Source organism: Nocardia sp. NPDC102475 (assembly GCF_055584605.1).
Window position 1 is genome coordinate 167,142 of record NZ_JBVJLS010000002.1, and the last position, 109,384, is coordinate 276,525.

Sequence of the window (109,384 nt, forward strand, 5' to 3'; positions counted from 1 at the left end):
GCTGCGCCGCCGCCCAGTCGTCGTGCACCACGTATTCGACGGCCGCGCCGATCGCCAGGGCGTAATACCGGATCGCGGACAGCGGCGGATTCGATTCCAATTGCTCGAAATCCGCGACCCACTGTCGACTGACGCCCAATGCCTTGGCGACGTCGGCTTGGCTCATGCCGGTCGCGGCGCGAGCACCGACCAACGCGATTTTGAAACCGATTTCGGCGTCGGCCAACTGGGCGGCCAGCCGCGCGCCGTCGCGCCGGGCTCGGAGCATTTCACGGATGCGCATAGTCGAACTCCCTGGTGAGTAGGTGGGTGATTGCGGCAATGGCTTGTGGTGGGCAGACCCCGTTGCCGATGATCTTGAGTTGGCTCACACGCGACAGGCCGAGCGCCGGATCGGTGACCCAGTTGTCGGGCCAAAACATCAGCCACTGCGCGAACGCCGCTGAAAGGCGTGGCCGCCCTTGGGTGTTGGGCTCGGTGGGTGACGGAGCCGGACGTGACAGCCGTTCTTGACGCCGGATCGCTGGCTCGTAGTCGCCCCACCGCTGCGAGCCGGCGAGCAAGGCGTAGTCGATGAGTTGCTGCGAATGCCCTTGCCGCCGGTCCGGATGCTGTCCCCCACCGCTGCATTCGGCGGCGCTCGGTGTGGGCAGCAGACTGCCGATGGTTGTCCGCAGGTCAGCGCCGCCTGTGCCGTGCTCGCCTGTGCCGTGCGAGTCGGTCGTACGCGGTGTCGGCAACAGCTGATACACCGCCGAAGGCAACATCAGGTCACCGCCCGAACCTCGTTGATTCGGGCTACCTTTCGAACCGTCGCTTGCCCGGGGCGTGGGCAACAGCGCGCCTTCGGTGTACGCCCTGGCGATACCGCCGAGTAGCAGTTCGTCTACCCGATCGCCGGATCGCGAGACATGGCCGCCGGTGCCGTCCGCGACAGACGGTGTCGGCAGCAGCGTGCCTACGACTCCAGCTGTGCGCCCAGCACTTCCGGCAGAGACCCGTTCCCATCCCGGACGTGCTGGCGAGCCGATGGCGCTGTCATCGAGCCTTTCCCGTCCGAGGCTCGCGGCGTCGGCAGCATCTTCGCTATCGCGTCCGGCAAGTTGTCGTCGCCCGCCGTCCTCGGCCGACCATTGCGCGGATGCCGCACCGACATGCCCTTGTGGTCGCGCGCCGCCGGCGTCGGCAGGGAATGCAAGGATGAACACGCGTTCTCGGCGATGTGCGGCGCCCACGTCGGACGCTCGTATGCTCGTCCATTCCGCGTCGTACCCGATGTCGGAAAGGTCTCCCAATACGGCTCCGATTGCTCGGAGAACACGTCGAGGGTCATCGACTCCCAGATCATCGTCTGCGGATTCCACGTCGCGAATAGCTTTGGCACTCAACAGCCCCTTTACATTTTCGATCAGCACATACCGCGGTCGCAGTGCTTCGATGGCGGAACACATGTGCGACCACAAGCCCGAGCGCGTGCCAGCGCCGAGACCGGCGCGACGACCAGCAGCGGAAACGTCCTGGCACGGAAAGCCGCCAGCTAGCACATCGACCGGTTCCAGTGCGGCCCAGTCGATCCGAGTCACATCACCGAGGTTCGGCACGCCTGGGAAGTGGTAGGCCAATACTTTGGACGCGGCCGGGTCGACTTCGCTGTGCCACACGATCTCCGAATCCGGAAACAGCTGCAGGGCAGCGCGATCCAGCATCCCCGCGCCGGAAAAGAGACTCGCGATTCTCACGGCCATCGTCTTGGCCTTTCTCATTGTCTTTGGCGCGACGCCCAGCGCAGGGAATTGACCACCTACGCCGGGGTCGCGATCCCACGGTCGACGGAAGAAAATGCGCGCGCCGCCGGGGACGAATCGGTTAGAGCGGCCTGCATGCGGTCAGGAACACGCCGAGCAGTACAACCGCGACGATGCACGCGAACACCAAGGCGAGATCCCCCGCCCAGCGAATGCCGGAGTCGCGCGGGATGCGCGGCGGCGTACGCGGCTCGGTCTGCTCGTCGTCGATAACCAACTTGACCCGGCGGCCAGGCCGGAAGACCGAGGCGTCCGCGCCGCGCATCGTGGCTGCGACTTCGATGTGGATCTCGTCGACGTTCGAGATAGTGCCGGTGATGATCCGCATTACCGCGCCTGGTCGGTGCGAGCGCCGTCAGGGAGCAGCCACCGAGTGATCCGCGGCCAAAGCATCGTCACGGGTACCGCGATCGGCCAGAACAGCAGCCCGAAGAAAATCGGGAAGATCAGATAGCCCGACACGTACGTGTGGCCGTATTCCCGCTGATGTCGCTCGTAGTCCTTGGCTGCGAGGTAGCGTGCCGACAGCGCGCCGCACATGAACCATCCCGCGACGATGGCCAGCCCGATCATGACTGCCGACTCAATCGCAACGCCGCTGCGCCGCGAAGCGCTTGCACCACTTCATCTTTGACGCGGTCCGGTGCGTCATTCCACTTGTAGACAGCGGAGTGCGCCGAGGGGTAAGCCTCGAGGTCGAGATAGTCGCACAGCGCCTCGGCGGCCGGCTTGGTCTTCAAGTCCGGGTACTCTTCGCCGGAGCCGATGCCCAACACCACCTCTATCGCGCCGATCGAGCAGTAGCACAGGGGTCCGGGCAGTGCGTCCCAGTGCGGTCGCCAGCGCCCGTCGTCGTCGAGGGTGTCGACCGACGCCCGCATGACACCCCTGGCCAGCTTCGGAGCGGCCTCGATCAGGTCTGCGGCTTCGTCAAGCACTTGGGCTACCGTCTTGGTCATTGGGTTTCAGCTCCTGATAGGCATGACAGCGAATTTCCTTGCGCCGTCAAGGTTTCCGAGGATCGGTCGCGTCGCCCCGGTGAATGTCAAAGTGATCTGGATCTGCGTCCGCCCAACGCCGGCGATAGCCTCAGCCAGATAGGCGGCGTTGACGGTCAGTTCCGGTGGGTCACCGGCCATCTCGACGTCGACGTGCTCGATAGACACGCCTTCGGCTTCACCCGCGGTAATCCGCACCGTGTCCGTGTCGGTCGGCGTCAGCTTCACCAAGTGGTGATCCGACATCGCGCCAGCCCGCTTGAGTGCGGCAACGAGCTCGGCCGCATTCGCGGTCGCGGTGCCGACCGGTGTCGCACCGAAAGGCTTGCGCCACGGTGCGGGCTCGGAGGCGATCGTGGGTATCGTGCGCTCGAGCCCCGGCGCGACAACGGCAAACGTCTTGCCGAGATGTAAGCCGATCGCCTCGGGCGATGAGAGGACCGAAGCGATAGACGCCAAAGGCTTGGCCGGTACCAGCGCCGTTCCGTCGTTGCCGGTCCAGTCGACCGCGTCCCAGTGCACGCGGTAGCCATCGGTGGCGACGATCTGCATGCCGTCGCTGTCCGGATCGACGTGCAGCACGACCCCAGTCAGTTGCTGACGCACATCGTTGCCGTCGTCTTTTAACGCCGCGGCTGCCGCGTACTCCACTGCGGCGGCGAACTCCGCGCCGTTCACGTGGCCGGAAGGCGCGCCGGGCTGCGGCAGTGTCGGAAATTCGTCGGCCGCCATCAGCGGCAGGCCGAAAGATGCTCGGCCCGCGCTGATTTGAAGCATCGTCGAGCCGTCGCCCACGGCCAGCGTCACCGGCTGTTTGGGCAGCAACTTCGCGACCTGCGCCATCAGCCGACCCGAAACCAACGCCTCGCCCGACTCGAACACCTCAGCCTCGGTCCGAACACTGATCGAGGTGTTGTAGTCGTAACCGCGCACGAACAGGGAATCGGCCACGCTGAGCAGCAGTCCGCCGAGGACCGGGTGCACTGGCTTGGCCGGCACGGTGCTCGCTGCAGCCGCGATAGCCGCGGCAAGGTCGGCGTGCGGAATAGTGAGGCGCATCGATCTACGCCCCAGCCGTGGCCGCAGGCGCCGGGTATTGAGCGTCGGCGTCCTTGACCGCCCGCCCCCATGCAATCTCCCCGTCTTGCAGGTCTTGCACGTAGCGAAGCCAGACCAACTCGTCGACATACTTCCAGCCGAACAGCTCCGGAAACCTGCCGTTGATCGTGTCGCTATTGAGTCCGGGGGTGAAAAACTCCGGGGGCACACCGAGTGCGACCAACGCCCGGCCGACGATGCACGCTCCTGCGCCATCGATGACGTACCGGCACCGACCCTTGTGGACGAAATCAGCGTTTTCGCTGGCGATTTCGCGAACCTTCGCGACGACCGCAGACAGGCTTGGTGGTGTGAAATCGAGAGACATCGCGCTCACACCGCCGCTGCGGTCAGTGGGTAGGACTCATCGGCCATCGCTACGGCCGTGCCCCACGGAACCCTGCCGTCCTGTCGCGCCTGGACGCAGCGCAGCCACGTCAGCATGTCGCCCAAGGGCCAGCCGAACAGTTTTGGGATGTCCAGACTGATGGCGCGAGTATTGAGGGTGAGGCCGAATCCGTCCCTGGTGGTGAAGAACGCCGCCGGCACTCCCAGCGCGACCAACGCCCGGCCGACGATGCACGATCCGCTGCCGTCGTCATCGACGTACACGCACGTGGCCCAGCGACCTGTGGTGTACACGAAGTCCGGATTCTCTGCGGCGATCTCGCGAACCTTCGCGACGACATCGGGCAAAGACGGAGGTGTGAAATCGAGGGACATGGCGCTCACTCCATTACCGATGTCAGTGGGAACGCCTCATCGGCCAATGTGACCGCTGTGCCCCACGGCGCCATTTCGTCCTGGTGGTACTGGACTCGCCGGAGCCAGGTCACCTCTCGGCTGTTGGTCCAGCCGAACATCTGCGGGAAATCGTGATTGATCGACTGGCGGTTGAGTACGCCGTAGACGGCATGCCGGGTTGTGAAAAACTCCTTGGGCACGCCCAGCGCGATCAGTGCCCGGCCGACGATGCACCCGCCGGAGTGGCCTCCGACGTACAGGCATCCCGATTCGAACGGGCCGACCCGGTAGACGAAATCCGGGCTGACTGCGGCGATCTCGCGCACTTTCGCGATGACGTCGGACAAGGCCGGCGGGGTGAAACCCAGTGTCGAACTGGGTGATTCGATGGTGGTCATTGTGTTGGCCCTCCTGCGGGCTCGGCCCGGCGTCCCAACTCTTCGGCTAGGACGCCGGCGATGGGCTTACTTCTGCATGGCCTTGAGGGCGGCCTTGGTGGGCTCGGGCAGCGCATCCCATTCGGCCTGCGTCATGCCTTCGGGAGCCGGATCGGTCGGCGCGGCAGTGGTCTTCGCCGATCCACCTGCGCCGCGAGCGATCTTGACTTCGAAAACCTTGACGGTGCCGCTGGCGGTCTTCTCGGTGTGGGTCAACTCGATCGCGATCAAATCGCCCGGCGACGGATCGGCTTTGCGAATAGCCTTCTTGAGCGACACCTGACCGGCGGTGATATTCGCGAACTCACCGGCCGAGTAGGTCGCCTTCTCGCCGTCCTTGTTGTAGGAATCGGCGTCCTCGATCAGCTCCAACTCGAGCAGCGGGCAGGGCTTGCCGTTGAAATCTTCGCCGCCCTCCACCTCGTAGTTGAGCACCTTGGCGACGACCTTCTGACCGCCCTTATTACCCCACCCGATGAAAGCGCCTTTCGGAACGGCGACGTCTTCCCACTGGGTCATTGCGACCTCTTTCTTCGTGTTGTTTGTCCCGCAGTGAAAACGCTGCGTTGCCGTCGATTTAGGGGAGGTTCGGGACGCAGCAACATCTCTGCCGGAAAGGAGACGGCGTCATGGAATGCGCTTGCCCTGGAGGTTGTCGGGTTTGACGCCCCGAACCTCGGGGATAGCTACGGCGATCGAAAGGTCCAGTTCGACCGGCGTCGCAGCTCGAGTGTTTAGCGCTGGCGATTGTTGCGCCGCGAAATGCGGGCTACACGATTACGCTGGCGACGTTTCTGGATCTCGGCGTAGGGAACGGTGCCGCCGTAGATGTGCGCCTGCCGCTGCAGCGCCAATAGTGCGATCTTCAGGTCTCGTGACGGCTCGGTCACTTCGATTCCTCTGCGAGGTGCTTGCGCGCCGCCTCGGCAGCCTTGCGCCAGCCGCCGCGAAGGTAGCCGGCATGAAGCACATTGGCCAGGGCGGCGTCCTTCTCGCGCTGCTCAGCGTCGCGGCGCTTGTTCTCCTCGATGGCCAGCTCGTGTGCGTACAGCTCGGCCACGGCCTCCGTGAAACGAAGGCCGTTCCCTGCGTCGCGCGCATTGATGCGCTCCGCCTCGAGCCTGTCCTGTACAGCAGTCAAGGTGTTGTTGGCGAGTGGGGCATAGACGCTGAAACCGCCGTCACCGATGATGTAGTTGCCTTCCCGGTGAAGGGGCGGCCGGAGGATCTTGGCCTGCTGCACGGTGCCATCGGCGTTCTCGAAGTCAAATTCGTTCATGTCGGTCATTCACTTTCCGTTGGCGTCACCGCAGCAGTGCACGCCGTCGACAGGCTCCTTGCTGAACCACGGGCACCATTCGCAGAATGACGCAGCGGTCGGGAGCAATTTGTATCGTTCGGGGTGATGTTCTACGTCGAGGTCGTAGGCGAGGACGGTGATCTCGTCGATTCTCGTAATCGCGTCCAGCGCGATTTGCGGATTGAACGGCCGCACCCATATCCACGCGTCCGACAGGAATCCGCCGCGAGGGAGTGCGTATATCGCCACTCGCTTGACGTCGTACCCGGCGTTCGCGTAACCAAGGCCATAGGCTTGAAGCTGGACTTCGTACTGTTCGCCGGGGTAATCGGCTTTCTTGTATTTGTTCAGAGCCGTGACGCCGGGGTTTTTCAGGTCGATCACGGTATCGGTATCAGTGTCGTACAAATCGCACTTACCCGGCAAGGACTGGCCGTCGCGAACGAATACTCTCCGCTCCGCAATCCAACGTTCACGACCGACATAGTTGTTCATGAACGGCACAAGCACGTCTTCGAACCAGGTATGCACCGCCCGCCCCGTGACACTTGGCAACGGGTCGGTGTCGACGTTGATTTTCGGTTCCTGCATGATTCCCATGGCGAGCCGCCGCGGGCACGGGTGACCGATCTCGCTGGGGCCTAACGCTTTCTGCTGGCTGCGTTCATCGCCCGCTGCTGCCAGCCGGAACATTTTGTTCAGCTCGCGCAACAGCGTCTGGCCAGGTATGGCCTCTTCCCACACGATGGTCACGTAAGAGCTTTCTGTTCACGGATGGCCGCCCGGTCGCGAACGACTTGGCGTTGAGTGACGTCGAGGCGTCGCGCGATTTCGGCGGCCGAAAATCCGTCGCGGGTCATCGCGGCGACCTGCTCGTGCCGTCGACGTTGTTGACTGGGATTCGCCACTGGCGGGTGTTGGCGGCGCAGTTTTCGGCGCTCAGCAGGTGATGTACCGCCCCATACGCCTTCGCGTTCGTCGTTGTCGAGCGCGAAGTCGAGGCAATCTTTGCGGACGGGGCATAGAGCGCAGATGCTTTTGGCGCCGCGCTCAGAGGCTTCGTCAAAGAACGCGTCGGGGCTGATTTGGCTACGGCATCGTGCGTCGGCGAAGAACGGCGCGGGCTGGACCAGGGTGTTGAACACGTCCCACGTGAGTCCGGTCGTCAAGGTCTGCATCATGGGCAGTTTGGATCGGATCACATGGTCACCGCCTGCCCGGTGACCATGATGGGATGCTCGAACTTCGACATCGGTTCGGGCACAACGAGCATCCACCCGGCGGGAACCGTGGTGAGCGTGACGCCAGACATGCCCATCGCGGTTGCGCGGCGCAGCGCCTTGGCGGCTTCGGCCCACAAGTCGAAGTTGTCGTAGTCGTAGTCCGGCGCCGAGCCGTAGTGCAGCCACACGTCGTACTTCCATTTACCGCGGCCGTTGAACAGATGTCCGCGGCGGAAGTTATTAAGGTCCAGGTCGGGCGCAGCCCGTGTCGTAGCCGGGACCACGTAAACAGGCAGTTTGATCTGGCCGTCTGTCCGTTCACCACAGCCCAGCTTGTGTCCACCCATGCGATGGCACTGGGCGCATTCCTTGCCGGAGGTCGGTGTATCGGTCATGCCGTCGCCACCAATGCGCGGTGCTTCGCCGCCTCGCGCATCCGCTTGGCCCAGCACGCGCTGCACAGCCCGTCGCCGTAGCGTGGCCGAATGCCTTCGGGCGCAGCGTGATTGCGGTACGCGGTCTGCGAGAGCGTCGGATGCCCGCAACTAGAGTTGGTGCACGACACGGTGCGCGTCAACGCTTCTTTCATCTGCAGCGTCTTGGCGTCGCGCGCCGACACGAAGGGCACGTCGAGCAGGTCGGCCAACCGCTGGCGCACGCTGTCCGGAGTGAGCGAGTCGCCCGCGATGGCCATTCCCGCCGCTATAACGCCGACCGTGGTCGGATCGGAGTACGCGACCCGACCACAGTCGATCAGCGCCGGGCAGCCCGCACACTTCGCCTTGGCCTTGCCGTCGCGATCGCCTCGACCCAGCTTCTCGAGTTCCCAATCCGCGGAGTTGCCCCAGCATTTCGCCGCGAAACGCCAGTTGTTGTCAACGGACATCGCGGTCTCCTCGAGGCAAAGTGAGGTTGAGTGGGCATGTCGCAGTCGAGTGCTTGTCACCGCGATAGCGCACGTACACCCATCGGTGGTCGACACCGGTGATCACGCCCTGCTCTCGCCCCTCCCCTTGCGGCTCGCAGTAGGTGACCGACTTCCCTGCGGCGCCGAGAAACTTCCTCAGCGCTTGCTGGTTGATCAAGGTCAACTGCTGGCCGGTGGTCATCACAGCGCACCGCCGACCGCTTCGAGATCCACGGCCGTCTCGTCGTCGAGTGCCTTGGTCTCGTACTGCAGGAAGAGCGGAGACTTGGCCTTGAGAATCGTCGGCGTAAGCCCGTCCGCGCGCACGCAGACGCCTTCGTCGACCAGTTTCTTCGAGCCGGACAGCGGGACAGCCTGGCCGTAGCCTTCGTCGTAGTACCGGCGGTCCAACCAGTCGGACGGGTCAAAAGCCTTGTGCGCCATCTCGGTTAGCACTGGCACTGTCCGTACCCCGAGTTGGGCGCACCACTCGACGAGTTGACCCCACGCGAGATCGGTAGCGATGCCCTGGGGGTTGACCTGCGTGACGCGGTAGACGTACAGCTGCGCCGTGCCTTTGGGGACGTCGTAGGTGTAGTTCTTCTGGAGCGGCGCACCCGCGGAGGTCCACCCGATCAGTTCGCCGTACACCGCGAACCCTTGCGGGACAATGCCGTCGAGCTGGTGGCCGTACTGCGTCCAGATGTCGGACTCGAAGTCATGGTTCTGGTACGGGCTGTTGGCGTCTTTGATGACTTTGCGCGACCCGTACACCATGTCGTATCCCTGTTGCACGACAGGCACTTTCAGTACACGCGAGGCGATCTTGTCGCGCCACGTCGGCCGGCGCTTGACGATCGTGTTGGCGATACGCACCGATATGCCGTGCAACTTCTGGGTGACGACGACGCGCGCATCCGGCGGGATCTTGCGCTCGTTGCCCCGGTAACGCGAGGTGTCGAAATGCATCGGCAAAAACTTGTCGTCGACGCGGACGAATTGAGCTGCGTAGCTGCGGTTCTGCCGTCGCGCCTGCTCCTGCACTGGAAGCTCATACTTCCGGCAGATCGCGTAGCCGTTGAGTTCGTCGAACGTGTCGCCCACCTCGAGGTCATGGGCAACGCCGGTGTAGCCGAGCGAGGTCAGCGGCAGAAACAGCGCGTCGGAGCGGTGTCCGCGCAACTTCAACGCCCTCACCCGCCGGTTGTCGCTGAGATACCCGGCGACATCGGTGTCAGCGTTGAGCTTGTCGTCGCGGTGCAGGTTGTTCAGCCGCGCGAACTCTTCACTCAGCTGGGTCTCCGCAGTGAAGACCACACCGACATCGCCGGGCTTCTGGTCGTTGGAGACGATCGCCTGGAATCCGAGCACGGGCGCGCCTTTGATGTTGTCGCAGCCTTCGAGGGCATTGACCGCGGACAAGCGGACGACGACGGCCGCGTAGTTCGCGTTTGCCGGTGGCTTGAGATTCATGCCGTCACCGCCGCATTCTTGTCGGCCAGTGCCACGGCGGCGCCCCAAGGCTGGCCATCGTCTTGACAGACTTGGACGGTGCGCAACCAGTCGGTCTCGTCGCGACGCTCGGAAATCTCCAGCCGCAGGAACAGATCGCCGACCGGGCTGTATCGCGCATGCATTGCTATTAGCGCGGCCGAGACTCCCACCGCGACAACCGCTTTGCCGACGATGCACGAACCGACCCACTCGCCTGCATCGTCCCTCTCGACGTTGGCGCACCGCCCACTGTCGGCGAACGGGTAGACGTAATCTGGTGACTCGGCGGCGAGTTCGCGCACTTTCGCGACGACATCGGCCGAGGTGAATGTGTAGCTCATGCCGTCACCGCCAATACCTTCTCGTCGGCCCAGGCGACTGCCGCGCCCCATGGTGCCCGGTTGTCCTGCGCGGCCTGGACGTTGTGAATCCAGCGGCAATCGGATTGCGCACCCTCGATGTTGAATCCCTCAAGGAGGCCGTACGCGCCCCTCGACTTCATATCTTTCTCGAGGATGGCTTCAGTCGAAATGCCCAGGTCGACAACGGCTTTGCCGACGATGCACGAACCAACCCATTGGCCGTTGTCGTCCAACTCGATGTTGTGGCACAGCGTGTTCGGGTAGATGAAATCTGGTGACGCGGCGGCGATTTCGCGAATCTTGGCGATCACGTCAGCCGCTGTGAACGTTGCTGTCTCGGTGGTCACGGGTGTTCCACCCCCACCTGATCGGCGAGGGCGTTGACTGCCTGCGCGAACTGGATGCCGGCGTTCTGGATGCCGGACTCGACCGCGGCGGCAACCTGGGTTGCCAGATCCGGTGCGGGCATCGGTGCGGGGATCGCCTGCAGACGACCCGGGGCAACCGTGAAGGGCCGCGCCGCGTCTTGGACGAGCGGCGCGGCGGCTGCCTGCAGCGGTGCTACCTGGCCGGACTCCAATGCCTGGATCAACGGCTGAATGTCCTGCGCGGACGGCAGCGGGCCAGCGATGACAGGCGGCAGCGGCGCGATAGGTGCGGCCGGAATCCCGGTCGGCGAATTCTGCGGGATGTTCGGGTTCGGGCTCGGCTCGGGCACAAAGTACTGCTGCCCCTCGGCGAGGCCGTCAGCTTCACCCGGCGCGTAATAGTGCCAGCCAGTCAGGTAGCCCTGTACATCCAAGCCGAAGCGGACCGGATCGGACCACGGTGCGGGCGAAGTGCCGATCACGTCGTACTCGTGAACGACGGAGACGGTGTTGGGACCGAGCACGCGCGGGCCGGGAGCCGAGGTGCCGGGATAGATGCCCGGGATCGCGGATAGCACACCGCCGTTGGCTCGCGGATCTCCGTACAGCACAACATGGTCGGCCTGGTCGGAGACGTTGCCCGCGACTTCCGCGCCGAGCGAATGCCCGATCATCGTGACTGTGCCGTCAGGGCATTCGCTGCGGTACTTCGCGATCTCGGCCGATGCCCGAGCTTCGCCGTCCGCGACCGACGCGTCCAGCGTGTATGGACCTTCGGGCCACACGCTCGATTCGTAGTCGAGGCTTTCAGTGCGGTTGCCTTGCGCGGCGGCGACTTCGAGGTGACGCATGATGACCGTGGTGCCGCCTTCGCGCTCCATGGCCCGCTCCTGCGAGCCGCCGATGCCCAGGACGAACGGGCGGCAGTCGGGACCATCGGCTTTCGCGATCGGGGCGTCCGCGGTGACGCCGTAGCCGCCGGCGAATGCGACGGCCAGCCCGAGCGGCGCGGCGACGTGCTTTTTGATGCTCATGTGAATCCGTTTTCTATCGGGGTTACTGGTCGCGTCAGCGCCAGAGAATGAGGGGTAGGTATATGGCTGTGGCCAAGGCGATTCCGGTCGTCACGCCCGCGAGGCGGTCGCGCAGGCCGTGCCGATTCGGTCGTCGCGCCGCAAAACAGGCAAGGAAAGTCGCCTTCGAACCAGTCGAAAGGGTGATGGCGTCCGGCCAGGCAATACAGGCGTTGACGCCAGTACTCGACACGGTCTGCGAGAGTGGGCTTTTCGGTGCACTGCTCGAGGTAGGCGTGGATCTGGGAGCCGTACAAGGCGGCCTGCTCGCTGTACCGGGCCAAGGCGTCGTCACTCATCGACTCGCCCGTACTCTTTGTCGGCCGACTCGACGGCGTCACGCCATGTTTCGCCGCCGTCCTGAAAGCGCTGCGCCTCGTACAGCCATGCGACGGTGGGGTTTTCCTGCATGTCGTCGCTGATCGTGTAGCCGAGGACGCTGGTCAGTGCCTTGTAGATATCGGAGTCGTCTGCGGCGTCGGCTTCGGCGAGCCGATCGAAGGGGACACCGAGATTGACCATCGCCTGACCGAGCAGGCACGAGCCGACGAGTTCGCCAGCTTTGTTGCGCTCGACGTACACGCATCCCCCGTCGCGCACGGGGTAGATGAAATCGGGCCGGTCGGCGGCGAGATGCCTTGCCTCCCTGACAATCTCGACTGGTTCGGGGAAACCTTCTGGTGCGACAGACTTTTCGGGCATGGCGAATACACCTCTCGGAAAGGTTTGGTTAAGGGGGGTGTGCGCGTGTCGATTACGCGACGCGCCGGAGATTGTGCAGCCGGTTTAGGCTCGCGGACCTTCGTTTAGGCGATACCCGCCATTAGCGAGCGATCGCCTCGGGGGTGATCTTGTTCGACTCGAGTGTGGCGAGTAGCGCGGCGCTGCGGGAGGCGGTGAGCACAGCCTCTTGCCATGCCTCGACAGACTTGTCCATGTGGGCCTTCATGATGTCGACCCACTGTTGATCCTGTTCAGCAATGGTTTTCGCGGAGGCGAGCGCGGGCTGACGCTCAGTGGGAGGACTAGAGGGCATCGGCACGTCCTAAAGTTCGTTGATGTGTCCTATGCGACAGATCGTAACGATGCGACGGCTCGAATTGCAAGGAGATCGGTAGCAGAAAATGTGGCCCCGGTTACCCTGCGGCGAACGCGACATCGGCGGTAGTGTTATGTATTCTCTGTGCGTCGCATCGCTACGTTTCGTTGCATCGCAGGATATGAGCCAGTTACTGTTGGACCCATGACCAAGGGCACAGGAACGGAAGATGCGGCGGCAGCAGCGTCCAAGACGACTGCCCCGCGGCCTGGCGATTGGGCCGAATTTATCGAGTCCATTTTGGAACAGCCTGGGTTCCAGGACGCTGCGGCGCTCGCGCGAGTGACCGGCGTGTCCGCCTCAACCATCAGTTCATGGAAACGCGGCGCAACGAAACCCGCTGCGCCGCCGGGGCTTCGCCAACTCGTAGATGCCACAGGGCACACAATGAAAGAGGCGCTGATCGCGGCGGGCATCGTCACGCCCGAAGAGATGGACGAGCCCGTACCCGAGCGTCGGACATCGCTGAGCGCCTACTCTGACGCGGAGATCATGCAAGAGGCACAGCGCCGGATGCAGCAGCATATCGAGTCCGCCCGCAGCCACGGCCGCTAAGCACCCGGCCGTAGACACAAAAAGAGCCGTCCCAGACAGCGTCTGGGGTGCCGGTCTCGAACTCGGGGAGATATAAGAGGCCGACCAATGGCCGCCGTCGTCACGCAACGGGAGCCCGGCGGCGAACTCCCGGACCGACATACGACCGAAGTTTGCGCCACTGCACGATAGGCAGACTGATAACAACTTCTGGAGGTTTGCTGACCGGCCGTTTGGCATCGCCGCTTAGCCTGCGCCAGGTTCGGCCTGGGGGAATCAGCGGAGGCCCAACGATCGGTCGCTTGATGTCCTGCTTGCTTTGCGCCGGATTCGATCTGGTTGCCATGCGGCAACATTAACTGCCCCATATGGGGTGCGTAAGGGGCTCTTGTGGGCAACACATGGGGACTGCGTGGGCAACACGTGGGGGACTGCGTGGGCAACACGTGGGTGGACGCGTTGCCCACGAACCGGCTCGTAGCGCCGTCAGACATGCGGCAACCATGTGCCAGCTACTGACATTGCCGCCGACTTTCGGGGTGTTTTCAGAGGGCCGTCAGTGCGACATGTTCGCGCCGGATATCCCCACTAGAGACGGCGACGAGGTCTTCCCCGTCTTCGAGCGGCATCGCGAAAAACCGCATCCCGTGGTGTGGTTCGCCGAGCTCGGTGGCATCGACCTCGATTAATCGCCGTGTCGTCTCGATCGCGATGCCGGGCCGGTCCTCGGCTACCCGGACGGTAACGGTCTCCGGGAACCCGTCGCGCCGACCGGTGCAATACCTCAGTTGCTCGCCGGGCTCGCGCATTCCGCCGATGCCACCGGAGTGCAGTTGGCCCGCACCGTTGGTGACCTCGATGAAGGTCATCAAAAAATCACCATCCTCCGGCCAGCCCATGAGGTCGGCTTCTGGGGGTCGCCGTGCGTCGCACCAGACTTGCCAGCTGTATTCGCCGTGGGAGCCGACCGGCGTGACCGGCTCCCAGCCTTGATCGCGGAGGGTCATTTATGGATTGTCACACACGGGTAACCGGAGATCGAGACCCGGCCGGTAGGGTCCCACCACCCAGCGCAGATCCGCGTGCCATCCGAGAATCCTCCGGTCGGCCCGTAGCTGTCCCGGTAGACGCCGCTGCTTTTCGCGCCGGGCTGCGTCACCTCACTATTGAACCTTTTGGCCTGACCGTCTGGCCCGACGACGATGTAGTACGCCTGCACCTGGCCCTCGCCGCCGGGGCTGGCGTAGGTGGTGACGACTTTGCCGACAACCAAACCGGTGCCGATCACCGTGAGGCTGACCGGACCGTCTTGTTTCGCTGCATCGGCAGAGGCCGTGGTGGCAGCGAAGGCGGTGAGCGCCGCAGCTGCAGCCGCGACAGCGACAGCGCGGTTGAGTCGAGAAATGTTGTAGTGCACGGGATTTCCCCCTTTGGTGTGTTCCGATATTTACTATTTTGGGTTGATCACGGTTCGAGGTACAGACGTTCGCTAGGAAGTCGTGGCAGTCCGCTGGTATCGCCAAGGTCGACCGTGACGGCATCGACGTAGTGCTGCGCTTGGTGCTCCTGCATGAAAATCAACGCCGCCGTCGTACAGCAGGCGTAGTCGAGTCGAAGGCCGTGCAGGAAAACGCTCAGATGAACGTCCGGATCGTGGGGTAGCGGTGAAAGGTCGCGTTGCACAGGGATTTGCAAGCTCATGGTTCCTCGATGTCGCGAACACTGGTCGGCTGAATCGTGATTGCGTCGTCTTTATCCAGCTCGGCATCCGAGTCGGAGACCCAGCCGTCCTCGTCAACCGGCATCACCGAGCCGTCCGCGCGCTGGTAGAGCGGAGCACTGTCGACGGGAGCTAGGTCGAGCTTGAAATGGGTTTCCTCGTGAAACGCGTTGAGTAATGCCCGCACGACTGGGGCTATTTCCGACCCACGTTGCCGCTCAACCTCATTCATGACGAGGTTCCCGCGCTCGGTCGGGGCTCGTGCAGGCCACGAATCTGTGAGGCGTGACCAAGTCACACGCCACAGCGATAGCCCGCACTCGGCTGTAGAAGTGGGCCATGCTGGGCGCGATGACCGCGACAGCTCCTTTGCTGCGTGCTGTCCCCACAATCAGTGTGGTCGGCATGAATGTGTCGTCGCCGAGAGTCACTAGCCCGGTGAGGGTGTAGCCGCGTCGCTGTGCCAACTCGGTGATGACTCGCTCATCCCGCAACAGGTGCGGGCCGCTCACATCGAGCGAGAGAACGCCAATCGCTTTGGCGGGCAGAGGGTTTGCGTTCATGACTGCTGCGCTGGAATTGATATGCGCGTGTAGAAATCGGGCATCAAGTCGGGGGTGTCGTCCACAACCCGCACGCCGATCCACGGACACCGCGCGGACGAGAGCAGAATGCCGTCATGGTCGGCGATCCGACCATCAACGATGGGAACCAAGCCCGAGCACAACCGATCCGGACACCTGACCGACCGCAGCTCGCTGGTTTTAGGGTCGAATGTCCCGATCCCGCACATCGACAACTTGATCCACGGCTCGCACTCACATTCAGACATGAGCAGCCCACCGTTTCACCGGGCGATACAGACCCGAGCACGCCCGGATCGCATCGACCACCACAAGCCCGGACGGCCGGAACGTGCAGCGCGGCGGTTCGATCCAGCGTCGGAACCGTGTGCCCTGGTCGGCTGGCGATGGCAACGCGACGGTACCGCCTGTTCGTACGACCTGGACATCGAGGCGGAACATCTCGGCGAACAGACGATCGTCATCGGGGATGTCCGGCCTGATAAGGAATGTCCACCGGTTCTCGCGCGGATGGGACGACACCGGGCCGAGGTCTGAACCACGTTGCTGCATTTGGATTTTCACCGACTGCCCGAGTTGGGCGGGCATGGTCAGCGCCCATACGTGGTCGACCTTCATCACGATGCGCCCGAGCTGCGGCGGGTCGACGTTCGCGGGCAGATCACACACCCGCCTGTAGAAGTGGCAGCGCGACGACGGTGTATCGCCAAAAGGTGTGTGGTCCATCGGTTTAGACCTCTGTGTCGGTTTGTTCGGTGTGGGTTTGCTCGGATGGCAATTCGCGTAGGCCGTCGTTCAAGCGCTCAAGCACATCGGGACGGCGGTCAACCGGGTACGGGATGGGCGGGCCAACGAATTGCGGGCGGTGCGGTAGTTCTGAGTTCAACGCGTAACCCCTCCGTGCGACGGCTAAGGTGCGCCCGGTGCTCCTGGAAAAACGGTCCAAGATGGGGAAGTAAGGACGGTTGCCTCTCCGGGCGCTCAATAAGCACAACACTGGAACCCGTGAGGCGTACCCTGAACTGGGTTACCCACTCACAACTCACCCAAAGGCGCAGAGCGTTCCCCGGTGAGGTGCAACGCATCGCCCAGTCAGGTGTCACCCATCACCCAGTACGGGCGACGAGCAGAGAAGAGAGACACGATGGTGGACAGCGGTTCAACACTGCCGCGGCGACAACTCGGCAAGTACTTGCACGATGCGCGATCGGCCCTGAGCATGTCGCAAGAGTCGGTAGCGCAGTTGGCCGATATCAGTTCATCGGTGCTGCAACGACTGGAGAAGGGCGAGCCGACCCGATTGAAGGTTCGCGACCTCCAAGCGTTATGCGAGGTCTTGGAGATGCCGGAAGACACCACCACGGCTATGGTCGGCCTGCTGCGCCAAGCTGCCGAAAAGAGTTGGTGGCACGTATACGGCGATCTCATCCCAGCCAACTTCGATGTGTACGTTGGTTTCGAAGCCGCCGCACACAAGCTGACGATGTACCAGCCAGCGTTGGTGCCGGGGTTGCTACAGACACCCGACTACGCGCGCGCCCTCATCCAGGCGGTAAACCCATCCGCAGGCGAGGACGAGCACACTCGACGCCTGGAACTCCGGCTGAAACGCCAAGCCATTGTCACGAGAAAGCGCCAAGCTGTCAGCCTCGACGTCGTTCTGCACGAGGCGGCCTTGCGGAGCAACGTCGGCGGCCCGGAAGCGATGGCCGCGCAACTCCGGCATCTGGCCGAGATCGGCAAGCTTCCCAACGTGTCAATCCGGGTGCTCCCTTTCTCATCGGGCGCGCCGGTTGGCGATCCTGTCGGACAGTTCGCGATCCTCGAGTTCGGCGAGGACACCAAGGGCGAACCGGTGTGGCCGCCAGTGGTCTACCTGGAGACGTTCATCGGGTGCATGTACCTGGAAAAACCGGATAACGTTCAGCGGTACGATCGAGTGCATCAGGTTCTCCAACAGGCTTCGTTGGACGAAACAGCAAGTAGGAGCCTGCTGCGGCAGGTAGCGAAGGAGTACGCCGAGTGACCAGCGATTTGTCCGGTGCGAAGTGGTTCAAGAGCCGCCGCAGTGGTGACAAGGCGGATTGTGTGGAAGTCGCCCACCTTGACAACGGCAGGGTCGGCGTTCGCGACTCCAAGAACCCGACCGGCCCCGCGCTCGTGTTCACCCCGGCCGAGTGGGATGCTTTCACCGCCGGCGTGAACGATGGCGAGTTCGATCGGCCGTAGAGCCGCACAAGCACCAACCGAAAACTGCCCCGTTCCGCTGGTCGCGGAACGGGGCAGTTCTTTTGCGCCGCAAGGGGTTTCGACTGTCTAGTTGCTCATCCGGATAGGGTGTGTCGGTAATCGGGTGTCGGGTTTGTTCAGCGGCAGCCGGTCCCGCTGGATCAGCCGGTTGATGGCACGGTTACTTGACGCGGCACGAGCGGAGCCACTGCGGCCCCGCGCGGGGTTTCGCGGGAGGAAATGGCTAACGGCTTGGCGGCGGCGTGAAGCCATCCGGCCACTTCGTGTCGTCGTTGTAGCGAACGCCGGTCAGGTTCGCGCCGGTGAGGTTCGCGCGGCCCAGCCGTGCACCGCTTAGGTCCGCGCCGGTCAGGTCAGGTCCGGGCATATTCGGGCCGGTATGGTCCGCGCCGCTCAGGTTCGCGTTGGTCAGGTTCGCGCCGCTCAGGTTTGCGCCGCCCAGATGTGCGCCGCTCAGGTTCGCGTTGGCCAGGTCCGCGCCGCTCAGGTCCGCGCCGCTCAGGTCCGCAATGACCAGCTGTGCCTCGCTCAGGTCCGCGCCGCTCAGGTCCGCGTCGATCAGGCCCGCGCCGCTCAGCTCTGCTGCCCACAGGTATGTTGCGCTTGCGCCGCCCAGGAACGCGCCGCTCAGGAACGCGCCGCTCAGACGCGCGCCGCTCAGGTCCGCAAACATCAGGTCCGTGCCGCTCAGCTGCGCGCCGCTCAGGTCCGCGCCGCTCAGGTTCGCAGTGCGCAGGTATGCGCCGAGCAGTTTCGCAGACATCAGTTTCGCAGACATCAGGTTCGCGTGGGTCAGGTCCGCGTCGCTCAGGTTCGCGCCGACAAGGCAGGAGTTCGAAAGGTCGATCCAATTGGGGCCGTCGTGGCTGCTGTCACGGCGACCGATCACAGTGACAGCAGCCTGGACATCTACCGCGATCGCTTTTGCGTCGGGCACATTCGGTTGCGAGCACGGAGGGCCCACGGGAGCGTGCGTACGGATGTAGGAACCAAGGACCTCGAACACGGTGGGATGATCCGCCGAGGAGTCGCGGGCAAGCCGCTCCAAGGCATAGATGCCGCCTAACCGAACGTCGGTCTTGTCGGAGCCGAGGTGCTCGATCGCTTTGCCGAACCGATCGGTGATCTGCCCTTGCTCGGAAAGGCCGTACTGATTTTGGGTTGCGTGCAAGGATTGGCCGGTAAACCACAGCGCCGCCACAGCCACTGCAGCGGTGGCCACTGAGGCGACCTTGGGCCAGCCGTCCCACAGAAACACTCCACCTACGCGTCGCGCTAGCCGCCTCCACAATCGCTGGGGTGCTGGCGTCGCACGAAGACCAGGCACTGATCGCCCAGCCAGACTGCGGCGAAGACCGAGAACCTGAGCGGTCCGCGGGCGGCGCGGAACCGGGGAGCCGGAGGCGGAACTCATGCCGTCATCATGCCGGTGACAGTCGAGGTCTCTTGGGACCTTTGCGTTGCCGCATCAAGTAACCATGCATCAACCGGCTGATCAGCGGGACCAGCTGCCGCTGAACAAACCCGACACCCGATTACCGACACACCCTGTATGGATGAGGCACTAGTTAGTAGCCCTGTTCGAGGCCCGTGAAGGCTACCGCCAATCAGCTAGACGGCTAGCGCCCGGGAATCGGCACTAGCCGCCACATGTACCAACGGCGAAGCGGTATCTCAGGTCTCTCCGTCTTGAAAATCATCTCTCGCTCACGGCCGGTTTTATAGTCGCGAAGCGTCAGCGTCTCCCGGTAGAAGTCCTCTGGCTTCACTTCGGTGTTCCAAGTCTTCTCGAAGTCCGGGTTGGTGCGACACCGTTGGTAGATCCGATTCAGCACGAAGTCGTCGACGATCCCCGCGCCCATCGTCCTGAGCGCGAACGTCGACAAATGCCGGTTCGCGACGAGGTCCGGCATCACCATCGCGGCCCTCGGGTCCGTCCACATCCATTCAAGCCCGTTCATCCCCGCTTTCAGGCCGGGAAAAGCTTCTTCGTACTCAGCTGTGACCGCGTATAACTCCTGGTCGGGTTGGGATAAGAGCGCAGCAGGGTACTTGTGGCTGTGGAGGTCAACTAGATCGAGCGGAAACGGGACGGTCGGCAAGGTCCCGACGAACCGCTGAATGAATCTGGGCATCGTGAGGTCAACGATGTGATCCCAGTACACGGGGGGCACTCTCAACGCCTCGAAGAGGCTCGGCATCACGTCGTAGCTCGGGAACTTTCCCGCCTCGATGGTTTTGATGAGGCTCACCGAGATGCCCGCTTTCTTTGCCAGATCTTCGCGGGTCAACCCTTCACCCATCCTCCGCTCACGGAGGTACCGGCATAGCCCTAGTCCCTGAACATCCACAGTAACTGCCTACCACTCCTCATCGTCGAACAACTGTTCGAAGTTTATCGCCCTCGCCGGTGGGTAACGTGTTCCATTTTTCTCGGTTAGAACATGTAAGCCAGCCTGTGTCAATACCTGAAACAGCTAAGATTCGTATCCATCCAAGTTGTTGACGTGTCGTCTAGCGGCTCCCACGATGTGAGTATCGACGCAGAAACAGCAGGGTTACAGGAGGTTTGCAGGGATGCCGAAATGAGACGTATCGACCGCTAGGCAGCGCGGCTTGGTTCCGTAGATGCTGCCGACAGGCGCAAGGCGAGATCATCCGACCGGCCCGACGTATTTACGGTCAGATCCCCCAAATCGACGGTGCAAACATGGGTTGATTATCGCTAGACTACCCTCAGAATCGAACATATGTTCGAACATTGGCGTAGAAGAACTCACCCATTAGCGCGCGGCGCGGCGGGACAGGTCGAGCGGGGTCGACACCCACCGGGCTGACACGCGGCAACGCCCGGGAGGGGGCATCAATCAACATGACCAACGGACTGCACTTCCTGCTCAACACCATGAAGTGGCACAAGGGCAAAGGATGTTCGGACGACGAAATCTCGTGGCTGTCCAGCTTGGCAGGGAAGGAGTTTTTCGAGCTGGCCACATGGGTGCAACAGCTGCTGGAGTGATGAGCGAAGCGTTAGTCGTCGCTGTTCGACGTGTCCGGCGCACCCAAGAACATGGCCAGCCTGATCGCGTCCTGAGCTTCGGTTCGCTCGGCCAGCACTTGCGCTGCGCGCGCGAGCAGAGGCAACAGTTCGACTGGAAACGGATTGTCGTTGAAGTCCCCCGCCACCGCTACCACGTTGTCTTGCAGGATGAGGTGCCCGCGGTGTTCACCCAACCATGCCGTGACGACGACTCGGCCGCTGTCGTCCCGCTCGACACTGGATTCGACATTGGCCTGCGCCATGGCTATCTCCTAACCCGCTGCCCGCTGGGGCGAGAATACACCGCCGAGCGACATACGAGTGAGCACCGCTCTCCGTCTGGAGTCGCCTCCTCCGCCGCTGTGGAGCTGTGGAGGTGGAAAAACCTCCACAGCGCTTTTTCGCGCCGTCTCACGCGTGATACGAAAAGATACTTAGTTAGTTAGTCTAAGCATCGTTTTGACCTGCACTGCTAGCTTTTGCAAGCGCAGTCGCAAAATGAGACTCTTTACCAACTTTTTACTTTCGGCCCATTTCTCTCTCTCGCGGTCCTCCACACCTCCACACCTCCACACGCCCTAAAACTGGCACTGGCGTACCGTAACAGCGGCACGCCTTCCCTTCTCGCGGTGCTTCGTGCGATATTGGCCAGGGCCGCATTCGCGGGGGTCTCAACATCAATCAGGCGGTAACCCAATGCATTTCCGAACCATCGCCGTCGCCATCGGTATTGCGCTGGCCGCGGCAGGCTGCGACATGTCCTCGGCCCAAGCTGAAGGCGATTTTCGAGCCGCGCTCGAGCGCGACAATGTGCAGCCGCACGACCATGCGCTGAACAGATACCAGCTCGGCCAACGGGTCTGCTCCGACTTGGACGCCAACCCGAACGTCGCGCTTGAGTACTACCGAATCTCGCAGCTGCGTGACGGTGCCGCACCGATGTTCAGCGGGGCTGATGGAACTGCCTTTGTCGATGACGCCGTCGCGACACTGTGCCCGTCGCACAAGAAGTAGTCGTAGAACGCGAAAAAGCCCCGCCCTCCGGCGATCCGGAGAGCGGGGCGTTGTGTGCCGCGCGGAGGCTATTGCGAGTCGATTTGCACGAAAGTCGTTGTCGCGGTGAGGTTGACGCCGCCGGTGCTGACGGATTTGGCGTACATCGCGATCGTGTCTCCAGCCGACACTGACACACCGTTGATGCCGGGGTTAAGCGTCGCGCTGGTCGCGGTCGATGACGCGCTGCTGATCTGCGCGCCGTTGCGATAGATGTACGCCGTGACCGTCTGGGCACCAAAGTTGCTGCCGTACACGGCATTCGACGTAATGTTGATGACTCCGGCCCGGTCGACGACGAGGGCGTTCGACGTGATGGTGGTCGCAGGGTAACCGCCGTCTGCTGCGAACGGCGTGGCCTGGGCAGCGGTCGTAGTCGTGGAGTACGACGAGGACAGGTTCATCCGCTGCGACGACGGCTTGAGAGCGGCGGCGCGGGCGACGAACATTAGAGGTACACCCCGATCACGTCGCAGTACAGCCGCGCGCCGGGTGTCGTGCCGAGCGCCGTCACATTGACTTGCAGGAAGGTCCCTGCCGTGATGCTCCAAGGCCCGGTGAGGGTGGTCTTGGCGCCCGCTGAGGTCGCGGTCAGCGTGGTCGAACCGCTGCTGATCGCGGAGCCTGTGGCCGCGTTCGTGGTGTTGCTGTACAGCGCAATCGTGTTCGAGCCCGACGCATCGGCGGTACCCACGCGGAACTGGACGGCAAAGATCTTGGCGTCCTGGTCGAAGTAGATGCCTTCGGGCATATCGCCGTAGCCGCTCGCGCGGGTACTCGACTGGACGAGCCATGTGAATTTGCAGGGGCTGCCAGCTTCTTGGTTGTACCAAATCGCCGCGGCCGACGCGTATTCGAGCGTTGCCACAGCGAACTGCCCGACCAGCTTGAGTTGCGTCGTCCCGGACACGTTGATTACGTCCGAGCCGCCCGAGGCGATGGTCACGGCGTTCGCCGAGGTGTCGACCTTCATCACCGTGACGCGTGTGCCGTTCGCTGGGGTCGTCGGCAGAGTGACCGTGAACGCACCGCCGCTGGACGAGCACGGCACGAAATCGCCCGCAACCGCTGTGTAAGCCGAGGTTTTCGACGCCTGCATTGCCACGGTGCCGCCAGCGTTCGCCGCCGCGGTCTGGACGAACGCGGTCGATGCCGCCTGCGTGGTGTTGGTGCCCGCCGATGCCGTTGGGACGGTCGGTGTACCGGTCAATGCCGGCGAGGCCAGCGGAGCGAACGACGTGGCGACGAACGCGGTAGACGCTATCTGCGTGGTGCTGGTGCCCGCTGTGGCTGTGGGCGTGGTTGGCGTGCCGGTCAGCGCCGGGGAGGCGAGCGGTGCGTATCGGCCGTCGAGGGAGACCAGGTCGTTTGCGTAGCCGACATACCAAATCGCCGATGACGCAGTGTATTGCAGCACCACCGAACTGTTTTTGAGCGCGACAGAAATGCTGGTCGCACCCGACGCGACGTTGAACACGTCCGAGCCGCCGCGGTTGATCGTTACGGCGTTCGCCGAGGTGTCGACCTTCTCGACGACGATTCGCGCCTTGTCGGCCGGGGCCGTAGGCAAGGTGATCGCGAACGCGCCGCCGGAGGCATCACACGGCACCCAATCCCCTACCGCCGCGGTGTAGGCCGAGGTTTTGACGGCGGTCGGCGTGAGCTTGTCGACCTTGCCCGGCACCGCGGGAGCGGCGGCCGTACCGCCGAGGTCTCCCGCCAACTGCACGATGCCTTTACTCGAGGACGTTGCATCGGCCGCTGCGGGCCCGGTGATGTTCGCGACCGAGGAACCCCACGCCCCAGCGGCTTTCGGACCGTAGACCGCGCCGTTGGACGTGTTCAAGTACATGTCGCCGTTGTTACCCAAGCCGCTGGACGGGACACCAGAACCGGTCAACCACGTCGAACTCGCCCCGGTTGAGCCAGTGGCGCCGGTCGGGCCGAGCAGTGAGCCCTGAGAGGTCCAAGTGCTGCCGTTGTACGAGTAGTACGTGCCGTTGGCGGTGTTGAGGTAGAAGTCCCCGGCGATCGCACCCGCGACCGTGCCGGGCGCACCGCTGCCGGTGAACCAGTCACTACCTCGGGTCCCGGTCGCGCCTGTAGCCCCGGACGGACCTTTCAGCGAGCCCTGGGAGACCCAGACTCCAGACTGGAGCTGATAGACGTTGCCTGTGCCACTGTTGTCCAGGTACAGGTCCCCGTCCATCGAGCTGGCGATCGTGCCGGGCGCACCCGTACCGGTCCACCAATGCCCTTCAGGGAGAACCAGACTCAGAACTTGGCTCGGCGCGGTACCGGTGATCGTGGCCGACGCCGGAGCACCTGTTACAACCGTTCCGATACTCAGTGAGTTCGCCGGGCCCGTGGGTCCGATGCCGCCGTTAGGTCCGATCGGACCTGCGAGGTTGAAGCCTTGGCCCACGCTCGGCCAGACGGTCCCGGACCAGACGTACAGAAGGTTGTCGGACTGGCAGATGTACGCCTTGCCCGCGTCGGAAAGGGTAAACGTCGCAGGCAGATTCGCGTACGTCGAGACCCAGCCGTTGAGCGCGATCCCACCAATCGGGTACGTGTTCGCGGTGGTCAGAGCCATAGAATTCGGCCCCTTTCGAAGACTTCGCCGCCACGCTGCGCGTGCAGACCGGCGGATTACGCTGGGAGAGAGGGAAGCTGAGGGAGCGCAGGGGCACCCCGGTACCGCGAAGTACGGATGCACCCTTAACGCGAATGTCACGCCGGTCGGTCGGTCGCGTCGGTCACTTGGTATGCACGCAGGCACGGGAATTACACGGCCTGCCGGGACTGGGATACTGCACAGAGCCAGGAACACCCAGGGGAACCCTGGTATCCACGCCAACAGCCACGTTGGGACCGCCCGAGTCCGCCTTTACCGGTCGGCTCTGTGTCATCGGAATATGTGCAGCGGCCCATCTGACGGGCGACGACCACGCGGGCAAGGCGTGTCACCCGTGTTGGTGCCTACGGGCGCAGCGACCAAGGGGGAGGTTGGCGAAAGCGCCAGAATCGTCGTAGGATCTCGTCCTACGGTGCGAGTCTGCTCATTTAGTCCCAGATTCTCACCCAGGCCCCGGACGGTGTTGGAGCACCTGCCGGGGCTGACTTGTATCAGGGACCTTAACACAAAGTTCGCGCCGCGCGCCGGTCACCTTTGAGTCAGGTATACGGTGCTGCCGGCCTGGTAGGCGTACACCCGGATCGCGCCGGAATCGCTGTAACTCGAGCCGTCTGCGTCGACCCAGCGCGCGGTGATGCCGTAGCGCCAGCCGAGCGCTGGATTACCTTGCGCGTCAACGAATCCTGGTTGGTCGACAGCGGGCAACCGCAGTAGGCCGCCGGTGTAGGACCACAGCGACGACAGCGGCGCACCGGTAGCCGTCCACGTGAGAGTGGGCGCTGCGGTGACCGTGATCGAGGTGAGGTGGTTGATGCTCGGTGCGTTCCACGGCCCAGTCACCGCGACCATGACGGGAGCGGTCATCAGCTGTGGACGGTGCCCGAGACGACGAAATCGACACTGCCCGTGATGGATGCCGACCCGCCGAGCATGTCGCCCGGTCCGAGCATCGCGCCCGTGACGTATCCAGTCAGCGGCAGTGAGGTATTCACCGCCAGCGAATAGCCGCTGAGCACTCGGTGAGTCTTGTCGCCGAATGTCTGCCCGGTCTTGGCGATGCCGAGATTCACGGTGATCGCCTGCCCGAACGTCGAGGCCGTGGGCAACGTCGCAGTCGTACCCGATGCGCCAGTGTCGGTGAAAGACGTTGAGCTGGTGTTGTATTTCAGGCCCTCGGCGCCGGACGCAGTGCCGCGCCACACGTTGTAACTGGTCGCGCCCGGGACCGCCGTCCATGACAGCGGTTGCGATGAGGTTGTGCCCGAAGTGGTCGCGGTGACCTCGTTGGAGGCCAGCGACTCCCCCGCCGCGTTGACCGCGGTCACCACCCAGAAATAGGTGTTGGCCGCCAGTGTGCCGCCCGACGACGAGGTAGTTCCCAAGGTCAAAGTCGTTGTCAGCGAAGCGGACATGTTGGTGATGACGCCATGCGTAATTTTCACCGAGGTCGACGCGGGCACGGTGTACGTCGCGATCTCGGTGGTCGTCAGCTGGCCAGAGATAAGGACTTGCGGAGAGATCGCCGCAGCGACCATGACGTTGTTGCCAGCCAATTCAGGCTCCTAGAACCATTGCCAGCGCAGCGGACTGCGCGGCGGTGAGCGTCGATGCAGGCGGTTGCCAGGTGGCGTTGCCACTCGCGTCGGATGTCAAGACGTTGCCCGCGAGCAGCGATCCGGCCGTCACCCGCAGCGCAGGCATGGCCACGGTGCCGGTGAAAGTCGGACTCGCCACCGGCGCCTTGCTGGCCAGGGCCGGGACCGTGGGCGCGGTCGCGCTGCCGCCGAGATCTCCGGCCAGCTGCACGCCGCCGACAACGCTCGAGGTCGCCGAAGGCGGTGTCTGCCACGTGGCGTTACCGCTCGCGTCGGACACCAAGACTTTGCCCGCTGCCGGGCTCGTGGTGACCTTCAAGGCGGGCGTGGTGGCCGTCCCTGTGAAAGTCGGATTCGCCACGGGAGCTTTGTTGGCCAAGGCCGGGACGGTGGGCGATGTCGCGGTGCCGCCGAGGTCTCCGGCCAGCTGTACCAAGCCGGGCGCGGAAGTGGTGGCGTTCGGCGCCGATGGGCCGGCAGCACCTGTAGCGCCCACCGTGCCGCCGACATAGAAGCCTTGGCCGTTGGCGGGCCACGCGGTACCGGACCACACGTAGACGCGACTATCGGCCTGGCAGATATAAGTGGCTCCGGCCGCCGAAAGGCCAAGCCCGGTAGGCAGATTCGAATACGCAGGCACCCAGCCGTTGAGCGCGACACCGCCGACCGGATACAGCGACGGTGCGGTGAAGATGCCGCCGTTGGTCGACAGGTAGACAACGCTCTGGTTCGCGAAAACCTGGATCGTGCCGGTTTCCTGGCCGTGGGTGCCGTCCGACAGCGTCCATGTCGTAGTGATCAGATAGGACCAGCCTGTGACGCCGCTGCCGGGCGCGGAGACGAAACCCGCCTGATCGACCGCCGGGAGCACAACCCATCCGGGGATCGGGCTTGTGTCGCACATGCTCGACAGCGGCTGACCGGTGGTGAGCCATGTCGCGGTGATCGTCGGCGAAACCTGCACCGATACCTGCGCGATCGGGTTGGCCGTCGACCCGGGCAGGCAACACACCTCGACTGCGGTCACGCCAGCGGGAATGCTCATACGGCCCTTTCGATTTCGGCCAACAGCTCAGGAGACATCGCGGGCGCGGGAATGTCGCGCTCATGCAAGACCGACACACAGTCGCGTATCACGGAGATCGCTTGCTGTAGCAGGCCGACGACGCGGATCTGTTCGCGCCGGTCGGCCTGCATCTCGGTTTTCAGTCCGCCGACTTCCCGGCGCAGCTCCTCGACCTCTTGGCGGTAAGGCTCGAGCAACTTGACGGCCGCGTCCGCGATAGCTGAGTCCGCCACGGCTTCGTCGCGGCGGTTCTCGGCATCGTCGCGTCGGCCGCCGCGCCAACTGCGAATCAGCTCCGCGCCGCCCGCGCCGCCGGCGAACGACAGCGCGGGCGCCAGGATCTCAGTCCACATCACCGGATCGGGTTCGCCTTCAAGATGTCGGCAACCGAAGCAATGACCGGGGCAACGACGTTCTCTGCCTGCTGAATCACCGGGTTGACCGCTGATTCAACCGCCCGAACCACAGGCGCGGCAACGGTCTGTGCGACCGCCTCGGCCAGTGGTGCCGACACGATCGGTGCGTCCGCAGTGGTCGACACCGCGTCGGCCGCCGCATGGGTCACGCTCTGCGCCGCGGCCAGGGCGTCACTCGCGGCCTGGGCGGGATCGGTCTTGGCTTCGGCCACGACTTTGCGTACCGCGACAGGTACGGCCGCGACATCGTGAGCGACCTTCTCGGCCTCGGCCAGCGCGGTCAGCGGTGAGTGCGCTACTTTCGCGGCCTCGGCCTTCCAGTCGATGTTGCGCACGTCGTGCGCGAAAGACTCGACGTCTTTGACGATGCCTTCCGCGGCGTCCGCGTCGGCCTGGATCATCGGCCCGTTCGCGGCGAGCCAAATACCGAACGTGGTGGCGCCGACGCTGACCGAGGTCAAGAAGGTGGTAGCGCCGGTCACCCAGCCGTACCCAGGGGGCAGGTAGTGCGACAGGGTCACGAATTCGGTTGTTACCGTGGTGATTCCGCCGACTGCGGCGAGGATGGATTTGGTGTATGCGCTGATGTTCACTTGGCTGCCCCGTTCGGGTTGAGGTCGACCGCGCCGGTAATGCCGTTGCGTGCAGCGGTTGCCGCTACGGCGTCGGCCACGGTGCGGTTGCCCAGCTGCGTCCAGCCGGGGTAGCTCGCGGCGACATTCAGCGAACCGTCCTCGTTGTGGACAGCGTTCCGTGAGCCGGTCAGCTGCTCACGGACGTCTTTGATGTCCGAGAGGCCGGGACCGACGTAGCCGATCAAAAAATCGGCCAGCCATTTGGTGACGCTCGCGGTGATCGCATCGACATCGGCTTGGGTGAGGGTCATATTCGTCGCCTCCTCAGAGGGGTTGATCGGGGGTGCACCGGCAAGCGACCATTGGCCGTAATCCGGTGTGACAGCTTCGTTTTCGTCGCACTGGACGCCACCTACCCAGGCGTATCCAATCCGCTGGTACAGGTTGGCGCGCGGTTCGCGGTTGCCGCCGGACCATGCGCCGGTCTGCCACGCCCAAGCCGCCGTCCCGTTGTCGAGCGCGCGACTGACAGGCCAGTAGCCGCCGTAGATGCCGACCCACTGTGCGCCGAGCACCGACGCTGCGCCGCGCAGGTAGTCATCGATCAGGGTCTGCTCGTCGGGGCTTGCGTCCCAGTCGGCCGAGAAGTAGATCGGCCGTTCAGCGGAGCCGCCGCACGCGAGCACTTGGGCGCGGGCGAGGGTCGCGTCATATGCGCCCGCCTCGTAGCCTTCGGTCATCCTGTTGGCGTAGGTCTCCCAATTGCTGACGATCTCAACGCCGTTGGCGCGCAAGTCGTCAGCCTCCCAAGGCAGCAGCTGTTTGCCGGGCAGGCTCGCGCCTCCGGGCGAGAGGTAGCGAACAACGAAGTCGTAGCCGCCCGATTTGATCGCGCCGCCACCGGGATATCCAGCGGCGTAGTCGAGTCCGAGAGTCATGTGTCACCTGACTTTGTGATGGATATTGCCGCCCAGATGCCTTTTCGGAGCTTTGGGCGGTTTTCGGTCTGCGCCGCCGGGCGGGTTGTAACCCTTCTTGTAGGGCCAATGCGGTAGCGGCTCGGCGGTCTTTGCCGCGTGTTCGATAGCGGCGTGGTGCGCGGGATGACGCAGCCGACGCCGGAGCGCTTCACGGTCGCCATCGTGTTCTTCGAGTTGGCGATCGTGAATGGCTTCATGGTCAGCGATGAACTGGTCCGTCCACGCCTCTGAGTCGGGGTCGGCGGGGTTTCGATGGATCGTCAGGTGGCAGTCGCTGCAAATGTGCTTACTCAAAGTTGTTGCCTATCAGGAGAAGTGGGTAACGACAACGATCTGCGCGCCTCCGCCTTGGCCGCCCGCAGCGCTCGATCCACCGGTTGAGTAGCCACCGCCGCCGCCGCCACCGCCGCCAGGGAATCCGCCATTGCCACCGACACCAGCTGTGCCGACGCCGACGCCTCCGCCCCCGCCCCCGCCCGAGCCCGGCGCGTAGATGCCCGAGGTTGTCGGCGAATTGCCATTACCCCCAGCACCGCCGCCAGACGTACCGCCGAGGCCGCCAGAAGAGAACTGGGCATCGTTGCCTGCGACACCGGGCGAGTTGCTTCCTCCGGCGCCACCAGAGACATCGACATAGGATTCCGAGCCGAAACCCTTCTGACCGGTCGCGATTGTCGTCGCCGACTGTCCGCCATGGCCGCCGCCTGCAGATAGGTAGCTACCGAATGTGCAGGTAGCGCCGTTGGCCCCGGCGTTGTTGTCGGCAGATCCGCCGAGGCCGCCGCTGGGCACAGTGACCGTCACGGTTGAAGTCAGAGAGGCGGCACTGAACGTGTACTTCGAATATCCGCCGCCGCCACCGCCGGACCCGGGGTAGCCATTTCCGGTGCCATGGCCTCCACCACCACCCGGGCCGATGTCGTACACGTCGATGGTTTTCGCTCCGGTCGGCATGGTCCAGGTGCCGTTGGCGTTGAAAATCTGGATGTTCGGCGCTTGCCCGGAGATCTGCACCTGGTTGTTCAGTTGCGTCACAGCGGGTTTGACCGCGCTCGGGTTACTCGACGCAGTACCGGTAATCGGGCCGGTCACACCTTGGGAGATGGATATCGCGCCGTTGACCGCGTTCGTGGCGTCTTGGCGTAGCTGCGCGGCCCACGCGGACAAATTGATGAATCCGCCGGTCGCGCCGGTAACCCAGTCGCAAATATTCGCGCCGATACCGTCGAGCAACGCTACGCCGAACGCACCGAAATTGACGCTCGGTGTGTAACTACTGCTCGATGTGTTGTCGTGGGTGACAGCCATTTACGTGGGCACGACTTCGACAGTGAAATAGCCGTTCGTGTTGATCGTCTGCCAAGAATCGGTCGTGGAATTGACCTGTGTGGCGATCAGATAGATTGTCGCGGTGGTGTTCGCCGCAACTTGGCCGTAGGTCGTGCTGCTGACGCTCTGACTGAATGCGGGCTGCACGGTCACCGGGTACGGTCCCGCACCATTCCAGCCGAGCCCGTAGCCGACGATATCGCCGGAGGCCGAATTGTTCAGGCGGACAACGCCGTCGACATGAGTATTGACTGTGCCCGTGGCATAGAATCCGCCGTGCACGATCGGCCGCCACGCATAAGGCTGCGCGGGAACACCGATGGTCGCGACGACATAGGTTTGGCCGTTGTTGTTGTACGGCGCCGAGAATGACGTATTGGGAACGTTGTACGGGACAGTGCGCTTCGCCGCGGAGATCGCCCATTTCGATGTCGCGTTATTCCAGTACAGCGTGTAACCGTCTGTCGCCGAGCCCGGCGGGCCGCCACTGACATCACTTGCACCGGAGATCGTGCCATTGGTTCCCGCCGCGCCTGTCGCGCCAGAGTTGACGTTGAGGTTCAGGTCGTAGACGCTGGCCGTGCCCGCCGTACCTGGCGTGACCAGGGTGAACGTCGAGGCCGGCGGCGTGGTGCCTGCAGTGTACTGGGTGACGTTGATGTTGCGCAGCGTCGGCGGCAAACCAGGCTGCCCCTGCACCAACGCTGGCAGATTGCTGACGCCACCGGACGGAGTGAGAGTCAGGGTGGCGATGCCGTTTTGTGCTGGGTCGGTAGCGCCGGTGAAAACCACCGACCCTTGCCAAACAATGGGAGTTGTCATCTATCACGCACCTAGTTCTGCGAAAGTAGTGCGACTTGCATCGCCGCCTCGAACCCGGTGATTTGCCTTTGCAGGCGTGCCCAGGGAGATTCGCGGCTCTTGTTGTCGCCGATATGCGCGATGAATTCCACGCGCTTCGAGCGGTCGTCGATGACGGTCGCTTTCATGAGGTAATCGGTGTACATTTTCCCGCGCCGCACCCACGAGGCGAGGTCCCCGATTTGAATGTCTTTACCAAACGCGTACGGCTGGCCATCGAATGTGACGAGTTCCCACGAGTAGTAACCGCGGCTATCCCACATGCCATTGAACAAGGCGAAGAATTCGGACAGCGTGTAGGCCGTGGAACCGGCCGCTACGAAGATCTCCGGATAGCCGTATGGACCGAGAGCGAAACGGCGCGGAGCGTTTTCGATCTCCTGGTAGGCGAGCACGACGTTATCGAAGATTCCGTCGAGCAAAGTGCTCGAAATACCCGCTAGGCCGATCGCCGTCAAAATCTCTGACAGCGCGAACTCTAGGACGAGGTCGATCAGCTTGTTGACCCATTGCGGGCTACGGCCGCCCGAGACCACGGTGTAGGCAAGCGGGTGGTGCGCGGTGGTGTGAAACTCTTTGACACCGCCGCGCGGGTGATCGGTGTAGATCGCCCACGGGCGTTGCCAGTGGAAACCGAATTGCGCGGCCAAATCTACGCCGGGCGGGGTGAATTCGGAGTTGGTGAACGGTGCCACCGACTCGCCGAACGCGCCCTCGGCGATATCGATTACCGTCGAGATGAGTCCGTCTACGAATGTTCCTGTAGGACCGGTGATACCGCTGCGGTCGGTGACCCGAACAACGATGGTCGGCACGCTCAGCGTGTACGCCGTGGTCGGTTGCGGCTCTCCGGGCAACCACAGATCCGCCGTCAAGGCGACGCCGTTGTCTTTGCAGATTTGGCCCGCCAGCGTGGCGACTGTCGCCATTTTGCTTGTGACGGCAACCCATTTCGACTGGTCGTGCAACGTGTCGACCGGCACCACTGCGATAGGCGTGAGAATGCCTTGGCCCATCAGCGCGGTAGCGAACCAAGCCGCGGGGTCCAAGATGTTGTTCAGGAACTCCCAGAGCCCGGATTGCAACCGAATTGCGCACTCGGTGACCATGGTGGCGAGCACAGAGCAGGCCGGACCGATGTAGACGGCCTCTTTCGGAAACTGCAGTTCGATCGGCGCCCACCACGCGGGCCACACCAGCAGCTTGTTAAACCAGTTCCAGTCCGAAAGGCATTGCAGCGTAACCGTGTCCACGCCGTCGACGCGGTCATCGCCCGCTGTATCGACTCGTCCGGACCACCGCAGATCGTTGACTTGAATGGTGATTCCGACAACGGTCCGAGCGCACGCCATCGCAGCCTCGGCTAGCGGGTCATCGCCTTTCATGACGATCGTCGCGGTGCCTACACCATTCAATTCGAATGTGGCTGTGCAGCTGATGTAGTCGCTGATTTCACCGAGAACCCGATAATGGTTGTCGTACATCGTGACGATGAATTGCGGTGCGACGTCGACCATTTCATCGGTGCGCGTCGACGCAATCGCGTCAGCTCGTGCGAAAATCTGCCTCGGGTCGATCGTGGTGAGATCGAAACCGGGGTTTGTCACTCAGGCCACTTCCGATACGGCGTGAGGCTGCCGACGATCGAGGTAAGACCCGGCGTCGCGCCAGTGACAGACACCGGGACTTGGATCGCGGCACCCGCGGGTACGCTCGCGGAGAAACGCCCGGTCAGCAGCGGATACAGATTGGTCTGCGTCGTCATTTCGACGATCGAGCGCTTACGCGGCAACGTGGTGATCAGCGCGGACTGCCCGGCGGTGAGCGGTCCGAAAATCACCGCGCCCACGTCGCCGTTGTTGCCGATCGTGAATGTGCCGGGACCTTGCACGAGATACCGCGGCCAGCCGTCTTGATCGCCGCGATTCCACAGCGGCAGCCAGCCATCATGGTTTTGGCCCGCCGGATCGATCAGAGTCGTTGCGGACGAGGCGGTCAGCTGCGAAGTCGAGTCGAACGACGCCCACAGTGGGTAGTCGGCGCGGCCGGTCCACATGAACTTTTGCGCCGTCAACATCGCGGGTGCCTGCCGAATGGTGTCGGTCAGCTCTTTGTGCAGACGCAGCGGAATCCACCACTCGCCCAACTCGGAGGTGAACCAGCACAGCCGGCCCGTGCGCCGCGCGTCCCACGAGTTCATCCATCCGCGCTGCACCCTGCGATATCCGGCGGGGGTATTGCCGGACAGGGTGATCGTCATGTCGATCTCGCCGACGTCGTACACCGCGTCCACCCAGTCCGCGCCGTCTTGCCGCGCGCCCTGTTTGTCCAAATGTTTGAACGGGGCCATCAAGCCCTTGATGTCGACTAGGCTCGCGCCTTCCTGCGCACCCGGGATCGGCGCGAGCCCGCCGGACAGAGGCCAGCGGGAGCCGTCGCAACCGACCCATGTGACGATCGAGGCGTTGTCGGACAACAGCGAATTGACCGCCCAAGGTGTCGGATTGCCTTGGGCGGGTGTGATATTCAACGGCATCTAGCGCGTCCCGCCGCCCATGTATGCGTTCATCTCGCGCACCCACTCTCTTGCCGCCTTGCGGAAATCTCCGTCGTGGATGTGCTGGTTCTCGACGTGCACCATCGACCGCAACTGATCGCCCAAGCCGTCCGCGGTGTCGCGGTTGGCGATGCGGTCGAGGTTGTCTTTCTGCCTCGGGTTGAGCACCGGTTCCGGCCGGCCTGTGAGGTTGTTGACCAGGCTCAGGCCGGTGCCGATCCAGCCGCCCTCGTCATGGGTCGGGGTGCCGTTGAGCATGTCGAGCAACGCCTGTGGGTAGCTGCCGGGCTTCGGTGCCGGCGCTGGCGCTGACTGGCCGCCCCAGCCCGGTTCGCGGCCACCGTTGAGGCTTGGCGACGGCGGGGTGCTGCCACCCCATCCCGGTTCGCGGCTTCCGCTCGGCGCGCTCGGCGCGGGCTGTGTAGGCACCTGCGATAGCGGTGAATGGTTGAGCGGGCTTGGAGGTTTCACCGGAACCATCCCCGGCGGTGATGCCGGGTGAGGGTCGGTGTCCAACTGCCCCATCGGGTTACCCGCCTGCGGATCGGTCCCGAGCGACGGCGTTGCCGCCGGCGCGGATTCGGAGCCGATGTAGTCGTCAGGTGTCGGCGTTGCGCTCAAGTCGTCGCCGATGTCTTCGGAGCCGGTGAGACCTGAGTCGTAGCTAGTGCCGGAGTCGTAGCCGGTACCGGTACCGGTACCGTCGTCGTCGGACGCCTGTTGGTCCAGCAGGTTTTGCGGGCCAACGTATTTCGCGTTGGCTGCGGCGTTGGCGATGCGGAACAGTGGCGACTTGTTCGGATCGGCAAACACGGAGTTTTCCAAGCCGAACGTCTCGAGCAAACCGGAGACCGCGAGCCCGCCGAGCTGTTGACCGAACTCGACAGGCGTCAACAGGTGGTTGGCGCTGCCCGTGCCGCTCTTGGTGGTATCGCCTTGCGCGGAACGCTCGCGGTAGGTCTGCGCCTTCGTCTCGAGGTCGGTTGCGTCGCTCGATGCTTTGCTCGCCTTGTCGCGGTAACCCTGGGCGCGCTCGGTCGCGGTTGCGGCTGCCTCCTGCGCGGTGGTCGCCGCCTCCTGCGCTTTCTGCGCCTCTTTCTCGTACTTCTTGCGGTCGACATCGAGGATCGCGTCAGCCGCCTTGCGCTGTGCTTCCGCCGCGTCGGCTTGGTGCTGGCGCATCTTCTCGAGATGCTTCGCCGCCGCCTGGTCAGCCTTTTTGGCGTCCTCGAGGTACTTGGCCGCCTGCTCTTTCTTCTTGGCCGCGTCCTCCGCTGCCTTGTCGGCCTGGGCGGCGTACTTGCCGCTGCCCGACGTCGAGTTCGCGCCCTTGCCCGTGTACGGCGGATTGAACATCTCGCCGGGAAGGAAGTAATGCTCGGTAAACTGCGGGTCGGTCACGTCGACCGCGGGGCCATCGATCGCGATATTGCCGTGGCTGCCACCGGATTCGAGGCGGTGTCCAGCCAGCCGTCCAGCCATGTGGCCCGACTGCCCCGGCTTCGGGTTGACGCCGAGCGAGAAAACGCCGCCCAACCCCTTCTTGAAGCCAAGGCTCAGGAAGTCCGAGACCGTGGTGAAGGCGCGGTGCACGGGCTTGCCCAACAGTTGGTCGTAGACGCCGGAAAGGAATCCGCTGCAATCCAATTCGCCATAGGTGTAGGGCGTTCCGGCGACGGAGTTGACCCAGGACAGGGCGCGGCGCACCGCAGTGTCGTTGGCCGCAGCGGTCTGCGTCAGGGTGGGCAGACTGCTCGGCGCACCCTCGCCGCGCCGTTCCGACCCGTAGACGCCGGTGTTCTTGCTGTCGAGCACGCCTTCCGGATCGGCGATACCGCCGCCCGCGTAGCCGTGGCCGTGACCCCAAACGCCGAGGATGTCGCCGTGGTATTTCCCGCGCATGTACCTGAGCGCGGCGTCCATGTTGGCCTTGCCATCGAGGCGGTCATTCGGGTCGTTCGGATTTCGGTACTGGGCGAAGGTTCCGGGGGTGACCTGCAACAGGCCAGCGGCTTCATTGCCTCCGCTGTTGACGTCGATGACCGTCTGAATCGCCTTCTCGTTGCCCGACGATTCGGTCTGGATCTGCGCCAACATCGCGTCGACATAGCGCTCAGGGGGGTTGAAACCGTTCTCGGCCAACGCTTGCAGCGCCATCGACTTCCAGCGCTGCGCACCGGGACCAGCGCTCGCGGTGCCGGAGGCCGAGCCGAGACCAACCCAACCTTTGACCGTGTCGATAGCGCCGTCGAGAACGTGCCGCGGGAACGAGACGATGGCGTCGCGGAATTTGCTGCTATCGCCAGGCGCGCCAAGAGCCTTGTCGATCCACTGTTGGAACAACTCGTTGAGCGCGGACACCGGATTGGCCACGATCTTGGCCTTGTCCGCTACCCAGTGCGCGGCATCGCCGATCGCGCCGAAGATTCCACCGCCCTCGGCGTGCGGAATACCCAGCCCGGCAGTCTCATTCGCGGACGGGCGGCCACGGCTGTACGCATGGTTGAGCGCCATGAATTTGCCCGGCCCGATCGCCTGCACCAATTCCGGCACCGCGACGCCTTCGCCGGGGCTGAGCATCGCGGGCACAGTGTCGCGGCCCGGCTGATACCCCGGCAGCACACCGCCGCCAGCGAAATTCAGGCTGATCGGGTCGAGGTGCCCTAGGTGGTCACCGAAGACACCGGAGACGCCATTCCACAGCTTGACGATTCCAGCGTTGTAAACGGTCTCGACCATAAACCGCACCGGGGCGGCGACAATTTCTTTCAGACCGTCCCAGATCTTCTTGATTCCGTCGACGTTCCCCGAAAAGAGATCCTTTACACCGCTGAGGATTTCACCAATTCCGTGACCGATATTCTTAAAAAAATCGATGAAGCCGCCGAGGTAGCCTTTGACTAGGTCGAGCTCGAATTTGAAGATCTTTTCGTAGATATCCGACCAGAGCATGTGCAGGAATTCGTACGTCTTGTTCCACGACTCGACGAATGCGCTACCAAGCCATTCGCCGAAACCTTTGATGTACTGCCAGCAATTGTCGATGATATTGCGGAACCACTCGAAATGGGTGTACGCGTAGACAACGCCCGCGACCACGGCTGCGATAGCGATGACGATCAGGCCAAGAGGATTGGCGGCCATCGCGGCGTCGAAAGCCAGCTGTACTGCTGTCCAAGCCTTGGTCGCCGCTGCGGCGATTCGTGCGCCGAGTTCGAATTCCCGGATCGCGACGGCCGCAGTCTTGATGCCTTGCCACGCGGAGACGAATGCCGAAACGGCTGCGGTTTTGAGAAGATTCATGACGCTGGCCGCCGCGTTGGCCGCTGCAGCACCGAAATCGACGATCGCCGTACCCGCGGTGCGCATACCTGCTGCGGCGGCAGTGCCTGCGGCTGATGCTCCGCGCGCTCCGGCTGCGGTGGCGTCGGCGGCGAGACTCCCGACGTAATTGAAACCCACAGCGCCGGCGCTGGCCAGGCCACTGCCGAGCGCGGAAATGCCCCGGCCTCCGGCGCCCAGCAGTCGAGCGGCTGCAGGTGCCCCGCCTGGCGCCATGAACATGCCGCCAATCGCGTTGGTCATTTTCACAGCGATCAGGGCCGCGGCGGCGCCCATAGACGCCTCGGTCACGTATTTCAGTGCCGTACCGTGCTGACCGAGCCAGCGCGTGCCGTCCGCCAGCGCTTTGACGAAGTCGGTCAATGGCTGGATGCCGGACTGACCTTCCTCGGTCAGGATTGACGAGATAGAGCCGCGCAGGTTGTGCAGCTGCGCCATCAATGTCTGCTGCGACTCTTCCGACCCTTTGGGTGCGCCGTTTGCGTCCGGGACGCCGAGCGTCGCCATGTCGTGGCGCTTGGATTGGAATTCTGCGTAGTTCTTGTTGGTTTGGCCGTTGGCCTCGACGCCGGTGACAATGTCGGACGCGGCGGAGAATGTCGGCATATCGCCGAAAGCCAATTTCATTGCCTGCTCGACCGACATGTCGTCGGCCAAGCCTTTGTTCATCGCGGACGAGAAGCCCGTGCTTTTGTCGTAGATCTTTTTCCACTGGCGCAACATGTTCTGCTGCGGCGCCGAGAGGTGGCCGACCATTTTGCCCCACGACTCGTCGGACTGGTCGCCGTTCGTGCGGAACTTTTCGGCGATCCTTTTAGAGACGCCGGTCGGGTCCATGGAGCCGAGCTGGTTGAATGCTTCCTGCTCAGCCTTTTCCGCGTCGGCGGAATGCTTGGCCGTGCCCATGTGGACTTGGCCGTCAGCGCCGCGCCGGGAAAGAATGGCTTGCTGAACGGCTTCCATCGTGCCGCCAAGCCCGACTTTCGGGTCGGCCATCATTTCTTGGATCTCGTTTTGCGTGAAACCCAATTGGTTGATAGTGCCCAGCTGCGGACCCTGCATCGACTGCATGGTCTGGATGGCGTGCGACCAGCGGTTGGCGGCGTCTTCGATGGACGCGCCGTGCTGTGTCGACATCGCGACGGCGGCGTTCATGTCGTCGATCGAGATGTGCGCGGTCTTCGCGGTCTTCTCGACTTGACCGATCGCGGCGGAATACGCCGACAAATTGGTTTTGGCGAGGAACACGGCCTCGACGCTCTTAGACATCGCCGACGACGACTGATCGACAGTGAAATTGAAGTCGTGCATGGTCGTCGTGAGCTGTTTGGCGGTCTCGTTCAGGTCGGCGTGCTCGGAGTGCGCGCCTTTGACCGAGGTGTCCAAGATCTTCATGGCGTCGTCGCCGCGGTAACCGGCCTGCTCGATCGAGCGCAATGCCTCGGCGATCGTGTCAGCCGAGTAGCCCCACTGCGATTGCAGGTCAAGGACTTTCGTCCGCATTGCGTCCATCGTCGCGTTGGACTCATCGCCCGTTGTCTGGACGAGACGCAGCTTCTCTTGCAGCTTCGCCGCGTGGTCGACGCCGATTGCGAACGCACCCGCCAAGCCGATTCCGACACCGAGAGTGACTTTCGATGCCGCTGTGGCTACCGCGCCCATCCCGCCGGCGACTGCGGCGTTCGCGGATGCCAAGTCGCGCTGGGCTTCCATCGCCCTGGCTTGCGCGGCGAGGTTTTCGTTCATCGACGCCGTTACCGCGCGCGTGTTGGCCTCTAGCGACCGCTGCGCGGCCTCGACCCGCCCCAACGCGTAGATAGCGCGGCTCGAGGTCTCTTCGTAGCCTTTCGCCAAGGTCTCCGCGTAGGCAGCCTGCGCGCCGGCGAGGCGGTTCGAGGCGTTGGCCTGCGCATCTTGCGCCCGCGCCATGCCTTCCATCGACCGCGCCACGCCGGCCTGGGCCGTGCGCATCGACTGTTCCATGCGCGCGGCATTGCGTTCGGCCGCGGTAGCAGCTGCGCCACCGACATTGCTTCCGAACGCGCCTTCGATGTCACGCCCGAGACGGTTGAAACGCCCTGTGACGCTCTGCATTACGGCCTGCAGTTCGGCCTGGTTCAGCCGTGGCAGGATGTCCATAAAGATCTTGGCGCCAGCACCACTCATGGGCGTTCACCTCCTGCCTTGCGTAGGGCTTCGCGCTTCGGGTCGGCTTCGGCGTCGAACGACCGTCCCGGCTGGGCGGGTGGCACGAATTCGCCGTGAAGTTGCGCGCGGAACAGTTCTTTGACTTGGGCGTCGGCCAGACGCTCGGCGTCCTCGACTTCTTGCTGCGCCGGAGAGAGCAACAGATGCGGCGTCATTTGCGCGCTGTGCGCGGCGGCGTAGTCGGCGCGATACAGCATCACTTCGTTGGCGATGCGCGCCATGACGTACTGATCGGAGGTCCAATCACCCTCGCGGGTGGCCTTTTTCAGCTCCGAATCGTCCGGCAGATATAGCAGCAGATTCCACACCCGCCGTGACGTGACGTCCCCCGGGCCATCGAGGAACGCCCACCGCCACCATTCGCGGATGTCGACGCCGTGATGCAGCGACAAGTCAGACTCGACCTGCCCCGGATACCGGCGTAGAACCTGTGCTACATCGCGGGTTTTGGGTCCGTGGCCCGATCGTCTTCGCCCTTGTCGGTCAAGTACTGCCACGCCAACACGACGTGGGCACTCTTGCCGCCACCGGCACGCAGCTTGGCGTGGTCTTCGGGACCGAGAATCGCCTTGGCGAATCGGATCGCGAACGGCTCGGCGGGCAGGCCGTTGATCGTCTCGAGCGTGCGCGTCTGCGCCTTGCCGTCGTCGTCGACGTATTCCTCGGTGTCCAGGTCGCGACGGCTCTGCACTCGCTCGATGTCGGAGAGGCGATCGTCGTCGACGGTGGCCGGGTGCGGAATGTAGAGGCTTGTACCGTCTTTCAGGTCGAGAGTGATGCCAGGCTTCTCGCCGAGCGCTTCGACGGCCTGAGCCTCGAATTCTTCGGCGGACATACGCAGGGCATTGGACTTTTTGGCGACTGCCATGATGAAAACTCCTCGGCTGTAAACGTTTTCGGCTGTACGTGAAGAAGGTCCGGCGGCGCGCCCAGCCGAAGAAGCGCGCCGCCGGGGTCTACTAGGTGGCGGTGATGACGTTCGAGTACGACGACGGGACCGACACAGACCCGTTGGAACCGGTTGCGGTGACGGTGAAGTCGTAAGTCGACGCCGGTGTCAGACCGGCCACGTTGACCGTCGCCGAGGTGCTCGAGGTCGAGACCACGGTGAGGTTGCCGCCGGTGACCGCCGACGCGGTGCCCGTGCCGCCTGGGGTCCGCTGGGTCGCCGTGTAGGTGAACGGCGAGTTGAGCGAGGCCGGAGGGGTGAACACGAGGTTGGCCGAATGTGCGGGAACCGCAGCGCCGAGAGTCGTGTTCGTGGTCGGCACCGACCCAGCGGAACCGGCCGCACCGGTATCGGTGTAGGTCGCGGTAGCGCCCGAGCTGATCGTGGTGACCAAGACGTTCTCACTGCTCGCAGCGGTACCGCGATACACCTTGTAACCGGTCGCGCCAGAGACGGCGGTCCAGTTCAAAGGCTGCGAGCTGGTCGAGCCGGTCGTGGTCGCGGTCAACTCGTTGCTACCGGTCGACTCACCCAGCGCGGTTGTCGCAGTGACCTTCCAGTAGTACGTACCCGCCGCCAAGGTTCCGCCCGAAGACGAGCCGGTGCCCAAGGTGATGACCGGAGCCGCCACAACGGGTGTAGCCACCGGGGTTCCGGGCGCGGTCGTGGTGCCACCAGACGCGCGCCATGCCGGACCTTCGCGGAACCGCTTCACCGCGAAACCGCTGAACGGATCGGGGTAGCTCGAGAACGTCAGGGTCGCCTCGACCGCGTTCTTGGCCGCGAACTCGAACTTGTCGACCTTCGTGACCAGCGCCCGCGGGTAGAGGATCGCGAAATACTCGTTCGAGCCTTTCGAGCCGTCCACGCCGAGGATGAGCACCTGGCGGTACAGCATCTGCGGCACGGTGGGCTTGGTGACCGAGTAGCCGATAGCACCGGTCCCGGCCAGGCTGTTGAGCGGCAAACCATAGTTCAGCTCGTCGATACGCGGGCCAGACTGCAAGAAGCTGACGACGCATTCCTCTTCGTCCACGGTCACGTCGGTACGCTGAGCCGTCCGCGACTGCCACGCCATCGTTTCGTTTGTGGTGTATTTCGGATTGAACTGCACACCATTCTCAGAAATGAGACCCGGGTCGTACCAACCGTCAGTGGTGAGCAAAGTCGACGACAAATTGCCGGTGATGGGATCGAATGGGCTGTAGGTCTGCAGCGAAGACGCCGAACCGTTGTAATCGCGAATGAGGAACGACCCGTACAAAGCTTTTGTGATACGGGTGGTGTTCCCAGCGAAAATGGAGTCCCACAAATTGTAGGCCATTGAATCTCCTAGCTAGGGTTGAGAATTCACCCGCGACTCGATGACATAGCGGCCCACGTAGAGCGCAATGTTTTCGTCGCGGTAGTTCACCCACGCCGGACCGTGGATGGTTGAGCACCGATCGATACGCACCGGCGAACCGGCCACCACCAAACCGGCCGTCGAGGGCCGAAGGGCGAGCATCATCGAATGCATTTGTCGCGCCGCCGTACTGGCGAGCGCTCGGCTGGAATGGAATACCGAGATTTCGACGATCGCGAATTCGGTGATCCTGTCGTCTCCACCACTGGCACGGGTGACCAAGACGAACGGAAATGTCGGGGTGTTCGGCATTTCGACCGCCACATTGCCCGGCGAAATCGGCCGCAGATAGCCGACGAGCAGTTCTTCGGTGTCGATATACACCGGTTAGTCGCCGCCGCCCAGGTCTTCACTGTCGATGCTGTAGCCCTGCGACTTCATGTAGGCGAGGGTGTGCATCATCGGCTCGGGCGGCGGGTTGTTGTTTTTGTTGGGGTTTTTGATGCCTTCGAGCCAGTACGACTTGTAATCAGTCGCCTCGACGCGGGCTTTGATGCGCGTCGGATTCTTGATCATTCGCATTCGGATCGAATCCCGGTAACTGCCGGGCTCATCGACATAGCCACTCTTGAGGGTGTGCGGCTTGCCTTCGCTCATATCGCCGTGCTTGTTGATCGGGGCAATCTCTTTCCAGTGCTCCATCGCCTCGTGACCCGCCTTCTCTACGGCGGCGAAGACGATCGAACTGTTTTTCAGGAAGTCGGCGATAAACGCGTGGTCGAGTTCGAAACTGGCGCCCATGATTCATCCCCTCGCTTTCCGGAGGATCACCGTGACGTGATGCGGATTGCCATTGCGATCGGTCCACAGCTGCGGGTCGCCGAAATCCTCGTAAACAACGCCGCGGTACTGAATGGCGTCTACAGGCTTCAGTGCCAATAGATCCGCGTCGACCGGGCAAAAGGCTTTCCACATTGAGATCGTGAGGTCGACATTGGATTGCGATTCCGTGGTGGACATCGCCTGGACGCTCACCCCGGTTTTGACGATCGGAGTCGTCGTCATCGAGGCAACACCGAGGCGATCGGCTGCGCCGGGCGTGCGGACGAGCAACGTAATGGTGTCGTTGCCCCAGTTCACGCAAGGCCCTGCTGCGAGTAAGCGTCGAGGATTTCCCGGTCTTGATCGCGCAGGAAAATGTGCGCGCCGCCGATCACCGGGTTTTGCGCCCAGACCGTATTGATTTCGCCGACCTTCTGCGAATGCACAAAGTCGGGGTTCACCTTGAGTTCGGCCGCGAGCCGAAGCACGAGATTTTGCAGGTCGTCAGGAATCGGGTTGTAGCCGTGGGTGTAGGTGACTTTCAGCGAAGCCGACAGCCGCGGCCACGTCGGATACGGGACGTTCGGCGAAGGGATCACCGGAGGCGTGATCGGGCTGACGTCGTAGAGTTGCCCGCGCTCGTTCCACTGATAGTTGGTCAGCGGCAGCCAATCGAACTGCCCAGTGGTCGGCGACAGCATCCATGCCGACACGGCGGTGACCGCAAGCACGGGCAACTCCGGCAGCTGCGCTGAACCATCCGGGCGCGGGTCGATGAGGATCGTTTCCGAGGCCACGTAGTCGATCCGCTGTTTGGTGTAGCGCCGCACGAAGTCCGAGGCGTATTGCAGCGGATCGAAACCCGCGGTCTGGTGTGCCGAGTCGACGAGATACGAACTCACTTGTTCACTCCGCCGGACTGTTCAGCGAGAGTGAACGCTCCCGAATTTTGAACGCTGCCATGCAGCTTGAAGACGTGCCGGGCCTCGTTGTATGCGCGTGCCTTGCGATCCATGTCGGCTTGCTGCGCTGTCTCGGCCGCCGCTTTGGCCGCCCATTTGGCGTGTGCCTCTTCTTGCGTCGCGGTGCGGATCACGTCGCGCTCGACATGGGTCACGCTGTCTCAGCCTTGGCGCGTGGCTTGGCTGCCCTCTTGCGTGGCGCGGCCACGACTTTCGTCTCCACCTCGTCCGGCTCGGGCTCGGGCTCGGCGTCGGGTTCGGAATTCAGCCATCGGCCGATGACCCGCGGATTCGGGCTCGAAGGCGCGATCAGAATCATGGTGTAGTCGTCGGCGTAATGCTCGGCCACGGCCACCTCCCAAAATTCAGGTTGGACGGCGCAACCTTGAATAGGAGTGACCCAAATTCAAGGTTGCGCCGAATAGTCGGAGAATTAGGCGTTGGCCAGCTGGATGAGTTCGAATGCCTTCGGGCGGTAGACCATCAGGCCGACCCGCTCTTCGGCGCGCAAGGTGACTTCACCGTTGACGAAGTTCGTGCCGTTGGTGTTGGTCATCTGCATCGAGATGCCTTCGCGGCGAACGGTCTGCGCGGTCTCGGGGCCGAAGTAGCCGACGAGGATCGTGCCTTGGGGGCAGGCCGGGGTTTCGACGACGCGGGTGTTCCACAGCGAGTCACCGCCGGGCATCGCGTCGATACCCTCGAATTTCGGGTAGCCGTAGTTGTTGCCGAAGAATCCGCCGCCGAAGTACTGGCCGTTCGCGTCCTTGGCGAGACGCACGGTCCGCCAGTCCAGCGGGTTCATGATGATCGCGTTCGGCTTGAAAAACAGAGCCAACTCGACATCGATGATCGCGCTGAAAATGCCTTCGGCGATTGCCTGACCGGTCGGCGCGGTGCCGGGAGTGCCGACGCCTTTGATCTGACGGCCGTAGGTGACGGTCGGAATGGTCGCGGCCACCGCGCCGGCGCCGATCGTGCCCGCCGCCGGAATCGCGACGTTGGTCGCGGTCAGACCGCCGGTCGCGATGGTGAAGCCCGAACTACGGTTGAGCAGACCATTCACACCCGGGTAGCCCTGGCCGGCGAGCAGCTGCACCTCTTCCTGCCGCTGCACGCCCTCAATCAGGCGGCCCTGCAGGAAGTTGAACAGCACCGGGGCGTCACGAATGACTTCGTCGGTGAACTCGGCCGCGTTCGCGATCTTGCCGATCTGCTCGTACACCCGCGAGAACGTGCCGCTCGAGAAGGGGTACAGCCCGCCCTCGGCGACGGCGTTCGCGTTGAAATTGGCGGTCGCCTCAACCAGATAGGTGATATCCGGGCTCGTGGTCGGAATCGAGGTGAACAGATCCGAGATGGTCAACTGGTAGAACCGCTGCTCGACGATGCCGGGCAGGAAGTTCGGCGTGATTCCAGGACCGAAAGCGCCGGGCAGGAACGGATTCTGACCGGCCGGGGTCGGGCCGGTTGTGCCGTACAGACCTTCACCCATGACATTGCCCGCGGCGGTGCTGTCTTTCAGGCCGATCTCGAATTTGTGGTCGAACTGGCTTTTCAGGCCGGTGATCTGACCTTTCGCGCCGCCCAGATCTTTGACGCTCTGCGAGAGCAGAGGGTGCCGCATGATCTGCAACGCCATCTGGGCGGCCTTGCGCCGGGGATTCCAGTCGGTGACAAACGCCTGGCTGCCCGCGCCCGCGTCGAACACCTGCGGATCGCCCGCGGAGCTGCCCGACTGCGGAAGGCCCTTGGTCAGTGCCTCGGCGGCCTCGCTGTTCTGGACGTCCAGGTCGAAAGCGTCCTTTTCGGCCTGGATACCTTTCAGCTTCTCGGCCCGCTCGGTGCTCGACAGTTTCTCGTCGGACATGACGGTCTCGACCTGCGCGCGGATACGCTCACCCGCGAGTTCGAGCTGTTTCTTGTTTGGCATTGCGCCCTCTTTCAGGCATCGCCGAATAGCCCGCGCACCAAATGCGGTGCCGGGCTATCGGTTTCGAATGGGGTTAGGAGTCCAGAGCCTCTACGCGGGTCCTGGCCTGCAGCAGATCCGCCAAAATGGCGTCCGCCTGCTGCTGTGCCACGTCATCCGAGTTGTCTGCAGCGGTCTCTTCAGCGGCTTTGGCGGGGTCTTCGGCGGGTCCTTGCGGAGCGGCCTCGGGCGCGGCGTCAGCGGGTGATTCAACGGGTGCTTGCTCAGGGCTTGGTGGCGAACCGGCCTCGGTCAGGCCGGAAGTCTTTGTGAGAGTGTCGAGTTGGAGAGCTGCGAGTTGGGCTCGGAAGGCATCCATGTCAAGCTCGGGCTTGACCGTCACTGTGACGGTTGTGGCCGACTTGTTGGCGCCATCGTCCGCCCTGTCATCTGCGTCGGGTTCAGTCTCAGTGCACGCCGCACCGAGCAGTGCCGCGGCGTCGTGGATCGCTTGCAGCAGATTGGTTTCAGCAGTCGACGCCGCCTTGGTGTCGGCCGCTGTGGGAGCGGGCGACACGGGCTCGGGCGGCTTGCGCTCGGCCCGGTCTTTCAGTGCGGCGAACTCTTTGGCGGACAGAATGACCGCGTCCCTATTGCTCGGGATAGCGACGATGCCCGCGTTCAGCAGTTCGCGCCGCGGCACGCCGTCCTTTTTGCTCTTGTCGGTCAGGAACGCCACCGACACCGCGCCGATATGCCCTTCACGGATCAGCGACCGGGTTTCCTGCGCCTGCGCGGTGCTCGCGAACTGCGCCTCGATCATCAGTCGGCCGACCTCATCGAAATACGGCCGGGCACTGCCGACCGTCCCGCGCACGGACATCTCATGGTCGACATCGATAGTGATGCGCGCCGGCAGCGGCTCGAGCCATTCGGCGCGCGCGAGTTCATCGCCGTCACGGTCGAGGCTCGGGGTGCTCAGTACCGCGGTGAAGCCACCGTGCGGAGCTTCGGCGAGGTCCGCGTCTTCGATTGTGGCCATTGCCTTTTGAATGACTTCCGCCATCTTCGATCACATCCTCTTCTTGGCGCGCTCGAAGATGGCGATCTCGACGGCCGCCAGAATCTCGTCTAGGTGATCGGGGTACTTCTCCCCGATGCGCGCTGCTAGTTCGTAAATGTCGCCACCGCGACCGATGCCGCTTTTGAGTTCGCGCAGGTGCGGCGCCGCGTAGTCCAAAGCCTTCGACGGAGCCGCCGGCGCTGTGCGAGGCACGCTGTGCGACCCGCCAGCTTGCGACGGAAAGTTGGTCGGCCCAGGCGCGGCGGCCGTGGGCTGCTGCGCCAAGGGAACGCCATCCGGGTCTTTCGCGAGTTCGCCGGTCATCTGGATGCGCTCATACGGCTGGCCGAGCGGCTGAATCGTGCTGTTAGCCAACAACTTGTCCGCCATCGGGTCCGGGTGCCGGTTGAAGCCCATGAGGTGGCGAGCCTCGTTGGGTGTCGCGACGCCAGCGCCGATCAAATGCGACGCCGCCTCCGCTCGGATCTCGAAGTCGCCGCGGATCGTCTCGTCAACCGCGAACCGCGCGACACGCTTCGACGATTTGTAGATGCCGAAGTTCCGGCCGACGTAGAAATCCAATACGGATTCGATGAACTCGATCAGCGGCGCGATAGAGTCGCGGTAGAACGCGCGCATCTGGGCCGTGATGTTGGAGAATGTTGCGTGCTCGAGGATGTGCACCATCGTGGGCGCGATGTCGTAGGCCGCGCAGATTTCTTCGCGGTTCGTTTTCAATGCGCCGATGAATTCCATCTCGACCGCCGTCAACTGGAACGGCTTGGCCGTCAAACCTTGTTCGAGCACGAGCGTTTGACCGGCGTTCGACGAACCGGCGTGCAAAGCCTGGAATGCATCCTTCAAGTTTTTGCGCGCGCGTTCCTCGAGGCGCCTGTCGGATTCGAGGACCATGTTCGGGCGGCCTGCGTTGCGCCACATCGCGGAGGTAGCGTTGCGCGAGGAATCCTCAGACATAATCGTCGAACGCAACGGCTCGAGCCGCGACAATCCCCGCTCCAAACGCAGCGGATTGTAGTAGCGGAACGGGACGACGTCAGCCTCATCGAACTGCACCAAGCCATCGCCATTGGAGAGCGGACCGCCTTGGAACATGTAGGTGTAATGACCGGTGTCGGGGTCACGTTTTACCGCGACCCGCGTCGGGTGCATCGGAAAGAGCATGAACGGCAGGCCGTTACTGTCCCGGAAGATTGCTAGAAACGCTTCGCCGTAAATGTCGAGCGTGGTCATGATCCACAACCAGAACGAGTACGGGTCGACGACGTTGTCACACGGATTGCCGATAAGCTTCGAGTACGGGCTGTCCAGGTCGAGTGTGCGTTCCGGCCCGGTCTCGTTCCACACTTCGATGGGCAACCTGGCCACGGCGTTGGCCCGCTTGTTGATGACGGTGTGGACCCACGGATTGCGGCGGTAGATCTCGCCGTACATCGCGAATTCGCGCTCGAGCGCCATCCCGACGTTGTCAGGGTAGTAATAGCTGGTCTGCAGCTGCGGAACGAGCTCGGCGAGCGCTTGCGGCGCAATAGGCAGCGACTGCCCGTTAGACAGCAACACTCTGTGCGACCTTTTGCAGGTAGGCGACGTTGCTCCGGTCGATATACAATTCGCCTTCGGCCGGCGCGACACCGTTTTGCATGAGTTTGACGTCGGCGAACACCAATACGGCGGAATCGGAATTAACTAGGACGCCGGAGAACATCGGAATGCCGTTGAGGCACGTCACGATGAAGCGCTGACGAATCTTCTTGCTGAGGGCGTCTTTCCTAGCGAACACTCAGCCCTCCATTCACAGAATTAGAACCTCGCGGGTTTCGTAGACCGATTCGGCATCCATTCCGCGTGTCTGCCAGGCACTAACGGCCATGATCGCGGCGGGCACCGCGTCGATACGCTTGGATTGCTCATTGCGCGCGACACGATTCGGGCGGACGAGGTCAGGGTTATACGACGCGATACGCGCCTCCGCGGCTTCGAAACAGAACCGGGCGAGCGGGTTGCCATGCCAGCGGAAACGCTTCTCGATCACCATTTCGAGAATGCGATGCATCGAATCGGACATGTGCGTAAAGTCGTTTTGATAGGCGTAGATGTCGTCGGGCACGTAGATTCGGTTCTGAATCTCTTGCAGCACAGGGTCTGATGACCATTTGTCCGCGTCGCCGCCGAGGATGTTGTACCGAAGGCTATCGGCCTCGATGTCGGCGTACACCTGCGCGAAATCCAAGACATCGCCATCGGTCACGGTCAACCAGCCCGCCTTGGCGAACTCGCCGAATCGGCCACCGTTGAGCTGGTCCAGCTTGATCAGCGCTGCCTCTGGTGCCCAGAACCGCCACAGCACATCGCATTCGTCGCCGTCCGGGAAGAGGTAGCAGATCGCCGTGAGGTCTTGGCGCGCAGCGAGATCCAGGCCGAACCAGCAGTCGCGGCCGTCGAATTCTTTGCGCGCGTCGAACGGGGTGTCGAACCGCTCCCCCATCGATTCGTCGAACAAGTGCATCGGCATCCACCGAACCGCCTGCGACGTCCACTGATTGAGCTTGAGAGTCCGAAAGCCGTTCTCCAGCAGAGGGTTACCTTTTGCCTCGGCTGCCTGTTTACGGAAAGCCTCGATCGAGAGGAACCCCGCCTCGAGGGCCGGGGAGGCGTGATGCCAGTTGGATTCGTCGAACGGGTCGGCGTCCATCGGGGTGTTCCTGATGAACGTGAAGATGTGTTTGTGCTCGTTGTTGAGCATTTCGCGGTGCATCTTCCCGGCGAACGACTCGGTGTCGGTGCCCGCGGTGGTGGCCGCGATCATCAGTGGTTGACGCCGTGCACCCGAGCCCATGCCGGTACGCATCGAATCCCACATGCCGCCGTCCCGCCATGCGACGATCTCATCCGCGCCGACGCCGTGAGGGTTACTACCCAGAGCGCCGCCCGCGTCGGCAGCGATCACCTGATAGAACGAGTTGGTCTGGGCGTCGAAGATGCGCTTCTTGTGCTTGATCACCTGCAGCCGCGCCGACAGGATCGGCTGCAGGTTGACCATTTGCGCGGCGACATCGAAACACAAGCCCGCCTGCTCGCGGTTCTTGGCGACGCCATAGATCTCGGCCGACTCTTCGCCGTCCGCGACCAGCAGGTACAGCATGATCGCGGCGAGCAGTTCAGTCTTGCCGTTCTTGCGCGCTACCTCGATCCACGCGATTTCGAATTGCCTTTTATGGCAATCGAATTCGTCTGACCATACGACCGAACCGAACAGTGGTCGAACGATCTCTTCGCGCTGAAACTCGGCGAGAATGAAGCGCTTGCGGAAGTAGCGGCCTTTCGTGTGAAGGCACAGTTCCTCGATGAACGCCTGCGCGTGGTTGGCGCGCGGGACGCAGAAGTGGTCGCCGCGTTCGGCGCACTCGATATCGTCGAGGACGTACCCGCACACCGGCAGGTTCACAGGGGTTGGCCTATGCGCTCACGAGAGGGAGTCGGCCCAATCGACCACGTATCGCGGAAGTAGCCCGCACCAAGCGCCGTCGAGGAACCGAACGAGCTCCTGCGCTACGCGGTTACGCAGCTTCGTCAGGCTCATTCTCGTCATCCACAGCCGCGGGCTGACCGAACATCGGGCGCGCATCGGCCGGTGCGTTCACCACGGTTCCCGCCAGCACGTCCGGATTCAGCTCCAAGACGGGTGCCGGCGCGACTTCGGCGGTTTCGATGCCCGGCTGATACGCGCGGAGCCTGCCGACAACGGCATCGATTGACGCGTGGAACGCGAACAAACCGGGCGCATTCGCCTTGAGATCGGTACTGATCCGGTCTAATTCGTCGGCAATGACGCTGATTTCGCTCATTTGTCTACCCGCCCGCTCAGAACGTCTGGAATCCAGCGTTGACCTTGATCACGCTCGACGCAGCGCCCGCCGACACGGCCACGGCTAGCGCGTTGCCGCTGTTGGCGGCGAGGCCGTTGCCCAGGTTCAGGGCATAAGGAACGCCGACAGCCAGCGACTGGTCCAGAACGAACGCGATGTTGGAGTTGTTCGCGCTGGGCACGGTTGCGCCCGAGCCCGCGGTGCCGGTGTCGGTGAAGCTCGCACCCGACGCGGCGGAAACGCTTCCGACAAGCACGTTCTCCGAGCCCGCCGAGGTGCCGCGATAGATCTTGTAGCCGGTCACGGTCGAAGCGGTCGAGGGAACCCAGGTCAGGGTCTGAGTACCGTTCAGCGCGACAGCGGCCGAGAGTTCGTTCGAGCCCACGGATTCGCCGTACTGGGTGACCGCGGTGACCTTCCAGTAGTAGGTGGCCGCCGAGAAAGTACCGCCGGACGTTGCGGTCGCGCCGAGCGTAGCCACCGGAGCCGCGACCACCGGGCCGTCAGTCACGCTGATCGTGATCGCGCCCGACGCCGCGCCCGAAGCCGAAAGCACGAGGTACTGCAAGACGTTCTGGCGGCCCGCTACACCGGGAATCGTCAGTGTGACGGCAGTGGCCGCGGCAGAGGTCGCGGTGATCGCCGAATACGGGGCGTAGTTCACGATCCCAGTTGTGTTGATAGGCATAGGTTGTTAGTCCTCTCGGGGAACTTCTAGTGAAAGGGCCACTCGAGGACCCCGTGCATTGCGGAAGTTGGGGTGATAGACGGGACTCGAACCCGCTGAATCCGGGATCACAACCCGGTGCCTCGTCCATTTCGGCATCTATCAACGTGCCCCCGCCAGGGATCGAACCTGGGACCCGTCGGTTAAAAGCCGACTGCTCTACCAGCTGAGCTACGGAGGCGGATTATTCGTCGTTCTCGCCGTCGAAAATCATCGAGCTGATCATCTCGGCCATGAGTTGCATCTTGGCGAACTCCAAGAGGCTCAGCGCCTCGGTGATCGACATCGCGTCACCTTGGGAATCTTCGGATTCGAAGGTGACAATCTCGGTACCATCCGCGGTGATAGACCGGCGGATCTCGATGTGCTCCAAGACAATCGCCTCGTCGCTGTCGTCGGGCATGGCGCACCTCCGGCGATTAGTTGAAGCTGACCGGCCAGGGATCGAACCCGGAACCAGCCGAGTAAGCAATGCGTAGGGTAGGAGCCTACGAAATGCGTACCAAAGGGGATTTGTTCGATTTGTCTGCGAATGCCGCCGCTACGACAGCAACCGCGCGGCGCCGGAATCGTTCTTGGGGTCCTCGGTGCCGATCGAGAGATTCGCGCGGTCAGATGGCGACAGGCCGTAGCGCGCGCCGATCTGGGTAATCATTCCTTGGCAGTCGCGCATGATCTGCCAATACGGAGACTTGATCCGACCGCCGGCCGAGCCGAGGTCGATGTACTGGTCGCCCATCCGCTCGCGGCAATCGTGATACATGGCCACCGCGTCACAAAAGATGACGAGCTGGTCGACGTCCCACGCCGTCAAAACGTTCTTAGCGATCAGATCCGGCGCAATGCGGTCCCAAACCTGCTGCGCCCGCGGTGAAAGTTCGTACGGGGCTTGCAATTCCGAGGCATTTGGTACAGGCTCATACCTATTGATCCGGTCTTCCCGGTCACCCTCAAGAATCTTGAGGTGCGTTGGCTTCCCGATTCTTCCGGAGCCTTTACCGCCCATCCCTCTCACCTCCTCCGAAACGCCACCAGGGACTTAGTCATGCCTAATTCAGGATTTCTCGTTTTTCTGTCAAGGCGTGCGTTTCCTGGGTGATGCGGTCGCGCGGCCTCCGCGGCAGGGATACCCATACCCCCCTCCCCTAACCGGTCGCCGCCGGCGCCGGTAGCCAGAGGGTCACGAGCCGGCTCGCCAGACGTCGCAAAAACAGCGTTTGACCTGCACTTTTGCGGAATACTTGCCTACCTGTCGAACCGTGCTACGGTGAGTCGGATCGCATCAATGCGACGGATCGCAGCCAGGAGGCATACCGATGTTCCGAACCAATCTCAAGGACCTTGCAACCAACCTTGCGTTCATCAAGCGCGCTGCCACGGTGGGCAAGCACTACAACAATCCGGCCCTGTCGATGCTGCGCGTTGACGTCGTCGGTGGTGTCGCGTCCATCGGTTTCTATGACTGGGATACAGCCATCACGGTGCGCATGAACGTGACAGGTGATGACTGCACGTTCGCAATCCAGCTGGACGAGTTGGTGAACGCCGTCAAGTCGGTCGATTCGAAGAACGATGCCGATTTCGACATGGTGGACCGTGGCCTGTCGATCAAGGCCGATGGCATGTCAGTTACCGCCATCCTTGGCGAGCCTGCCGCAGTGACAGATCTGCCCAGCATGCCCGTAGTGCAGGGTGAACCAGCATTCATTGCGTCCGGTCCCGAATTCTCGGACGCTGTCAACGCCGTCTCGTCAGCGATCGGCAACGATGACACGCTGCCGATGCTGACCAAAATCAAACTCGAGTCGGACGGCGAACGCGTCGAGGCTGCAACAACCGACCGTTTCAAGCTGGCCAACGCGCATATTCCTAGCGCGTCGGTACCTGCCGCCTTCGAGTTGCTGTTGCCGAGTCGGCCCGTTCTGTCGTTCGGCAAGCATGCCGCAAAAGAATCGGCAGTGTCGGTCACTATCGGCAAGGATGGTGCTGTAGCGGTCGAATCGGACGCAGTCACGATGGTTGTGCGCGACATGCTCGAGGACTACCAATTTCCGAAGTGGCGCGCCCTGTTCCCCAAGGACGACGACGCTAAAGTGTCGTTCGAGTGCGACGGGCAATCGTTGGCGAAACGCGTCAAAGCATTGGTTTCCGCGAAGGCCTTGAATATCGACCTTGACATCCACGAAGGCGCGATAGCCGTATTGGCGCGCGACCGATCCGATTATGTTGGATCGAAATTTGTTCTCGACGCTGGAGACCTGCAGGTGTCGGAACCTATGCTTGCGCGCTTTACTGCGGAATATCTCGCGAAAATACTCGCAACCGTTCCGCGCGGCACAAAAGTCCGTTTCAGTCTCATTGCTCCGACGCGTCCGATATTGATGCAGTGGAACGAACACCGGGCCCTGTTGATGCCCGTTCGCATTCCCGCTTAGCTCGGCCACAGGGCCCTCTGAATACGTGCGAGCTACCCACGTGCCACAACGGCGTGGCTAGTAGAGGACAACGGCGTCCCTGCGTTGTGGGTAGCTCGCACTCTCGACCGACGATCTAAACGAGGTAGCACCATGCACACCTTTACGCGCCTGATACTCACTGCGATTATCCCGCTTGCCGTGCTGACTGGCACGCACAGCGCATCGGCTCAGACCGACGAATTGCCGCCCACGGTTATCGACCCGTGCGTCTACGGCTATCCGGTAGACGACACCGTTAATGCGGACGGTACACCCGCCTTGCCGCTGCCTTGCACAACGCAGACGCTGGAGGCTCAGAAATGACCAACATCTACCCTCACGGCAACGAATACGCCGACACGTGGGAATTGGCCAGGATCACCTACCGGGGCGTGATCATGCGAGTTTCGATTGTTCGCGGGGCGATCGTCCTGGAAACCATCGAACACGTAACCAATGATCCGATGAATCCGCACGGCTTCCGACGCTTCCACGAATCCAAGTTTCCGGCACCGATTTTCGCGCCGGGGGACGTGCAACTCGATAAAGAGCTTGCACGCGATTGGTTGGAATTGCACAAGGCGCACATCCGCGACGCAGAACTTAGCGGCAAGTCGCACTGATCAGCGCGCTAGTCGCTAGCGGGATGCTGCGCGAAATGGCGAATACTCGCAGCATCACCGCTAGAAACTTGCGGCAACCGAATAACAATGGAGGTAACTCAAGATGAGAACGCAACCAATCTCGGAATCGCTGTATGAATGGCGCGTCTCCGAGATACAGCAGTCGCTGTACTTCAATGCGATCGATCGTGGCTATGTGATCGAAGTTGGCGAGGATGCTATCGGCGAGACGATTTGGTTCGGATACGCACGCACTGGCAAATGTGAGTGGGTGACCAGCGGTACCGACGTCGAAACGGTCAAGCGCGCTGTGCTCGAGGCATTGCCAGACCCTACGCCCTGCAAGGCAATGTTCTGCACGGGCACTACCGACACGTGCGACGGACAAGAACACGTGGACGTCACGGGAGCAACTTGGTACGAGGACACGCGCGAATACGCCGGAGAAGTTATTGCCCACATCATCACTGTCACGGAGGGGGACGAGAAATGACCGACTTCACTAACCAGGACATCGCGTATGAGATCATCCGCGAAATTCTCGAAGACATGCTCGACGGCAAGGTGCCGCAGACCATAACGACGTTCGGCGAATTGCATGATCATGTCGACGCGAATATGTACGCCGACGAGATGGTGTCTGCGCGCACGGCAGCGGGTGAGAACTGGGCAGACTTCATCGTCCCGGTGCAAGACATCGTCGAGGACTGGCTTCAGAAGCGTCTAGCGTTCGGCACGAGCGAACAGCGATACATGCTTACCGATTCGGACGGCTACAGCGTCCGAGGCGACGATAGAGGCGATTTTGTGTGCCTGTCAGTGGCTGCGCCTGATGCCTCATACGACTCTGTAGATCTCACCGTGAGCATGGCCGAGGACATGGTTGCTGGTCTGACTGCGTGGATCGAAAGCAAGCGCGCGCATTGATCTGATCTCCACACCCGCAAGGCTATTGCGAGCTTGCGTGTGTGGGATGTCCGATCAAAGCAATGGAGGCAAGGCAATGGCCGATTTGGACGAATTCGATGCGCAATTCGAGCGCATCATCGAACTGTGCGGGAACGGCGATCACGAGTTGAATGAGGCAGAGTCGCGCGTCATCGCTGCGGCGTACGCGCAGACTGAAACGGCACTCGAACGATGGGGCAGTGGGGAAGGCGTTACCGACTTCCGCGAATTGGCCGATGATGCGCAATTCTTCGTTGACTCGGTCGCTATCGTGCGTGATCCTCGGGACAACCACGCCTATCGCGACGGGGCCCGCAACGTCATCAACGCGATGCATGACTATTTCGTGGCGCGCGCGAACGCTTCCGAGTACGCGCACGAGTTTCAATTCCTGCTGATCGCAGGCTGCGTCAATCCGCGAATCACTGAGACGGGTGGCGGATGCACTGCGATCAAGGCTGAACTCGACGGCTATGAAGTCCTCACAACTAACGCCGATTATGGCGTGGTTGTCCCTCGCGACGGGCGCGCGGAAGTCTGGAATGTCTCGATCTATGGCGAAGATGGCAACCCAGTAGCGGAGGGTGGCCCAGCGGGCACGCTGGCAGCGGCATTCGCCAACATTTCGCGCGCATCCTAGTTACTTGCCTTGCGCACCGACTGCGGTCGGTGCGCTCGAGCTGGCAACTAGGCCAGTCAGGGAGGTACTGAAATGACCGAGATTGACCGCTTGCAGATCGTCATTGGGACAACGGACGGTATGCACGCGCGCCTGACCGTAGTCGAGAACGGTTTTGAACTGTTCTGGTCGGATGGCGTGGCGAACGAGTGGGAGGAAACGTACGAGTCTCTTGCCGTTGCCCTTGTGCGGCTCGGTGCGCTCATGCGGTGCGCTGAAACGGACTGGCAACACTATTTCGCGTCCAACTCGGATGAGTTCGCGAATATCGCTGCGGACTTCCTTAAGTTGGCTACGGCCTAGTCGCTTGCCTTGCGCACCGATTGTCGTCGGTGCGCTCGAGCTGGCAACTAGGCCAGAGCGGAGGTTACCGAGATTGACTGAAAATTACATACCGTTCGATGCTTCCGGATGGGAGCCATCCCACCATGAAACGGTGCGCGCTGGAATCGAGGCACGCAACCGAATGGATCGCACGCCACGGACCGGAGATATCGTCGAGTACGCCGATGGCGTGCAACGACGTCTGTTTATTGGATTCGATGGGCATCACTACGTGGTCGACCACTTCGCACCTACCGCCGACACCGGATTCATTCTCGCCAGCGATGGCGTAATGCAATACACGGGCCATAGCGGGATGTCGATCGCTCGCGACATGCTGACCGGAAGCACGGACCATGCTCCGGCGGTTGTGTGGGTTGACCGGGAAGTGGTGGACGTTCCGGGGTGTGTCCTGGACTTCACAATGCCCGTGCGCGTGTGGAGGGTCGACCATGCCTCGTCTACAGCGACCTTGGCGCGCATCCGTGCACTGTTCGATTGGGCCGAGTTCCATGAAGCGGACTACAACACCGGAGGAAATGACTCTGTGGCCAACGCTGCGCGCCGGGAGGCTGCGCAACTCTTCGCCAAGCTCGACGAGCGTCTGTCGCGTGGCGAGTGGCTTCCGGATGACTGGAATTACAGCTAGTGCGTAGGGCCCTAGCTCGAAAGACTTGAGAGCCTGCCCAGCGGCAACGCTGGGCAGGCTTTCGGCGTATTTGGGGACCATTGCCCGCCTGGGTCGACCAGAGCGACCAGGAGGCGACAGAAAGGAGTCGGACCGACAGCAACCACACGGAGCGCGCGACGGATGCGCTTCGCATAGGCACCGTGCCGTGGCTGGCTATCGAGCTGCGCACACACCCGCACCCGCGGGCAAGGGCCATCGCGCCCGGTTAGGTGACCACTCTGCGCACCTGCGCAGGTGACCGGGTGCGGCCCTGGTCGCTGGCTTGCCAGTGACGCAGTCGACCCGCGGGCGCCCTTGGTGGCGAGTCTGCGCGCTACCCACTGTCGGACGCGCGAGCGATCCGCAATCGCGCGCGTATCCGCTGGTCAGACGCATTCTGAACGCGTATCAGACCGGCAGGTACGGAACCCAATTCAATAACAATTTGATCACGAAAGATTCATAGGATGAATATTTGGGCTACCCGGCAGCGATCGAACGAATATTCGAATACCGCTCGGTCTTTACGGGGGTATGCGATGTGAAACGGACGTGCCCGATAGATTCTGCGAAACCTCTACCAGGCGAAATCCCTGGTAGGTCGCTAAAAATTTTTTCACAAAGCGCGGCGCGAGCCGGAGCCGTCGCCGCCGGTCAGCCGCGCAAGTTGTGCTTGCCCTCGGTTCGCCCGGTGTGCGCGTTGTGACACGAGGTGCATAGCGCTCGGCCGCGGCGCGGGTCATTCGGGTCGTAGCCCTGGGCGACGAGTTCGCGGCGAGACAACGGCCAGTGGTCGGCTACCTCGGCGGCGTCGCCGCACAGCTGGCAGATCCAGCCGTCGCGCTGCAGCACAGCCCGGCGGAACGATCGATGCTCTCCGCTGTAGCCGCGCTTGCTCGAGCTGCCGCGGACGCGATCAGATTGGCGCCGCGCCTTCGAGAGGCACTGGGCGCACCGGCCGCCGGATGCGACGCGACGGCCGCAACCGCCGGTGCAGGGTGTTGGAGGCTTAGTTGGCACGCCGGCGGCCGATCAGCCGCATAGCGATGCGTACGGCTGTGGTGACAGCCATGGTGGTGGCGACGGTAGGAATCGAGATCGTCAGTCGCCGAGGTGGCAGATCGATGACCCGCAGCTTGGTGTAGCTGCCGTATATCGCCATGACCTTGTTGTCCGGGAAAGCCGCGCTGGCAGCTTCGCGCACACGCGCAACCGTGTCCGCTGTCCAGGCGATGTCCTCGTTCAACTCGATGACAATGACCGAGTCGGGGCCGACGTCGATCGCGGCCAGCGCGCCGAACTCGCTCATCGACACTCGCTCGACCGGCATGATATTGGTGTTCGTCATCGGCATTCCATTGTCTTGATCGGGTTGTCTTCGCCCCACACGTGGATCTCGAACAACTCAAGGGTTGGGTCCTCCGAAGGCTCTCCCGTGGGGTCCTCCGGGGCAGGGTCCTGGTCAGGCATCCTTGTCGGGGTCCTTACCGGGATTGACGAAGGTCAGCACCACATCGCCGTTATCGCTGTTGGTAACGCGAGTCGCCACGCCCACCCGACCGGCCGCGCCTTGGGCCAACTCGATCATCAGGCGGATGACGTTGTCGCGCTGCATCTTCGTGTACTTAGACACTGAGCTTGGCCTCTGGAGAGCGGGCGATGGCGGCGTTGGCCCAAAACATTGCCTGTTCGAGTTGCGTGATGGCTAATGCCTTCTCGCGCCCTTCCGGCAGGTCTGGGTCGAACTTGTGGGCTAGGTCGCGGCATGCAGCGCGGACACTGCCGTGCTCGGCACGCTTCTCTGCGGTGGTGGCCGCGTGAAAGTCAAACCGATGATCGATGTCGGCGGTGGCCATCAGCTCTCCAGTGCCTCGCGCAGCTCTTTGGCGGCCGGGCCGCGACGCAATGCCGGCGTGGTCTCCCATCGCTGCAACACCGCTTCGACGGCCTCGAGTTCTGCCGACTTGCCCATGTAGCCGTTGCGCTGCAGCAGTCGCACGATGCCTTCGCCGATGGCGTATCGAATCGGCGCCTGCTGATCGGACATCAGCCACGTCAGCTTGAGTACGCCTTCGCTGGAGTCCAGCGACGCGAGATTGTCGGCGATCAGCTGGGCGGCCGGATCATTCCTACGCTGCAACGGCTGCATCTTTCTTCTGCGAATCTTCGGCTTGTGGCCAGCACCGCATGTCTGTGAAATACAGACCGTCCGAGTACCAGCCGAATGTGTTTTCGTCGAGTTCTACGCGCAGCACGTCAATGCCGAGCGCTCGAAACTTGGGGTAGTTCACTCGCTGTCTTCCTGATTGATTTTGTCCAGCAAGCGCTGAAAGACTTCTCGGCCGAGGCGATCTACGAGCGCGACATCGGTCTGAGATTCGATCGAATCCAACTACCGCTCCTGCATCATCTGTTCAACCCATGCGGAAATGGCGTCGCGCAATGCGTCTTCGATGTGGACTACTTCCGCGAATCGGTTTCCGCCGCGGGCGTCGCGGTGCAACCGCCAGAGTTCGTGCATCTGCGACTCGAGGGCCGAGGATTTCACGCATCCCCCTTGAGTTTGCCGAGCCAACCGTATGGATCAATCCAGCACAGTGGCCGACGCTCCAAAAGGTTGAGCAGGTGCGCAGCGGTGACAACTGTGACGGCGGATACGAGCACGGGATGTTTGGCGAGATGCCGATCGACGCTTTGTGAAAGCAATTCTCCCGGAGGCGCGCAGCATTCCCAGACGGCGGCGCCGATCAGTAGGGTAAGCCAAGCTTTATCCGCGGGGCGCAGGGTGTTGAGTATCGCGCGCCTCCTCGGGGAGAGGTTCAGCCGTTGTTACGGAGACGAGCCAGCTCCGATGGGGCGTATCAGCCCGAAAGCCGCTGTTACGGCGCGGTACCCGAGAATGAAAAAACCCCGCCGAAGTGAGGAGGCTTTCGCCCTAGCCTTGGCGGGGATAATTTAAGATCTTCTGGCCTAAATCTCGACCAGCGTGAGCGTAACATAGCGGCCGTGTCGGATTCTATACAACGCGGGGATAATGTGACGCAGTTCATTCCTTATTGATGATTTTCGATATGGCCTGATGCGTCAGCCCGGTCATTTCGGCGAGCACCATGATAGTGAAATGCTCAGGATCGGAGTCGCGCAACTTTCGGATGATCGCGGCACGCTCGCGCCGCGCGGCCTCTCCCTCGGCGACTTTGCGCGCGAGTTGCGCTAGATACTCCCGGGTCATCGGCATTTGAGTACCATATCCCGGCCCGGCGATGCGTGGCATTCGATTCCCCTCGGCCTGCAACCTGGTTGAACGATGTCCACGCTAGACTCTGCAACCTGGTTGCGCAACTCGGTTGCACAACCAGGTTGCCGAAACCGGGAGGCGGGTTGCGCAACCGGGTTGGATCGCTGGCCGTTCACGCCGCGCGTAGCCGGGCGATCACATCCGCCAGGGAGAACAGCGGGTGCCCGTCTATCGTCCGCCCACGCGGTTCGAGCGGCCGGTTCTTGCGGCGAGTCATGCTGTGCACCATGTCTTTGGTGACGCGGCGCTTGGTCCGCACTGAGGCGATCATGGCCACCTCCGACGCCGGGAAGATGTTGCCCTCGATCTCGCGGTCGACGCGATCCCAGGTGTCGGCGCGAGACACCACCACACCGCACCGGTTGCACGTCACGTACTGATCGTCTCCGGCGATCGTCCACAGTTCGCCGTCGCACACCTCGCACGGCGCTTGGTAGACCGATATCGGCTCACTGCGGTCGATCACCTTGACCGCGTTCGCGATAGCCGTGTCGATCGCGTCGAAGCACTCGGGGGCCGCGGGCCATGTCGGGATCTGCATCAGGTGCTGCAGCAGGAAGCGCGCGGGGGCTCGGCCGTTGAATTTCAGTCCGCGGTCACGGGCGATCGCGACGGCGCAGTGCATCAGCGCGGCATCCAGCTTCATCGCAGCCTCGGCTGCGCGCAGGTTGTAGGGCAACGGGGTCTCACTGCTGCGTCCGCCGTCGCGCCAGGGGTCGCCGACCGCGTCTTGCCGGGTCATGGTGATGTCTAGTTGCTCGCTGAGCCATTCGACCCGCTCGAGGTCGGCCATCAAGGTGCCTAGGCATTGGTGGCACAGGTAATTCGGCGTCTCGCGCCCGCACGCACCGCACTCTCTCATACTCGAATAATACCGGTACCCCGTGAGGGTATATGTCGGTGGAAAAAGATCCGCCCAGCCTCCGTGCGTGAGGCTGGGCGGTTGATACCTACGGTAGCTAGATGGTGGCTGGACGAAAAAACTGCCCGGCGTGTCTGCGATTCGACACGCCGGGCAGTTGTTTGAGGCTGTGACCTGCGAAGACGTAAGTGTGGGAGCGTTTTCGCGGGAACTGTGGGATAACCGTGGGATTTACTCGAATCCCGGTGGTCGATAGCGGGAGGCAAAACCCCCCGCCATCTGCAAACTAACTGCTCCCCCATCTGGACTCGAACCAGAAACCTGCCGATTAACAGTCGGCTGCTCTGCCAATTGAGCTATAGGGGACTATCCTTTGGCTCGTCCGTACTGGGCGGGCCGAGGTGAAACTTTAGCGTATCGGCGCTCGCCTTCCCAAATCGCGTCTCTAGCTGGAGACATGCGGGGGGCTTCGGCGTGTCTGGGAGTGGCGCGCGGTGGGGGTGGATCCGGATCGACAGGCGTACCGGGCGTCGGGCAGGATGGTAGCCGCGCACAGGCACTTTGGGAGGAGCTCTACGAGATGCTGCGGTTGATCATCGGCGTTGCGGCCGGATACGTGCTCGGCACGAAGGCCGGGCGGGGTCGCTATGAACAGATCAGTGCGGCGACCCGCGCGGTCGCCGCGAGCCCGGTGACTCGCAAGCTGGTTCTCTTCGGCCGACAGAAGCTGTCGGACAAGCTCAGCACCCAGGCGAAGCTGGAGCCGATGGTGCCGCTGGATGAGCGGACCACGGTTCTGGTGCCGCAGGATCAGCTGCGCCGCTGAGTTCGCGAGGACGAACCCGGGGAAGCGTCGAGCGGCAGCTCAGCCCGCGGCGAAGTCGTCGTGATTCCCCATTGCCTGCGTGAGCAAACTCTTGCGGTACTGCTCCAGCGCCACGAGATCACCGAACAGCGCCATATACGCCTCGGGCTGTTCGGTCGAGGACACCCGCTGCAGCTTCGACTTCAGCTCCGCGATCTGACGGCCGACCCAGGCTTCCTGCACACGAGCCAGCACCCCGGTGATAAACCGGGGAATGTCATTGGCCGACTTCACCGGCATCTGCTCGCCCGACAGCTCGGAGACCAGCGCACGCATGGTCAGATCGTCGGTGCCGTCGGACACGGCATTGACCCACTCCGCACCGCTGAGCCCGGATGCCGTGCCACCGGCCTCGGCGATCATGGCGCGAACGGCGGTGTAAGCCGGATGGGTGAAGGCCTCGGCCTCGATCGAATCGAAAACCGCACCGGCCATCGCCGGATACTGCAGTGCCGCACCGAGTGCTTGCCGTTGCGGCAGCAGCGTCGGGTCGTTCGGATTCGGGCGCGCGGCGGGATGTTCGGCGACGACCGCGCTGGGCTGTGGCGCGCCGGCCGCCGGGCCACGGCCGCCCGGACTCCCACCGTTGCGATTGCGCTTGGCTTCCTCACCGACCCGTCGCACCACGGTCTGGATGTCGTCCCAGCCGACCCAGCCCGCGAGCTTGGTCGCGTACGCCTTGCGCAGCGCGTTGTCCTTGATCTGCGCCACCACCGGCACGGCGCGGCGCAGCGCCTCGACCTGTCCCTCGGCGGTGTCCAGGTTGTGGTCGGCGAGCAGGCCGCGAATCACGAACTCGTACAACGGGGTTCGACGGGCCACCAGATCGCGCACGGCGCCGTCGCCGGAGTGCTGGCGCAGTTCGCACGGGTCCTGACCGTCGGGGGCGATGGCGATGTAGGTCTGCCCGGCCAACTTCTGGTCGCCCGCAAAGGCTTTCAGCGCCGCCGCCTGTCCGGCCGCGTCACCGTCGAAGGTGTAGATGATTTCGCCGCGCCAGAAGTTGTCGTCCATGAGCAGTCGGCGCAACAGGGCGAGATGTTCGTCACCGAAGGCGGTACCACAGGAGGCGACGGCGGTTTTCACTCCGGCCAGGTGCATGGCCATGACGTCGGTGTAGCCCTCGACCACCACCGCCTGGTGGCCCTTGGCGATCTCGCGCTTGGCGTGGTCCAGGCCGAAGAGCACCTGAGACTTCTTGTACAGCAAGGTTTCCGGCGTATTGATGTATTTGCCGGGCATGGTGTCGTCGTCGAAGAGCTTGCGCGCACCGAAGCCGATGACGTCACCGCCGAGATTGCGGATCGGCCACAGCAGCCGCCGGTGGAAGCGGTCGATCGGGCCGCGCTGACCCTGGCGCGACAGCCCTGCCGCCTCGAGCTCTTTGAAGTCGAAGCCCTTGCGCAGCAGATGCTTCGTGAGCATGTCCCAGCCCGCGGGGGCGTAGCCGCAGCCGAATTGCTGGGCGGCATTTCCGTCGAAGTTGCGGTCGGTCAAATACTTGCGCGCCACCTCGGCGTCGGGCTCGCGCAGTTTGGCCATGTAGAACTCGTGTGCGGCGGCATTGGCGGCGACCAACCTGGCCCTGGTGCCGCGGTCGCGCTGCACCGAGGTGCCGCCGCCCTCGTAGTTGATCTGGTAGCCGATCCGATCGGCGAGCTGCTCGACCGCCTCGACGAAGCCGACGTGCTCGACCTTCTGCAGGAAGGCGAAGACGTCACCGCCCTCACCGCAGCCGAAGCAGTGGTACAGGCCGTGGTTGGGCCGCACATGGAACGACGGCGACTTCTCGTCGTGGAACGGGCACAGGCCCTTCATGGAGTCCGCACCCGCCCGCTTCAGCGCGACGTACTCCCCCACCACATCCTCGATCCGGACGCGTTCGCGTATTGCCGCGATATCGCGATCTGGGAGTCGTCCGGCCACGGCGGTCAGTCTAGGCTAGTCCGGCCTCGACACGCCCAGCGGCTGGTCACGCGTCTACTCGCTCCAGTCGACTCTCGGTATAGGACGCGATCTGGTCGACGATCACCCGGACTCGCGCGGTGTCGTCGGTCGCGGCCTGCCACCACGGGAGCAGCAGCGGGTCCAGCCCGTGCGGCGCCGTCGCCAGCAGTCGGGTCGCGACCGCCTGAATCCGCTCGCGCTGCACGGCCTGACGCTGCTTGTGCACGAGATCGGACATGACATAGCGCAGGGCGACGGTCTTGAGCATCGCGACCTCGGCGGCGACGATCGGCGGAACCTCGAGATCCGCGGCATAGCGGGACAGCACCGCGCGCCCGCCGACCTCCCGCGTGGCCATGATCGCAGCCGTGGCGAACCGGCCGACCAGTTCACTCGTGAGGCGCTTCAACGCGACCGAACTGGCGAGGGTGCCGTCGTAACAGGCGGCTTCGGCCACCACCGGCAGTTCGGAGAGCCGCTGGGCGGCACCGATCAGGTCGTCCACCGAAAGCGTGGGGTGCTGGCCGTGCCCGAGTTCGGCTAGTGCCGCCTGCTCGGACGGATCGGCGAGGGCCCGCAATTCGATACGCCCGGCGATCACGCCGTCCTCCACATCGTGCACCGAGTACGCGACATCGTCGGACCAGTCCATGATCTGGCATTCGAGGCTCTTGCGACGGTCCGGCGCATCCTTGCGCACCCATTCCAGCCGATCCAGATCGATATCGTAGGCACCGAACTTCGTGCCCGAACCTGTTCTGCCCCAAGGGTATTTGATGACCGCGTCGAGTGCGGCGCGCGTGAGATTCAAACCCGCGCTCGTGCCGTCCGCATCCAGCACCTTCGGTTCCAGCCGGGTGAGGATGCGTAGATTCTGCGCATTGCCCTCGAATCCGCCGTACGCGTCGGCGAAGAGGTCGAGGGCCTTCTCGCCATTGTGGCCGTAAGGCGGATGGCCGATATCGTGCGCCAATCCGGCCAGATCGACCAGATCCGGATCACAGCCGAGACCGTCGGCGATGCTGCGCCCGATCTGGGCCACTTCGATCGAATGGGTCAAGCGTGTGCGCGGGGTGTCACCGTCACGCGGCCCCATGACCTGGGTTTTGTCGGCGAGTCTGCGCAGGGCCGCGGAATGCAGCACGCGAGCGCGGTCGCGGGCGAATTCGGTACGGTGACCGGTTTCGAACTCACTGCGCGGCGGGCCGAGTCCGGCGGTCTTGGCTCCCTCCACCACCATTCGCTCGCGGTCATGCTCGGTATACATCGAATCTCACTGCCCTGCTGAGTATTTGAAGTCCGACGAGAAGTGCGTGAGCTGATACCAGAGCAAAGCGCCGGTCTCCCTTGCGATTCCGTGCGCCTGCGACTCTCTGGTGTAGACGGCGGGGCCGGTCCGGGTCGGCGCGGTCCAGGCATCCAGCCCAGCGTCGCGGGCCATGGTTCTGGTGCGCAACGAATGCCACGGATCGCTGACCAGCACCGCCGAGGACATCTCGCGGGCACTCATGGCGGTCGCGACGGCCTCGATGCTGCGCAGGGTGTCCGAACCGGTTTCCACCGCGAGGATCCGGTCGCTCGGTATGCCGCGCTCCTCCAGATAGTTCTTGCCGGAGGCGGCCTCGGTGTACAGATCGCCCTCCTGCTTACCGCCCACGGTGATCACCTTCGGCGCCACACCGGCCTTGAACAGTTTGTAGGCCTGGTCCAATCGCGCCTCGAACACCGTCGACGGGGTGCCCGAGTATTGCGCGGCGCCGAGTACGACGATCGCGTCGGCCTTGGTGTAGTCGTCGATTCGCGCGACCTGCCAGACCCGGAATGCCGTGCCGCCGACCAGCACCGCGCCCATCACGATCGCGCCCATGACCAGCCGTCGCGCCCAGCGCACCAGCCCGCCTCCGACGCTGCGGGATGCGCCGGATCCGGGAGCCGAGGCCAGGGTCGCCGAATTCATCTCACCAAGTTTGCCAGGTCACCCTCGACGAGAACGTAACCGACGCATATCGATCGGCCCACACTTACCTTTCGGTTAGTACTGAACTTATTAGTCAGTACTTGCCGATAGCGCAGCGGGTATCGAGAATGAATTCCGGCGCCGAACCAGCATCTCGATACTTTGAGGAGTGGATACATGACGACATCCGTGACGGTTTTCGGGCTCGGCGCGATGGGACAGGCGCTGGCCGCGCAGTTCGTACAGGCCGGACACCCGACGACAGTCTGGAACCGCAGTGCCGGCCGGGACGCGGAACTCGTTGCGGCAGGCGCGAAGTCGGCGCAGACCGTGGCCGAGGCGGTGACCGCGAGCGACCTCGTGGTGGCCTGCCTGTTGGACCATCGGTCCGTGCACGAGGTACTCGACCCGGTGACCGATATCCTGGCCGGCCGCGCATTGGTCAACTTGACCAGCACCGAGCCGCGCGGGTCGCGTGAACTGGCCGAATGGGCCGCGAACCACGGCATCGAATTCCTCGACGGCGGCATCATGGCCGTCCCGCCGATGATCGGCCGAACCGGCTCATCCGTGCTCTACAGCGGCTCCCGTGAACTGTTCGACAACCATCGCGCAACTCTCGAATTGCTCGGTAGCGCAGAGTATTTCGGCACGGACGCCGGACAGGCCGCACTGGTCGACTTCGCCCTGCTCGCCGGAATGTACGCCATGTTCACGGGCTTCTATCACGGTGCCGCCATGGTTCGCACGATCGGCATGTCGGCCGAGGACTTCGGTCAACGAGCGTCCGGCTGGATCGCCGCGATGACCGGATCACTTCCGAGAGCCGGAGCCACCATCGACTCCGGCGATTACTCGAAACCGTTCCAGCCCTTGGATTTCACCAAGGCCGCCGTGGACGCCATCGTGTCGGCCAGCCGCGATGCGGGTGTCGACCTGGACATCGTCGGCGCGATCAAGAATCTCGTCGATCGCCAGGTCGCCGACGGCCACGGTGCGGACAGCAGCGAGCGGATATTCGAAAGCCTCAACCCGCGCGCCGCATAAGACCTACCAGCCGCGTTCGCGCCATTCGCCGAGGTGCGGGCGTTCGACGCCGAGCGTGGTGTCATCACCGTGACCCGGATAGACAACGGCGTCATCCGGGTAGCGATCGAAGATCTTGGTTGTGACGTCGGTGTAGAGGGAGTTGAAATCTTCCGGATTGGTGGTGCGGCCGACTCCGCCCGGGAAAAGGGAGTCGCCGGTGAACAGGTGCACGCCCGGACCGTCGACGAGGGCGAGGGCAACCGAGCCGGGAGTATGTCCGCGCAGGTGGACGACCTCGAAGGCCAGGTCGCCGACCTCGATGAGATCGCCGTCGGCGAGTAATCGGTCGGGGCGCACCGGGAGCGGTTCGGCATCGAGTGGATGCGCGGCGGTCGGTGCGCCAGTGGCGGCGGCGACCTTTTCCAGGGCCCACCAATGGTCCCGATGCCGATGGGTGGTGACGACCAGGGCGACGCGGCCCGGCGTCTCCTGGTCGACGAGTTCGATTATGCGGTCGGCTTCGTTGGCGGCGTCGATGAGCAGTGCCGCGCCGGTGGCGGTGCACTGCACTAGATAGCAGTTGTTGTCCATGCCACCGACGGACATTTTGATAACGCGGGCACCGGGGACGTCCCGCTGTTGCGGATTCGATCCAGGGGACACGTGACCGGTGTACGGCAGGTCGATCGTGATCACAGTTCGATGCTAGCCAGCTAGATTCATCCCATGCCGTTGATAGCGCCGATTCGTCGAATCCGCTGGTTCGCCGCGGTGGTCCTCAGCGTGGCGTTTCTCTGTGTCGCGTCGGCCGGTGGCACGGCCGGCGCCGAGCCGCCGCTGCGGATGGGAACGTATGTCGTCGACTCGGCGCAGGTGCTCGATCAAGGACTCGATCGGGTGTCATCGGCGGTTGACGACCTCTACGCCGATCAGCAGATGCGGCTCTGGGTCGTCTATGTGCACGATTTCAACGGGATGAGTCCGCAGGCGTGGGCCGATCGCACCGCGACCATGTCCGGATTCGGTGGGCGCGATCTGTTGCTCGCCGTCGCCACCGAGGATCGCGCCTATTGGTTCAAAGGCGAGTTGCCCAGCAGTGTCAGCGATTCCGAGTTGGACGGCGTATTGACCCGCGATGTGGAGCCCGCGCTGCACAACGGCCGGTGGGCCGACGCCGGGATCGCGATGGCCGATGGGCTGGATTCGGCGATGCGCGGTGGCGGGGTCAGCCTACGGACGCTGCTGATCGTCGCCCTGCTGATCGTGCTCATCGTCGTTGGGCTGGTGCTGTATTCGCGCAAGCGGCGCGCCGACCGCAGGCGGGCCGAGTTGGCGAGGGCACGGCAACTGGATCCCGATAATTCCACCGCGCTGGCGGCATTGTCACTGGATGCATTGCAAGACCGGTCGAAGGAGGTGCTGGTCGAGATCGACAATGCCGTGCGGACCAGCGCCGAGGAGTTGGCGTTGGCGACCGGCGAATTCGGCGATACCGCGGTCACTCCGTTCAGCACAGCCCTGGTCAATGCGAAATCAGCTGCCGTCAAAGCATTCTCGATCAGACAGCAGCTCGATGACGATATTCCCGAGACGCCGGATCAGCAGCGCACCATGCTGGTCGATCTGATCGGCACGGTCGGGCGGGCCGATCGGGAACTCGACGCTCAGGTGGCCGAATTCGATGCGATGCGGGATCTGCTGATCAACGCATCCGCTCGCTTGGACGGGCTGACACGGGAATTGGTCGAATTGACCGGACGCGCGCCGGGTTCGGAGACCGAACTCACCCGGCTCACCACCGCGTATCCGGCCAGCGTGCTCGCGCCGGTTCGAGACAACGTGACCATGGCGCGCGAAAGAATCACCTTCGCGGAGCAGAACATCGACACTGGACGCGCTGCCCTCACCCAGCCGGTCGGCAAACAGGGCGGTGCGGTCGCCGCGATCCGGGCCGCGGAAGGCGCAGTGGGACAGGCTCGCACGCTGCTCGATGCCGTCGACAATGCGGCCACGAATATCCAGCAGGCGACCGATGGGCTGCCCGCGGTACTCACCGAGCTGCGCGCGGATATCGCTACCGCGAAGGAGCTGTCGGGCTACGGCGGTGTCGATCTGCACGCCGCCATCACGGCGGCGGAAACGGCCCTGACCATCGCAACCGCCACCGCGACCAGCGACCCATTGGACGCCTTCCACGACGCCGTCGCGGCCGATAACGCGCTGGACCTGGCCAATGCCGCCGCCACCGACCGCAAACTGGCCGCCGAGGATCTACAGCGCCGACTCGACCGGGCGCTGACCGATGCCCACGCCCGGATCGGCGCGGCAGCCGACTACATCAGCACCCGACGCGGCGGCATCGACGCACAGGCACGCACCCGGTTATCCGAGGCACAGCGCAATCTCGATGCGGCACAACAGCTTTCCACCAGCGATCAGGCGCAGGCCCTCACCAGCGCACACACCGCCGCCGACCTGGGTGCTCGCGCATTGCAGGAGGCGCAGGCCAGCGTGCGGGCCTGGGAGAACAGCCAACCGCCATCAGGCACAGCACAAGCCGGTGCGGTACTCGGCGGAATCCTGATCGAAGGACTATTGCGCGGCGCCACCCACCAACGCTCCAGCGGCTACACCCCCGGTTCATTCGGCGGTTCCACCGGATCCCGCCGCATCAGCCGGGGCGGCCGGTTCTGAGGGTTGCCCCTGACACCGTGTGGGGCCATAGACCAGGAGTCGTCATGTTCAGTATCGGAGACTTCGCCAGACACGGAGCCCATCCACACCCGACAGCCGCGGTCAGACCTCGAGGGTGACGGTGTGGAAGCCGGTTGGGCCGGAGGGGAAGGGTGAGCGCGGGGTGCCGTCTTGGATTTCCCCGGAGCGGCTGACGGCGCGGGCCTGGATGGTGTGTTCACCTGCGGGCAGGTCGAGGGTGGTGCGCCAGCGACGCCAGGCGGCGGGGGCGAGTTCGGTGCCGAGATCGACTGGGCGCCAATCACCTTCGTCGATGCGGAGCTCTACGGACTCGACGCCGTGCGGCGGCGCCCATGCGACACCGGCGATGCTGGTGGCGCCCGCGGTCGCCCGGCCCGGCGCGGTGACATCGATGCGGGCCTGCGGTGTCACCCAGATCGGATCCGACGGCCAACCGCGCTTCCACCAGTAGTCGATGTGACTGTCGTCGGTGAGTTCCAGTTCGGCGAGCCATTTCGCGCCCGTGTACTGGCCGTAGAGTCCGGGCACGAAGACGCGGGCAGGGAATCCGTGCTCGGGGGCGAGCGGCTCGCCGTTCACACCGATCACCAGATATCCGGGCCATGCGCCGGAGCGCAACGGTTCCACGGGCAGTGAGATGGTGTAGCCGTCGACGGCCCTGGTCACCAGCCGGGTAGCACCGGTTTCAGGGATCGCGTGCTCGAGCAACTCGGCCAGCGGAACCCCGTACCAGCGGCCGTTCCCCGCGCGACGCTCACCGGGCCGATTGTGCACGCACACCATCACCGCGTCGAATTCCACTGCGTCCGCGGCCAATTCGGCCAGTGACAGGCGCAACGGATGCGCGACCTTGCCGGTGACCGACAGCCGCCAGCCGGTCGGGTCGATCCGCGGCGGACTCAGATTGACATCGGCGACATAGAAACTCCGGTTCGCGGTGATCAGCGACGACAGTCCGGGTTCGTCCTCCAGCCCGTCCTGCGGCACCATCGAAATCCCGCCCAGCGGGCCGACCCGACGGATCGCGGCGCGCTGCCTGCGGTCGTAGTCATGTATCAGCGCTCGCGCCCCGGCCAGCAGTCCGGCACCGGCGCCCGCCCACAGCAGCGCGCCGAACAGCCCATGCGGGCGCCTGCGCAATCCGAGACCGAGCACACCCGCGGCGGCGGCCGCGCCGGCGACGGTGGCGGGCGAGCGCGTCGGTCGACGGAAGCCCGAAGCGGCTGCGGCGGCACCGAAGGCGGCGACGGCGGGCGTGCGCGCCTGATCGGACAGCGCTGCGAGCCCGACGGCCGCGGCGACCGCACCGACACCGACACCGAGGCGCGTCACGGCCTTATCGTGCTTGCCCGACAGGGCGACGGTCGTCTCGACCACCGGCACCGGCGCGGTATCGGCCATGACCCGGCCGATGGCGTCGATCAGCGAATCACCGCGCGAGGCCGCGATCAACTCGCCGACACCGAGCGCCCCGACACCGATCGCGGCGGCACCGAGCACGCCCCCGCGTTCTCCGTTGGTCCGCACTGTTCGAACACCCGCTTTCCTCGATCACAACGCCTTCGCTACGAACCTACCGCCCCTCACTCCTGTAAGGCCTCGGTAAACCGGGCCAACAACTCTCGCAACTGTTCGCGCTCCTGCGCACTGAAGGCGGCGGCCACGCGGCGCTCGATGGCGGCGGCCTTGGCATCGGCCTTGGCGAAGGCTTTGCGACCGGCGGGAGTCAGGCGGGTTTCGAGCACACCACGGTGCCAGGGATGCGGTGTGCGTTCCACGAAACCGCGCTCCTGCAGGTTCTTGAGCACCACCGTCATCGCCTGCGGCGTCACCATGCATTCCCGGGCGAGGGCCGCGGCGGAGACGCCCGGGTTCTCCGACAGCGCGTAGAGCGCCGCATACTGCGGCACCGTAAGCGGTTTGACCGCCTCGTGTTTGACGGCCATCAGCTCCTGCTCGGCGCGCTTGAGGTCCAGACCGAGCCGCTGCTCCGCAGGCAATTTCATAAGTGTCAAAGATAGCTGAACTATCAAAGCCTTGATAGTCTTTGAAGTATGGACAATCCCGTAATCCCCGAGAGCCACGCCGATTTGCTATCGCGCCCGCTGTTCGCCCATCTCGCAACGCTGAACCCGGACGGCACTCCGCAGGTGACGCCGGTATGGCAGGTGTGGGATGGCGGGCGCCTGCGCTTCACCACCACGATCGATCGACGGAAAGCCGTCAATACCAAGCAAAATCCCGAAGTCGCGGTGAGCATCAACGATCCGGAGAAGCCCTACCGCTACCTCGAGGTCCGCGGCGTCATCGAGGCCATCGAACCCGATCCGAACGGGGAATTCTTCGATGTGCTCGCACGCCGCTACGACCTGCCGTATCAGCGTCCGGTCGCCGACCATCCGCGCCGGGTCGTGCTCGTCATGCGTCCGACGCACGCCACCTACCAGTAGCAGCAGGCGCCCTCAGGAGCTGACGGCCTCCTCCGCGAGGACCGTCAATTCGTCGCGCACCGCTGGCACGAGCCGGTCGGCATCGCCGCCGAGCACGCCGACGGTCAGTCGGCCCTCGAAGGTGTAGACCAGGAAGGTGACCGCCGCCGAGGCACCCGCGGAGGGACGCGGATGAGCTGATACGTAAACGATCTCGTAGTCGGTGAGCGCGATATTCGCGGGGATGCGGAAGGCGGGCACGGCACCGGTATTCGTCACCGCGACGTGCCCGGCCAAGGAGTGGATCCGGGTTGGGCCGAAGTAATCCGGGAAGTGCAGTACCGACTGCTGGACGATGCCCTCGGCCAGATCATGTCGCAATCGGGCCGAAATATGCTGGGCCAGTTCGAGGATGTCCGCGGAGAGGTCGACCGCCGCGGCGAAAGAGGCCAGACCCGCCATATTGGTGCCTTCCGCGCGCGCGACCGGCGGGTCGAGGCGGGTGCGCATATCCACCGGATACAGACAGCCGAGCGGCACGGGATCTCCGGTGGCCCTGGCCTTTTCCGAGGCGAAAGCCCGCAGCAGGGCGGCGGTGACCACCCCGTTGACAGTCACTCCTGGGAAGCGCCCGAGGCCGATGATTCGAGCGCTCGCCTGCTCGTCCAGGATGATGCGCCGCGGCTGGACCAGTGCGGCGGGAGCGGGAATCGCGGGTGCGCGCGGAATGACCACGGGCTCCAGCGGCTTGGTCACATCTTCGAAACCGGAGATCGAAGAGCGGGCGATTCCGCGCGCCGACGCATGCCATTCCAGCGATTGCGGATAGTCGTGCGGCACAACGGTTGTCGTACCGGACTCGACGTAATCGGTGTAGAAGTCCCATAGTCGGGCGAGGAGTTCGACGCAGTGGCCCGCGTCGGCGATGCTGTGGTGGGCGAAAAGTGTCACGCGCGAACGGCCGCGCTCGGAGCGCACAACATCCAGGTACGCCAGCTGTCCCGCCGGATCGATCGGCTCCGGAATGCGGATGGCGTCCGGATCACCGAGGCTCGCGGTCATGCCGATCTCTGGGACATCGCCGCGTCGTAGCAGGTAGCCGCGGCCGGTAGCGTCCTCGCTGATCCGGCAGGTCACCACCGGATAGGCGCGCTGTAGTGCGGTGAAGGCCGCCCCCAACGCATTCGTATCGAGATCACCGACGACCGTGACGGATCGTCCGGTGTAGGTCCCCGCGCGCACGAAACGTTGTTCCGAGGCACCCAACACCCGCACCAAAACCTCCTCATCCCACAACACATTGCTCAGGGTGCGGCAACTACAGACCAGGGCGCAAACCCGGAGCCGCTCCGACTGAGAGAGACTGCCCACATGAGTCCCGCGGCACACATCAGTCTTACGACGCATCTGGAAGAGCTCGGTTTTCCGTTGGTGGTGGACCAGTTGGCGCATCCGACGGTGGCGGGCATCGCCGAGGGCGATCTGCCCGAACCGGTCTTCCGGTCCTGGCTCGAACAGGACTATCTGTTCCTGCTGGACTATGTGCGGGTGTTCGCCCGGCTGGCCTGGCAGGCGCCTGCGTCACATCTGGGCGATCTGGTGGATCTCGCGCACGCGACGTATCACGAGGAGCTGTCCCTGCACCGGTCGCTGGCCGCCGAATTCGGCGCGGATCTCGATGGTGCGACGAAGGGTGCGCCGTGCGCGGCCTACACCGCATTCCTGCTGGAGTCGGCCGCGTCCTACGCCGACGGACTGGCGGCGCTGTACCCGTGCATGTGGGGCTATTCGACCCTCGGCACAATCCTGGCCGAGAATCCGCCGTCGGAACCGCGCTACCGCCGCTGGGTCGACACCTACGCCGACCCCGGATTCGCGGCGCTCACCCGCCGCTGTGGGCAGATGCTCGATGAGGCGGGTGGCGATCCGGCGCGTGCGGAAGCGCTATTCCTGCAGGGCATGCGCCACGAATACGAGTTCTGGGATGTGCCCGGCTAGGGGTGCAGCACGATCTTGCCGCGCGTGTGGCGCTGCTCCAGTTCGCGATACGCCTCCTGGACCTTGTCGAGCGGATAAACAGCCGCGATGGGTACCTCCACCGTGCCCGCGGCGGCCAAATCGGCGAGTTCGGCGAGCACATCGATGGTGCCCGCGGCGGCATTGCCGTCGGTCTTCACGCCGTACCGCTCGGCGGCCGCCCAGTTGATGATGGTGTCGATGCGTTCGACCGCAATGCCGAGTTCGATTGCGAGATCTACATATTCGGCACCGAAAGTGTCGATGAACGCGTCCACGCCATCGGGAGCGGCCGCACGAATCCGGTCGATCAGGCCCGCCCCATAGGCCACCGGAATCACCCCGACCTTGCGCAGCCAATCGTGATTGAGCTCGCTCGCGATACCGAGAACCGTTGCGCCCCTGGCCCGCAGGAGTTGTACGGCGATCGAACCGACGCCGCCCGCCGCACCCGAGACCACGACCGTATCGCCCACTTGCGGATCCACGGCCCGCACGGTCGCGAAAGCCGTTGTCCCGGCGACATACAACGATCCGGCGACATCCCAATCCAGTTTCGAGGGCTTGAGCGTCACCTGCTCAGCGGGCACCACCACGTGGGTGGCATGACTGGCCCGCTGATCGGTGAATCCGAGCACCTCGGCGCCGATCTCGATCCCGCCGACACCCGATCCGATCTCGACGACGCGACCAGCGAAATCGGTCCCCTCACCCGAAGGAAAGGTCGTGGGCCAACGCTCGTGCAGCGCGCCCGAACGGATATATCCCTCCCCTGGATTGATACCGGCCGCCACGACCTCGACGACGACCCGACCGGGTCCCGCCTTCGGTGTCGGCACCTCGACCACCTTCAGCTCTTCGATTCCGCCATAACGATCGAACTTCACAGCTCTGGCCATATCCGGCTCCCGCCTACTCGGTGACATACGCCGTCAACCGAGTAACCCCGCAGGAAATTTCCATGCACCGACGATCTTCGAGACGCACTGCCATGGACGGCAGCAGGCCCTAAGCTGACTCTCGTGGGTGAGGAAAGGCTGCGGGCATCGGACGCAGACCGCGAGAAAATCGCTGAACTATTGCGGGTGGCGATGAACGACGGCCGATTGTCGCTGCACGAATACGACGACCGACTCAAACAGGTGTACGCCGCCAAAACCTATGGCGAGCTGAACCCGCTGCTCTCGGACCTGCCCGTACCGCGCAAAGCGGCACCCGCGGCACAACGAGTGCCGCAATGGGTCATCATCATGTGGATTCCCTGGGCCGCGGTCAACGCACTGTGCATCACGATCTGGGTGGCCACCGGCGCGGGATACTTCTGGCCGTTCTGGGTCGCGGTGCCGTGGGGGTGCGCGCTGCTGATCCCGAGCGCGATCGGGATGCTCGTCCAGTCGAAGCGGAAACCCGGTGAATTCACCTCTGGCGTAAGAAATCCGCGACCTCCGGAATCCACTTAGCGGTTACGGATCCTTAGAGGCACGCCGACATGCGAAACGCCCTGCCGCAGCGCGACAGGGCGTTGATCGCTATCGAATTCAGGCGCCGATCAGATGCTGCGCCAGGTAGCCCTCGACCTTGTCCAGCGCAATCCGCTCCTGCGCCATGGAATCACGCTCGCGGACGGTGACCGCCTGGTCGTCGAGGGTGTCGAAGTCGACGGTGATGCAGAACGGCGTGCCGATCTCGTCCTGGCGCCGGTAGCGACGGCCGATGGCGCCGGCATCGTCGAATTCGACATTCCAGCTCTTACGAAGCTGTGCGGCAAGATCTTTCGCCTTCGGCGTCAGATCCGCATTGCGCGACAACGGCAGCACCGCCGCCTTGACCGGCGCGAGCCTGCGGTCCAGCCGCAGACTGATGCGCTCCTCCATGACGCCCTTGGCATTGGGCGCCTGGTCGACGGTGTACGCATCGACCAGGAACGCCATCAGCGAGCGGGTCAGGCCGGCCGCGGGCTCGATGACGTACGGGGTGTAGCGCTCATTGGTGGTCTGGTCGAAGTAGCTCAGGTCATTGCCGGAATGCTCCGAATGGGTCTTCAGATCGAAGTCGGTGCGGTTGGCAACGCCCTCCAGCTCACCCCACTCGTTGCCCTGGAAGCCGAAGCGGTACTCGATATCGGTGGTGCCCGCCGAGTAGTGCGACAGCTTGTCCTTCGGGTGCTCGAAGAGCCGCAGGTTCTCCGGGTCTATGCCGAGGTCGGTGTACCAGGCGAACCGGGTGTCGATCCAGTACTTGTGCCACTCCGCGTCCTCACCCGGCTTGACGAAGAACTCCATCTCCATCTGCTCGAACTCACGGGTGCGGAAGATGAAGTTGCCGGGAGTGATCTCGTTGCGGAAGCTCTTGCCGATCTGCGCGATGCCGAACGGCGGCTTCTTGCGCGCGGTGGTCATCACATTGGCGAAGTTGATGAAGATGCCCTGCGCGGTTTCCGGGCGCAGGTAGTGCAGACCCTCTTCGGACTCGACCGGGCCGAGGTAGGTCTTGAGCATCATGTTGAAGTCACGCGGCTCGGTCCACCGACCGACGGTGCCGCAGTCCGGGCACACCACCAACTCCATCGAGACGGAGTCCGGATCGTCGATCTTGTGCTTGATCGCGTAGGCCTCCTGCAGGTGGTCCTGCCGGTGCCGGTGGTGGCAGTTCAGGCATTCGACCAGCGGATCGTTGAACACGCCGACGTGGCCGGAGGCGACCCACACCTGACGCGGCAGAATCACCGACGAGTCGAGGCCGACCACATCCTCGCGGCTGGTGACCATGGACCGCCACCACTGCTTCTTGATGTTCTCCTTGAGCTCGACACCCAGCGGACCGTAGTCCCACGCCGATTTGGTGCCGCCGTAGATCTCACCACACGGGTACACCAGACCCCGGCGCTTGGCGAGGTTGGCAACGGTGTCCACCTTCGACTTGGGTGCCACTCGAGAATTCTCCATCCACTACGAGTCGGATTCGATTGCGCCGAGTCGCTCGACTCGGCGGAAGATTGCCCTCCAGCCTATCGGCACCGGCCAACCGGTTTTGCACCGCACACGCCTAGTCGTCGGCGCGCTCGTTTGACATGCGCAACTGTGCATATCAAAATGGAATCGCTTTCCAATAAGGAGTTGGTTCGATGACCGCCGAGACCGCTACCACCCACCCGCACAACCCGTACCGATCACCCGCGCCGGTGCCGGTCCCGACGCGGAGCGTCCTGGAGGACGCGGGCGAGTTGCTACGCGCCCTCGCCGCCCCGGTGCGCATCGCCATTGTGCTGCAATTGCGTGAATCGCCGCGTTGCGTACACGAATTGGTCGATGTTCTCGGTGTCACCCAACCGTTGGTCAGCCAGCATCTGCGGATTCTCAAGTCCGCGGGCGTGGTGCACGGGGAACGCTCCGGCCGGGAAGTGCTGTACGAACTCGTCGACGACCACCTGGCGCATATCGTGGTCGATGCCGTGGCCCACGCCGAGGAAGGGTGATCGTGCCAGATAAGACGGCCTTGCCGGAAAAGCCGGTGGGCATTCGCAGTACCCGCCAGCGCAGCGCGATCGCCGCGCTGCTCGGTGATATCGAAGAGTTCCGCTCCGCACAGGAGTTGCACGACGAATTGCGCCGCCGCGGCGAGGGCATCGGGTTGACCACCGTCTACCGCACCCTGCAGTCGCTGGCCGATGCCGGACTCGTCGACGTATTGCGCACCGACACGGGCGAATCCGTCTACCGACAGTGCTCCACCGGACACCATCACCACCTGGTCTGCCGACACTGCGGTCGCACCGTCGAGGTCGAGGGCCCGACGGTCGAGGCATGGGCCGAAACCATCGCTTGCGAACACGGATTCACCGAGGTCAGCCACACTATGGAGATCTTCGGGACCTGCTGCGAATGCGCGAAGGCGGACCGCGCCAAAGTGTGATGGCGGTCACATGGTTAACGGCGCTGGCGCCGAGGAAGATTTCACTGCGAATCACATAACGTCCGGGGGTTCCGGGCGTCGCGCACTGAGATCGAAATCTTCTGGGAGGCAGCGTGCGATCGACCATTTTCGCGGCGGACAGACGCCGGAAAATCACCACAATCGGAGCAGCCGTACTCATCGGCAGCTCCGCCCTGCTCATGACCGCGTGCAACGACAAGGACACCAAAGCGGGACCGACGACGCCGGCGTCCGCACAGAGCACCATCGGCCAGGGGCAGCCGGGGGCGAACAGCGGTCAGTCGACCGTCCGCACTATCGGCAAGACCGGATGGTACGAGGGCTTCGATATCACGGTGGACAAGGCGACCGTGGTGCCCGACGAATACGGCGGCGCCAAGGTGCTGATCGATATCACCTACAAGAACACCACCCCCGACAACAAGACGATCAGCAATAACACCTACCTGCAGGTCGACAAGGAAGTCGATGGTGGTGCGAGCTTCGACTCGCCGACCGTACCCGGAAAGGGTTCGGCCACCGGCAAAGTCACCACGTCGGTCAAGACGTTGCACGATGCCGAGCACCTGCTCGACACCATTACCGTGATCTACGGGCAGGCCTCGGATAACCAGACCAAGATTCCGCTGAAGGCCTCGGCTCAGGTCGAAGGTATCGCGCCGAAGACGCTGAATGTCACCGGCAAACTGGTGCAGGATCAGACGACGATCGAAATCACCGGCGGCACACTGGCTCCGAGCTACACCAAGAACGAGCGCGACAAGATGGATCTCTCGTTGCACGTCAAGATCATTGGTGGACCCGGGATCTCCGCGGGCGGACTGAACGTCTTCTACGACTACTTCACTGTGAAAACCCCCGGCGGCCAAACGATTCCGGCCGAAATCCGCGGGCCGATCAACGAACTGCTGAATACCAACGAAACCATCGACAACGCGAAGAATTACGTCGTTTTCGTGGTTCCGTCCCCGGCCACCGGCACCTACGTGGTGACCTACGACGCAAACAAGGGTGAGGGCGCCGCCCCGAACTTCTCCTTCACCATCTCCTGACAAACCGACCGACACAGGCCACCACTGCCGAGCAGTGGTGGCCTGTGGTCGATTTCGGGATCAGACGGCGACCGGGTCGCCGGTGCGGACCGGCGTGGAGTCCGCCGCCGGACGCCGTCCGCGGAGTGCGCCGACACCCAGTAGCAGCAGGGCTGCGAGCGCCCAGACAGTAAGGACCACAAGGGGTTTGGTGGCGGCGGCACCGTCGAAGAAGGCAACCGAGCGCAGCAGTGACGCGGCGGCACCCGGTGGCAGCAGTTGACCGATGGTGCCCCACGGCTGCGGCAGCAGTTCCGGAGCCGAAGTCGCGGCCGAGAACGGGTTGCCGACCAGGAGCATGGTCAGCGCGGCGATGCCGATGCCCGCGCGGCCGATGGCGGTGGACAGGCCGACGACCGCGCCGGAGACCGCGAAGGACACCAGACCGGCGACGGCGGCTAGCGTCAGATAGGGGCCGGGGACCACCGACATCCAGGTCTGGATGATGACGATGCTCAACAGCCCACCCGCGATGCCGAAGGTGATCAGTCCGATCGCCTTACCGCCGACCGACGGAATCAACAGGCTGAGTACCACACCCGCCGCGATACCGGACATCACCAGCGGCAATACCATCGCACCGAAGGCGGTGCCGCGCGGATCGTCCGGATCGGCGGCCACCACATCCTCGACAGGCGTGGCCGGGACACCGGACAGCTGCTGGGCGATCGCGGTGAGCTGTTGTGCCACAATGGGACTCGCGCCGGAGGCGACCAATACGCGCGGGGCGCCGCCGCCGGTGATGACGGCGCCGTAGACGTCCCGGTTCTGGATCGCCTCACGCGCCGCCGCTTCGTCGGCGGGGTTGCTGATCTCGAAGGCATCGGGATCGTGCTGGGTCAGTTTGTCGGCGACCACCGCGGCCTGCGGGCCGCTGACGGCGATGGGCAGATCGCGCGGCGCGATATGGGCCGCGGGCCAGGCGAAGGCGATCAGCATCAATGCCTGGAGCAGGGCCGCGGCGACGCCGACACCGACTGCCCGCTGGATCGTATTCATGACGTTCTCCCGAAAATCGAATGATCGTTCTCTTTCGATGTGGATACCGTCGCACGACCCTTCGAGGTTGTCAAGAACGAGCATTCGTTTTACTTTGGAGCCATGCCCAGAGTCAGTGCGGAACACCTGGAACGTCGCAGGCAGCAGATCCTCGACGCCGCGCAGCTCTGTTTTGCCCGCAAGGGTTTCTACGAGACCTCGATGCAGGACATCTTCACCGAATCGGGCCTCTCGGCCGGGGCGGTCTACCGATATTTCAAGGGCAAGAACGACATCATCGCCGCACTGGCCACCGATACCACGGTCGAGCTGCGCGCCACCATGACCAGGGCGATCCGGTCCGATCCGCTGCCCACCCCGGCCCAGGTTCTCCGGATCGTCGCCGAGTACATGGTCGCGCACAGCGGTCCGGACGGTCATGTCCGGCTCGCACCACAGGCGTGGGCGCTGGCGCTGGTGGACGACGAGGCGGCCGAATACGTCAAGTCCGCCGTGCTCGCGATGCGTGATCGCTGGACCGAGTACACCGAGCGCATGGTGCAGGTCGGCTGGTTACCGCCCGATACCGATATCCACGCGGTGGCGACGGCGATCATCGGCCTGGTGCCGGGATTCATGTTGCAGCACTTGATCGTCGGCGACGTGGATCCGGAAACCTTGGCACGCGGTGTGGCGGTACTACTGCCCTATGGCGAGCCCGCCGTCCAGCCGGTCGACTCCTAGACGTCGCTGTCCCGCATAGGGCGCACTTTGTGCGAGACAGCCATTGATTGTCCGGGCTCGGTGTTTCAGAGCCAGCCGAGGCGTTCGGCGGCGCGGACGGCTTCGGCGCGGGTGCTGGTTCCGGTTTTGCCGATGGCGGATGAAAGATGGTTGCGGACAGTGCCTTCCGATAGGTGTAACTGTTTGGCGATGGCACCTGCGGTGGTGCCCTCGGCCGCGGCGGCGAGGACCTCGCGTTCGCGTGCTGTCAGTGGCGAAGTACCGACGGTCAAGGTTTCGGTGGCGAGGGCGGGATCGACAACGCGTAAGCCCATGTGGACTCGGCGCACCGCGTCCGCGAGTTCGCGTGCCGGGGTGTCCTTCACGACGAATCCGCTTGCGCCAGCGTCGATTGCGCGCCGCAAGTAGCCGGGACGGCCGAAGGTCGTGACCATGAGGATGCGGAGATCTGGATGGGCGGCATGTAGTTGCGCCGCGACCGCGATGCCGTCCATGCCCGGCATTTCCACATCCAGCAGCGCCACATCGGGTGTGGTGCGCGCGACCGCGTCCAGGACTTCGTCACCGCGACCGACCTCCGCGACGACTTCCAGATCGGATTCCAGGCCGAGCAGTGCGGCGAGTGCGCCGCGGACGAGCGCCTGATCGTCGGCGAGGAGCAGGCGGATCATGCGACGTGGTCCTTCGATGACGGGAATTGGCCTGCATATTCGGTCGAATCGCGGCAGAAACCGCACGAGTGCGAACCCATTTGCGGATCACTCGGACACCGTTGCACGAACACGAACACCTTCCTCGGACGACGACAGCGTCAATGTTCCCCCGGCGGCCCGCACCCGTTCGCGCAGGCCGGACAGTCCCGACCCGGAATCGACTGTCCCCAGACCACGGCCGTCATCGGCCACCTCGATGCTCGTATCGGTCACCGTGACCGTGCAATGTCGGGCCGCGCTGTGCCGGATGACATTGGTGACCGCCTCGCGCAGCACCCAACCGAACAATTCGCTGTTGCGGGTATCGGGTACGGCATCCGGCAGCGCGGCGTCGATATCGGCGGCCGCCAGTGCGGTTCGCGCATTGGCCAATTCACCGCGCAGCGATACCTCGCGCAGACCGCCGACGGTATCCCGCACTCCGGCCAGCGCCTCCCGCGCCAGCCGCTCGACATCGGCCATCTCGGCCTTCGCCCGCGTCAGATCCACATCGATAAGACGTTGCGCGAGTTCGGTTTTCACCGTGATCACGGTCAGCGAGTGGCCGAGGATATCGTGCACGTCGCGCGCGACCCGGTTGCGTTCCTCGACGATCGCGAGTTCGGCCTGCTGCCGTCGGGTCAGCTCGGCCAACCGCTCACCACGCAGGCCGAGCTGCCTGGCCACCCAGATCAGGGCGGGGATGAAGGAAACGTAGAACGGCACCCCGGACAGGCTCGGCAGCACCACCGGCACGAGCAACATCGCGAGCATCACCGTGAACGCGACATAACCGGATTCGCGCGAGGGCATATGAAAGATCGCGATCACGCCGACAAAGATCAATGTCGGCAACGCGACCGTGCCGAGCAATGCCATCAACCCGGCGCTGCACGCTGTCATACCGACGAGCACCGGCCACATGCGCCGATCGACCGGACGTTCTACCCACCGGCTGGTGCCATCGGCCCGCCGGAAGACAATGAAGGAACCGACGATCAGCGTCGCGAACGCGAACAGTGTCGCGGTCGCCAGACTCGCCGTCGGCTGATCCGCGTCCCGCCAGCGCTGGATGATCGGTCCGATCATGTACGACAGCCAGATGACCGACATGAACCCGCCGAACCATCCACGCCGCCTCGCGGTCGCCCCGATGCCGCCGTCCCGGACCACCCGATCGAGTAATTCGGATGCCACACCACTCCGCAGCACGGACTTCACATCCATCGGCACTCCCACACCGACAGCGCGCATGCGCAAACCCGATCCCGGTTGGGCCGGCGGTGGTTGATCACAAGGGTGGACGCTACCGAACGGGTAGCCGCAGGTACTCCTGGCCGACCATCCACCGTGCGATCAGCCCGCGGCATCATCGACCACTCCGACCCACCCCTGCGGAATTCTTGGCCACAGGCCCGCGCGGCACAGCCGACCGCCATCCGACGACCGACCCCCGCGGCATCGTCGCTACAGCCTCACGCACCGCCTGGACGATTCGCGCCGGGCTGCCGCATCGCACGGCATAGCCGCCCACCCTCCTGGGCAGGCGGCTGAGCGTGCCGGATGGTTCAGCGTGCGGTGTCACGGCGGAAAAGAATGGTCGCGCCGCCGACGAAGATCGTGGCCCAGACGACGACATTGAGGATGGCCAGTGCGATCGACCCGCCGCTGGTGTCGCCGAAGGGCATGCGGGCCAAGGTGGCGACGCCGTTTGTCGGGAAGATCTTGGAAACCGTCTCGAACCAGCCGTGCAGCGGCATGAACAGGCCGCCCGCGAAGGACAGGCCCGCGAGGGCCGGGCCGAGCAGTTGCATGACATTCTCCGAGGGCAGCAGGTAGCCGACGAACAGGCCGAAGGCGGCGAAGACCAGTGAGCAGATCCAGGCGAGCAGGAAGCAGCTCACCCAGGCGGTGACCGTCAGGTGGGCGCCGAAGATTCCCCCGATGACGAAGACCGCAGTAACCGAGACCAGCCCGAGCACCATCGCGACGGCGACCTTGGTGGCGATGTATGCGACGGGACGCAGTGGGGTGAGCCGCAATTGGCGGCTCCAGCCCTGCGCGCGTTCGATCGCGACCATGGCGCCGCCGCTGGTGGTGGCCAGCATCGCGCCGTACACCGCCATCGACACCATCACATAGCCGGTCACATTGCCCGATCCGAAAGACTCTGTCCGGTAATCGGATTGCAGGCCGAAGATGACGAAGAACAGCGGCGGCATGATAAGCGTGAAGATCATGGTGCGCCGATTGCGCAGCATCCGGCGTAGTTCCAGGCGCAGGAAGCCGAGACTGAAGCCGCCGAGTGGGACGCGCGTCGAAACAGCTTGTGGGGCAAGGGTGGTCATTTCAGTTGTCTCCGGTGGTGAGCGCCAGGAATGCGGATTCGAGATTGTGCGAGGTGATTTCGAGATCGACTGCGGTCGTCTCGGTGAGCAGATAGCGGGCGATGGCGTCGGAATCCTTGGTGTGCACGATGATTCGGTCACCGCGCAGCTCGACATCATCGATGCCCGGGACCGCTAGCAGGCGGGCCGGATCGGCACCGGGCAGTGTCGCGCTGACGGCGCGGCCCGCCGCCAGGTTCTTGATCTCGGCGGCACTGCCGTCGGCGACGACGCGGCCCGCGCGCACCAGCACGATCCGGTCGGCGTATGCGTCGGCCTCGTCGAGGTAATGGGTGGCGAACAGGACGGTGCGGCCGCGATCGGAATCCTCGCGCATCGCATTCCAGAACTCGCGGCGACCCTCCACATCCATGCCGGTGGTCGGCTCGTCGAGCACGATGAGGTCCGGATTCGGCAGCAGCGCGAGCGCGAATCGCAGCCGTTGCTTCTGGCCGCCCGAGCATTTGCCGACCAGCCGACCGCCGATATCGGCGATACCGGCGCGCGCGAGCACCTCATCGACCGAACGCGGATGCGCGTGCAACGTGGCCACCAGTTGCACGGTCTCGGCGACGGTCAGATCAGGCAGTAGGCCGCCGGACTGCATCACCGCCGAAATACGGCCTGCCGCAAGCGCTTCCGCCGGTGGGCCGCCGAAAACCTGGACACTGCCGGTGTCCGGCGTTGCCAGCCCGAGCACCATATCGATGGTGGTGGTCTTACCCGCGCCATTGGGGCCGAGGAAGGCGACGATCTCACCCGGCGCGACCACCAGGTCGAGTCCGTCGACGGCATGCACCTCGCCGCCGCCCGGGAGCCGGAAGCTCTTGTGCAGGTCGCGCAGTTCGATCGCGGACGACGCCCGGTGCCTGCCCGAGCCGCCCGCCGCGGCGAAAATGGCCGTGGATGTCAGTGCCGAAGTCATGACTCAACGGTCACCCGAACCGGGGGCCGGTACCTCGCACGAGTGTCACGAACCTGCCATGACATCTGTCATGCGGTCAGCGGTTCAGGGCAGCAGTCCCTGCCGCGCCTTACCCGCGCCGGAGAGCACGAGCAGCAGCATCGTGGCCAGCGCCTGATCGTCCAGACCGGCGGCCGGGAAGGTGTAGCGCAACATGACATCGGCCTGGTTGCCGCGGGTGATCAGCGTGATCGAACCGAACTGAATCGCGCTGTTACGCTCGGCGACTCGCTTGTGCAGCTGCGGCTTGAGCGGGCGGTCCCAGGCCAGCACGCAGGTCAGCGTCAACACATCCAGGCCGGGTGCCAGCGTTACCGCGCGCAACGAGCAAAGCGCGCCCTCGTATTCGAAGCCGATCGAACCGTCCGAGTCGACGCGCACATCGACGTCGTAGAGCGACAGGCAGGCGCCGGCGCGGGCCTGTAGCTCTTGTTCGGGGGTGACTGCTGCGTCCATATCGGTGCCGCCGTTCATTTGTTGCCGCCGTTCACTTGGTCCCCCCGAAGCGGCGATCACGCGAAGCGTACTGGAGACAGGCCTCCCACAAGTTGCGCCTGTCGAAATCGGGAAACAGTGTGTCCTGGTAGACGTATTCGGCGTAGGCGGATTGCCAGATGAGGAAGTTCGAACTGCGGAATTCGCCGGAAGGGCGCAGGAACAGGTCGACGTCCGGCATATCCGGCTCGTCCAGGTATTTGGCGATCGTCGCCTCGGTCACCCGCTCCGGATCGATCTCCCCCGCGGCCACGCGACGCGCGATTTCCCTTGCCGCATCAGCGATTTCGGCGCGACCACCGTAGTTGACGCACATGGTGAGGGTCATCACCGTGTTGTTCTTGGTCAGCTCCTGCGCGGTCTCGAGTTCGTTGATCACGCTGCGCCACAGGCGCGGTCGCCGCCCGGCCCAGCGCACTCGCACACCCATCTCGTGCATCTCATCGCGACGGCGACGGATGACATCCCGGTTGAACCCCATCAGGAAGCGCACTTCCTCCGGGCTGCGCCGCCAGTTCTCGGTGGAGAAGGCGTAGGCCGAGAGCCACTTCACGCCGATCTCGATGCAGCCCTCGACGGTGTCCATCAGGACCGCCTCGCCGCGCTCGTGCCCCGCGGTGCGCGGCAGCCCGCGCTCCTGCGCCCAACGACCGTTGCCGTCCATCACCAACGCCACATGCTTGGGCACCAACTCCGCAGGCAGTTCCGGCGGTGTCGCCCCCGATGGATGCGGCGACGGCGGGCGGACGGTGCGTTCGGCACCCGACCGTGCGCTGGTCGACCTGGTCGGCGCGGCAGAGTCTCGACGGAGGATCACGGCACCTATCCTGCCTGATGGTTGTGGAGGGATTGTGCGGACCACCGATACCCGGTGACGGCGCTCGTCATGCGGTTCGGGTCGCCTCCTCAGCCCACCTGTGCGGCGGTTGACGACTCCAGCCCGGTCGCTGCATCTGCCGAACGCGAACGCTCGATCAGCGGAAGTGTGCGCAACTGACGCTCGAGATGCCACTGCAGATGCGCCGCGACCAGGCCGCTGGCCTGTCTGCGGATCTGATCGGGGACCTGCTCGACGTAATCCCACTCGCCTTTCAGCAGAGCGACCAGCAGATCGAGCACGCCCGGGGCCGGGGTCGCCGAACCGGGCGGGCGGCAGTGCACGCAGACCGCGCCACCGGCGGCGACGTGGAAGGCGCGATGCGGACCGGGTGTCGCGCAGCGCGCGCATTCGTCCAGCGCGGGGGCCCAACCCGCAAAACCCATGGCGCGCAATAGATATGCGTCGAGGATCAGCTCGTGCGGGCGCTGTTTGGCGGCGATCGCCCGCAGCGCGCTCGCGGTCAATGCGTGCAGCTTCGGTGCGGGCGCGCGCTCCTCACCGGCCAGCCGCTCCGCGGTCTCCAGTACCGCGCAGGCCGTGGTGTAGCGGCCGTAATCGTCGACGATATCGGCGGCGAATGCCTCCATGGTGTGCACCTGGGTGACCGTGTCGAGATTGCGCCCGGGATGCAGCTGCACGTCCACGTACGCGAACGGCTCCAACCGCGCCCCGAACCGCGACTTGGTCCGCCGCACCCCCTTGGCCACCGCCCGCACCAACCCGTGCTGCCGGGTCAGCAACGTGACAATGCGATCCGCCTCCCCCAGCTTATGCTGGCGAACCACCACCGCCTCGTCTCTGTACAACCGCACCCTGCCATCCTCCCACGAACGCCCGACCCCCACCCCAGACGCGGCCCAATAGCGTCAGCAGATGAGGCCTGATCAGGAGAAATCGTGGGTGAAGATCGGTTGCCCTTCGATCTGGCGGGTTATCAAGAACGGGTGCGATCAGGCGCATGCTTCATCTGCGACCTGGTCGCGGGTGCCCCCGGGTCGGAGCATGAGGTCATCCTCGACGACGGCGCGCATATCGCATTTCTCGGGAGATATCCGACGATGTACGGGCACGTGCTGGTAGCTCCCAAGGCTCATATCGAGCATGTGGTCCGCGATTTCGATGAGGACGCGTACCTGGGATTGCAGGCGGTGGTTCATCGGGTCGCGCGCGCTGTCGAAGCCGTCGTGCCGTCCGAGCGCACCTATCTGCTCTCGCTCGGTAGCCAGCAGGGGAACGCACATGTGCACTGGCATGTGCAGCCGCTCACTCCTGGCACGCCGTATGAGCGTCAGCAGTTTCACGCGTTGATGGCGGAGAACGGGGTGATTGCTTGGTCGGGGACGGAGGCGGCGGAGTTGGGTGGGCGGTTGCGGGCGGAACTCGGTTCGGGAAGGTAGATCCGCGGCTATGATCTGCGGATGCGCGGAATTCGGTTCTGCTCAGTGGTTTTGGCGGCGGTCGCGGCTGTCGGGGTCGCGGGGTGTGGGGATAAGCCGAGTTCGCGTGCGGCCGATGAGACGGCGTTCGTTTCGGTGACGGAGATGGATTCGACGATCGTTGTCGATGCGCGGTACTTCGGGGAGCACAACTTCATCGGTGGACGGATCAATGGGTATGAAGCGCCCAAGTGCTTGTTGACGAAAGAGGCGGCTGCGGCGCTTGCGGAAGTACAGCTGGAATTGCGGCCGATGGGGTTGGGGCTGAAGACCTACGACTGTTATCGGCCCCAGCGGGCAGTGGACCAATTCGTCAGTTGGGCAAAGGATCTCGGCGATACCAAGATGCGGGCGGAGTTCTATCCGACGGTGGACAAGGCGAATCTGTTCCGGGACGGATACATCGCGGAGAAGTCCGGGCACAGCCGGGGCAGCACCTTGGATCTCACGATCGTCGCGCTACCGCCCGCCGATCAGGAGCAGTATCACGGCGGTGATCCGCTGCGCGCCTGCACACTGCCCGCCGACCAGCGCTTCCGGGACAACAGCCTCGACTTCGGCACCGGCTACGACTGCTTCGACCCGCTGGCCCATACGGCCGACCTCTCGATCGGCGGCACTCAGCGCGCGATGCGGGAACTGCTGACCAATCTGATGGCCGAGCACGGTTTCACCAATCTCGCCGAGGAATGGTGGCACTTCACCCTGAAGAACGAACCCTTCCCGAATACCTACTTCGACTTCCCCATCCGCTAGGGGGTCCGCAGAATCCCACCGATGAGCAGCATCAGTGACTGCTGCGCCTGCGTCTGCGCGGCCGCCTTATCCGTGGCGTGCGCAACGATCAACCCCGCCTCGGTGACCGCGCTGAAGATCAGCTGGGCCAGGACCTGAATCGGCGCATCGGCGATCAGCCCCGCGTCACGGGCGCGTTCCAATTGAGCGACGACCAACCCCAGCCCATGGCGCGCCTCGAACTCTCGAAACGCCTGCCAGCCAAGGACCGCGGGGCCGTCGTAGAGGGTGATGCGGATCATCTCCGGGCGCTGACAGATCTGCAGGAAGACATTCAGGCCGATGGCCATCGAGGTGAGAATGTCATCGGGATTCCCTGCGCCGATGGCGTTTTCGATTTCCTGCGTGGTCTCGATTTCCATCTTTTCGAGCACGGCCAGGAACAGGCCGCGCTTATCGCCGTAGTGGTGGTGCAGGGCGCCGCGGGTGACTCCCGCCTCGGTCACGAGTTCCTCGGCCGAGGTCGCCGCGAAACCGCGCTCGGCGAACAACCGGCGACCGGCCTGCTCGAGCGCGGCTCGGGTGGCACGGGAGCGATCCTCCTGACTACGGCGTTGCATGCGCCCGAGTGAACTCCAGAATCGTTTCGGAGAGCAACTCGGGCTGATCTTCGGACAGGAAGGTGTAGGAGTCGTCGATGAACTTCATGGTCGCGTTCGGCAGGTCGGCGGCCAGGCGTTCGGCGAATTTCACCGGGAAGATCTTGTCCTCGCGAGCCCATGCGACCAGCACCGGAACCCGCACCGACGGGAATCGGGTCGCGGCCTCGAGTGTGTAGCGGCGATGCACGGTCTTCAGGAACCGGCGCAGATCCTTGCGGATCGCCGCCGAATTCCGGCTCGGCAGCAGGTAGGAGTCGGCGATCTCCGGCGGGACCGGGCGCTTTGTCACCCAGCCGAAGGCGATGGGCAGCCGATGCAGTGCCCGGATCCGCATCAACTCGGTCAGCGGCCGCAGCGAGCCGGGTACCCGTGCCAGCACGGGCAGCGCCGCGAAGGCAGGCGGGAAGAACGCCTCGTACGCATCGCACGAGGCCAGTACGGCGCGGCCGATCCGCTCCGGACGACGGGTCAGCAACAACTGGGTGATCGCGCCGCCGGTGTCATTGGCGACAACGGTGACATCGGTGAGATCGAGTCGCTCCAGAAAGTCGGCGATCAGATCGGCGACCCCGGTGGGCGTGAGATCTGCTGCGGGGACGGGGATTTCGTGTGAACCGAGCGGCAGGTCCGGACTGAGACAGCGATAGCCCGCCGCCGCGATGGTGGGGACGACATTGCGCCAGAGATCGGAGTTGACGAGCAGGCCGTGCACGAAAACGACCGGCGCGCCCTCCCCCGTGTCGTGATACCGAATGCGGCCGCCGGGGAGATCCACCTCATGCGTGCGGCCGAGTGACGTACTGATTCCCATGGTTCCTCCATGTGTTCGCAGTTCGTCTCCACCATTACATACATACGGTATGTATGTCTATAGCTCGGTCTCCTACCTGGGGTGGAGATTCGGGAGCCGATGTGGACGGTTGACCAGCTTCCGCGCTACCGTGCAACGAAAGATCGAAGGAGACGGAGCTCACATGACGGTGTCCGACGCCACCCTGCGCCCATTCGAGACCGCCGAACTCGGCCTCGCCGACCACGCGGCCGCGCTCGCGCAGGGCAGGATCAGCTCCGTGGCGGCGGTCGGCGCCGCACTGGACCGGGTCGAGGCGAGTCAGCCGAGACTGAACGCCTTCCGCGTCGTCCGGCGCGAAAAGGCACTCGCCGAAGCGGCCGCGGCCGACGAACGCTTGGCCGCCGGCGAACGACTCCCCCTGCTCGGCGTGCCGATCGCGATCAAGGACGATACCGATATCGCCGGTGAGCCAACGGCATTCGGCTGCGGCGGCGAGCTCCCGCCGAAAACCGAAGACGCGGAATCGGTTCGACGGCTGCGCGCGGCCGGTGCGGTGATCATCGGCAAGACCAACACCTGCGAACTCGGCCAACTGCCGTTCACCAGCGGCGCCGCCTTCGGCCACACTCGCAACCCGTGGGGTGCCGAATACACACCGGGCGGCTCATCCGGCGGTTCCGCGGCCGCCGTCGCGGCCGGATTGGTACCCGCCGCACTGGGTTCCGACGGCGCGGGCTCGGTCCGCATCCCGACCGCATGGACCAATCTCGTCGGCATCAAACCACAGCGCGGCCGCATCTCCACCTGGCCCGCCGCCGAGGCATTCCACGGCCTCACCGTGAACGGACCATTGGCCCGCACCGTCGCCGATGCCGCACTGCTGCTCGACACCGCGGCCGGACCGCATCCCGGCGATCTGCACACCCCCGAACCGCTCACCGTCTCCAATGCGGTCGGCCGCGATCCGGGACGACTGCGCATCGCCCTCTCGCTGCGAATCCCGTTCACCGCCACCAGAACCGCGCTGCATCCGGAGGTCGAAGTCGCGGTGCAGCGCATCGCCACCACACTGCGCCGCCTCGGTCATTCGGTAACCGTGGCGGATCTGCACTACGGCATCATGATCGGTGCGTCCTTCCTGCCGCGCTCGCTGGCGGGCGTCCGCAACGTCTACGACAAAATGCCTGGCGTACAAGTGGATCCGCGCACCACCGCGAACGTCTGGTTCGGCCGCGCGCTCAGCGGACCGGCACTGTTCGCGGCGCGTCAGGCGGAAACGTTGCTGCACAAGCGAATCGGCGGCTTCTTCCGCGACTACGATCTGGTGCTCGCACCTACCACCGCGACTCCCCCGCCCCGTGCCGAAGAGATCGACAGCATCGGCGTCAATGCCACCAACGACCTCATCACGGCCGCCTGCCCGTACACCTGGCCCTGGAATGTACTCGGCTGGCCCGCGGTGAATGTCCCGGCCGGTTTCACCGACACCGGCCTGCCGGTGGGCGCACAACTCATGGGCACCGCGAACACCGAGCCGCTGCTTGTTTCCGTTGCGGCACAACTGGAGTCGGAACTCCGCTGGGACCGCAATCGCCCCGAACCGTGGTGGTGAGTTCACCGATCGGGCGGGGTCCAGACTTCGGTATCGCTCTTGGTGCCCGCCCGGGCACCCGTCCGGTCCCGGCCGTTGACGACGCCCTGCGGACACATCATTGCGCAAGGACACGGGAGTGCTCGGTGTTGTCGGAATGGACCGCAGCACCGCGGAGACGGCGCGGGCGATCGGCAAATTGGGCGATCTCGGGGTGCCGGTCGTCGCGACGACACTGTCGGCCGACGGGTTGGAGGCCGCGTCGCCGATGTTCTGGCTCCCTACCATCCGTCGTGGCCCGGCGACCGCACGGGATTGGCCTACGACGTCGCCGGTGCGATCCTGTAGGCGGTCCGCGCCAATCGCGCCCGGCCCGAGCGCGCCCGCGATGTCAATCGTGCCGCCATCGCGCTGCAACTGCGCGGCACCGACTATCTCGGAGTCACCGGGACGCTGTAGGGGACGCCGCGCAGCGCCGGGACATACACCGGCGCCGCCGTCAGAACCCGAGCTTGCCAAGCTGTTTCGGGTCGCGCTGCCAATCCTTGGCGACCTTGACGTGCAGGTGCAGGTAGATGCGGACGCCGAGGATGTGTTCGATTTGTTTGCGGGCGTTGGTGCCTACCTCTTTGAGGCGCGCGCCGCCCTTGCCGATGATGATGGCCTTCTGCGAGGGGCGTTCGACGTAGAGCAGGGCGTGCACATCGAGCAGGTCTTCGTTCTCTTCGCGCGGGAGGACTTCTTCGATGACCACGGCGAGCGAATGCGGGAGTTCGTCGCGGACGCCCTCCAGGGCGGCCTCGCGGATGAGCTCGGCCATGAGGGTTTCCTCGGGCTCGTCGGTGAGCTCGCCGTCGGGGTAGAAGGCCGGGCCCTCAGGCATTTTCGAGGCGATGACGTCGACCAGGACCTCGACCTGCTCGCCCTTGACGGCGGAAACCGGTACGACATCGTGGTCCGGGCCGAGCAGTCGCGACAGCGCCATCAACTGTTCGGCGACCTGGTCGCGACTCACCTTGTCGATCTTGGTGACCACACCGAGCAGGGTGGTTTTCGGCGCCATCTGCTTGATCTGCTGCAGGATCCACTTGTCGCCGGGTCCGATTTTCTCGTCGGCGGGAATGCACAGCGCGATCACGTCGACTTCGGAATACGTATCGCGGACAAGGTCGTTCAGGCGCTGGCCGAGCAGCGTGCGCGGGCGGTGCAGACCAGGGGTGTCGACCAGGATGAGCTGGGCGTGCTCGCGGTGCACGATGCCGCGAATGGTGTGGCGGGTGGTCTGCGGGCGCGAGGAGGTGATCGCGATCTTCTGGCCGACCAGCGCATTGGTCAGCGTCGACTTGCCGGTATTCGGGCGGCCGACGAAACAGACGAAGCCGGAACGGAATTCGGTGGACTTGTCAGCCACCCTGCACCTCCGCGCCCGCGGCATCATCGACGATCTCGAAGACCGCACCCGAGCGGTCGGTGAAGACGATGCGCGCCTCGGGCGAAACCTCGCGAACCGCGGAGACGCCCGCATCCGATAGCTTGCCGCTGACGACCACGGCCGCTTCGAATCCCTCTGCGCCACTGGAGATCGCGGCCGCGACGGCGGCCTGCAGGGCGGTCAGTCGCAGGGACTGCAGGGCGACATCACCGGCCGCGTAGGTGCGGCCGTCGGTATCGCGGATGGCGGCACCCGAGTTGCCGCCGGTGCGGCCGAGCGCGCCCTTCGCCAGCACCACGAGTTTGGTGTCCTCGACGTCCAATTCGGTCATTCGCTGTCTCCGTTCTCATCACGATCGGTCGGGATTTCCCGCTCGGATCCGTTACTTTTACGCTTGCCGTTGGCCTTCTCGGCATGCGATTTCTCCGGCGCCTTGCGCACCACGACGGTGTGCACCCGCACCCGTCCCCGCGCGTCCGCACCGCCTTCGCCGCGCAGCACCAGGCCGTGCACAACGGCTTTGGAGCCGGGCAGCGGCACCCGGCCCAGTGCGTGGGCGAGCAGGCCGCCGACGGTGTCGACGTCCTCCTCCTCGATTTCCAAGCCGTACAGGTCGGCCAGATCGTCGACCGACAGTCGTGCCGAAACCCGGTAGCGGCCCTCGCCGAGGTCCTCGATGGGCGGGGTCTCGTCGGTGTCGTATTCGTCGGCGATCTCACCGACGATCTCCTCGAGCACATCCTCGATGGTCACCAGTCCGGCAATGCCGCCGTATTCGTCGACCAGTAGCGCCATATGGTTTCTGCGGCGCTGCATTTCGTCGAGCAGGCTGTCCAGCGGTTTGGAGTCGGGCATGAACACCGCCGGGCGCATGGCATCGCGCACCTGCACCTTGCGACTCCTATCCGCGTACGACACAAGGTCTTTCAGGTACACCACGCCGAGGATGTCGTCGACGTTCTCGCCGACCACCGGAATGCGGGAGTGACCGCTGCGCACCGCGAGCGACATCGCCTGTGCCGCAGTCTTGTCCGCCTCGATCCAGACCATTTCGGTGCGCGGGACCATAACCGCGCGGGCCGGGGTATCGCCGAGTTCGAAGACGGACTGGATCATGCGGCGTTCGTCGTCGGCCACCACACCGCGCTCACTGGCCATCTCGACCACTTCCCGCAGCTCGATCTCGGATGCGAAGGGGCCGTTGCGAAATCCCTTACCCGGGGTGATCGCATTACCGATGAGGATCAGCAGCCTGCTGACCGGACCGAGCACCGTGCCGATGAACTGCAGTGGCAGCGCCGAGGCCAAAGCAATGGAGTAGGCGTGCTGACGACCGAGTGTGCGCGGTCCCACCCCGATCACCACATAGTCCACCAGTACCATGACCGCCGCGGTGAACAGCAGCGCCCAATTGTCGTCCCACAGCGGAATCAGCGCCGCCGCCAGCAGCACCGTCGCGCAGATCTCGCACAGAATACGAAGCAGCACAAGCAGATTCACATATCGCGGCCGATCTGCCACGATCCTGGTCAGCCGCACCGCGCCGGGCCGCTCCGCCCGGACCATATCGTCGAGACGCGCCGGTGAGACGGTGTTCAGCGCCGAATCGACTCCGGCGAATACCCCGCCGACCGGGACGAGCAGAACCGCCAGCAGGATCAGGGTCAGCGAATTCACGCGGGGCCTAGCGCCTCACCGGGCGTTGTGAAACCGGCCTTCCCCAGCAGCCGGGCATCGCGCTCGGCCAACTCGGCGCGCCGCTGAGCCTCGCGCAGGCTCTCGTACCACTCCTCGAGCAGCCGCGCCTGCAGCGCGAACATCTCCTTCTCCTCCTCCGGCTCAGCATGGTCGTAGCCGAGCAGGTGGAGCACGCCGTGCACGGTGAGCAGGGCGAGTTCGTGATCGAGGGAGTGACCGGCCTTGCGAGCCTGACCGGCGGCGAATTCGGGGCACAGCACGATATCGCCGAGCATGGACGGACCCGGTTCGGCGCTGTCCGGTCGACCACCGGGCTCCAGTTCGTCCATCGGGAAGGACATGACATCGGTCGGGCCGGGTAGGTCCATCCAGCGCATATGCAGATCCGCCATGGTGTCGAGATCGACGAGCACCATCGACAGTTCGGCCGCCGGATGCACGTCCATCCGGCCGATCACGAATCGCGCGACACTGACCAGGTCTTCTTCGGGTACGTCGACACCCGACTCGTTGGCGATCTCGATGCTCACCTGATCAGGGTATTCGGTGCGCCCGAGCCCGCACCGCGCGGCTGGCCCGGACACGTCGGTCCCACTATCGCCGATCTCCCCGGCTCGCGGCGCGACGCTGTGCGCGATTGCCCGGATAGTGCGGTCCGACCTGGGTGACCCGCTCGGCCTCGGCCCGCTCGTAGGCGTCGACGATATCGGAGACCAACCGGTGCCGAACCACATCGCTGCTGGTCAGCTGGGCGAAATGGATATCTTCGATGCCGGTCAGGATCTCACTTGCCGCGCGCAGACCCGAGCGCGCGCCATTGGGCAGGTCGACCTGGGTGACGTCACCGGTCACCACGATCTTCGAACCGAATCCGAGCCGGGTGAGGAACATCTTCATCTGCTCGGCCGTGGTGTTCTGCGCCTCGTCGAGAATGATGAACGAATCGTTCAGCGTGCGACCTCGCATGTACGCCAGCGGTGCGACCTCGATGACACCGGCCGCCATCAGCTTCGGAATGGCCTCCGGATCCATCATGTCGTGCAGCGCGTCGTAGAGCGGGCGCAGATAGGGATCGATCTTCTCGTTGAGCGTGCCGGGCAGGAAGCCGAGCCGCTCGCCCGCCTCGACGGCGGGACGGGTGAGGATGATCCGGTTGACCTGCTTGGTCTGCAATGCCTGCACGGCCTTGGCCATCGCCAGATACGTCTTGCCGGTACCCGCGGGGCCGATGCCGAACACGATGGTGTTTGCGTCGATCGCGTCGACGTAGCGCTTCTGGTTGAGCGTCTTGGGCCGGATGGTTTTACCGCGCCGGGACAGAATGTCCAGGCTCAGCACCTCGGCCGGGGATTCCGAGGAACCCTCGGTGAGCATGGATACGGTGTGGCGCACCGCCTCCGGGGTCACCACTCGATTACGACCGGTCAGCGCGACGAGCTGTTCGATCACGCGCTCGGCGAGCGCGACATCTGCCGCCTTGCCGGTGAGGGTGACGGAATTGCCGCGGACATGGATATCCGCATCCAGCAACTGCTCGAGTTCACGCAGGTTCTGGTCGGCCGAACCGAGGAAGGGGAACACGGATTCGGGAGCGAGTTCGATGCTGGAACGCACGGTGCGCGCTGCCGGGCCCGAACCGTTGTCTGCACCGATGCCTGCAGTGGGGGTAGTCGGGTCGCCGATCTCGCCTTGTGTTCTCAAAAGTGGCTATAGCCTGCTTTCCGGTCTCGAATTGCTGCGTCGTTGATGAAAGTTTAACGCGCCCCACTGACAACAGGCAGTGAATAAACGGCTACCGCAGCCGTAGCGATTGCTTGCAGGTCGCTCGAAATGGTCAGCTGATGGGGTGGCGATTGCCTCCTGATCGCTGCCTACCGTCGTGGCATCTGGATTCCCCCACGCCGGCGTGCCCAATCCTCGGTGAAGTCACGAAATCGCCGCACCGCATCCGATGGCGGGGCGGTCGCCGACCAGATCAACCCCACGTCGCGGGCCGCTGCGGCATCGGCGAGCGGGACGGTCACGATGCCCGATAGCGAACCGGCTGCGGGCGTGGGATCTTCCAGCGGCAGCAGCGCGACGCCGAGTCCGGCCGCGACCAGCCCCGCGGCGGTGAGCAGATCGCTCGATTCGAAGGCGATGCGGGGGCGGATATTCGCGGCGGCGCAGAGTTCGTCGAGAATGCGGCGCATACCGAAACCCGGATGCATGGTGATGAATTCGGCGTCGCCGAGCTCGGCGAGACGGATCTGTCGGCGGGTGGCGAGCCGATGTTCCGCGGGCACGGCCAGCGCGAGCGGCTGGGCAAGCAGTTTGCGCCAGCCGATGCCCGGGGCCGACGGACGAGGCGACACGATCGCCAAATCCGCTGTGCCGTCGACTATCTGATCGATTACCGCGTCGAACGCGCCCTGCCAGAGAGTGAACGATATGCGCGAGGATCCGCGGCGGAAACCGCCGATCAGTTGCGGGATCAGCCAGCTGCCGAAGGAGTGCTGAAACGACAGGCGGACAACGCCTTTCGCGGGATCGGCAAGGTCGGCGACGGCCTGGGCGGCGGCATCGAGTTCGGACTGGGCGCGGCGGGCGTGTTCGTAGTAGGTCCGGCCGAATTCGTTCAGCACGATGCGTTTTCCGTGGCGGTCGAAGAGTTCGACACCGAGGCGGCGCTCGAGGCGGGCCAGCATGCGCGAGAGCGTCGGCTGGGCGATGTGCAGCCGCTCGGCGGCCGCGCCGACGCGCTCCAGTTCGGCGAGTGTCGTGAACCACAGCAGGTCCTCACCCAGCACGAACAGACCTTTCCTTATGCGTCTAGTGCATTAGAAACCAGATTACTATTCATTTCCCTTCTTAATGGCGAGTGTCGATTCTGATGCCATGACCAGCACGGATATCCGCTCGACCAGCACATCGCACGAACGTCGGATCACTACCGCGCTGTTCGCCGCAGGACTGGCCACCTTCGTGTCGATGTACAGCGCGCAGGCGTTGCTGCCGAGTCTGTCGGCGGCATTCGGGGTCGACCCGGCGCGGGCCGCTTTGGCCGTGTCGTTGACCACCGGGTTTCTCGCGTTGGCGATCGTGCCGGTGAGTGCGTTGTCCTCGCGGATCGGGCGGACAACAGTGATGACCTGGTCGGCGGTGGTGTCGGCGGTCATCGGTCTGCTGCTGCCGCTGAGCCCATCGCTGGAGGTGCTGCTGGCGGGGCGGGCGCTGCAAGGTGTGGCGTTGGCCGGGGTACCTGCGGTCGCAATGGCGTACTTGGCGGAGGAGATCGGAGGCGACGGGTTGGGTGCGGCGATGGGTGTTTACGTCGCGGGCACATCGATCGGCGGGTTGTCCGGGCGGTTGATTCCGGCATTCGCGTTGGATCTGACCTCGTGGCGCTGGGCCGAGGCCGCGGTCGGCGTTGCGGCGGCCGGGTGCACGGTCTGGTTCGTGCGTGGATTGCCACCATCGCGCGGGTTCGTCGCTCGACCCGCCGGAATGCGTACCGTGCTGAGCGATATCGGCGCGCCGTTGCGGCACGGCGGGCTGCTTGCGCTGTTCGGGCTGGCCTTCGTTCTGGTGGGCGGATTCGTGTCGATCTACAACTTCCTCGGATATCGGCTGACCCGGCCGCCGTTCGAATTGCCTGCGGCCGTTGCGGGTTCGGTGTTCCTGCTGTATCTGGCCGGCACACTCGCCGCTGCCGCTGCCGGGCGTTGGGCCGATCGCATCGGCAAGCACCGCGTGCTCGCGGCTTCCGTCGCGCTGATGGGCGTCGGCGTCCTGGTCAGCATCCCGGACCAATTGATCGCGGTCATCCTAGGGATAGCCCTTTGCACCGCAGGGTTTTTCGGTGCCCACGCGGTGGCGAGCACCTGGGTCGGCGCGATAGCTCCCGGTGGCGCCGGATCGTCGCTCTACCTGTTCACCTATTACCTCGGCAGCGCCGTCATCGGCGGTTCGGCAGGCATCGCATATGCGAAGGGGGGATGGGCCGGTCTGGCGGCCTGCGTCGGTGCACTGCTGGTTGTGGCCGCAGTTCTGGTGTGGTGCTTGGCGATTCACACCCGCCGCGGAGTCGAACCCGTCGCTACTTCCAGAGTCTGTGCCGCGCCGACGGCGTGATATCCGGCGATCACCTACGGCGCTCATGACCGCGACGTCGCAGGCCAACGTCCGGACCAAGCGTGGGTCGCGGCGGCGAAGGCGGCCCGACGTGTTTCGTAGGGGAGCCGGTGTCGCTGGCGTCGGCGGCGCGGCGGAGTTCGGATGACGGACTGGTGTGGGCAACGGTCTCGGGCCGACTGCGAACGGCCGCGTGCACCTGAGTTCGGACGCTTCCAGCAATTTATAAGCAAAGCCACTGGATATCGATCCACGGATAAGACCACAGCATTTGGGCCATATACGCAAACCGCAGAGGTGGCCGTCCGTTAACTGCAGAGGCAGCCCCGCCGATCTACTACTGTGACCGACATCAAATTCTCTTACTTCGGGGGTTTCACATGCTGATCTTCGGCTGGCAGAAGCGTCTCCACACGCTCGCCATGATCACCTTGGTCTGCGGCCGCTGCGGCAACCCCGCCGCACACGCGCTGCGCAGACTCGCCACCACGTTCACAGTCTTCTTCATCCCGATCCTCCCGCTCGGCAACAAGCACTACATGGAATGCACCTGGTGCGGCGCATCGACACCCCTCGCCGTACCCCAAGTCACCGGCCTCATCGCCCACGCCAACGCCGAGAAAATGGGCTCCGCCCAGCCTCAGCAGCCCCACGGCCAGTGGCCCCAGCATCCCGGCCCGAGCGCCCACCCGCAGCACCCCGCCCCCAACACCAACTGGCAGCACCAGCCGGCTCTTGGCGCGCCCAATGCCCACCTGCAGCAGCCCGCCCCGGGCGGACCCATCGCACCCTGGCAGCAGCAGCCCGCCCCCGGCGCGCCGAACGGACAGTGGCAGCGCTGACCCGAACACACCGAGCCGCCACCAAGCTCCAGGACACCACGGCCCTCTGGAGCGCGGGTGTGGGCTCGGCAGCCGATGTGGTGATGGCGGCCTGTGACGCACTGGTCGCCGACGGGTCAGCCCCCGCGTCGTCCGTGCGCCCCGGGTTGGGCGATGATCGCGGCTCCCATCCAGCGTCGTAGATACCGACGCAGTTCGTCTTCGCTGCGGGGCGGATTGCCCGGAGAAATGAAGAACGACTGCATCGTTCGCAGGATGTATTCGACGAGTTCGTGCAGCGACGCGTCGTCGTATCCGTACCGCTCCCAATCGACGTCGAAGCGTTTGATCATCGTCATGCCGAAGGTTTGTGCCGCTTCGGAGGTAAGGCCTTCGGGGTGCACATTCGAATATGTACTCGACAGCAGAATGCCCAGGTGGGGCGTTCGACGCACATCTGAAAGCGTGAAGACCACACCCTCGGTCATGGCTTCGACAGGGTCCTCGATACCGCTGACCTGCTTGGTCAGCCGGTCCAGAAAACCGTCGACCGAAGCGATGGCCGCGGCCTGCATCAGCGCGTCCGCACTGGGGAAGTATCGATACACCGTCTGACGGATGACACCGAGCGACTCCGCGACGTCGGCGATGCTGATCTCCGAACCCGTCCGTCCGATCAGATCGACTGCGGCGGCGACTATTCGACGGGACGCTTCTTCATCGCTGTTCGGCGGACTTCCGCCCCACCCGCGCCTTCCTGCCACTGCTCGCTTCCTCGGTTCGAACGATGTCCCTCGCATGCGAAACCGACAGCGGGACAACCCCGCCGACCGTCCAGATCAGGGGCTCGACGCTACCACAGGGCCGTCGTTGTCCCAGCTCGAGCAATTCTAATCATACACGTGAGTCGATATGTGTATGATCAGCCGCATCGAGGCTTCGGCACGTCCGAACACGGCTACAGCCCCCTTCCGAATTACGAGGTACAGCCAAGTGACCGATCTGCAAGTCCGAAAGATGCGATTCGCATTCGCGGACTACGACGTACCGTTCCTGTGGAACGAAGAGAATCCGGCCTTCTCGTCCATGGCCAACGCGGTGTCCTTCCTGGCCATCGGCTTCGAGAAGATGATCGTCAATATGATTCGCGAGGCCATGCCGCGGATAACCGATCCCGCGGTCGCCGAGGAAGCGGAAGCATTCGTGCGTCAGGAGGGCCAGCACTCGACCGCCCACCGCCAGCACGCCAATGGCCTGATCAGGCGATACCCCGGGCTCCAGGAGACCCTCAACGACGTGATCGCGGAATTCGACCGCCTCACCGTGCACACCTCCCTGGAATATCGGCTCGCCTACACCGCCGATCTGGAGGCCACCTTCACCCCGGTCTTCAAACTGATGCTCGACAACGATTCCACCCTGTTCCGGCCGGGCGACGACCGCGTCGCATCGCTGTTCATCTGGCACTTCGTCGAGGAAGTCGAACATCGGAGTTCGGCGTTGATCATTTTCGATTCGATTGTCGGCAGCGACACCTACCGGATGCGCATGGCTCCGTCGATCTTCCGGCACGTCATGAAGGTCATCAAGGTGGCCTGCGCAGGCTTCAATAAGCATGTGCCACAGGAGGATCGGCGCATCGATGCACTGGCGATGTTCGCGACGCACCGGGGTAAGCAGAAGCTGCGGAAGTTGTTGCGGCTGCCCATCGAGGACAACGGTCCGATGTCGCGCGCGTTCGACGATCTACGACTCGGCGAACAACTGATCGCAATGGTGGGCATCATCCGCAGTCAATTGCCCAAGCACAACCCGGATCACGAGAAGCTGCCCGCACTCGCCGATGTGTGGTTCAAGCGCTATGACGCCGGTTACGACGTATCACATTGGTACACCGCCGATTCCGTCGCAGCGCAGGGGGACTGATGGCCGATCATTGCGCACCCACCTTCGACGAACTCGCGAAGGCGCTCGGCTTTTCCTGTCAGGAGGCCGGTGGACTCGTCGAGGTGCGAAACCCTTTCGCATTGGAGAACTGGACGCTTCCGGTGCTCGAGTTCACCATCGTCCTCGGCGCGGTGCTCGCGCTCATCTATGCGATCGTGCGCCTGCGGCGTCACGGCGATCCCACCAATCTCGTGGTCTGGTTCGGTGCGACGGCCTATCTGTTCATTATCGAACCGCCGCTGTACTTTCCGGCGGCCTTCGGTATCGACGCACACGTCGACACGATGTTCGCGCACAATGTCTTCACCGTGGATTTCCTCTGGGGTCGGCTTCCCCTCTATATCGTGGCGATCTACCCACTGATGGCCACATTGGCCTTCGAAATCGTCCGCATGCTGGGCGTTTTCCGCCGATACGGTGTTCTCGTCGGCGCCGTCTGCGTGGGCTTCGTCCACCACGGCTTCTATGAGATCTTCGACCATCTCGGACCGCAGCTGCGCTGGTGGGAGTGGTCGACCGAAAATTCGCTCAATCAACCGATGTTCGACTCGGTTCCGCTACCGAGTGTGGTGGTATTCGCCGCGCTGTGGCCGATGTCGCTGGCGTTTTTCGTCCAGTTGTTCGTCGGTCGTCATGTCGACCATGGGCGCAGTTTCTCTGGACCGCAATTGGTGTGGCGCACTGTCGTCATCGGGATTCTAGGGTCTTTGGGTACGGGCGTATTGCCGATCCCGGCAACAGTTTTCGGTGCCGGGAGCACCACGTTGCGGGGATTCCTCTATGCGGCCGAATTGGTCATCGTCAGCATCGTCGCGATTCCGATTCTCACTCGCCAGTGGCTGCGGCTACGGCGAGACCATTCGGACTACACGAACCGCTTCGTACGGATTTACAGTGTCGTGTACCTGGGCGTGATGGCCTTGCTCTGGGTGAGCGCGCTGCCCGATTACTTCGCTGCCGTCGACGGTTCGACGAGCAATGGCGATCCCATCGGAAATCTCTGGTACACGCTGTCGTGCTTCGCGGTCGCAGTACTTTGCGTGCTCGCGATCTTCACGGTGCCGTACCGAGCAGCCGAGCTACCAGCGGGAGGTCAACGCACCCAAGGCGCCGAGGGCGACGGCGGCGGCGGTGGAGGTGCGCAACACGGTGGGGCCGAGCAGGGTTACGTCGGCGCCCGCAGCAGCGAAGGCGGTGAGCTCGGAGTCGTCTAGACCGCCTTCGGGGCCGACGATCAGCAGGATTTCGGTGGCCTTGTCGAACGGCAGCTCGACGAAGCGCGCGGTGCCGGATTCGTGTAGTGCCACCGCGATTCCGCCCGCGGCGACGACCGCACGGATCTTGTCGAGCAGGTCGCGGGTGCGGTGCAGGTCGGCGACCTCGGGGATGTAGGCCCGGCGGGACTGCCGGGCAGCCGAGCGGGCGGCGGCACGCCATTTCTCAACGGCCTTGTCCGCCTTGGCTTCCCAGTTGGCGATGCAGCGCGCGGCCTGCCACGGGATGATGCCATCGGTGCCCGCCTCGGTCATCAGCTCGACGGCCAGCTCCGAGCGGTCGGACTTCGGCAGCGCCTGCACGATGGTCACGCGCGGCGTCGCAGGCGCGGCGAGCACCCGATCGAGCACCTTAAGCTCGAGCCGATCCTTCTGTGCCGCAACAACTTCCGATGCCGCGAGCAGACCGGAGCCGTCGGACAGCGTGATCGGCTCGCCGACCCGGGTGCGGCGCACCGTGGCGGCATGGCGTCCCTCCGGACCGTCCAGAACCGCGATGGCACCCGGCTCCGGAATGTCGGAGAGATAGAAGACCGTGGCGGCCAACGCTTATCGCCCGCTGAACGACGCTCGCAGCCGGGCGAACAGGCCGCTGTTGTGCTCGGACTGCGCCGACATCACCTCGGCCCGATCACCGGTGCGCATGCCCTTGTACTGGCGCAGCAGATCGGTGGCCTTGGCGTCGAGTTTGGTCGGCACCACGATGTCCAGATGGGCGAGCAGATCACCGCGCGCACCGGAGCGCAGGCGCGGCATGCCGTGGCCGCGCAGCACCGAGATCTCCCCCGGCTGGGTGCCCGGCGGGATGGTCAGTTCGGTCGGGCCGTCCAGGATGGTGTCGATGACGACGGTGGTGCCGAGCGCGGCATCGACCATCGGCACCCGGATGGTGCAATGCAGATCGTCGCCGTCGCGAACGAAGACATCGTGCGGCTGCTCGACGATCTCCACATACAGATCGCCCGCGTGCCCACCGCCGGGGCCGACCTCGCCCTGCGCCGCCAGCCGCACCCGCATGCCATTGGCGACACCGGCCGGAATCGGCGCGGCGATCTCGCGACGCGCTCGCACCCGTCCGTCGCCGCCGCACTTGTGGCACGGATCGGGAATGGTCTCGCCCGCGCCGCGACAGGTCGGACACGGACGTGAGGTCAACACCTGACCGAGGAACGACCGCTGCACGGACTGGACCTCACCCGCACCACCACAGGTTTCGCAGCGCACCGCCTTGGACTTGCCGTTGGTGCCTGCGCCGTGGCAGATATCGCAGAGAATGGCGGTGTCGACGGTCAGGTGCTTGGTGACACCGACCGCGCATTCGGCCAGGCTGAGTCGGGTCCGCAGCAGCGAATCCGCGCCGGGCTGCACCCGGCCGCGCGGCTTGCGCGTCCCGCTGGAGCCGCTCATACCGCCGAAGAAGGCCTCGAAGACGTCGCCGAGCCCGCCGAAACCGGCACCAGAGAAACCCGCGCCGCCGCCACCGGACTCCAGCGGGTCGCCGCCCATATCGACGACGCGCCGCTTCTCCGGGTCCGACAGCACCTCGTAGGCGGTCGACACTTCCTTGAACCTGGCCTGCGCCGCCTCGTCGGGGTTGACGTCGGGGTGGAGCTCCCGCGCCAGCTTGCGGTAGGCGCGCTTGATCTCCTGGTCGGTCGCGTTGTTCGCAACGCCGAGCAGTCCGTAGTAGTCCCGTGCCACTTTGAGTTCTCTAGTCCTTGGTTTGCAACAGCATTAGTCGGATGCACTCAACTTTATCCGCCGGAGGATCGAGCGTATCAGCGACGGGGGCCCTCAGCGCTCCGCGAGCACCTCACCGATATAACGGGCAACGGCCGCGACCGATGCGATGGTCCCCGGATAGTCCATCCGGGTCGGACCGAGCACGCCCATACCGCCGAGCACCGCACCCGCAGCACCGTAGCCGGTCGACACGACCGAGGTTCCGCGCATCTGCTCGACCTGGGTCTCCTCGCCGATGCGCACCGTGATGGTGCCCGGATGCTGGGCGGCCGCGAGCAGCTTCAGCACGATCACCTGCTCCTCCAGTGCCTCGAGCACATCGCGCAACGAACCGGGGAAGACGAAGTCGGCGGCATTGCGGGTCAGGTTGGCGGTGCCGCCGAGCACCAACCGCTCCTCCGGATGCTCGACCAGGGTCTCGACGAGCACGGTCGAGACGCGCACCAGCACATCCTTCAGCCGCACCGGCGCCCGCTCGGGCAGTTCGGCGACGGCCGCCGATGCCTCGGACAGGCGCTTGCCGTCCATCGCACCACCGAGCATGCCGCGCAGTGCGGCGAGGTCCTGATCGTCGATGAGTGCGCCGAGTTCCACCAGACGCTGGTCGACGCGACCGGTGTCGGTGATCACGACCAGCAGCAACCGTGCCGGATTCAGCGCGACGACCTCGATGTGGCGGACCGTGGAGGCCGACACCGTCGGATACTGGACGACCGCGACCTGACGGGTGAGCTGAGCAAGCAGCCGAACACCGCGGCGCAGCACGTCGTCGAGATCGACGCCGGACTCCAGGAATTCCATGATCGCCCGGCGCTCGGCCGACGAGAGCGGCTTCACCTCGGAGATGCGATCGACGAACTGCCGATAGCCCTTGTCGGTCGGAATGCGACCGGAACTGGTGTGCGGCTGGGTGATGTAGCCCTCGGCCTCCAGCACCGCCATATCGTTGCGAACCGTCGCGCTGGATACCCCGAGGTTGTGCCGCTCCACCAGGGTCTTCGACCCGATCGGCTCCTTGGTCGCGACATAGTCCGCGACGATCGCACGCAGGACCTCGAAGCGCCGATCCTCGGTGCTCGACATGGGCCCCACCTCCTCGCTCGTACTCGGGTACGTCGTAACGGTCACGTGCGCACCGTCCGCATCGACCCGAATTCGATGCAGGTTACTAGGTACGTCTGTTTATCCAGTCTAATTGCCTATTCGACAATTGCCCGTTCGCACACCATGGACGCTTGTGATCCAGATCCCTCGGGACCGACTGACGTTGCGCCGGAGCGAGATCCGACTGCTGACCTCGCCGCGCAGCCAGTGTGACAGGGGGATTCGAAGCAGTTGACAATGCCGCCCTACCGAGGCACCCCCCTGCCGTTCAACTTCATCCTGGCGCACGGCGTCGACGAGAACGATCCGATGCCCCGCTTCCAACCGGAACCTGCGCAAACCGGAATCACCTTGGTGGCGTCCTGCATGCCGAGGGTCTTGGCGTATCTGTTCACCCGCCCGGAAGTCGTACTCGATGGACAGCATGTGCCACAGCAGGTCGGCTGGGGCGTCACCTTCATCCCGGCCGAACCGGGGCTGCACCATCTGCGCGTCGGACCACCACCATGGCGAGCGCCCTGGTCCGGCTTCGGCAGCCACCCCATGCCAGCCGACATCATGGTTCCGGTCACCGCGGGCCACCAGACCCGCGCCTACTCCCGGGCATCCATGGCCGTCAGCAACCCGGGCCGACTCGGACCACAACCACAGCGCTGGATCCCAGGCATCATCAGCTGGCTGCTGTTCACCTCCATAGCGATCCTGGCCATGGTGCTCGGCGCTTACCAAGTGCTCACCTATTAGGCCCGGCGATCGGACCTTAGTTATCGACCGGCGGCGGCTTCTACTACGGCGGCGACTTCGGTGGGGCGGGAGACCAGGGAGGCGTGGGAGGCGTCGATTTCGCTGGTGTGGGCACCCATGCGGTTTGCCATGAAGCGTTGGGAGGCAGGGGGGATTATGCGGTCGTTGGCTGAGACGAGGTACCAACTGGGGGTTGCGGACCAAGAGGGAGCGCCGGAGGGTTCGATGTTGGCGGATACGGCCAGGGAGTGTTGGTGGGCGAGCATGTCGGCGGCTACTTCGGGGGATACGTCTTGGGCGAAGATGGAATTGAAGTAGTCGGGGGCTACGTATCCGTCGATGTTCTTGCCTGCCAAGCCATTTGGATCGTCGACGACGCGTACCTGGAGCGCCGGGGGCAGTAACTGGCTGCCAGGGAAACTGATCGGGTTGAGTTCGAGGAGACCGGTTTCGCCTTGCACTGGGGCGAAGGCCGCGATGTAGACCAGCGCTTGGACTTTCGGGTCGTGGACATTGGTGATGACGAAGCCGCCATACGAATGGCCCACCAGGACAACGGGTCCGGAGATGGTGTCGAGTGTTCGCTGGACGGCCGCGGCGTCGTTGGCGGGGCCGCGCAGCGGGTTGTCGGGAACTACCACTCGATAACCGTGGTCGCGCAGCGTCGCGGCCACGCCGTTCCAACTCGTGGTGTCGGCGAAGGCCCCGTGCACGAGCACGATCGTCGGGAGGGATTCGGCGGTCGCCGGGGCGACCGCGAGGACGGGCGTGAAAGCCAAGGTGAGCGCCGCGATGCAGGCGCGGAGACTACGGGTGATTTTCATCAGAGTCCTGCCTGTCGTCGTTGATGCTGTCGGCTCATGATGTTGTCACCTTTTGCCGCGCCCAACAGAAAGACGGACTGATCAGTTGGTTACGGCGCTGTGTGTGAGCACCGCCGATTGCTCATCAACCGGCCCGAATGGGGCACCACAACGTGAAGCTCACCACCCCCGAGCGCTTGTGATGCCCACTCTGCGCTGCCGCAAAGGTATGAGCACCTCGACATAGCGAGTGACTACCTCGCACACAGTCGACGTTGCGCGAGGTAGTGACCAGCTTGTACCGGGGGCGGATGCCGCTGCGGCGGATGACACCTCGAGGCGGCACGAAGCAGGGGCGGACGAGCCCGCAGCTACAGCTCGGACACGGTTCTCACCATCTTGCCCGCCAGTGCGTCCAGGCCGAGCATGGCGAGCAGGGACTCGCAATCCGCTGCGTCCTCGGCATGGCTGGCGACCGTCCTCGCAGCTATCGCGCACTGTCTCGCGTTTTCCGCCTTCTCGGCGGCACGCGCCTCGGCGAACTCGCTCTGCTCAGAGATAAGGGTGATGTGTCGTGCCGATGGCATAAGACTCCTTGGGTTGGTCCGAAGCCTACGCGTCTTTACCGATCTGTGATAGCGCAACGGGCGGCATCCATGAACCCGGTCGTGAAGTGAGGACAAGTCAGAGTCAGGTCAGGAGGTCTCGAACGACGCCGTCGGCGAGTAGGCGGCCGCGGTCGGTGAGGATCAGGTGGTCGCCGGAGCGAACTGCCAGACCGTCGGCGATGATTCGGCTTGCCGCGGCGGATTCCGTTGGGGCCAACTCGTTCAGCGGCAGACCGGTGCGCAAGCGAACGGTGAGCATGACGCGTTCGGTGTGCTGTTCGTCGGCGGTGAGCGTTTCCCAGCCCGCCGCGGGAAAACCACCGCGCGCGACGATATCGGCATAGCGCGCAGGGTGTTTGACATTCCACCAGCGCACGCCGCCGACGTGGCTGTGCGCGCCGGGTCCTGCGCCGAGCCAGTCACCGCCGTCCCAATAGCCGAGGTTGTGCCGACAGTGCGCGGAATCGCCTGCGGCCCAATTGGATACCTCATACCAAGTGAGGCCCGCGGCGTTGAGACGGGAGTCGATGCGCTCGTAGCGGGCAGCGAGTACATCGTCGTCGGGAGCCGGCAGTTCGCCGCGACGCACGCGACGGGCCAGGGCGGTGCCGTCCTCGACGATGAGCGAGTAGGCCGAGACGTGGTCGACGCCCGCGCTCAGCACCGCGTCCAGGCTCGCGTCCAGATCGCTGTCGCGTTCCCCCGGGGTGCCGTAGATCAGGTCGAGATTCACATGGTCGAATCCGGCAGCGCGAGCCTCTTTCGCCGCGGCGACGGCTCGGCCCGGCGTGTGGGTGCGGTCCAGCACCTTCAGCACATGCTGGGCCGCGGATTGCATGCCGAGCGATACCCGGGTGAATCCGGCCGTGCGGATGCGTTCGAAGAACTCCGGTGAGGTCGACTCCGGATTGGATTCGGTCGTCACCTCGGCATCGGCGGCGAGGGTGAAGTTCGCGCGCACCGAGTCCAGCGCGTCCGCCAGGCCGTCACCGCCGAGCAGTGACGGCGTGCCACCGCCGACGAAGATCGTCGCCACCTCGGGCGTGGCGGTCGGCAGCGCAGCGAACCGTTCGGCCGCCGTCGCCAATTCACCGCGCAGCGCTTCGAGCCAGGACTGCGGCGACGCCGAGCTGCCCAGCTCGCCCGCGGTATAGGTGTTGAAATCGCAATATCCGCAGCGTGTGGCACAGAACGGAACGTGGATGTAGATCCCGAACGGCCCACCGCCGAAGTCGCGCAGCACCAGGGCGGGCGTCTCGGCTTCGATTGGGGCGGCGGCGGAACTCACCCCTCCAGTGTGACCGCCGCTCCCCTGGGCCGTTGCGGGCGGGTTCAGTCGGCGACCACGGTGTTCTGATTCGCGGTGAGGAGCCAGCGTCCGTCCTCCTTGGCCATGACGTACATCGGCGAGCCCTGACCGGACAGTTGGCCCGCGCCGTCGAAGTACCGCTGGACCACCTTGACCGCGGCCACGTCCGGACGGATGAACAGCACATACTCGACCTCGTAGGTCGCGGTACCGTCCCGCATCGCACCCGGCAGCACCTGGGCGGTGAACTCACCGATGGCCGCACGGCC

General features: G+C 64.1%; 135 protein-coding genes, 3 tRNA genes and 1 pseudogene (2 of these 139 only partly in view). 31 read left to right on the forward strand and 108 right to left on the reverse strand.

Annotation, left to right across the window (positions count from 1 at the left end; translation table 11 throughout):
* From ACZ60G_RS03830 to ACZ60G_RS03940, 23 genes are all read right to left on the reverse strand, one after another.
* Positions 1-283, reverse strand: the 5' portion of a protein-coding gene (locus ACZ60G_RS03830; protein ID WP_465807035.1) for a helix-turn-helix transcriptional regulator. It extends 5 nt beyond the left edge of the window; the window shows 283 of its 288 coding nt (coding positions 1-283); it begins with the start codon at positions 281-283; the stop codon falls past the left edge of the window.
* A complete protein-coding gene (locus tag ACZ60G_RS03835) occupies positions 270-1,745 on the reverse strand; it encodes a DNA cytosine methyltransferase (RefSeq protein WP_465807037.1) in 1,476 nt (491 codons plus the stop codon). Before ACZ60G_RS03835 ends, ACZ60G_RS03830 begins: the two co-directional genes overlap by 14 nt.
* Positions 1,746-1,866: 121 nt before the next feature.
* Complete coding sequence (locus tag ACZ60G_RS03840; protein WP_465807038.1) at positions 1,867-2,133, reverse strand: hypothetical protein; 267 nt, start codon at positions 2,131-2,133, stop codon at positions 1,867-1,869.
* Complete coding sequence (locus tag ACZ60G_RS03845; RefSeq protein WP_465807039.1) at positions 2,133-2,378, reverse strand: hypothetical protein; 246 nt, start codon at positions 2,376-2,378, stop codon at positions 2,133-2,135. Before ACZ60G_RS03845 ends, ACZ60G_RS03840 begins: the two co-directional genes overlap by 1 nt.
* On the reverse strand, positions 2,375-2,764 hold the full coding sequence (locus ACZ60G_RS03850; protein WP_465807040.1) for a DUF6197 family protein: 390 nt from the start codon (positions 2,762-2,764) through the stop codon (positions 2,375-2,377). The genes ACZ60G_RS03845 and ACZ60G_RS03850 overlap by 4 nt, the downstream gene beginning before the upstream one ends.
* Before the next feature lie 6 nt (positions 2,765-2,770).
* Entirely contained in the window at positions 2,771-3,862 is a 1,092-nt protein-coding gene (locus ACZ60G_RS03855) for a DNA polymerase III subunit beta (RefSeq protein ID WP_465807614.1), read from the reverse strand.
* A 4-nt stretch (positions 3,863-3,866) separates the two neighbouring features.
* Positions 3,867-4,229: a hypothetical protein gene (locus ACZ60G_RS03860; RefSeq protein ID WP_465807041.1), complete on the reverse strand. Its 363-nt coding sequence runs from the start codon at positions 4,227-4,229 to the stop codon at positions 3,867-3,869.
* A gap of 5 nt (positions 4,230-4,234) precedes the next feature.
* On the reverse strand, positions 4,235-4,624 hold the full coding sequence (locus ACZ60G_RS03865) for a hypothetical protein (RefSeq protein ID WP_465807042.1): 390 nt from the start codon (positions 4,622-4,624) through the stop codon (positions 4,235-4,237).
* 5 nt (positions 4,625-4,629) lie between these two features.
* Positions 4,630-5,043, reverse strand: a complete 414-nt coding sequence (locus ACZ60G_RS03870; protein ID WP_465807043.1) for a hypothetical protein — start codon at positions 5,041-5,043, stop codon at positions 4,630-4,632.
* 66 nt (positions 5,044-5,109) lie between these two features.
* A complete protein-coding gene (locus tag ACZ60G_RS03875) occupies positions 5,110-5,601 on the reverse strand; it encodes a hypothetical protein (protein WP_465807045.1) in 492 nt (163 codons plus the stop codon).
* A gap of 215 nt (positions 5,602-5,816) precedes the next feature.
* Positions 5,817-5,972 (reverse strand): hypothetical protein, encoded by a 156-nt coding sequence (locus ACZ60G_RS03880; protein ID WP_465807047.1) that lies wholly within the window; start codon positions 5,970-5,972, stop codon positions 5,817-5,819.
* A complete protein-coding gene (locus ACZ60G_RS03885) occupies positions 5,969-6,370 on the reverse strand; it encodes a hypothetical protein (RefSeq protein WP_465807049.1) in 402 nt (133 codons plus the stop codon). Before ACZ60G_RS03885 ends, ACZ60G_RS03880 begins: the two co-directional genes overlap by 4 nt.
* Positions 6,371-7,135: a hypothetical protein gene (locus tag ACZ60G_RS03890; RefSeq protein WP_465807051.1), complete on the reverse strand. Its 765-nt coding sequence runs from the start codon at positions 7,133-7,135 to the stop codon at positions 6,371-6,373.
* The gene (locus ACZ60G_RS03895) at positions 7,132-7,563 is read right to left on the reverse strand and encodes a WhiB family transcriptional regulator (protein WP_465807053.1); all 432 of its coding nucleotides are present in this window, start codon (positions 7,561-7,563) and stop codon (positions 7,132-7,134) included. Before ACZ60G_RS03895 ends, ACZ60G_RS03890 begins: the two co-directional genes overlap by 4 nt.
* Positions 7,564-7,580: 17 nt before the next feature.
* On the reverse strand, positions 7,581-8,000 hold the full coding sequence (locus tag ACZ60G_RS03900) for a hypothetical protein (protein ID WP_465807054.1): 420 nt from the start codon (positions 7,998-8,000) through the stop codon (positions 7,581-7,583).
* Positions 7,997-8,491 (reverse strand): hypothetical protein, encoded by a 495-nt coding sequence (locus tag ACZ60G_RS03905; protein WP_465807056.1) that lies wholly within the window; start codon positions 8,489-8,491, stop codon positions 7,997-7,999. The genes ACZ60G_RS03900 and ACZ60G_RS03905 overlap by 4 nt, the downstream gene beginning before the upstream one ends.
* Positions 8,481-8,714, reverse strand: coding sequence for a hypothetical protein (locus ACZ60G_RS03910; protein ID WP_465807058.1), 234 nt, complete (start codon positions 8,712-8,714; stop codon positions 8,481-8,483). The genes ACZ60G_RS03905 and ACZ60G_RS03910 overlap by 11 nt, the downstream gene beginning before the upstream one ends.
* Entirely contained in the window at positions 8,714-9,934 is a 1,221-nt protein-coding gene (locus tag ACZ60G_RS03915) for an RNA ligase family protein (protein WP_465807060.1), read from the reverse strand. The genes ACZ60G_RS03910 and ACZ60G_RS03915 overlap by 1 nt, the downstream gene beginning before the upstream one ends.
* A gap of 47 nt (positions 9,935-9,981) precedes the next feature.
* The gene (locus ACZ60G_RS03920; protein WP_465807061.1) at positions 9,982-10,347 is read right to left on the reverse strand and encodes a hypothetical protein; all 366 of its coding nucleotides are present in this window, start codon (positions 10,345-10,347) and stop codon (positions 9,982-9,984) included.
* Positions 10,344-10,715: a hypothetical protein gene (locus ACZ60G_RS03925; protein ID WP_465807062.1), complete on the reverse strand. Its 372-nt coding sequence runs from the start codon at positions 10,713-10,715 to the stop codon at positions 10,344-10,346. Before ACZ60G_RS03925 ends, ACZ60G_RS03920 begins: the two co-directional genes overlap by 4 nt.
* Entirely contained in the window at positions 10,712-11,770 is a 1,059-nt protein-coding gene (locus tag ACZ60G_RS03930; RefSeq protein WP_465807064.1) for a lipase family protein, read from the reverse strand. The genes ACZ60G_RS03925 and ACZ60G_RS03930 overlap by 4 nt, the downstream gene beginning before the upstream one ends.
* A gap of 330 nt (positions 11,771-12,100) precedes the next feature.
* Positions 12,101-12,511 (reverse strand): hypothetical protein, encoded by a 411-nt coding sequence (locus tag ACZ60G_RS03935; protein ID WP_465807066.1) that lies wholly within the window; start codon positions 12,509-12,511, stop codon positions 12,101-12,103.
* A gap of 121 nt (positions 12,512-12,632) precedes the next feature.
* A complete protein-coding gene (locus tag ACZ60G_RS03940) occupies positions 12,633-12,845 on the reverse strand; it encodes a hypothetical protein (RefSeq protein WP_465807067.1) in 213 nt (70 codons plus the stop codon).
* Between the two features lie 207 nt (positions 12,846-13,052).
* Here ACZ60G_RS03940 and ACZ60G_RS03945 point away from each other — a divergent pair, with 207 nt between their 5' ends.
* Positions 13,053-13,463 (forward strand): hypothetical protein, encoded by a 411-nt coding sequence (locus ACZ60G_RS03945; RefSeq protein WP_465807069.1) that lies wholly within the window; start codon positions 13,053-13,055, stop codon positions 13,461-13,463.
* A gap of 524 nt (positions 13,464-13,987) precedes the next feature.
* On the opposite strand, the gene ACZ60G_RS03950 is transcribed toward ACZ60G_RS03945, so the two are convergent.
* The 5 genes from ACZ60G_RS03950 to ACZ60G_RS03970 form a co-directional block, all read right to left on the reverse strand.
* Positions 13,988-14,449 (reverse strand): hypothetical protein, encoded by a 462-nt coding sequence (locus ACZ60G_RS03950; RefSeq protein ID WP_465807071.1) that lies wholly within the window; start codon positions 14,447-14,449, stop codon positions 13,988-13,990.
* A complete protein-coding gene (locus ACZ60G_RS03955) occupies positions 14,446-14,859 on the reverse strand; it encodes a hypothetical protein (RefSeq protein WP_465807073.1) in 414 nt (137 codons plus the stop codon). The genes ACZ60G_RS03950 and ACZ60G_RS03955 overlap by 4 nt, the downstream gene beginning before the upstream one ends.
* A gap of 47 nt (positions 14,860-14,906) precedes the next feature.
* Positions 14,907-15,143 (reverse strand): hypothetical protein, encoded by a 237-nt coding sequence (locus tag ACZ60G_RS03960; protein ID WP_465807074.1) that lies wholly within the window; start codon positions 15,141-15,143, stop codon positions 14,907-14,909.
* Complete coding sequence (locus ACZ60G_RS03965) at positions 15,140-15,394, reverse strand: hypothetical protein (RefSeq protein ID WP_465807076.1); 255 nt, start codon at positions 15,392-15,394, stop codon at positions 15,140-15,142. Before ACZ60G_RS03965 ends, ACZ60G_RS03960 begins: the two co-directional genes overlap by 4 nt.
* Before the next feature lie 592 nt (positions 15,395-15,986).
* The gene (locus ACZ60G_RS03970; RefSeq protein ID WP_465807078.1) at positions 15,987-16,472 is read right to left on the reverse strand and encodes a DNA-directed RNA polymerase subunit beta; all 486 of its coding nucleotides are present in this window, start codon (positions 16,470-16,472) and stop codon (positions 15,987-15,989) included.
* 418 nt (positions 16,473-16,890) lie between these two features.
* Between ACZ60G_RS03970 and ACZ60G_RS03975 the strand changes: the two genes are divergently transcribed.
* The gene (locus ACZ60G_RS03975) at positions 16,891-17,772 is read left to right on the forward strand and encodes a helix-turn-helix domain-containing protein (RefSeq protein ID WP_465807080.1); all 882 of its coding nucleotides are present in this window, start codon (positions 16,891-16,893) and stop codon (positions 17,770-17,772) included.
* A complete protein-coding gene (locus ACZ60G_RS03980; RefSeq protein WP_465807082.1) occupies positions 17,769-17,975 on the forward strand; it encodes a DUF397 domain-containing protein in 207 nt (68 codons plus the stop codon). The genes ACZ60G_RS03975 and ACZ60G_RS03980 overlap by 4 nt, the downstream gene beginning before the upstream one ends.
* Positions 17,976-18,219: 244 nt before the next feature.
* On the opposite strand, the gene ACZ60G_RS03985 is transcribed toward ACZ60G_RS03980, so the two are convergent.
* Together ACZ60G_RS03985 and ACZ60G_RS03990 are read right to left on the reverse strand one after the other, a co-directional pair.
* Positions 18,220-19,254 (reverse strand): pentapeptide repeat-containing protein, encoded by a 1,035-nt coding sequence (locus tag ACZ60G_RS03985; RefSeq protein ID WP_465807084.1) that lies wholly within the window; start codon positions 19,252-19,254, stop codon positions 18,220-18,222.
* Between the two features lie 361 nt (positions 19,255-19,615).
* Complete coding sequence (locus tag ACZ60G_RS03990; RefSeq protein WP_465807086.1) at positions 19,616-20,347, reverse strand: helix-turn-helix domain-containing protein; 732 nt, start codon at positions 20,345-20,347, stop codon at positions 19,616-19,618.
* Positions 20,348-20,868: 521 nt separating this feature from the next.
* Here ACZ60G_RS03990 and ACZ60G_RS03995 point away from each other — a divergent pair.
* Positions 20,869-21,015, forward strand: coding sequence for a hypothetical protein (locus ACZ60G_RS03995; protein ID WP_465807088.1), 147 nt, complete (start codon positions 20,869-20,871; stop codon positions 21,013-21,015).
* An 11-nt stretch (positions 21,016-21,026) separates the two neighbouring features.
* On the opposite strand, the gene ACZ60G_RS04000 is transcribed toward ACZ60G_RS03995, so the two are convergent.
* Positions 21,027-21,299 carry a hypothetical protein gene (locus ACZ60G_RS04000; protein ID WP_465807090.1) on the reverse strand — a complete coding sequence of 91 codons (273 nt, stop codon included), beginning with the start codon at positions 21,297-21,299 and terminating at the stop codon, positions 21,027-21,029.
* Positions 21,300-21,732: 433 nt separating this feature from the next.
* On the opposite strand from ACZ60G_RS04000, the gene ACZ60G_RS04005 reads away from it, so the two are divergent.
* Positions 21,733-22,050, forward strand: coding sequence for a DUF732 domain-containing protein (locus ACZ60G_RS04005; protein ID WP_465807091.1), 318 nt, complete (start codon positions 21,733-21,735; stop codon positions 22,048-22,050).
* 68 nt (positions 22,051-22,118) lie between these two features.
* On the opposite strand, the gene ACZ60G_RS04010 is transcribed toward ACZ60G_RS04005, so the two are convergent.
* The 33 genes from ACZ60G_RS04010 to ACZ60G_RS04170 all read right to left on the reverse strand — a co-directional run bounded on the left by ACZ60G_RS04010 (position 22,119) and on the right by ACZ60G_RS04170 (position 52,326).
* Positions 22,119-22,538: a hypothetical protein gene (locus ACZ60G_RS04010; protein ID WP_465807093.1), complete on the reverse strand. Its 420-nt coding sequence runs from the start codon at positions 22,536-22,538 to the stop codon at positions 22,119-22,121.
* The gene (locus ACZ60G_RS04015) at positions 22,538-24,298 is read right to left on the reverse strand and encodes a hypothetical protein (protein WP_465807095.1); all 1,761 of its coding nucleotides are present in this window, start codon (positions 24,296-24,298) and stop codon (positions 22,538-22,540) included. Before ACZ60G_RS04015 ends, ACZ60G_RS04010 begins: the two co-directional genes overlap by 1 nt.
* 957 nt (positions 24,299-25,255) lie before the next feature.
* Entirely contained in the window at positions 25,256-25,591 is a 336-nt protein-coding gene (locus ACZ60G_RS04020) for a hypothetical protein (protein WP_465807097.1), read from the reverse strand.
* The gene (locus tag ACZ60G_RS04025) at positions 25,591-26,280 is read right to left on the reverse strand and encodes a hypothetical protein (protein ID WP_465807099.1); all 690 of its coding nucleotides are present in this window, start codon (positions 26,278-26,280) and stop codon (positions 25,591-25,593) included. The genes ACZ60G_RS04020 and ACZ60G_RS04025 overlap by 1 nt, the downstream gene beginning before the upstream one ends.
* A gap of 1 nt (position 26,281) precedes the next feature.
* Positions 26,282-27,367, reverse strand: a complete 1,086-nt coding sequence (locus tag ACZ60G_RS04030; RefSeq protein ID WP_465807101.1) for a hypothetical protein — start codon at positions 27,365-27,367, stop codon at positions 26,282-26,284.
* On the reverse strand, positions 27,364-27,744 hold the full coding sequence (locus ACZ60G_RS04035) for a hypothetical protein (RefSeq protein WP_465807103.1): 381 nt from the start codon (positions 27,742-27,744) through the stop codon (positions 27,364-27,366). The genes ACZ60G_RS04030 and ACZ60G_RS04035 overlap by 4 nt, the downstream gene beginning before the upstream one ends.
* Positions 27,741-28,397 (reverse strand): hypothetical protein, encoded by a 657-nt coding sequence (locus ACZ60G_RS04040; protein WP_465807105.1) that lies wholly within the window; start codon positions 28,395-28,397, stop codon positions 27,741-27,743. Before ACZ60G_RS04040 ends, ACZ60G_RS04035 begins: the two co-directional genes overlap by 4 nt.
* Positions 28,394-29,317 (reverse strand): DUF1906 domain-containing protein, encoded by a 924-nt coding sequence (locus ACZ60G_RS04045; protein ID WP_465807106.1) that lies wholly within the window; start codon positions 29,315-29,317, stop codon positions 28,394-28,396. Before ACZ60G_RS04045 ends, ACZ60G_RS04040 begins: the two co-directional genes overlap by 4 nt.
* Before the next feature lie 348 nt (positions 29,318-29,665).
* Complete coding sequence (locus ACZ60G_RS04050) at positions 29,666-30,667, reverse strand: glycine-rich domain-containing protein (protein ID WP_465807108.1); 1,002 nt, start codon at positions 30,665-30,667, stop codon at positions 29,666-29,668.
* Positions 30,668-31,480, reverse strand: coding sequence for a hypothetical protein (locus ACZ60G_RS04055; RefSeq protein WP_465807110.1), 813 nt, complete (start codon positions 31,478-31,480; stop codon positions 30,668-30,670).
* A 41-nt stretch (positions 31,481-31,521) separates the two neighbouring features.
* Positions 31,522-33,156 carry a Gp37-like protein gene (locus ACZ60G_RS04060; RefSeq protein WP_465807112.1) on the reverse strand — a complete coding sequence of 545 codons (1,635 nt, stop codon included), beginning with the start codon at positions 33,154-33,156 and terminating at the stop codon, positions 31,522-31,524.
* Positions 33,153-34,085: a hypothetical protein gene (locus ACZ60G_RS04065; RefSeq protein ID WP_465807114.1), complete on the reverse strand. Its 933-nt coding sequence runs from the start codon at positions 34,083-34,085 to the stop codon at positions 33,153-33,155. Before ACZ60G_RS04065 ends, ACZ60G_RS04060 begins: the two co-directional genes overlap by 4 nt.
* A complete protein-coding gene (locus ACZ60G_RS04070) occupies positions 34,086-39,614 on the reverse strand; it encodes a phage tail tape measure protein (RefSeq protein ID WP_465807115.1) in 5,529 nt (1,842 codons plus the stop codon). It abuts the gene before it with no gap.
* Positions 39,611-40,048 (reverse strand): hypothetical protein, encoded by a 438-nt coding sequence (locus ACZ60G_RS04075; protein ID WP_465807117.1) that lies wholly within the window; start codon positions 40,046-40,048, stop codon positions 39,611-39,613. Before ACZ60G_RS04075 ends, ACZ60G_RS04070 begins: the two co-directional genes overlap by 4 nt.
* Positions 40,049-40,089: 41 nt before the next feature.
* Complete coding sequence (locus ACZ60G_RS04080; protein ID WP_465807118.1) at positions 40,090-40,524, reverse strand: hypothetical protein; 435 nt, start codon at positions 40,522-40,524, stop codon at positions 40,090-40,092.
* Between the two features lie 91 nt (positions 40,525-40,615).
* A complete protein-coding gene (locus ACZ60G_RS04085) occupies positions 40,616-41,929 on the reverse strand; it encodes a hypothetical protein (RefSeq protein ID WP_465807120.1) in 1,314 nt (437 codons plus the stop codon).
* Positions 41,930-41,941: 12 nt separating this feature from the next.
* On the reverse strand, positions 41,942-42,334 hold the full coding sequence (locus ACZ60G_RS04090; RefSeq protein ID WP_465807122.1) for a hypothetical protein: 393 nt from the start codon (positions 42,332-42,334) through the stop codon (positions 41,942-41,944).
* A 3-nt stretch (positions 42,335-42,337) separates the two neighbouring features.
* The gene (locus ACZ60G_RS04095) at positions 42,338-42,751 is read right to left on the reverse strand and encodes a hypothetical protein (protein ID WP_465807124.1); all 414 of its coding nucleotides are present in this window, start codon (positions 42,749-42,751) and stop codon (positions 42,338-42,340) included.
* Between the two features lie 3 nt (positions 42,752-42,754).
* Positions 42,755-43,090 (reverse strand): hypothetical protein, encoded by a 336-nt coding sequence (locus ACZ60G_RS04100; RefSeq protein WP_465807125.1) that lies wholly within the window; start codon positions 43,088-43,090, stop codon positions 42,755-42,757.
* Positions 43,087-43,602: a hypothetical protein gene (locus ACZ60G_RS04105; protein ID WP_465807127.1), complete on the reverse strand. Its 516-nt coding sequence runs from the start codon at positions 43,600-43,602 to the stop codon at positions 43,087-43,089. The genes ACZ60G_RS04100 and ACZ60G_RS04105 overlap by 4 nt, the downstream gene beginning before the upstream one ends.
* A gap of 68 nt (positions 43,603-43,670) precedes the next feature.
* Entirely contained in the window at positions 43,671-43,889 is a 219-nt protein-coding gene (locus ACZ60G_RS04110; RefSeq protein WP_465807129.1) for a hypothetical protein, read from the reverse strand.
* Entirely contained in the window at positions 43,886-44,083 is a 198-nt protein-coding gene (locus tag ACZ60G_RS04115; RefSeq protein ID WP_465807130.1) for a hypothetical protein, read from the reverse strand. The genes ACZ60G_RS04110 and ACZ60G_RS04115 overlap by 4 nt, the downstream gene beginning before the upstream one ends.
* Before the next feature lie 84 nt (positions 44,084-44,167).
* Positions 44,168-45,667, reverse strand: a complete 1,500-nt coding sequence (locus ACZ60G_RS04120) for a phage major capsid protein (protein WP_465807132.1) — start codon at positions 45,665-45,667, stop codon at positions 44,168-44,170.
* A 73-nt stretch (positions 45,668-45,740) separates the two neighbouring features.
* Positions 45,741-46,712: an HK97 family phage prohead protease gene (locus ACZ60G_RS04125; RefSeq protein WP_465807134.1), complete on the reverse strand. Its 972-nt coding sequence runs from the start codon at positions 46,710-46,712 to the stop codon at positions 45,741-45,743.
* 6 nt (positions 46,713-46,718) lie between these two features.
* On the reverse strand, positions 46,719-48,287 hold the full coding sequence (locus tag ACZ60G_RS04130; protein ID WP_465807136.1) for a phage portal protein: 1,569 nt from the start codon (positions 48,285-48,287) through the stop codon (positions 46,719-46,721).
* Entirely contained in the window at positions 48,274-48,507 is a 234-nt protein-coding gene (locus ACZ60G_RS04135; protein ID WP_465807138.1) for a hypothetical protein, read from the reverse strand. Before ACZ60G_RS04135 ends, ACZ60G_RS04130 begins: the two co-directional genes overlap by 14 nt.
* Before the next feature lie 12 nt (positions 48,508-48,519).
* Complete coding sequence (locus ACZ60G_RS04140) at positions 48,520-50,172, reverse strand: terminase large subunit (RefSeq protein ID WP_465807140.1); 1,653 nt, start codon at positions 50,170-50,172, stop codon at positions 48,520-48,522.
* 112 nt (positions 50,173-50,284) lie between these two features.
* Positions 50,285-50,572 carry a hypothetical protein gene (locus tag ACZ60G_RS04145; RefSeq protein WP_465807142.1) on the reverse strand — a complete coding sequence of 96 codons (288 nt, stop codon included), beginning with the start codon at positions 50,570-50,572 and terminating at the stop codon, positions 50,285-50,287.
* Between the two features lie 16 nt (positions 50,573-50,588).
* Positions 50,589-51,257 carry a hypothetical protein gene (locus ACZ60G_RS04150; protein WP_465807144.1) on the reverse strand — a complete coding sequence of 223 codons (669 nt, stop codon included), beginning with the start codon at positions 51,255-51,257 and terminating at the stop codon, positions 50,589-50,591.
* A gap of 92 nt (positions 51,258-51,349) precedes the next feature.
* Positions 51,350-51,427 (reverse strand) — tRNA-His (locus ACZ60G_RS04155).
* Position 51,428: 1 nt separating this feature from the next.
* Positions 51,429-51,501 (reverse strand) — tRNA-Lys (locus tag ACZ60G_RS04160).
* 3 nt (positions 51,502-51,504) lie between these two features.
* Entirely contained in the window at positions 51,505-51,723 is a 219-nt protein-coding gene (locus ACZ60G_RS04165) for a hypothetical protein (protein ID WP_465807146.1), read from the reverse strand.
* A 138-nt stretch (positions 51,724-51,861) separates the two neighbouring features.
* The gene (locus ACZ60G_RS04170) at positions 51,862-52,326 is read right to left on the reverse strand and encodes a phage terminase small subunit P27 family (RefSeq protein WP_465807148.1); all 465 of its coding nucleotides are present in this window, start codon (positions 52,324-52,326) and stop codon (positions 51,862-51,864) included.
* A gap of 310 nt (positions 52,327-52,636) precedes the next feature.
* Between ACZ60G_RS04170 and ACZ60G_RS04175 the strand changes: the two genes are divergently transcribed.
* From ACZ60G_RS04175 to ACZ60G_RS04210, 8 genes are all read left to right on the forward strand, one after another.
* On the forward strand, positions 52,637-53,755 hold the full coding sequence (locus ACZ60G_RS04175) for a DNA polymerase III subunit beta family protein (protein WP_465807150.1): 1,119 nt from the start codon (positions 52,637-52,639) through the stop codon (positions 53,753-53,755).
* Between the two features lie 132 nt (positions 53,756-53,887).
* Positions 53,888-54,100: a hypothetical protein gene (locus tag ACZ60G_RS04180; protein WP_465807152.1), complete on the forward strand. Its 213-nt coding sequence runs from the start codon at positions 53,888-53,890 to the stop codon at positions 54,098-54,100.
* Positions 54,097-54,399, forward strand: coding sequence for a hypothetical protein (locus tag ACZ60G_RS04185; protein ID WP_465807153.1), 303 nt, complete (start codon positions 54,097-54,099; stop codon positions 54,397-54,399). Before ACZ60G_RS04180 ends, ACZ60G_RS04185 begins: the two co-directional genes overlap by 4 nt.
* 103 nt (positions 54,400-54,502) lie before the next feature.
* Entirely contained in the window at positions 54,503-54,892 is a 390-nt protein-coding gene (locus tag ACZ60G_RS04190; RefSeq protein ID WP_465807155.1) for a hypothetical protein, read from the forward strand.
* Positions 54,889-55,326 carry a hypothetical protein gene (locus ACZ60G_RS04195; RefSeq protein ID WP_465807156.1) on the forward strand — a complete coding sequence of 146 codons (438 nt, stop codon included), beginning with the start codon at positions 54,889-54,891 and terminating at the stop codon, positions 55,324-55,326. Before ACZ60G_RS04190 ends, ACZ60G_RS04195 begins: the two co-directional genes overlap by 4 nt.
* A 46-nt stretch (positions 55,327-55,372) precedes the next feature.
* Positions 55,373-55,987, forward strand: coding sequence for a hypothetical protein (locus ACZ60G_RS04200; RefSeq protein ID WP_465807158.1), 615 nt, complete (start codon positions 55,373-55,375; stop codon positions 55,985-55,987).
* 72 nt (positions 55,988-56,059) lie between these two features.
* Entirely contained in the window at positions 56,060-56,329 is a 270-nt protein-coding gene (locus ACZ60G_RS04205; protein ID WP_465807160.1) for a hypothetical protein, read from the forward strand.
* Between the two features lie 73 nt (positions 56,330-56,402).
* Positions 56,403-56,999 (forward strand): hypothetical protein, encoded by a 597-nt coding sequence (locus tag ACZ60G_RS04210; RefSeq protein ID WP_465807162.1) that lies wholly within the window; start codon positions 56,403-56,405, stop codon positions 56,997-56,999.
* 675 nt (positions 57,000-57,674) lie between these two features.
* On the opposite strand, the gene ACZ60G_RS04215 is transcribed toward ACZ60G_RS04210, so the two are convergent.
* The 11 genes from ACZ60G_RS04215 to ACZ60G_RS04265 form a co-directional block, all read right to left on the reverse strand.
* Positions 57,675-57,872, reverse strand: a complete 198-nt coding sequence (locus ACZ60G_RS04215; RefSeq protein ID WP_465807163.1) for a hypothetical protein — start codon at positions 57,870-57,872, stop codon at positions 57,675-57,677.
* A gap of 157 nt (positions 57,873-58,029) precedes the next feature.
* Positions 58,030-58,368, reverse strand: coding sequence for a hypothetical protein (locus ACZ60G_RS04220; RefSeq protein ID WP_465807165.1), 339 nt, complete (start codon positions 58,366-58,368; stop codon positions 58,030-58,032).
* Between the two features lie 114 nt (positions 58,369-58,482).
* Positions 58,483-58,653, reverse strand: coding sequence for a hypothetical protein (locus tag ACZ60G_RS04225; protein ID WP_465807167.1), 171 nt, complete (start codon positions 58,651-58,653; stop codon positions 58,483-58,485).
* Complete coding sequence (locus ACZ60G_RS04230; protein WP_465807169.1) at positions 58,646-58,876, reverse strand: Acb2/Tad1 domain-containing protein; 231 nt, start codon at positions 58,874-58,876, stop codon at positions 58,646-58,648. Before ACZ60G_RS04230 ends, ACZ60G_RS04225 begins: the two co-directional genes overlap by 8 nt.
* A complete protein-coding gene (locus ACZ60G_RS04235; protein ID WP_465807170.1) occupies positions 58,876-59,160 on the reverse strand; it encodes a hypothetical protein in 285 nt (94 codons plus the stop codon). Before ACZ60G_RS04235 ends, ACZ60G_RS04230 begins: the two co-directional genes overlap by 1 nt.
* Positions 59,150-59,311 carry a hypothetical protein gene (locus ACZ60G_RS04240; protein ID WP_465807172.1) on the reverse strand — a complete coding sequence of 54 codons (162 nt, stop codon included), beginning with the start codon at positions 59,309-59,311 and terminating at the stop codon, positions 59,150-59,152. The genes ACZ60G_RS04235 and ACZ60G_RS04240 overlap by 11 nt, the downstream gene beginning before the upstream one ends.
* Before the next feature lie 101 nt (positions 59,312-59,412).
* Positions 59,413-59,568, reverse strand: a complete 156-nt coding sequence (locus ACZ60G_RS04245; RefSeq protein ID WP_465807174.1) for a hypothetical protein — start codon at positions 59,566-59,568, stop codon at positions 59,413-59,415.
* Complete coding sequence (locus tag ACZ60G_RS04250; protein ID WP_465807615.1) at positions 59,565-59,843, reverse strand: DUF7427 family protein; 279 nt, start codon at positions 59,841-59,843, stop codon at positions 59,565-59,567. Before ACZ60G_RS04250 ends, ACZ60G_RS04245 begins: the two co-directional genes overlap by 4 nt.
* 223 nt (positions 59,844-60,066) lie before the next feature.
* On the reverse strand, positions 60,067-60,294 hold the full coding sequence (locus ACZ60G_RS04255) for a hypothetical protein (protein WP_465807176.1): 228 nt from the start codon (positions 60,292-60,294) through the stop codon (positions 60,067-60,069).
* Between the two features lie 136 nt (positions 60,295-60,430).
* On the reverse strand, positions 60,431-61,180 hold the full coding sequence (locus tag ACZ60G_RS04260) for a hypothetical protein (RefSeq protein ID WP_465807178.1): 750 nt from the start codon (positions 61,178-61,180) through the stop codon (positions 60,431-60,433).
* A gap of 293 nt (positions 61,181-61,473) precedes the next feature.
* Positions 61,474-61,546: transfer RNA gene (locus tag ACZ60G_RS04265), tRNA-Asn, on the reverse strand.
* 214 nt (positions 61,547-61,760) lie between these two features.
* Between ACZ60G_RS04265 and ACZ60G_RS04270 the strand changes: the two genes are divergently transcribed.
* A complete protein-coding gene (locus ACZ60G_RS04270; RefSeq protein WP_465807180.1) occupies positions 61,761-62,006 on the forward strand; it encodes a hypothetical protein in 246 nt (81 codons plus the stop codon).
* Between the two features lie 39 nt (positions 62,007-62,045).
* Here the strand turns inward: ACZ60G_RS04270 and dnaG are convergent, their stop codons facing one another.
* Genes dnaG through ACZ60G_RS04285 form a run of 3 tightly spaced genes read right to left on the reverse strand, consistent with a single transcriptional unit; the run spans position 62,046 to position 65,949 of the window.
* Positions 62,046-63,971 (reverse strand): DNA primase, encoded by a 1,926-nt coding sequence (gene dnaG, locus ACZ60G_RS04275; protein WP_465807182.1) that lies wholly within the window; start codon positions 63,969-63,971, stop codon positions 62,046-62,048.
* A 46-nt stretch (positions 63,972-64,017) separates the two neighbouring features.
* Complete coding sequence (locus tag ACZ60G_RS04280) at positions 64,018-65,259, reverse strand: deoxyguanosinetriphosphate triphosphohydrolase (RefSeq protein ID WP_465807184.1); 1,242 nt, start codon at positions 65,257-65,259, stop codon at positions 64,018-64,020.
* Between the two features lie 6 nt (positions 65,260-65,265).
* Complete coding sequence (locus ACZ60G_RS04285; protein ID WP_465807186.1) at positions 65,266-65,949, reverse strand: YdcF family protein; 684 nt, start codon at positions 65,947-65,949, stop codon at positions 65,266-65,268.
* A gap of 177 nt (positions 65,950-66,126) precedes the next feature.
* Between ACZ60G_RS04285 and ACZ60G_RS04290 the strand changes: the two genes are divergently transcribed.
* Positions 66,127-66,996 (forward strand): NAD(P)-dependent oxidoreductase, encoded by an 870-nt coding sequence (locus ACZ60G_RS04290; RefSeq protein ID WP_465807188.1) that lies wholly within the window; start codon positions 66,127-66,129, stop codon positions 66,994-66,996.
* 3 nt (positions 66,997-66,999) lie between these two features.
* Here ACZ60G_RS04290 and ACZ60G_RS04295 read toward each other — a convergent pair whose 3' ends face one another.
* A complete protein-coding gene (locus tag ACZ60G_RS04295) occupies positions 67,000-67,674 on the reverse strand; it encodes an MBL fold metallo-hydrolase (RefSeq protein WP_465807190.1) in 675 nt (224 codons plus the stop codon).
* Positions 67,675-67,704: 30 nt separating this feature from the next.
* On the opposite strand from ACZ60G_RS04295, the gene ACZ60G_RS04300 reads away from it, so the two are divergent.
* Positions 67,705-69,672: a TPM domain-containing protein gene (locus ACZ60G_RS04300; protein WP_465807192.1), complete on the forward strand. Its 1,968-nt coding sequence runs from the start codon at positions 67,705-67,707 to the stop codon at positions 69,670-69,672.
* A gap of 102 nt (positions 69,673-69,774) precedes the next feature.
* On the opposite strand, the gene ACZ60G_RS04305 is transcribed toward ACZ60G_RS04300, so the two are convergent.
* Complete coding sequence (locus ACZ60G_RS04305) at positions 69,775-71,220, reverse strand: molybdopterin-dependent oxidoreductase (protein WP_465807194.1); 1,446 nt, start codon at positions 71,218-71,220, stop codon at positions 69,775-69,777.
* 56 nt (positions 71,221-71,276) lie between these two features.
* On the reverse strand, positions 71,277-71,699 hold the full coding sequence (locus tag ACZ60G_RS04310) for a MarR family winged helix-turn-helix transcriptional regulator (protein WP_465807196.1): 423 nt from the start codon (positions 71,697-71,699) through the stop codon (positions 71,277-71,279).
* A 48-nt stretch (positions 71,700-71,747) separates the two neighbouring features.
* Here ACZ60G_RS04310 and ACZ60G_RS04315 point away from each other — a divergent pair, with 48 nt between their 5' ends.
* A complete protein-coding gene (locus ACZ60G_RS04315; protein ID WP_040688039.1) occupies positions 71,748-72,143 on the forward strand; it encodes a PPOX class F420-dependent oxidoreductase in 396 nt (131 codons plus the stop codon).
* 12 nt (positions 72,144-72,155) lie between these two features.
* On the opposite strand, the gene ACZ60G_RS04320 is transcribed toward ACZ60G_RS04315, so the two are convergent.
* On the reverse strand, positions 72,156-73,421 hold the full coding sequence (locus ACZ60G_RS04320; protein ID WP_465807198.1) for a phthiocerol/phthiodiolone dimycocerosyl transferase family protein: 1,266 nt from the start codon (positions 73,419-73,421) through the stop codon (positions 72,156-72,158).
* Between the two features lie 72 nt (positions 73,422-73,493).
* On the opposite strand from ACZ60G_RS04320, the gene ACZ60G_RS04325 reads away from it, so the two are divergent.
* Positions 73,494-74,120, forward strand: coding sequence for a TenA family protein (locus ACZ60G_RS04325; RefSeq protein WP_465807200.1), 627 nt, complete (start codon positions 73,494-73,496; stop codon positions 74,118-74,120).
* Here ACZ60G_RS04325 and ACZ60G_RS04330 read toward each other — a convergent pair.
* Complete coding sequence (locus tag ACZ60G_RS04330; RefSeq protein WP_465807202.1) at positions 74,117-75,037, reverse strand: NADP-dependent oxidoreductase; 921 nt, start codon at positions 75,035-75,037, stop codon at positions 74,117-74,119. The genes ACZ60G_RS04325 and ACZ60G_RS04330 overlap by 4 nt on opposite strands.
* A gap of 123 nt (positions 75,038-75,160) precedes the next feature.
* On the opposite strand from ACZ60G_RS04330, the gene ACZ60G_RS04335 reads away from it, so the two are divergent.
* Complete coding sequence (locus tag ACZ60G_RS04335; protein WP_465807204.1) at positions 75,161-75,598, forward strand: DUF1707 domain-containing protein; 438 nt, start codon at positions 75,161-75,163, stop codon at positions 75,596-75,598.
* 78 nt (positions 75,599-75,676) lie between these two features.
* Here ACZ60G_RS04335 and ACZ60G_RS04340 read toward each other — a convergent pair whose 3' ends face one another.
* On the reverse strand, positions 75,677-77,068 hold the full coding sequence (locus ACZ60G_RS04340; RefSeq protein ID WP_465807206.1) for a glycine--tRNA ligase: 1,392 nt from the start codon (positions 77,066-77,068) through the stop codon (positions 75,677-75,679).
* 194 nt (positions 77,069-77,262) lie between these two features.
* Here ACZ60G_RS04340 and ACZ60G_RS04345 point away from each other — a divergent pair, with 194 nt between their 5' ends.
* The 3 genes from ACZ60G_RS04345 to ACZ60G_RS04355 all read left to right on the forward strand — a co-directional run bounded on the left by ACZ60G_RS04345 (position 77,263) and on the right by ACZ60G_RS04355 (position 79,123).
* The gene (locus ACZ60G_RS04345; protein ID WP_457193409.1) at positions 77,263-77,613 is read left to right on the forward strand and encodes an ArsR/SmtB family transcription factor; all 351 of its coding nucleotides are present in this window, start codon (positions 77,263-77,265) and stop codon (positions 77,611-77,613) included.
* A complete protein-coding gene (locus ACZ60G_RS04350; protein ID WP_387290782.1) occupies positions 77,610-78,050 on the forward strand; it encodes a Fur family transcriptional regulator in 441 nt (146 codons plus the stop codon). Before ACZ60G_RS04345 ends, ACZ60G_RS04350 begins: the two co-directional genes overlap by 4 nt.
* A 113-nt stretch (positions 78,051-78,163) precedes the next feature.
* Positions 78,164-79,123 carry a hypothetical protein gene (locus ACZ60G_RS04355; RefSeq protein WP_465807209.1) on the forward strand — a complete coding sequence of 320 codons (960 nt, stop codon included), beginning with the start codon at positions 78,164-78,166 and terminating at the stop codon, positions 79,121-79,123.
* Between the two features lie 60 nt (positions 79,124-79,183).
* Here ACZ60G_RS04355 and ACZ60G_RS04360 read toward each other — a convergent pair whose 3' ends face one another.
* A complete protein-coding gene (locus ACZ60G_RS04360; protein WP_465807211.1) occupies positions 79,184-80,161 on the reverse strand; it encodes an ABC transporter permease in 978 nt (325 codons plus the stop codon).
* Positions 80,162-80,263: 102 nt separating this feature from the next.
* Between ACZ60G_RS04360 and ACZ60G_RS04365 the strand changes: the two genes are divergently transcribed.
* Positions 80,264-80,884, forward strand: coding sequence for a TetR/AcrR family transcriptional regulator (locus ACZ60G_RS04365; protein ID WP_465807213.1), 621 nt, complete (start codon positions 80,264-80,266; stop codon positions 80,882-80,884).
* Between the two features lie 65 nt (positions 80,885-80,949).
* Here the strand turns inward: ACZ60G_RS04365 and ACZ60G_RS04370 are convergent, their stop codons facing one another.
* The 7 genes from ACZ60G_RS04370 to recO form a co-directional block, all read right to left on the reverse strand.
* On the reverse strand, positions 80,950-81,555 hold the full coding sequence (locus ACZ60G_RS04370; RefSeq protein ID WP_465807215.1) for a response regulator: 606 nt from the start codon (positions 81,553-81,555) through the stop codon (positions 80,950-80,952).
* Positions 81,556-81,642: 87 nt separating this feature from the next.
* On the reverse strand, positions 81,643-82,803 hold the full coding sequence (locus ACZ60G_RS04375; RefSeq protein WP_465807217.1) for a sensor histidine kinase: 1,161 nt from the start codon (positions 82,801-82,803) through the stop codon (positions 81,643-81,645).
* 341 nt (positions 82,804-83,144) lie between these two features.
* Complete coding sequence (locus tag ACZ60G_RS04380; RefSeq protein WP_465807219.1) at positions 83,145-83,924, reverse strand: ABC transporter permease; 780 nt, start codon at positions 83,922-83,924, stop codon at positions 83,145-83,147.
* A gap of 1 nt (position 83,925) precedes the next feature.
* The gene (locus ACZ60G_RS04385; protein ID WP_465807221.1) at positions 83,926-84,888 is read right to left on the reverse strand and encodes an ABC transporter ATP-binding protein; all 963 of its coding nucleotides are present in this window, start codon (positions 84,886-84,888) and stop codon (positions 83,926-83,928) included.
* Between the two features lie 84 nt (positions 84,889-84,972).
* Positions 84,973-85,401, reverse strand: a complete 429-nt coding sequence (locus ACZ60G_RS04390) for a hypothetical protein (protein WP_465807223.1) — start codon at positions 85,399-85,401, stop codon at positions 84,973-84,975.
* A gap of 13 nt (positions 85,402-85,414) precedes the next feature.
* The gene (locus tag ACZ60G_RS04395) at positions 85,415-86,239 is read right to left on the reverse strand and encodes an isoprenyl transferase (protein WP_465807224.1); all 825 of its coding nucleotides are present in this window, start codon (positions 86,237-86,239) and stop codon (positions 85,415-85,417) included.
* Positions 86,240-86,328: 89 nt separating this feature from the next.
* Positions 86,329-87,114, reverse strand: a complete 786-nt coding sequence (gene recO, locus ACZ60G_RS04400; protein ID WP_063040846.1) for a DNA repair protein RecO — start codon at positions 87,112-87,114, stop codon at positions 86,329-86,331.
* An 84-nt stretch (positions 87,115-87,198) separates the two neighbouring features.
* Here recO and ACZ60G_RS04405 point away from each other — a divergent pair, with 84 nt between their 5' ends.
* Positions 87,199-87,699, forward strand: a complete 501-nt coding sequence (locus tag ACZ60G_RS04405) for an HIT family protein (protein ID WP_465807225.1) — start codon at positions 87,199-87,201, stop codon at positions 87,697-87,699.
* A 21-nt stretch (positions 87,700-87,720) separates the two neighbouring features.
* Positions 87,721-88,494, forward strand: coding sequence for a M15 family metallopeptidase (locus tag ACZ60G_RS04410; protein WP_465807226.1), 774 nt, complete (start codon positions 87,721-87,723; stop codon positions 88,492-88,494).
* Here the strand turns inward: ACZ60G_RS04410 and ACZ60G_RS04415 are convergent.
* Entirely contained in the window at positions 88,491-89,093 is a 603-nt protein-coding gene (locus ACZ60G_RS04415) for a TetR/AcrR family transcriptional regulator (RefSeq protein ID WP_465807227.1), read from the reverse strand. The genes ACZ60G_RS04410 and ACZ60G_RS04415 overlap by 4 nt on opposite strands.
* A complete protein-coding gene (locus tag ACZ60G_RS04420) occupies positions 89,080-89,946 on the reverse strand; it encodes an alpha/beta fold hydrolase (protein WP_465807228.1) in 867 nt (288 codons plus the stop codon). The genes ACZ60G_RS04415 and ACZ60G_RS04420 overlap by 14 nt, the downstream gene beginning before the upstream one ends.
* Positions 89,947-90,109: 163 nt before the next feature.
* On the opposite strand from ACZ60G_RS04420, the gene ACZ60G_RS04425 reads away from it, so the two are divergent.
* The gene (locus tag ACZ60G_RS04425; RefSeq protein ID WP_465807229.1) at positions 90,110-91,540 is read left to right on the forward strand and encodes an amidase; all 1,431 of its coding nucleotides are present in this window, start codon (positions 90,110-90,112) and stop codon (positions 91,538-91,540) included.
* A 478-nt stretch (positions 91,541-92,018) separates the two neighbouring features.
* Here the strand turns inward: ACZ60G_RS04425 and era are convergent, their stop codons facing one another.
* The 6 genes from era to ACZ60G_RS04455 all read right to left on the reverse strand — a co-directional run bounded on the left by era (position 92,019) and on the right by ACZ60G_RS04455 (position 97,438).
* Positions 92,019-92,930, reverse strand: a complete 912-nt coding sequence (era, locus tag ACZ60G_RS04430) for a GTPase Era (RefSeq protein ID WP_465807230.1) — start codon at positions 92,928-92,930, stop codon at positions 92,019-92,021.
* On the reverse strand, positions 92,923-93,282 hold the full coding sequence (locus ACZ60G_RS04435; protein WP_465807231.1) for a cytidine/deoxycytidylate deaminase family protein: 360 nt from the start codon (positions 93,280-93,282) through the stop codon (positions 92,923-92,925). Before ACZ60G_RS04435 ends, era begins: the two co-directional genes overlap by 8 nt.
* Complete coding sequence (locus ACZ60G_RS04440) at positions 93,279-94,628, reverse strand: hemolysin family protein (protein ID WP_465807232.1); 1,350 nt, start codon at positions 94,626-94,628, stop codon at positions 93,279-93,281. The genes ACZ60G_RS04435 and ACZ60G_RS04440 overlap by 4 nt, the downstream gene beginning before the upstream one ends.
* The gene (gene ybeY / locus ACZ60G_RS04445) at positions 94,625-95,179 is read right to left on the reverse strand and encodes an rRNA maturation RNase YbeY (protein ID WP_040688009.1); all 555 of its coding nucleotides are present in this window, start codon (positions 95,177-95,179) and stop codon (positions 94,625-94,627) included. Before ybeY ends, ACZ60G_RS04440 begins: the two co-directional genes overlap by 4 nt.
* 64 nt (positions 95,180-95,243) lie before the next feature.
* Positions 95,244-96,302 carry a PhoH family protein gene (locus ACZ60G_RS04450; protein ID WP_357470608.1) on the reverse strand — a complete coding sequence of 353 codons (1,059 nt, stop codon included), beginning with the start codon at positions 96,300-96,302 and terminating at the stop codon, positions 95,244-95,246.
* A 218-nt stretch (positions 96,303-96,520) separates the two neighbouring features.
* Positions 96,521-97,438: a LysR family transcriptional regulator gene (locus ACZ60G_RS04455; protein ID WP_465807233.1), complete on the reverse strand. Its 918-nt coding sequence runs from the start codon at positions 97,436-97,438 to the stop codon at positions 96,521-96,523.
* A gap of 64 nt (positions 97,439-97,502) precedes the next feature.
* Between ACZ60G_RS04455 and ACZ60G_RS04460 the strand changes: the two genes are divergently transcribed.
* Positions 97,503-98,762, forward strand: coding sequence for an MFS transporter (locus ACZ60G_RS04460; protein WP_465807234.1), 1,260 nt, complete (start codon positions 97,503-97,505; stop codon positions 98,760-98,762).
* A gap of 380 nt (positions 98,763-99,142) precedes the next feature.
* Complete coding sequence (locus ACZ60G_RS04465) at positions 99,143-99,604, forward strand: zinc-ribbon domain-containing protein (RefSeq protein ID WP_465807235.1); 462 nt, start codon at positions 99,143-99,145, stop codon at positions 99,602-99,604.
* Between the two features lie 116 nt (positions 99,605-99,720).
* Here ACZ60G_RS04465 and ACZ60G_RS04470 read toward each other — a convergent pair whose 3' ends face one another.
* Positions 99,721-100,347, reverse strand: a complete 627-nt coding sequence (locus ACZ60G_RS04470; RefSeq protein ID WP_465807236.1) for a TetR/AcrR family transcriptional regulator — start codon at positions 100,345-100,347, stop codon at positions 99,721-99,723.
* A 229-nt stretch (positions 100,348-100,576) separates the two neighbouring features.
* Between ACZ60G_RS04470 and ACZ60G_RS04475 the strand changes: the two genes are divergently transcribed.
* Both ACZ60G_RS04475 and ACZ60G_RS04480 read left to right on the forward strand, forming a co-directional pair.
* Positions 100,577-101,509 carry a metal-dependent hydrolase gene (locus ACZ60G_RS04475; protein ID WP_465807237.1) on the forward strand — a complete coding sequence of 311 codons (933 nt, stop codon included), beginning with the start codon at positions 100,577-100,579 and terminating at the stop codon, positions 101,507-101,509.
* Positions 101,509-102,648 (forward strand): annotated as a pseudogene (locus ACZ60G_RS04480) (hypothetical protein); the annotation flags it as partial. The gene ACZ60G_RS04475 and the pseudogene ACZ60G_RS04480, both read left to right, overlap by 1 nt.
* Here the strand turns inward: ACZ60G_RS04480 and ACZ60G_RS04485 are convergent.
* The 3 genes from ACZ60G_RS04485 to hrcA form a co-directional block, all read right to left on the reverse strand.
* Positions 102,610-103,350, reverse strand: a complete 741-nt coding sequence (locus tag ACZ60G_RS04485; protein ID WP_465807238.1) for a 16S rRNA (uracil(1498)-N(3))-methyltransferase — start codon at positions 103,348-103,350, stop codon at positions 102,610-102,612. The pseudogene ACZ60G_RS04480 and the gene ACZ60G_RS04485 sit on opposite strands and share 39 nt — an antisense overlap.
* A 3-nt stretch (positions 103,351-103,353) precedes the next feature.
* Entirely contained in the window at positions 103,354-104,505 is a 1,152-nt protein-coding gene (dnaJ, locus tag ACZ60G_RS04490; RefSeq protein WP_465807239.1) for a molecular chaperone DnaJ, read from the reverse strand.
* Between the two features lie 93 nt (positions 104,506-104,598).
* Positions 104,599-105,630 carry a heat-inducible transcriptional repressor HrcA gene (gene hrcA, locus ACZ60G_RS04495; protein ID WP_465807240.1) on the reverse strand — a complete coding sequence of 344 codons (1,032 nt, stop codon included), beginning with the start codon at positions 105,628-105,630 and terminating at the stop codon, positions 104,599-104,601.
* A gap of 258 nt (positions 105,631-105,888) precedes the next feature.
* Here hrcA and ACZ60G_RS04500 point away from each other — a divergent pair, with 258 nt between their 5' ends.
* Complete coding sequence (locus ACZ60G_RS04500) at positions 105,889-106,395, forward strand: hypothetical protein (protein ID WP_465807241.1); 507 nt, start codon at positions 105,889-105,891, stop codon at positions 106,393-106,395.
* Positions 106,396-106,415: 20 nt separating this feature from the next.
* Here the strand turns inward: ACZ60G_RS04500 and ACZ60G_RS04505 are convergent, their stop codons facing one another.
* The 4 genes from ACZ60G_RS04505 to ACZ60G_RS04520 form a co-directional block, all read right to left on the reverse strand.
* On the reverse strand, positions 106,416-107,219 hold the full coding sequence (locus tag ACZ60G_RS04505) for an alpha/beta fold hydrolase (RefSeq protein ID WP_465807242.1): 804 nt from the start codon (positions 107,217-107,219) through the stop codon (positions 106,416-106,418).
* Between the two features lie 350 nt (positions 107,220-107,569).
* Positions 107,570-107,785 (reverse strand): hypothetical protein, encoded by a 216-nt coding sequence (locus tag ACZ60G_RS04510; RefSeq protein ID WP_387290840.1) that lies wholly within the window; start codon positions 107,783-107,785, stop codon positions 107,570-107,572.
* Between the two features lie 103 nt (positions 107,786-107,888).
* On the reverse strand, positions 107,889-109,094 hold the full coding sequence (gene hemW, locus ACZ60G_RS04515; RefSeq protein ID WP_465807243.1) for a radical SAM family heme chaperone HemW: 1,206 nt from the start codon (positions 109,092-109,094) through the stop codon (positions 107,889-107,891).
* Positions 109,095-109,138: 44 nt separating this feature from the next.
* Positions 109,139-109,384: the 3' portion of an SgcJ/EcaC family oxidoreductase gene (locus tag ACZ60G_RS04520; RefSeq protein ID WP_465807244.1), read on the reverse strand. The gene runs 144 nt beyond the window's last position; 246 of the gene's 390 nt are visible here — the last part of the coding sequence; its start codon lies beyond the right edge, outside the window — the gene reads right to left on this strand; its stop codon occupies positions 109,139-109,141.

What these genes read in the sequence shown, in the direction of transcription:
- ACZ60G_RS03835 (WP_465807037.1), bottom strand. Translation starts at nt 1,745, where the DNA reads ATGGCCGTGAGAATCGCGAGTCTCTTTTCCGGCGCGGGGATGCTGGAT.
- ACZ60G_RS03840 (WP_465807038.1), bottom strand. Translation starts at nt 2,133, where the DNA reads ATGCGGATCATCACCGGCACTATCTCGAACGTCGACGAGATCCACATC.
- ACZ60G_RS03845 (WP_465807039.1), bottom strand. Translation starts at nt 2,378, where the DNA reads ATGATCGGGCTGGCCATCGTCGCGGGATGGTTCATGTGCGGCGCGCTG.
- ACZ60G_RS03850 (WP_465807040.1), bottom strand. Translation starts at nt 2,764, where the DNA reads ATGACCAAGACGGTAGCCCAAGTGCTTGACGAAGCCGCAGACCTGATC.
- ACZ60G_RS03855 (WP_465807614.1), bottom strand. Translation starts at nt 3,862, where the DNA reads ATGCGCCTCACTATTCCGCACGCCGACCTTGCCGCGGCTATCGCGGCT.
- ACZ60G_RS03860 (WP_465807041.1), bottom strand. Translation starts at nt 4,229, where the DNA reads ATGTCTCTCGATTTCACACCACCAAGCCTGTCTGCGGTCGTCGCGAAG.
- ACZ60G_RS03865 (WP_465807042.1), bottom strand. Translation starts at nt 4,624, where the DNA reads ATGTCCCTCGATTTCACACCTCCGTCTTTGCCCGATGTCGTCGCGAAG.
- ACZ60G_RS03870 (WP_465807043.1), bottom strand. Translation starts at nt 5,043, where the DNA reads ATGACCACCATCGAATCACCCAGTTCGACACTGGGTTTCACCCCGCCG.
- ACZ60G_RS03875 (WP_465807045.1), bottom strand. Translation starts at nt 5,601, where the DNA reads ATGACCCAGTGGGAAGACGTCGCCGTTCCGAAAGGCGCTTTCATCGGG.
- ACZ60G_RS03885 (WP_465807049.1), bottom strand. Translation starts at nt 6,370, where the DNA reads ATGACCGACATGAACGAATTTGACTTCGAGAACGCCGATGGCACCGTG.
- ACZ60G_RS03895 (WP_465807053.1), bottom strand. Translation starts at nt 7,563, where the DNA reads ATGATGCAGACCTTGACGACCGGACTCACGTGGGACGTGTTCAACACC.
- ACZ60G_RS03900 (WP_465807054.1), bottom strand. Translation starts at nt 8,000, where the DNA reads ATGACCGATACACCGACCTCCGGCAAGGAATGCGCCCAGTGCCATCGC.
- ACZ60G_RS03905 (WP_465807056.1), bottom strand. Translation starts at nt 8,491, where the DNA reads ATGTCCGTTGACAACAACTGGCGTTTCGCGGCGAAATGCTGGGGCAAC.
- ACZ60G_RS03910 (WP_465807058.1), bottom strand. Translation starts at nt 8,714, where the DNA reads ATGACCACCGGCCAGCAGTTGACCTTGATCAACCAGCAAGCGCTGAGG.
- ACZ60G_RS03920 (WP_465807061.1), bottom strand. Translation starts at nt 10,347, where the DNA reads ATGAGCTACACATTCACCTCGGCCGATGTCGTCGCGAAAGTGCGCGAA.
- ACZ60G_RS03930 (WP_465807064.1), bottom strand. Translation starts at nt 11,770, where the DNA reads ATGAGCATCAAAAAGCACGTCGCCGCGCCGCTCGGGCTGGCCGTCGCA.
- ACZ60G_RS03935 (WP_465807066.1), bottom strand. Translation starts at nt 12,511, where the DNA reads ATGCCCGAAAAGTCTGTCGCACCAGAAGGTTTCCCCGAACCAGTCGAG.
- ACZ60G_RS03940 (WP_465807067.1), bottom strand. Translation starts at nt 12,845, where the DNA reads ATGCCCTCTAGTCCTCCCACTGAGCGTCAGCCCGCGCTCGCCTCCGCG.
- ACZ60G_RS03945 (WP_465807069.1), top strand. Translation starts at nt 13,053, where the DNA reads ATGACCAAGGGCACAGGAACGGAAGATGCGGCGGCAGCAGCGTCCAAG.
- ACZ60G_RS03950 (WP_465807071.1), bottom strand. Translation starts at nt 14,449, where the DNA reads ATGACCCTCCGCGATCAAGGCTGGGAGCCGGTCACGCCGGTCGGCTCC.
- ACZ60G_RS03960 (WP_465807074.1), bottom strand. Translation starts at nt 15,143, where the DNA reads ATGAGCTTGCAAATCCCTGTGCAACGCGACCTTTCACCGCTACCCCAC.
- ACZ60G_RS03965 (WP_465807076.1), bottom strand. Translation starts at nt 15,394, where the DNA reads ATGAATGAGGTTGAGCGGCAACGTGGGTCGGAAATAGCCCCAGTCGTG.
- ACZ60G_RS03970 (WP_465807078.1), bottom strand. Translation starts at nt 16,472, where the DNA reads ATGGACCACACACCTTTTGGCGATACACCGTCGTCGCGCTGCCACTTC.
- ACZ60G_RS03975 (WP_465807080.1), top strand. Translation starts at nt 16,891, where the DNA reads ATGGTGGACAGCGGTTCAACACTGCCGCGGCGACAACTCGGCAAGTAC.
- ACZ60G_RS03995 (WP_465807088.1), top strand. Translation starts at nt 20,869, where the DNA reads ATGACCAACGGACTGCACTTCCTGCTCAACACCATGAAGTGGCACAAG.
- ACZ60G_RS04000 (WP_465807090.1), bottom strand. Translation starts at nt 21,299, where the DNA reads ATGGCGCAGGCCAATGTCGAATCCAGTGTCGAGCGGGACGACAGCGGC.
- ACZ60G_RS04005 (WP_465807091.1), top strand. Translation starts at nt 21,733, where the DNA reads ATGCATTTCCGAACCATCGCCGTCGCCATCGGTATTGCGCTGGCCGCG.
- ACZ60G_RS04010 (WP_465807093.1), bottom strand. Translation starts at nt 22,538, where the DNA reads ATGTTCGTCGCCCGCGCCGCCGCTCTCAAGCCGTCGTCGCAGCGGATG.
- ACZ60G_RS04015 (WP_465807095.1), bottom strand. Translation starts at nt 24,298, where the DNA reads ATGGACGGGGACCTGTACCTGGACAACAGTGGCACAGGCAACGTCTAT.
- ACZ60G_RS04020 (WP_465807097.1), bottom strand. Translation starts at nt 25,591, where the DNA reads ATGACCGCTCCCGTCATGGTCGCGGTGACTGGGCCGTGGAACGCACCG.
- ACZ60G_RS04030 (WP_465807101.1), bottom strand. Translation starts at nt 27,367, where the DNA reads ATGAGCATTCCCGCTGGCGTGACCGCAGTCGAGGTGTGTTGCCTGCCC.
- ACZ60G_RS04045 (WP_465807106.1), bottom strand. Translation starts at nt 29,317, where the DNA reads ATGACTCTCGGACTCGACTACGCCGCTGGATATCCCGGTGGCGGCGCG.
- ACZ60G_RS04050 (WP_465807108.1), bottom strand. Translation starts at nt 30,667, where the DNA reads ATGGCTGTCACCCACGACAACACATCGAGCAGTAGTTACACACCGAGC.
- ACZ60G_RS04065 (WP_465807114.1), bottom strand. Translation starts at nt 34,085, where the DNA reads ATGCCGTTGAATATCACACCCGCCCAAGGCAATCCGACACCTTGGGCG.
- ACZ60G_RS04070 (WP_465807115.1), bottom strand. Translation starts at nt 39,614, where the DNA reads ATGAGTGGTGCTGGCGCCAAGATCTTTATGGACATCCTGCCACGGCTG.
- ACZ60G_RS04080 (WP_465807118.1), bottom strand. Translation starts at nt 40,524, where the DNA reads ATGGCAGTCGCCAAAAAGTCCAATGCCCTGCGTATGTCCGCCGAAGAA.
- ACZ60G_RS04085 (WP_465807120.1), bottom strand. Translation starts at nt 41,929, where the DNA reads ATGGCCTACAATTTGTGGGACTCCATTTTCGCTGGGAACACCACCCGT.
- ACZ60G_RS04095 (WP_465807124.1), bottom strand. Translation starts at nt 42,751, where the DNA reads ATGGGCGCCAGTTTCGAACTCGACCACGCGTTTATCGCCGACTTCCTG.
- ACZ60G_RS04120 (WP_465807132.1), bottom strand. Translation starts at nt 45,667, where the DNA reads ATGCCAAACAAGAAACAGCTCGAACTCGCGGGTGAGCGTATCCGCGCG.
- ACZ60G_RS04125 (WP_465807134.1), bottom strand. Translation starts at nt 46,712, where the DNA reads ATGGCGGAAGTCATTCAAAAGGCAATGGCCACAATCGAAGACGCGGAC.
- ACZ60G_RS04145 (WP_465807142.1), bottom strand. Translation starts at nt 50,572, where the DNA reads ATGAGCGAAATCAGCGTCATTGCCGACGAATTAGACCGGATCAGTACC.
- ACZ60G_RS04165 (WP_465807146.1), bottom strand. Translation starts at nt 51,723, where the DNA reads ATGCCCGACGACAGCGACGAGGCGATTGTCTTGGAGCACATCGAGATC.
- ACZ60G_RS04170 (WP_465807148.1), bottom strand. Translation starts at nt 52,326, where the DNA reads ATGGGCGGTAAAGGCTCCGGAAGAATCGGGAAGCCAACGCACCTCAAG.
- ACZ60G_RS04175 (WP_465807150.1), top strand. Translation starts at nt 52,637, where the DNA reads ATGTTCCGAACCAATCTCAAGGACCTTGCAACCAACCTTGCGTTCATC.
- ACZ60G_RS04180 (WP_465807152.1), top strand. Translation starts at nt 53,888, where the DNA reads ATGCACACCTTTACGCGCCTGATACTCACTGCGATTATCCCGCTTGCC.
- ACZ60G_RS04185 (WP_465807153.1), top strand. Translation starts at nt 54,097, where the DNA reads ATGACCAACATCTACCCTCACGGCAACGAATACGCCGACACGTGGGAA.
- ACZ60G_RS04190 (WP_465807155.1), top strand. Translation starts at nt 54,503, where the DNA reads ATGAGAACGCAACCAATCTCGGAATCGCTGTATGAATGGCGCGTCTCC.
- ACZ60G_RS04195 (WP_465807156.1), top strand. Translation starts at nt 54,889, where the DNA reads ATGACCGACTTCACTAACCAGGACATCGCGTATGAGATCATCCGCGAA.
- ACZ60G_RS04200 (WP_465807158.1), top strand. Translation starts at nt 55,373, where the DNA reads ATGTCCGATCAAAGCAATGGAGGCAAGGCAATGGCCGATTTGGACGAA.
- ACZ60G_RS04205 (WP_465807160.1), top strand. Translation starts at nt 56,060, where the DNA reads ATGACCGAGATTGACCGCTTGCAGATCGTCATTGGGACAACGGACGGT.
- ACZ60G_RS04220 (WP_465807165.1), bottom strand. Translation starts at nt 58,368, where the DNA reads ATGACGAACACCAATATCATGCCGGTCGAGCGAGTGTCGATGAGCGAG.
- ACZ60G_RS04230 (WP_465807169.1), bottom strand. Translation starts at nt 58,876, where the DNA reads ATGGCCACCGCCGACATCGATCATCGGTTTGACTTTCACGCGGCCACC.
- ACZ60G_RS04255 (WP_465807176.1), bottom strand. Translation starts at nt 60,294, where the DNA reads ATGCCACGCATCGCCGGGCCGGGATATGGTACTCAAATGCCGATGACC.
- ACZ60G_RS04260 (WP_465807178.1), bottom strand. Translation starts at nt 61,180, where the DNA reads ATGAGAGAGTGCGGTGCGTGCGGGCGCGAGACGCCGAATTACCTGTGC.
- ACZ60G_RS04270 (WP_465807180.1), top strand. Translation starts at nt 61,761, where the DNA reads ATGCTGCGGTTGATCATCGGCGTTGCGGCCGGATACGTGCTCGGCACG.
- ACZ60G_RS04280 (WP_465807184.1), bottom strand. Translation starts at nt 65,259, where the DNA reads ATGTATACCGAGCATGACCGCGAGCGAATGGTGGTGGAGGGAGCCAAG.
- ACZ60G_RS04285 (WP_465807186.1), bottom strand. Translation starts at nt 65,949, where the DNA reads ATGAATTCGGCGACCCTGGCCTCGGCTCCCGGATCCGGCGCATCCCGC.
- ACZ60G_RS04290 (WP_465807188.1), top strand. Translation starts at nt 66,127, where the DNA reads ATGACGACATCCGTGACGGTTTTCGGGCTCGGCGCGATGGGACAGGCG.
- ACZ60G_RS04300 (WP_465807192.1), top strand. Translation starts at nt 67,705, where the DNA reads ATGCCGTTGATAGCGCCGATTCGTCGAATCCGCTGGTTCGCCGCGGTG.
- ACZ60G_RS04310 (WP_465807196.1), bottom strand. Translation starts at nt 71,699, where the DNA reads ATGAAATTGCCTGCGGAGCAGCGGCTCGGTCTGGACCTCAAGCGCGCC.
- ACZ60G_RS04315 (WP_040688039.1), top strand. Translation starts at nt 71,748, where the DNA reads ATGGACAATCCCGTAATCCCCGAGAGCCACGCCGATTTGCTATCGCGC.
- ACZ60G_RS04325 (WP_465807200.1), top strand. Translation starts at nt 73,494, where the DNA reads ATGAGTCCCGCGGCACACATCAGTCTTACGACGCATCTGGAAGAGCTC.
- ACZ60G_RS04330 (WP_465807202.1), bottom strand. Translation starts at nt 75,037, where the DNA reads ATGGCCAGAGCTGTGAAGTTCGATCGTTATGGCGGAATCGAAGAGCTG.
- ACZ60G_RS04345 (WP_457193409.1), top strand. Translation starts at nt 77,263, where the DNA reads ATGACCGCCGAGACCGCTACCACCCACCCGCACAACCCGTACCGATCA.
- ACZ60G_RS04360 (WP_465807211.1), bottom strand. Translation starts at nt 80,161, where the DNA reads ATGAATACGATCCAGCGGGCAGTCGGTGTCGGCGTCGCCGCGGCCCTG.
- ACZ60G_RS04365 (WP_465807213.1), top strand. Translation starts at nt 80,264, where the DNA reads ATGCCCAGAGTCAGTGCGGAACACCTGGAACGTCGCAGGCAGCAGATC.
- ACZ60G_RS04370 (WP_465807215.1), bottom strand. Translation starts at nt 81,555, where the DNA reads ATGATCCGCCTGCTCCTCGCCGACGATCAGGCGCTCGTCCGCGGCGCA.
- ACZ60G_RS04375 (WP_465807217.1), bottom strand. Translation starts at nt 82,803, where the DNA reads ATGGATGTGAAGTCCGTGCTGCGGAGTGGTGTGGCATCCGAATTACTC.
- ACZ60G_RS04380 (WP_465807219.1), bottom strand. Translation starts at nt 83,924, where the DNA reads ATGACCACCCTTGCCCCACAAGCTGTTTCGACGCGCGTCCCACTCGGC.
- ACZ60G_RS04385 (WP_465807221.1), bottom strand. Translation starts at nt 84,888, where the DNA reads ATGACTTCGGCACTGACATCCACGGCCATTTTCGCCGCGGCGGGCGGC.
- ACZ60G_RS04390 (WP_465807223.1), bottom strand. Translation starts at nt 85,401, where the DNA reads ATGAACGGCGGCACCGATATGGACGCAGCAGTCACCCCCGAACAAGAG.
- ACZ60G_RS04410 (WP_465807226.1), top strand. Translation starts at nt 87,721, where the DNA reads ATGCGCGGAATTCGGTTCTGCTCAGTGGTTTTGGCGGCGGTCGCGGCT.
- ACZ60G_RS04415 (WP_465807227.1), bottom strand. Translation starts at nt 89,093, where the DNA reads ATGCAACGCCGTAGTCAGGAGGATCGCTCCCGTGCCACCCGAGCCGCG.
- ACZ60G_RS04420 (WP_465807228.1), bottom strand. Translation starts at nt 89,946, where the DNA reads ATGGGAATCAGTACGTCACTCGGCCGCACGCATGAGGTGGATCTCCCC.
- ACZ60G_RS04425 (WP_465807229.1), top strand. Translation starts at nt 90,110, where the DNA reads ATGACGGTGTCCGACGCCACCCTGCGCCCATTCGAGACCGCCGAACTC.
- ACZ60G_RS04435 (WP_465807231.1), bottom strand. Translation starts at nt 93,282, where the DNA reads ATGACCGAATTGGACGTCGAGGACACCAAACTCGTGGTGCTGGCGAAG.
- ACZ60G_RS04460 (WP_465807234.1), top strand. Translation starts at nt 97,503, where the DNA reads ATGGCGAGTGTCGATTCTGATGCCATGACCAGCACGGATATCCGCTCG.
- ACZ60G_RS04465 (WP_465807235.1), top strand. Translation starts at nt 99,143, where the DNA reads ATGCTGATCTTCGGCTGGCAGAAGCGTCTCCACACGCTCGCCATGATC.
- hrcA (WP_465807240.1), bottom strand. Translation starts at nt 105,630, where the DNA reads ATGTCGAGCACCGAGGATCGGCGCTTCGAGGTCCTGCGTGCGATCGTC.
- ACZ60G_RS04500 (WP_465807241.1), top strand. Translation starts at nt 105,889, where the DNA reads ATGCCGCCCTACCGAGGCACCCCCCTGCCGTTCAACTTCATCCTGGCG.
- ACZ60G_RS04505 (WP_465807242.1), bottom strand. Translation starts at nt 107,219, where the DNA reads ATGAAAATCACCCGTAGTCTCCGCGCCTGCATCGCGGCGCTCACCTTG.
- ACZ60G_RS04510 (WP_387290840.1), bottom strand. Translation starts at nt 107,785, where the DNA reads ATGCCATCGGCACGACACATCACCCTTATCTCTGAGCAGAGCGAGTTC.